This is a genomic window from Synechococcus sp. Lug-A, from assembly GCF_024345655.1.
Taxonomy (GTDB): Bacteria; Cyanobacteriota; Cyanobacteriia; order PCC-6307; family Cyanobiaceae; genus MW101C3.
In genome coordinates this window covers 1-85,439 of record NZ_JAGQBN010000015.1, presented here as the reverse complement: position 1 = coordinate 85,439, position 85,439 = coordinate 1, and the positions used below count along the sequence as shown (strand labels likewise).

Here is an 85,439-nt window from a genome sequence, read left to right as displayed (position 1 = left end):
CTGGGGGCGGCGGCTCCAGGCCAGCAGCCAGGGGCCGGCAAAGCGGGCCACCAGCAGCACACCACCACCGATCAACAGCAGGGTGACCGGGCCCACCAGCCAGGCCGGCAGCAGGTAGCTGAGTTGCCAGAGCAGATTGTTGACGGCCTGGATCAGCACGGAGGCCGCCACGACGGCGGCCAGCGCCACCGCCAGCCAGATCCAGAGGCGGAAGCGGGGCATCAGCGCCGGGCGACGGCGGCTGGGGTGCCGCTGGGCGCCGCCCGCATGATGTCGCCCCAGAGGGCAGCGGCCTGGGCGCTGGAGCCACCGGTGGGGCGGTTGTCGTCGTTGCCGAGCCAGATGCCCATCACCATGTGCCGGCGCGGTTCGAAGCCCACGAACACCAGGTCACGCGCCTCGTTGGTGGTGCCGGTCTTGCCACCCTCGTTGCCACCCAGGTAGGCGGCAGTGCCGGTGCCGGAACGCACCACCGCGCGCATCATCCCTTGCATGGCCTTGGCCGTCTGGGGTTTGACCACTTGCCGGCCCGGGCTCACGCTTCTGGCAGTACGGGCCCGCTGCTCGCGACAGCGGGCGCTGTCGAGGCCGGCACAGGTTTCGGCATCGGTGAGGCGGCGGATGGTGCTGGGCGCATGCCACACCCCGTCGTTGACCAAAGCCGCGTAAGCGGCGGTGAGCTCGGTCAGCACCACCTCACTCTGGCCAAGGGCCAGCCCGGGAACGGCATGCAGTGGCGAGGTGATACCGAGGTCTCGGGCCGTCTGCTCGACCGCCTCCAGCCCGACGCGGCGGGCCAGCCGCAGCGCGGCGGTGTTGCTGCTCATCGCGAAGGCCTGCCGCTGGCTGATCGCGCCGCGGCAGGTGCTGGCGAAGGATTGCCCCGCCCAGGTGAGCGGGCCGCAGTCGATGCCATCGCCGGGCTTGGCACCACGCTCCAGCGCCGCCACGTAGGTGAACAGCTTGAAGGTGCTGCCGGGCTGCCTGAGGGCCATGCTGGCCCGGTTGAACTGGCTGCGTCGGTAATCGCGGCCGCCGGCGATCGCCAGCATCCCGCCGCTGCGGCTGTCGAGCACCACCACCGCCCCTTCCGAGGCGCCGCCGCGGGCCAGGGCCCGCCGCAGCTGGCGCTCCACCACCTGCTGCAACGCCGGATCAAAGTGGGTCTCCACCAGGAAGTTGCCCTCCACGGCCACCTCCGCACCCACCAGGGTTTCCAGATCAGCGCGCACCTGATCGGTGTAGAAGGGCGCCGGGCGTCCCTGGCCACTGCGGCAGGCCTTGGGGCCGAGCTGAATCGGCCGGCGGCGGGCCTGGCGGGCCTGATCGGCGCTGATCTTTCCCGTGTCGGCCATCTTGGCGAGCACGGCATTGCGCGCGTCCAGCGCCGCCTGGGGATTGGAGCAGGGATCGTGGCCGTTCGGCGAAGGGAGCAGACCCACCAGCAGGGCCGCTTCATCCAGATCGAGCCTGGCGGTGGGTTTGCCGAAGTAGCTGCGGGCGGCATCCTCGAAGCCCCAGCCCACGCCCAGATACACCCGGTTGAGGTAGCTGAGCAGCAGCTCGCTCTTGCTGAATCGGGCTTCCAGCTGCAGCGCCACCAGCAGCTCGCGCCACTTGCGGGCCAGGGTCTCGCCCTGCCCCACCTGGTCGGGGTAGAGGCTGCGGGCCAGCTGCTGGGTGAGTGTGCTGCCCCCCTCCAGCACGCGCCCGCCCAGCAGGTTGGTGACCAGGGCGCGACCGGTGCCGATCGGATCCACCCCCGGATGCCACCAGAAGCGGCTGTCCTCACTGGCCAGCAGCGCATCCCGCAGCACCGGCGGGAAATCGGAGAGGTTCTTGTTCTCGCGGTGTTCGCGCGAATCGGCTGATTGCAGGGGCCGGTTGGCGCGGTCGTAGAGGGCCAGCGGGCCCCGCACCGGCGCCAGGCTGCCGCGCAGCGGCAACTGCAGCGCTGACAGACCCAGCAGCAGCAGGCCGGCCCCGGCAGCGCCAGCCAATGCCAAGGTGCCGGCCCGGGCCAGGCGCAGCAGCCGGGGCATGGGTCGCCGCTGGAACACCAGTTCTGGCAACCCCGGCTCCGAGGGCGGGCCGAGCCGCACCACGTCGCCGTCCCGCAGGAGCAGTGCAGTCACCCGGCTGCCGCGCCAATAGAGGCCGTTGGTGGAGTTGTCATCGCGGATCAGCCAGTCACCGCCCACCTGCTCCAGCAACGCGTGCTGCTTGCTCACCGCCGGATGGTCGATGCCGACCTCCAGGCGGTTATCGCGGCCGATGCGATAGAGGCCGCCGTAGAGGGCCAACCGGCGTGAGGGCTGACCGGGGAGGAACACCTCCAGCACAGCGCCTCCCGCTTCGGGCGGCTGCGCCAGGCGCTGCTTGAGGCGCTCAAGTCCCGCGACCACGGCTCTCCTCCAGCAGGTCGAGCGCCAGGCAGATCACGGCCACGTTGATCGCCACATCCGCCAGGTTGAACACCGGAAAGCGCACCGGCACCAGTTCGAGAAAATCCACCACCCAGCCGAGCCGCCAGCGGTCGAGGCCATTACCGAGCGCACCACCCAACAGCGCCCCCACCCCCAGCCACTGCCAGCGGCGCAGGCTGCTCTGGCGCTGGATCCACACCCCCAGGCCGATCGCTACCACCAGGCTCACCAGCGCCAGCGCCTTGGTGGAGCCGGTGAACAGGCTGAAGGCGGCGCCGGTGTTGAAGACGAGGCGCAGGCGCAGCAGACCGGGCAGCAACGGGCTGCTGGAGGTGCCGGAGAGGGCCGACAGGGCCCAGGCCTTGCTGGCCTGATCGAGCACCAGCACCACCAGGGCGGTGATCCAGGCGGCGCGGCGGCGATGGCCGGCGAGGCTCATGACGGCCCCCCGTTCACGAGCTGACCAGCAGCAGCCGGCGCAGCGGCACGGCCAGCACTGCCACGGCGCAGCAGAGCATCAGCTGGGGCAGCAGCGGACCGAGGCTGTAGGCGAGCAGCAGATCGCCCAGGCCCCCTCCCCAGCGGCCCACCAGTCCACCGAGCAGCAGGTAGGCGAGGCCGCATAGCTGGATCACCCCCAGGCCGAACAGCGCCGCCCCCATCAGGCGCAGCAGTTCGCCCATGCCGGGCTGGCTGGCCAGGCGGCCGCTCAGCCAGGCGGCCGGGATGAAACCGGCCAGAAAGCCGAAGCCCGGATCGAGCAGGTAGGCCATGCCGCCACCGGTGTGGAACACCGGCAGCACCAGCAGGCCAAGGCTCAGGTAGGCCACCGCCGCCAGCAGGGCCGGCCGTGGGCCGCACACCAGGGCAGTGAGCAACAGGGCCGGCACCTGTGCGGTGACCGGCAGTTCGCGCAGGGCGTAACCCCCATCCACGAAGGGCATGGCAACGGCGACACGGATCAGGCCGCCGCTGATGATCAGCAGAAGTCCGACGATGGCGCCGCTGCAGTTGGCTAAGGCCCGCAAGCAAGGGAGATCTGGTTGGCTCCATCCTGCTGTAGTGGGGGGCAGCTGCACAGCCTTGCCAATGGACGAACCGCCATCCCCTGCCTATGCCGTCGGTGCCCTGGTGCAGCTGGGCGAGCGGCCGGCCTATCTCAAGACCGCCGACCCGATGCCGATGCTGCGACCGCCCGATCTGGTGGACAGCGGAGAGGTGGGTCAGGTGGTGAGCCTCAGAGCACTGGGACAGCTGGCCGTGCGCTTTCGGCGTGGCACCTTTCTGCTGGAGCCCGATCAGCTCTGCGCCGCCGCTGACACGGACCCCCCTGCCGAACGCCCCAACGGGTGAGCGGCCCAGGCCCGTTCCGCCATGGCGAGGGCGCCAGCTGGACCGCACAGGCTGAGGCTGGGGGCTGCCAGCAAACTGCGCGCCACTTGCTGCAGGGCGTGGGGGGTGAGCGCTTCGGCGCGGACCACCGCCTCATCGGCGTAGGACCAGGGCAGGCCATGGCCGAGCACCAGCGCCTGGCGATCGGCCACCTGGCCACCCGTCTGGCGGCCAACCGCAGCGGAACCGCGGAACTTCGCGAGGGCGAGCTGCCACTCCGGGAGGGTGAGGGGTTGATCCAGCAGCCGCTGCCATTCGTTCAGCAGCTCGGTGGTGGCCAGCGCCGCCCGCTCGGCTGAACTGGAGAGGTGGCAGACGAACGGGGCGGCCCCGCGGCGAGCCGGCAGGTGCACACCCACGTCGTAGGCAAGGCCGTGCTCTTCGCGCAGGGCCACGAACAGCCGGCTGGACATGCCCACACCGAGATGGCACTGCAGCAGGCGCAGAGCCAGGGAGCGGGGATCGGCCAGGGGCACCGTGGCGGCTCCGAGCATCAGCACCAGCTGCTCGGTGTCCTGCTCCACCGTCACCAGCTCAGGGCCGCCGCAGCCTGCGGGGCCGGCGCCGGGCTGCGGCGCAAAGGTGGTCCAGGGAGAGGGTTCCTGACCCTCATCCGCCACCTCCAGCAGATCCCGCACCGCCTCGGGCGGTTGGCCCGCCATCACCAGCACCGCCCCCTGCGAGCCGAGCCCGGCGGCGGCCTGCGCCAACCGGGGCCGCTCCACGGCGGCGAGCTCATCGTCCACACCCAGGGGGTCATGGCCGTAGCCCCCCTGGCCGTAGAGCTGGCGGCGCAACAGATCGTGGGCCTGCTGGAACGGATCTTCCCGCTGGCGGGCGAGGGTCTGCAGGTTGAGCTGCCGCTCAAGGCTGAGCTGATCCGGCGCCAGCCACGGGCTGCGCACCATGGTGTGCAGCAGCGGCAGCACGGCAGAGGCATCGGCCGTGGCGCACTTGAGGCTGATCACCAGGGCGTCTTCGCTGGCTTCGCAGCGCAGTTCATCGCCGAGGCCCTCCACCAGATCGGCAATCGCCTCGCCACTGAGGTTTCCGCAGCCGCGGGTGAGCAGGCCGGCCAGCAGCTGGGCGCGACCCCGCTCACCGGGCGGGTCGGCAGCGCTGCCGCCCCTGATCCAAAGGCGCGCCGACAGGATCGCCGGGCCAGGGCGCCGGCTCACCCAGACCGGACAGCCGCTGCTCAGGGTGAAGGTGTCAGGCGCCGGCAGGGGGGGGATGGGAGGAATGCTCATGCGGGCAGGGCCAGCACACGGCAGGCGCGCTCAGGGGCGAACAGGGGCAGGATCTCAGCGTGCAGCCGTTGCGGCGTCCAGAGCCGCAGCCGTTCGAGCGGCTCCTGCAGGGGCTCCAGCCGCCCCCAGAGGCTCTGGTTGCCGATCAGCCCCGCCACCGGCGAAGCCGCCTCCAGACCAAAGCGATAGCCGTTCGCCACCAGCCGCTGGGCCCGCTCCCACTCGCTGGTGCTGGGGGGCGTGACGCTGAGCTCCTGCCAGACCTTGCCGATCTCCGCCTCCACAGCCTCCGCCTGATCGGGTTCGCAGACGGCTTCGAGCAGGGCCAGACTGCCGGCCTCGAGCACGTTGAGATCGAGGTCAACACTTTCCACCAGGCGCAGATCCTCCCGCAACCGCTGCACCAGACGGCTGCGGCGTCCCTCCGCCAGCAGGGTGGTGAGCAGGTCAGCGCCGGCCGTGGCCTCCAGATCGGCAGCGGCGGGCAGTTGCCACACCATCAGCAGGCGGGCCGCCTCCAGGCGAGGGAGCCGGAGGGTGTGGCGGCCGGGCTGCAGCGCGAGGACTGGGGCAGGAGCGGCCGAGGGCGCAGAAGCAGGGGCCGATGGGGTGGCTGGTGTGGCGGTAGCAGGGGGCTCGCCGGGTCCGGCACTGGCGGAGAGGCCTGCAGGATCAGCCAGGTCGGCCAGGGCGCTGCCCGCCACCATGGCCTCGAGATCCAGGCCATCGAGGGCACCGGCCACCGCCAGGCTGCAGGCGCTGGGCCGGTAGCCGCGCCGGTGGAAGGCAGCCATGCGCTCGGGGTTGTGGCGGGTGAGGGCCTCACGCTCACCGAGAATCGCCAGTCCGTAGGCATGACCTGGGCAGGCCAGCGCCAGCAGCCGCTGGAAGGCCACGTCCTCCGGCTGGTCTTCGCTCTGGGCGAGTTCTTCGAGCACCACCTGGCGCTCCATGTCGAAATCGGAGGCCTCCAGGCGCGGGTGCAGCACCAGATCCAGCAGCAGATCGAGGGCTTCCGCCGCCGCCGCCGGTGGAATCAGCACGTGGTAGTGGACGTCATCGAAGCCGGTGGCGGCATTGCTGCTGCCGCCGAGCGCCTCGATGCGCTGATCGAACGCTCCAGGGGCAAGGGTTTCGCTGCCCTTGAACACCATGTGCTCGAGGAAGTGGGCCAGGCCGGATTCGGCCGCCTGCTCGCTGGCGCTGCCGGCGCGGCACCAGAAATCCAGGCAGACCACCGGCGCCTGCTCCTGCCGCACACTCACCACCGGAACGCCGTTCTGGAGATGGAAGGCCTGGGGCGTCGGCAGGGCCTCATGCAGGGCAGGCAGGGAGCTCAACGGTTCAGATCCTGGCCGTGGGAAGATCAGCATTCTGCTGGCTGAGGCTGCATTGGCGAGCGCCACGATCCCAGCCACCGGCGGGGTGCACCCCTTGGTGGACACGCTGGCGGCAGCGATCCGCAGCAGCTGGCAGGCGCTGCCAGAGCTGGAGCCGCTGGCGATCGCCGACGACCTGGAGGCGATCAGCGGCAGCCTCGATGGCGAGCGGCTGTTCATCCACAACGAGCTGCGCCGCTGCCGCGGCCTGCGCAAGCTGCATCTGGAAACCGCCCGGCTGGGGGCCGGTCTGCAGATCCTTCACTGCGTCTACTTCCCTGATCCCCGCGCCGATCTGCCGGTGTTCGGCGCCGACATCGTGGCCGGGCCGGCGGGGGTGTCCGCCGCGATCGCCGATCTCTCCCCCACCCGCGGTGCGCTGCCGGAGGGCATCGCCGGGGCCCTGGCGGCCCTGCCGGTGCATCCCTTCAGCCAGCCACGGGAGCTGCCGCCCTGGGGCACGATCTTCTCGCCCTACGTGCGGTTCGTGCGCCCGGCAACCGCCCAGGAGGAGGGCTGGTTCATTGAAGAAGTGCAGGGCTTTCTGGCGGTGCTCTCGGCCGCAGCCCAGGCCGCCCACTTTCAATCGTGGGACGATCCAGCTACGGTTGCTCGGTATCACGGTCAGCTGTCGTATTGCCAGCAACAGAAACGAAACGACAAGACGCGGCGGGTGCTGGAGAAGGCCTTCAGCCCAGCGTGGGCCGACCGGTACATCGAGGAGCTTCTGTTCGACGATCCGCCGGAGCTTCCCTGACTCCCGGCCGTCCCCGCGCCCTGCGCATCGCGATCGCGGCGCTCGTGGTGGCGGGCGTGGCTGCGGTGGCCTGGCAGTTCCGCCCGAAGCCGGCCCCCACGCCGGCACCCGTCGCCAGCAGCCGGCCTGCCGTGGTGGATGCCATTTCGGCGCTGGGCCGGCTCGAACCGGCCGGTGACATCCGCAATCTGGCGGCACCGATGTCGGAGATGGGCGGCAGCCCCCGCATCTCCGAGCTGCTGGTGCAGGAGGGCGACAGCGTGGCGGCGGGGCAGTTGCTGGCGCGCTTCGACAATCGCCCTTCGCTGCTGGCCCGGCGCAGCCTGGAGCGCAGCCGCATCGCCAACTTGAACCGCAGGGTCGCTGTGCTGGAGCGTGAAGTGAACCGCTACCGCCAGCTCGCCCGCAATGGCGCCGTCGCCGCCTCCGAACTGGAAACGCGCGAACTCACGCTGCTGGAGCTGCAGGGCAACCTGCGTGAAGCCCTTGATCAGATCGCACGCACCGAAACCGATCTGGTGAACAGTGAGTTGCGTGCTCCGATCAGCGGCACCGTTCTGAACGTCGAAGCCCGGGCGGGCGAGCGGCCCGGCGACAAGGGCATCCTCCAGATCGGTGCCAGCGACCGCATGGAAGTGGTGGCCGAGGTGTACGAGAGCGACATCCGCCGGGTGAAGCTCGGCCAGACCGCCAGCATCAGCAGCGAGAACGGCGGCTTCGATGGCAGCCTGCGCGCCCGCGTGATCCGGATCAGTCCGCAGGTGCAGCAGCGGGAGGTGCTCGCCACCGATCCCACCGGCGATGCCGACGCGCGGGTGGTGGAGGTGCGGCTCGCGCTGGATCCGGCCGATACCGCGAAGGTGCGCAACCTCACCGGAACCAAGACGATCACCCGCTTCGACCCATGAGCCGGAGCCTGCCGTGATGCGCGTCCCCTTGCTCGGGGATCTCTGGGCCGCCCGGCGCATCCCCCTGGCCTGGCTGCTGCTCACCCGTCAGCCCATGCGGCTGCTGGTGGCGCTGGCGGGGATCAGCTTCGCGGGCATCCTGATGTTCATGCAGCTGGGCTTCCGCGACGGCCTGTTCGACGCCAGCATCACAATCCACCGGCTGTTCGACGCCGACCTGGTGCTGATGAGCCCGCGCACGATGAGCTCGATCAGCATGTCGAGCTTTCCGCGCCGCCGGCTCGTGCAGGCCCTCGGTGACCCTGCGGTGCAGGGGATCACCCCGGTGCACTGGAGCTTCCTGCTGTGGCGCAACCCTGAAACGCTCGCCACCCGTCAGATCCTGGCGCTTGGCTTCGAGCCGAACGATCCCCTGTTCACCGACCCGGGCCTGGCAGCCAAGGCGAAGCTGCTCACCCAGCGCGACCGGGTGCTGTTCGATGAGGCCTCAAGGCCGGAGTTCGGGCCGGTGGGTCCGTGGTTCCGCGAAGGGAAGACGGTGGAAACCGAGGTGGATGGCAAACGGGTGCGGGTGGCGGGCCTGGTGGCCCTGGGCCCCTCCTTCGGCGCCGACGGCAACCTGATCACCAGCACCGAAACCCTGCTGCGGCTCAAACCCAACACCCCGCCGGGGGCGATCGAGCTGGGCCTGATCCGCCTTCGGCCCGGCGCTTCCCCAGAGGTGGTGCAACAGCGGTTGCGGGAGCGACTTCCCGCCGACGTGACAGTGTTCACCAAGCAGGAGTTCGAGGAAGCCGAGAAGGACTACTGGCGCACCAGCACCGCGATCGGGTTCATCTTCACGCTCGGTGCCGCCATGGGCTTCGTGGTGGGCTGCGTGATCGTGTACCAGATCCTCTACAGCGACGTCAGCGACCACCTGCCCGAGTACGCCACCTTGATGGCGATGGGCTACCCACTTGTGACCCTGCTGGGGGTGGTGGCCCGGGAGGGCATCCTGCTGGCCGTGCTCGGCTATGTGCCGGCCTACGCCGCCGGCACTGGCCTCTACCACCTGGTGCGCTCCGCCACGCGCTTGCCGGTGGGGATGGAAGCCAACCGCTCCCTGTTGATCTTCGGCCTGATCCTGGTGATGTGCATGGGCTCCGCAGCCCTGGCCATGCGCAAGCTCGGCGATGCCGATCCTGCCGAAATCTTCTGAGCCCTGCGCCGATGTCCCCCGTCACCAGCACCGTCACGAGCCCAGCCGACTACGGCAGAGCCGATGCCGGCGCCAACGCCTCGGCCATGGTGGAGATCAGCGGCCTCTGCCATTCCTATGGCAAGGGAACGATGCGCCGGCAGGTGATCCAGAACGTGGATCTGCGCATCGACCCGGGCGAAGTGGTGCTGCTCACCGGCCCGTCGGGATGCGGGAAAACCACGCTGCTCACGCTGGTGGGGGCGCTGCGCCAGGTGCAGGAGGGCCACGTGCGTGTGCTGGGCCAGGCCTTGGAGAACAGTGGCCGCGGCGAGCGGCAGCGCTTGCGGCGCCGCATCGGCATGATTTTTCAGGGCCACAACCTGTTGCGTTGCCTGACGGCCGAGCAGAACGTGCAGATGGGGGCGGATCTGCTGCCGGGGCTTGGCTACCGCGCCCGCCGCGACCAGGCCCGCGAATGGCTGCGGGCCGTGGGGCTCGGCGATCACCTGGGCAAGTTGCCCCACGACCTCTCGGGCGGTCAGAAGCAGCGGGTGGCGATCGCCCGGGCCCTGGCCACCCATCCACGCCTGCTGCTGGCGGATGAACCCACCGCCGCCCTCGACAGCCAGAGCGGCCGCGAGGTGGTGGAACTGCTGAAGCGCCTGGCGCGCGAGCAACAGTGCGCCGTTTTGATGGTCACCCACGATCCGCGCATCCTTGATGTGGCCGACCGGCTCGTGAAAATGGAAGACGGTCGCCTGTCGTCCGCGCCACTGGCGATCGCTGCGACAGCGCACTGAGGGGGCCCGGAAGCTGCGCTCCAGCGGAGCAGCTGACTACAGCTGTGAGCTGCGGCGGTGATCTGCTGCCATGAGCTTCAGCTGAGCTGCCGCAGTGAAACTGGGCCGTCTGAAACGACGGCGATCCAGGGCCGTGCGAAAGGGCAGTGCTGGCTGGGCGAGCTGAAGCCGCTCGGAACCCATTGGCTAGAGTGAACGATCTCCCGTACCCAGGTCGTCCATGGCGAAACGCCGGAACCTCAAAAAGGAAAAGCAGGAACGTAACCGCTCCTACGCCCGCAAATTCAAGAAGCGCAAGCTCCGCAACGACGGTCGCGGTGAAGGTGCCGGCAACGGTGTCACCGGCACCGCCAACAACGGTGGCGCCGCCGACTGAGCCGTCGCGCCACGCCCCTTGATCAATGGAAAGGGATCCTGCGGGGTCCCTTTTTTTGCCTCTCGATTCGCCCTCCCCTCCGGCTTCCCCCGTCCTCCCTTCGTTTCAGGCGCATGTTTCTCAGCGTCGTCATTCCCACCTACAACCGCCGGCCCATCCTCGAGAAGGCACTCACCGCGCTGGAGCAGCAGCGGCTCGGAGCCCCGATCGAGGCCTACGAAGTGGTGGTGGTCGACGACGGCTCCACCGATGACACCCCCGCCTGGCTGCGCCAGGAGGCCGGCCGCTTCCCCCACGTGCGGCTGGTGGAACAGGACCATGGCGGTCCGGCGGAAGGGCGCAATCGGGGCGTCGCCCATGCCCGCGGCGATGTGATCGTGTTCATCGACAGCGACCTGGTGGTGAATGACGGCTTCCTGCTGGCCCATGCCGAGGCCCTGGTCGCCTACTGGGAGCGGCACGGCCACCGCCGTTGCTTCACCTACGGCGCGGTGATCAACACCTCCAACTTCGAGGACCCGCGCAGCGAACCCCACAAGCTCAGCGATCTCTCGTGGGCCTACTTCGCCACCGGCAATGTGGCGATCGACCGGGCACTGCTGGAGCAGGCCGGCCTGTTCGATACCGGCTTCCGGCTCTACGGCTGGGAAGACCTCGAACTGGGCGAACGGCTAAGGCAGCTCGGGGTGGAGCTGGTGCGCTGCCCTGCAGCGGCGGGGTATCACTGGCATCCGGCCCTGCGCCTGGAACAACTGCCCGATCTGGTGCGCATCGAGCAGGAACGGGCGCGCATGGGCCTGGTGTTCTACCGGAAGCACCCCACCCGCAGGGTGCGCTTCATCATCCAGTTCACCTGGTTGCACCGGCTGCTGTGGGAGGTGCTCACCCTCGGCGGGCTGGTCAACGAACGCACGCTGCGGCCCCTGCTGGCCTGGTTGATCCGCCGCGGCCAGCCGGGGCTGGCGATGGAGCTGCTGCGGCTGCCACTCAACCGGCTTGGCGTGCGGGCTCTTTACCGGGAAGCAAGGGCCGCAGGGCTGCGCTGAAGGCCCGTTTGGTAATTTGAGTGGTCCCCACAAACCGCACACCTGTCCGTTTCGGGTGTTCACACGATCAAGGGCGCCTCTTTCTCGAGTCGTTTCGTGCTGACCCCGGGCAGGGGGAGGCGAACCCGAACCCCTCCCCCCCCGTGGCTGTCGTACCCCTCCCCAAAAGGAGGGAGGCGGGTGCCCCCTTCGGCCACCAAACCCGCCGCTGGAATCCCAAGATGTCGCGCTACATCTATTGCGCGCGCAACGGGGTCCACATCATCGATCTCGTGCAGACCGCCGTCTGCATGAACAACGCCTACAAATGGACCCGCAGCGCCTCGCGCGCTGGCAAGCGGTTCCTGTTCGTGGGCACCAAGAAACAAGCCTCCGAAGTGATTGCTCAGGAGGCTGCCCGCTGCGGCGCCGCCTACGTGAACCAGCGCTGGCTGGGCGGCATGCTCACCAACTGGAGCACGATGCGCGCCCGCATCGATCGCCTCAAGGATCTGGAGCGGATGGAGTCTTCCGGCGCCATCGCCATGCGGCCGAAGAAGGAAGCGGCCGTGCTGCGGCGCGAGCTGGAGCGGCTGCAGAAGTATCTGGGTGGTCTGAAGAACATGCGCCGCCTGCCGGATGTGGTTGTGCTGGTGGACCAGCGCCGCGAAACCAACGCCGTTCTGGAGTGCCGCAAACTCGACATTCCCCTGGTGTCGATGCTTGACACCAACTGCGACCCCGACCTGGCCGACGTGCCGATCCCCTGCAACGACGACGCCGTGCGTTCCGTGCAGCTGGTGCTGGGCCGCCTGGCCGATGCGATCAACGAAGGTCGCCATGGGGCCCAGGAACCCCGCGACGACGACGAGGGCTGAAGCCCTCCTCCGCCTCCCTCAGCCTCTTCACTCCCTCTCCCTTCTCCCCCTCCGTTTCTGTCATGGCTGAGATTTCAGCAAAGCTCGTCAAGGAACTGCGCGAAAAAACCGGCGCAGGGATGATGAACTGCAAGAAGGCACTGGCCGAAAACGCCGGTGACATGACCAAGGCCGCCGAATGGCTGCGCCAGAAGGGCATTGCCACTGCGGAGAAGAAAGCCGGTCGTACAGCAGCGGAAGGGGCGATCGGCAGCTACATCCACACCGGCGCTCGCGTCGGTGTGCTGCTTGAACTCAACTGCGAAACCGACTTCGTCGCCCGCGGTGATGTGTTCCAGGAGCTGCTGCGCAACGTGGCGATGCAGATCGCCGCCTGCCCCAACGCCGAATACGTGAGCACCGAGGAGATCCCCCCGGAAATCGTCGAGCGCGAGAAAAGCATCGAAATGGGCCGCGATGATCTTGCCGGCAAGCCCGACAAGATGAAGGAGAAGATCGTCGAGGGACGCATCGGCAAGCGGCTCAAAGAGCTCGCGCTGCTGGAGCAACCCTTCATCAAGGACAGCGCGATCACTCTGGCCGAACTGGTGAAGCAGGTGGCCGGTCAGGTCGGTGAAAACATCCAGGTGCGGCGCTTCACCCGTTACACCCTGGGTGAGGGCATCCAAGTCGAAGCCAGCGATTTCGCCGCTGAAGTGGCGGCCATGAGCGGCCCGAGCGCTTGAGCGGCTCCGCCGGAGTCCTCCTCTCCGTGGAGTGTCAGCCTTGGAATCCAGCGCCACGGCACTGACGGAAGCCCAGGCCCACCTGCACCAGCTGCGCCAGCGCATGGAGCAGAGCAATCAGGCCCTGTATCGGGATCTGGCCCTCTACCTCCAGGTGCTGAGGGCCGGCTTGCCGCAGGCAGTCCTGCAGGCCACCTTTCACCTGGCCACCCAGGTGGTGCCGGCGCGCTACACGGCGCTCGACACCGCCGAGCGGCTTGGACTGCAGCAGCGCCTGCAGCAACTGGTGCAGCGCTGCAACGCTCTGCTCACGGTGGAGCAGCTGATCGTGCTGGCACGCCAGGTGCGCTCTGAACAGCAGCGCCTGCGGCGGCGGGAGCAGCGGCGTCTGCTGGCCGCCATGGCTGCTGCCGCTGGGGAAGCTACAGAGTCTTCCCATGGCGATGACACCCCTGGCCCATCCGGCGACGGCTCTGGCCAAGACTCCGGCCAGGCGATGGGCTTGCCCCGCGGTTCCGTGCAGCTGGGCATGGATCTGCCGCTCAGTGCCGATCTGTTCGCCGCCGGCCTGCCGGGCCTGAGCGGGCTGTCCGGCCTGGCCGCGCTCACCAGCGGCAGCGAGGAGGAAGGCGGCCGCGCCGCTGCGTACGGCGGCGGCGACACGGAGGACGAGGATGAGGACGACGCGCACAGCGGCCACCACGATCCAGACGGCGCCGATGCGGACGACGGGCGGAGCTACGACGCCCAGAGCTACGACGACGCAGACGAAGACGACACCGACGATGACGCTCTCATCGACGCCGACCCCGAAGATGACGACGCCGATCCAGACGGTGTAGGCCGAAACGACGACGTCCGAGACGATGGTGGCCGCAGCCACCGCCGGCACAGAAACCGCTCAGGCGGCAGCCAGGGAGATCGTGCCGCCACTCAGGCCGCCAGTGGTTTCGACGCCGGCGGCGAACCCGCCCATGTGTTCCAGGCGCTGTTCGCGATGGCCAGCGAGGCGATGGGGCGCCTGCCTGCTCCGGCCAGGGACACCGACAACGACGGCGATCAGGATCTCGATGACGACAGCGAGGGGAGCGCCGTATCAGCGTCCGCCTCGCCTACCGGCCCAGACGACAGCAGCGAGGCGCCCTATCTGTTGCCGCGCCAGCCGCTGGAGCTGCTGCACTGGTGGGGCGCCTTCGACCTCGCCCTGCAGCGGCGTCTGCGCAATCTCTCGCACGCGATCAACCTCGAATTGCTGCGCCTGGGCCTCACGCGCAGCCTGCTGCCGGCGAGCCTGCTGGATGCGGTGCTGCGCGGGCAGATCGAAGCACTGCCGGCTCCCGCCAACCTGCTGCGCCTGTCTCTGCCCTTCAGCACCGATGGCATGGCCGCGCCGATGGAAGCGTTCGGTCTGCTGCTGCGCGGCCCTGATCTCGAGGCTGAGCAGCCGCGGCTGCGCACCAGCCGGCGCCGGCTGGAAGAGCGGCGCAGCGAACTGCGCACGGTCGCCCGGAACTACCGACACTGGCAGCGGCGCACCCTCGCCCTGGAGGCGGAGCAGCAGTGGTTGCAGGACAGTCGGATGGCAGGTCCGGTTCAGCCCTGACCCCGGGCTCGCCAGCGGGCGATTGGCTGGCCACCCTGCAACAGGCCCTGAGGGTGGAGGCGGAACGCGGTTTCGGCGACCTGCAGGGCCGCCACGAGTGCTTCAGCGCCTTCCTGGCCCGCAGCTGCCGCCAACCACCGGACGGCCTGACCCAGCGACCGGAGGATCAACGCGCCCTGGCCGAGCTGGCTGCCGGCTTTGAGGGCTACAGCGGCCTCAGCCCCGCCCGCCGGCAGACCCTGGTGCGCCAGTGCCGCGAGCGGCTGCATGCCCTGCGCCGCTCCTTCGACCCACCGGCCACCGTGGCGCCGCCGCGGCTGCCGCGGCGCGAGGCGCCCGCGCCTGCGGCAGGCAGCAGAGGTGCAACCAGCGGCGATGCACGCACCAGCGGCGTAAGCAAGGGGCAGGCGGCCATCGAACCCGACACGCCGCTGGGGGCGATCCGTGGCATCGGCGCCAGGACCGCCACCCAGCTCGCCGCCATGGGGTTGCTGCTGGCCCGTGATCTGGTGCGCCACTACCCCCGCGACTACGTCGATTACGCGAACCTGGCGCGGATCGGTGCCCTGCGCGCCGGCGAGACGGCCACCGTGGTCGCCACGGTGAAGCGCTGCCATGCCTTTGCCAGCCCGCGCAATCCCAACCTCTCGATCCTGGAGCTGCAGCTGCAGGACATCACGGGCCGGCTGCGGGTGAGCCGGTTTCTGATCGGCAAGCGCTTCAGCACGCCGGGTTGGCTGAAAGCCCAGCAACGCCAGTTCCCGCCCGGCTGCACGGTGGTGGCCAGCGGCCTGGTCAAGGACTCGCCCTACGGCCCCTGCTTCCAGGATCCGCTGATGGAGGTGCTGGAGCGCCCGGATGCGCCGCTGCGCTCCGATCGCATCGGCCGGCTGCTGCCGGTCTACGCGCTCACCGAAGGCCTGAACGCCGAACGCTTGCGGCAGGCCTTGCGGGTCGTGCTGGAGGCGGCGGTGCGTTGGCCCGATCCCCTGCCGGCCAGTCTGCGCCAGCGGGAAGCTTTGATGGGCCGTGGGGAGGCGCTGCAGGGGTTGCACGATCCCCGCGACCGGGATCATCTGCAGGCCAGCCGTCACCGGCTGGTGTTCGATGAGTTTCTGCTGCTGCAGTTGCGGCTGCTGCAGCGACGCCTGCAGCAGAGCCGCCGGCCCTCCACGCCGCTCTCGGTGAACACGGGCGCCGGCAGCCTGGTGGGCGGCTTCCTGGCGCTGCTGCCCTTCCCCCTCACCGCCGCCCAGCAGCGGGTGCTGGCGGAGATCCGCGCCGACATGGCCCGGGGCCAGCCGATGGCACGCCTGGTGCAGGGGGATGTGGGCAGCGGTAAGACCGTGGTGGCCATTGCCGCCCTGCTCACGGCGATCGAAGCCGGTTGCCAGGGGGCCTTGATGGCTCCCACCGAAGTGCTGGCCGAGCAGCATGCCCGCAAACTCGGCGACTGGCTGCCCCAGCTGCATGTGCGCGCGGCGCTGCTGACCGGCTCCACTCCGCAGCGGCGGCGCCGTGAGCTGCTGCAGGACCTGGCGAACGGCCAGCTGCAGCTGCTGGTGGGCACCCACGCCCTGCTGGAGGATCCGGTGCAGTTCGCCCGGCTCGGTCTGGTGGTGGTCGATGAGCAGCACCGCTTCGGGGTGCGGCAGCGCGACAGGCTGTTGGGGAAGGATGTCCAGCCCCACCTGCTCACCATGACCGCCACCCCGATCCCCCGCACCCTGGCGCTTTCGGTGCACGGAGATCTCGAGGTGAGCCAGATCGATGCGTTGCCCCCCGGCCGCACCCCCATCCGCACGCGGCTGCTGCGCAGCGGGGAGCGCCAGGAGGCCTACAGGCTGATCGCCGAGCAGGTGGCACTGGGGCAGCGGGCCTATGTGGTGCTGCCGCTGGTGGAGGAATCCGAGAAGCTCGACCTGCGCTCGGCGGTGGAGGTGCACCGCCAGCTGAGCGAGGAGGTGTTCCCGCAGCTGCGGGTGGGGCTGCTGCACGGCCGCATGGCCAGCAGTGAGAAGCAGGAGGCGATCACTGCCTTCGCCAGCGGCGCCTGCGATGTGCTGGTGGCCACCACGGTGGTGGAGGTGGGTGTCGACGTGCCGGACGCGAGCGTGATGGTGATCGAGCACGCCGAGCGCTTCGGCCTGGCCCAGCTGCATCAGCTGCGGGGGCGGGTGGGCCGCGGTGCCGCCGCCTCCCACTGCCTGCTGATCAATGACAGCCGCAACGCCGAAGCCCGTCAGCGGCTGGAGGTGCTGGTGCGCAGCAGCGACGGCTTCGAGATCGCCGAAATGGACCTGCAACTGCGGGGCCCCGGGCAGGTGCTCGGCACGCGCCAATCGGGGCTGCCCGATCTGGCCCTGGCCAGCCTCACGGAGGATGGCGCCGTGCTGGAACAGGCACGGGCCGTGGCGCAGGGGCTGCTGGCGGCGGATCCGGAGCTGCAGCGGCACCCGGGCCTGGCCCTGGCCCTGGCCGAACAGCGCCAGCGGCAGGCGGAAGCGGCTCGCTTGAATTGAGCCTGTCCCCTGGTCTGCCGCCGTGCCGCGTCCCTGGAGCTCGGTCCCGATCGAAGACAACGGCGAACCGCTGATCCCACTCCCCCCCGAGCTGCTCCGGCTCGAGCCTCACCCTTATGCGGCTCTCGGGGCCCCCTATGGCCAGGCCGGCTGCCCCTTCCGCCTGCGCCAGGGGGTGGTGGAGCGTCTGCTGCAGGCTCAGGACGCCCTGCAGCAGCAGCAGAATGGCTGGCGGCTGGCCGTGTTTGATGCCTGGCGGCCGCTGGCGGTGCAGGCGTTCATGGTAGAGCACGCACTGCGGGAGGAATGCCGAGCCCGTGGGGTGGATCCCGAGCGGCCGGGGCCGGAGCGCGAGGCCGTGGCCGCAGAGGTGGGCCGCTTCTGGGCCCCGCCCAGTGCCGATCCAGCCACACCGCCGCCGCACAGCACAGGGGCAGCCGTGGATCTCACCCTGGCCGGGCCGGCAGGCGCGCTGCTGGGAATGGGCGGGGACATCGATGCGATCGGCGCGGTCTCAGAGCCTGGGCACTACGCCGACGCTGCCGCAGAGGATCCAACCGGCCCAGCGGCGAGCTGGCACCAGCGACGGCTGCTGCTGCAGGCGGTGATGGCGGCAGCTGGGTTCAGTCAGCACCCCAACGAGTGGTGGCACTTCAGCCATGGTGATCAGCTGTGGGCCTGGCGCAGCGGCGCTGCGCAGGCCTGCTACGGGCGCTGGACAGGCGCTGGGTCTGGAGAGGGCACGGTGGCGGTGGGCAGCGGCATCAGCTGAAACTCGCGCCAGATCTGTTCCGCCTCCGGCCGGCTGAGATGGCCGAGAGCGGCGCAGCGTTTCAAGGTGGCCTCGCCCATCTCCAGTTGCACCTCCCGCAGGCGGGCCAGCACCTTCGGTGGTTGGCTGGCGAACTGGTTGAGCTGGCGCCGGTAGGCGGCCAGCAGGTTGTCGCGCTTGCAGGTGAGGGGATCCGGCTCGAACGTCTGCACCGGGACGGCAGGTGTGCGTCGGTCCTGGCTGAGGGCTGCGGGCCCGGCCATGGACAGGGCGGCGAGCACAAGAGCGAGCCGCAGCGGCCGGATCAACATCCGACCAGGGCCTCACGCACGGCCACATCACCCAGCTGGGCCACGTGCTCACCGAAGCTGCGCCGCCCACCGGCCGCCTTCCAGCCCCGCAGCAGGGGTTCAAGGGTGCTCTCCAGTTCCGCCAGGGGCATCCGCTCCAGGAAGGGACTGGCCAGACGGGTGAGGTTGGGGGTGCCCCCCAGCCAGAGCTGGTACTGCTCCACGCCGCTGCCCACCAGACCGATCTCCGCCATGTACGGGCGGGCGCAACCATTGGGACAGCCGGTCATGCGCACGAGCACGGGTTTCTCGATCTCCAGGCGCCGCAGCAGGGCATCGAGGCGATCGAGCACCTCAGGAAGGATGCGTTCCGATTCGGTGATGGCCAGACCACAGGTGGGCAGGGCCGGGCAGGCGATCGCATGGCGGGCCAGCAGATCGGGAGCTTCGGGGGCCTGGAAGCCGAGCTCCGCCAGGGCGGAGCGCACCGAACTGCGCTGGGGGGTGCCGATGTTGCAGAGCAGCAGGTCCTGGTTGGGAGTGAGCCGCACCTCCAGCTGGTAGGTCTCCACCAGCTTTCGCAGCCCCTGCTTGCGCTCGCCTTCGAGGCGGCCACAGAGCAGGGGCAGGCCCACGAACCAGAGATTGGCGCTCTGGCGATGCCAGCCCAGGTAGTCGGCGAGGCGGGGGGTGGGCTCGTTCTGCAGGCCGCGGATCGGATGGGGGAAATAGCGCTTGAGCTCCTGCTTGAACCAGGCGATGCCCCGGTCGTGGATCAGGTACTTCATGCGGGCGTGGCGCCGCACCTGGCGGTCGCCGTGGTCGCGCTGCAGGGCAGCGATCGCCTGGACGAGATCGAGCACATGCTCGGCAGCCACGTAGCCGAGCGGATCGGCAGTGCGCGCAAAGGTTTCGTCCTTGTTATGGGTGCGGCCCATGCCCCCACCCACGTAGGCGTTGCAGCCCCTGAGGCGCCCACTCGGATCGGTGAACACCACCAGGCCGATGTCCTGGGTGAGCAAATCCACGGAGTTGTCGCCCGGCACCGTGACGGCCACCTTGAACTTGCGCGGCAGGTAGGTGCCGCCGTAAAGGGGCTCGGAGGCATCACCGCTGAACAGGGCTCCTTCGCGCTGGCGCTCGCGTGCCTCACGCACCGGCTTGTCGGGCTTGAAGCGGTAGCTGTGATCCCCTTCCACCCAGAGGTCGAGATAGGAGCCCTCGGCGGCCTCCGGCGACAGTAGATCGGCGATCTGATCCGCCAACCGACGCGCGGCGGGGTAGCCCCCCTTCTCGAAGGGGGCAGCGGGGGCCATCACGTTGCGGTTGATGTCACCGCAGGCCGCCAGCGTGGAACCCAGCGCGCGCACAATCGTGCCGATCACCTCGCGCAGATCGGCCTTGGCGATGCCGTGCATCTGGAAGGCCTGGCGGGTGGTCACCCGCAGCGTGCCGTTGCCGAGGTTGTTGGACAGGTCGTCCATGGCCAGATAGAGCGGCACCGGGATGCGCCCGGCGGGGCTGCGTAGCCGCAGCATCATTTGCCAGTCCTTTTCACGGCCCTTCTGGCGGTTGTCGCGGTTGTCCTGCTGATAACTGCCGTGAAACTTGAGGATCTGGACGGCGCCGTCCGTGAAGAACGGCTTGTCGTTCTCCAGTTCGGTGGCCAGCGGCTCCTTGAGATGGCCGCTGGCCGCCTTGAGCAGCTCGAACTTGGTGGGTGGCAGGTCGTTGGCAGTCGCTGGTTGCCCAGCCGTTGATTGCCCAGTGGCAGCCAACGGTTGCCCTGCTGCAGGCTTGGTGGATCCACCCTCTGAAGGGCCGCCCTCAGCCTCCCGTTCCCCCACGGACTTGCGAACACGGTTGGGGGTCACGGTCACGTTGGTGCTACCAGGTTGTTTGAAGGTAGCGAAGCAGCCGCGTCGTCACTGGCGTTCAATACAGTCGGTGGCTGTTGAGACACTTGCGTGGCCACGTTCCTGCTGGAGATCGGCACCGAGGAACTGCCGGCGGATTTCGCCCGGATGGCCCTCCCTCAATTGGAGCAGCAGGTGCGCCAGGCACTGAGCGCGCACAAGCTGCCGCTGGAGTCGCTGTGGTGCAGCAGCACGCCCCGCCGCCTCGCCGTGTGCGTGAGTGGCCTGCCGGAGCGCCAGGCCGATCAGGAAGAGGAGCGCAAGGGCCCACCGGCGGAGCAGGCCTTCGTGAACGGGGAGCCGGCTCCCGCCGCCATCGGCTTCGCCCGGCGCTGCGGCGTGGCCGCCAGCGAACTTGAAGTCCGCCAGACCCCGAAAGGGCCGTTCGTCTTCGCCCGCCTGCGGCAGCAGGGGCAGCCCACCTTCGAGCTGCTGAGCGGCCTGATTCCCGGCTGGATCGATGCCCTGCAGGGAAGGCGCTTCATGCGCTGGGGCCAGGGAGACAGTCGCTTCAGCCGGCCGGTGCGCTGGCTGGTGGCCCTGCTTGATGAGCGGGTGATTCCCGTGCAGTTGCCGGCTACCGATCCCTGCATCCAGAGCGGCCGCCTTAGCCGCGGCCACCGACTCGTGCAGTCGGAGGTGTCGATCACGGCGGCGTGCACCTACAGGCAGGAGCTGGCCGCCGCCGGGGTACAGGTCGACCGCCAGCTGCGCGCCCAGTGGATCCGTCAGCAGCTGGAGGCGGCAGCCACCGCCGCCGGCGCCCGGCCCGATCTGCCGGAGGCGCTCTTCGAGGAGCTGGTCGATCTGGTGGAGAGCCCCTCGCTGATTGAAGGCAGCATCGATGCGCACTTCCTTGCCCTGCCCCCCGAGGTGCTGAGCACGGTGATGCGTTCCCACCAGCGCTATGTGCCACTGGAGCCTGTGGGCGCCCAGGCGGATGTTCTGGCGCTCTCGGCCCGGTCCTTACTGCTGCCCAGGTTTCTCTGCATCGGCAACGGCCTGGAGGCGGCGGCCTCAACAGTGCGCCGGGGGAACGAGCGGGTGCTGCGGGCGCGGCTGGCCGATGCCGCCTTCTTCCTGGACGCAGACCGCCGGGTGAGCAGTCACAGCCGCCTCAGTCAGTTGGAGCGGGTCACGTTTGCTGAAGGCCTGGGCAGCCTGAAACAGCGCGCCGAACGAATCTGCTGGCTCACCAACACCCTGTTGGAGGCACTGGCGTTAGCGGACGACGACGCCGAAACCGCCCGCTGCGCCGCCGAACTCTGCAAGCACGATCTGGTCAGCCAGATGGTGGGCGAATTCCCGGAACTGCAGGGGGTGATCGGGGCGAAGTACGTGCTGGAGGAAGGCAAATCGCGCGGCGTGGCCCTGGCTGTGCTGGAGCACTACCTGCCGCGTGGTGCCGGCGATCGCCTGCCCAGCTCCGCTGCCGGAGCGGTGGTGGCGATGGCGGAGCGCCTGGAGCTGCTGCTCAGCATCTACGCCAAAGGGGAGCGGCCGAGCGGGTCTTCCGATCCCTACGGGCTGCGGCGGGCCGCCAACGGGCTGCTGCAGGTGCTCCACGCCCAGGGTTGGCGCCTTGATCTGAACGCGCTGCTGCAGGGCGCCACGGCGCACTGGCAGGCGCTGCTGCCAGGCCTTGGGGTGGATTCCGTCGCCCTGTCACTGGAGCTGCAGGAGTTTCTGCGCCAGCGGCTGGTGGCCCAGCTGGAGGAGGAAGGCTTCGATGCTGACCTGGTAAGGGCGGTGGCGGGTGCCACGGTCCAAGGGGAACGCCTGCTGCGCCAACCCATCGACGCCTGGGAGCGGACCCAGGTGTTGGCGGACCTTCGGGCGAGCGGCGCCCTCAAGGAGGTTCAGGCCGTGGTGCAGCGTGCGGCGCGGCTGGCGCAGCACAGCGAGCTCAGCGGCCAGGTGCTACGCGCAGATGGCGTGGTGGAGCCAGCCTGCTTCACTGCCAGCAGCGAAGCGCAACTGCTGGCAGTGGTGCAGGACATTGAGCCGCTGGCCTGCGGAGAGGCCGGCAGCATCGACTACAGCGGTCTCGCCGCAGCCCTCGGCCAGGGTGCGGGAGCGCTGGCGGCCTTCTTCGATGGCGAAACGAGCGTGATGGTGATGTGCGACGACATCGCCGTGCGCACCAACCGGCTGAATCTGCTGGCGGTCCTCACCAATCAGTCAGAGGTGCTCGCCGATTTCAGTGCCCTTGATGGGTGATCGGCGCTGCCTTTCAAGGACAAAGGACCACCAAGACTCCCCCTGGATTTGGGCAGAGCCCCAGTGAGGCACTGAAGTGAGGCGCTGAGTAGCCAGTTCAGTGACCCATCAGGGCAGGTTCCCGTTCCTCGGCTTCGGTCACGACGGACCCTGCCGCTGACGGGGTGGGGGCGATGTCGGCGGCCAGCCCCTCAGCCTGACGGGGCTGCAGGGAACCGGTGGCGGCGAAGAGCTCCATCTCTGCCTGGGTGCGGACAGCGCTCTTCACCGGCTGGTAGCCGGCGGGGGCCAGCGCCTGGCCGCGAAGCACGGAGCCGAGGGTGAGCAGGGTGAGCTTGATCTGCTGCCACGGGTTCATCATCACCACCCGCTTGTAGAGGTAGCTGTCGAAGGTGAGACGCTGCACATCTTTGTCATCGCACATTTCAACGAAGGCCTCGCGGGCAGCGTCGTTGCGATAGAAGATGTTTTGCAGAAGCTCAAGAACTTTGTAGGTGGCACCGTATTTGCGGTCCCACTTCTTGATGTAGACCTTGAGATCTTTTTCGGTGGGAATCGTTGCTCCAGAGCTGCTGGCTGCCACGATCTGTTCGGCGCACATGCGGCCACTCTTGGCAGCGAAATAGATTCCTTCACCGGAACTCTTGGTCACGTAGCCGGCGGCATCGCCCACCAAGGCCATGCGACCCACCACCCGACGCGGGCGGGGATGCTCAGGGATCGGGTGAGCTTCCACCTTGATCACCTCACCATTGAGCAGGCGGGCGGAGGCCCGTTCCCGAATGCCCTTCTGGAGCCCCTTGATCAAGGCCTGGTTGACCTGCATGGTGCCGGTTCCAACGGCCACGTGGTCGAACTTGGGGAAGACCCAGGCGTAGAAGTCCGGGGACACATCGGTGCCCACATACATTTCTGCGAGGTCTTCGTAGTAGGACATCTCCTCCTTGGGAAGACGGATGCGCTCCTGAAAGGCAATGGCGACGTTGTAGTCGCCGGCATCCATCGCCTTGGCAACGCGGCTGTTGGCCCCATCGGCGCCGACGATCAGATCCACTTCGAGAGTCTTGATCTCACCGGTAGGGCCACCGGAGGAATAATCGGCATACTTGAGGGTATAAGGGCCCTGGCGGTTCTTGCCGGTGTCGATGCTCTGAACCAGCCCGTTGACGAGGTGGGTGCCAAGCTCGGCGGCCCGGTTGCGCAGGAAGCCATCAAGCACTTCGCGGCGGCACATGCCGATGTATTCATCGGCGTTGTCCAGATGGATATCCACCTCACGATTGGAGGGCGAGATCATCTTCATGTTGCGCACCTTGCGGTCGATGATCGACTCCGGCAGGTCGAATTCATCAACCATGCAGAGTGGAATCGCACCACCGCAGGGCTTGGCATTATCAAGCTTTCGCTCAAACAACCAGGTTTCGATGCCCGCCTTGGCGAGGACCTCCGCAGCACAGGAACCGCTTGGGCCGCCACCCACCACTGCGACTCGCAACATCTTGAAACCTGCTCCGCTGGAACGATCCTGGGCTGGAAGCTAACACTCCTGTTCCGGCTTTTGAGGCGCCGAAGGGCCTGGCCCCTACGATTGTTTCAAGCTTGTAGCCCCGTCCTTTGCCCCCGCGAATGTCCGCGCGTCATCAGGGCGACGACATCCCGGTGGCTCAGCGCTCTCTGCGCCCCGGACCACCCCGGGGACGATCGCTGCGCGCGGTGCTCGGCACCGTGATGGTGCTGGTGGTGGGCGGTGGCGCGCTGGGTTTTCGCTTCCGCGAGCCGCTGGTCCAGTTGCTCACCCCTCCCCCCGTCCCCGGGATCGATGCACGGCTGGGCAGCGATGGGCGGCTGCTGGGCCACTTCCCCTATGCGGAAGCGCCGACGGACCAGCTCACCAACGTGGCGCCGGGCCTGATGCTGCATACAGAGGCTGCCGTCGAGCTGCTCGCCATGCAGCGGGAAGCGGCCGCCGATGGGGTGGATCTGCGCTTGCTGAGCGGTTTCCGCTCAGTGGATCTGCAGCAGCAGATTTTCTTTGGTGTCAAATCGGAGCGCAACCAGAGCGCCGAGGAGCGCGCCCAGGTGAGCGCCCCACCGGGTTTTTCCGAGCACAGCACCGGCTACGCCGTCGATCTCGGCGATGGCGGCCGGCCCGCCGCCAACCTGAGTGTCGACTTCGAGCGCACTCCCGCCTTCCGCTGGCTGCAGGAGAATGCCAACCGCTACCACTTCAAACTCTCGTTTCCGCGCGGCAATGCCCAGGGCGTGACCTACGAGCCATGGCACTGGCGCTTCGAGGGATCAGCGGAGGCGCTGCGGATGTTCGAACCGGCCCGACAGCTGCAGGGATCTGAGCGGAGCGGGCTGGGATAGGGTGAAGGTTCATTGCAACCGGTAGTGGTTGCGTCAGAAAGGATTGAAGGAGAGATCACGCATGAGCGCCGCTTCCCAGAGCGCACCGATTCGCAATATCGCGATCATCGCCCACGTTGACCACGGCAAGACCACGCTCGTGGATGCCCTGCTTCAGCAGTCGGGGATCTTCCGGGACGGCGAGGCTGTGCCCACCTGCGTGATGGACTCGAACGACCTGGAGCGCGAGCGCGGCATCACGATCCTCTCCAAGAACACCGCGGTTGATTACGCCGGCGTACGCATCAACATCGTCGATACCCCCGGACACGCCGATTTCGGCGGCGAGGTGGAGCGGGTGCTCGGCATGGTGGATGGTGCCCTGCTGATCGTGGACGCCAACGAGGGGCCCATGCCCCAGACCCGCTTCGTGCTCAAGAAGGCGCTCGAGCAGGGCCTGCGGCCGATCGTGTTCGTCAACAAGATTGACCGCGCCCGCGTCGACCCGGAACAGGCGGTCGACAAGGTGCTGGATCTGTTCCTGGAGCTCGGCGCCGACGACGACCAGTGCGACTTCACCTACTTGTTCGGCAGCGGCATGGGGGGCTACGCCAAGCCCGACATGGCCACCGAGAGCGAAACGATGAAGCCGCTCTTCGACGCCATCCTGCGCCATGTGCCGCCGCCGGTCGGAGACCCTGAAAAGCCCCTGCAGATGCAGGTCACCACGCTCGACTACTCCGACTTCCTGGGTCGGATCATGATCGGCCGCATCCACAACGGCACCATCAAGGCCGGCCAGAGCGCCGCACTGATCCGCGACGACGGCAGCATCAAGCGCGGCCGGATCAGCAAGCTGCTCGGCTTCCAGGGCCTGCAGCGGGTGGAGATTGAGCAGGCCAGCGCCGGCGATCTGGTGGCCGTGGCGGGCTTCGATGAGGTGAACATCGGCGAAACGATCGCCTGCCCCGATCACCCCGAAGCGCTGCCCTTGATCCGGGTGGATGAACCCACCCTCCAGATGACCTTCGTGGTCAACGATTCCCCCTTTGCCGGCAAGGAAGGCAAGTTCGTCACCAGCCGCCAGCTGCGTGACCGCCTTCAGAAGGAGCTGCTCACCAACGTGGCGCTGCGGGTGGAGGACACCGACTCCCCTGATCGCTTCTCCGTGAGCGGCCGTGGTGAGCTGCACCTGGGCATCCTGATCGAAACCATGCGCCGCGAAGGCTATGAGTTCCAGGTGTCCCAGCCGCAGGTGATTTTCCGCACGATCGACGGCACACCATGCGAGCCGGTGGAAACCCTGGTGATGGACGTTCCCGAAGATGCGGTGGGCTCCTGCATCGAGAAGCTCGGCACCCGCAAGGGCGAGATGCAGAACATGGAAACCGGCAACGACGGCCGCACCCAGCTGGAATTCGTGGTGCCGGCCCGCGGCCTGATCGGTTTCCGTGGTGAGTTCGTGCGCGCCACCCGCGGCGAAGGAATCATGAGCCACTCCTTCTTCGAATACCGCCCCATGCAGGGGGATTTCGATGCCCGCCGGAACGGCGTACTGGTGGCTTTCGAAGAAGGCACCGCCACCTTCTACGCGCTCAAGGGCGCGGAGGATCGGGGCCAGTTCTTCATCACGCCTGGCACCAAGGTCTACAAGGGCATGATCGTGGGCGAACACAACCGGCCGCCCGATCTTGAGCTGAACGTCTGCAAGGCCAAGCAGGTCACCAACATCCGCTCGGCTGGCGCTGAAGTGCTCGACACGCTTCAATCCCCGATCCAGATGACGCTTGAGCGCGCGCTTGAGTACATCGGGCCGGACGAAATGCTGGAAGTGACCCCGGAATCGATCCGGCTGCGCAAGCTGCCGGTGAAGAAGGCCGCCAAGCGATGAGCCAGGGGATGGCGTCCCGCCACCCCGGCCCAGTGCCCCCCGCCGACGACCTGACCGCAGACCCCCGTTTGCAGATGGCCGCAGGGCTGTTCAACGCGGGTGAGTGGTACGCCTGCCACGACGTGTTCGAGGAGATCTGGCACGAAACCCAGGGGCCCGACCGAGCCGCGCTTCAGGGATTTCTGCAGATCGCCGTGGCCCACCTGCATCTACAGCGCGGCAACCAGCGTGGAGCCACGCTGCTGCTGGGTGAAGGGCTGGGCCGGCTGGCACCGTTTCCGGCCGACGCCCTCGGCTTCAACCTCACCCTGCTGCGCGCCCGGGTGGCTGACCGGCTGCACTGTCTGCAACAGGGGAATGACCCAGGGGCCCTCCCCCTGCCAGTGTTGACGCCAGCTGCCTGACCCGCAGACCCCCTGCCGCGAAGCTCGCTCCCTGAGACGGATGCGGGACTCCCATGCCCGCCCCCTTCCTGCCCCTGCCGGAACCATGCCTGAGATGCACCGACGCCGTCGCCCCCCCCTCGCTACCGCAGGGGCGGCACTAATGCTCGCGCTCTGGAGCCTCCATTCCCCCCTGGCGCGGGCGCTGCCGCTGGGGTCGCAGGTGCCCGAAGCGCCCCAGTTGCCGCGGCCGGCGGGCGCCGCACCGGGGGCCCCGATGCCCACCTCGACGTCAGCCCCTGAAGGAACGGTGCTCACGCCGCAGGCACCGATCACGCCCACCGGCCTGGTGACGATCGAATCGGACACGCAGCGCGCTGACAACAGCACCGGCATCGTGACCGCCACCGGCAACGTGAGGATCCTTTACCCCGATCGGCGCCTGGCCGCCACCGCCCGCCAGGCCCAGTACTTCACCCGGGAGGGGCGCATCGTGCTCACCGGCGATGTGGACGTGGTGCAGGAAGGCGGCAACCTGCTGCGCGCCGAACGGGTGGTCTACCTGGTGGACACCGAACGGGTACTGGCCCAACCCACCGATGGCAAGCAGGTGTTCAGTCAGCTAAGGATCCAGCAGAACGCTCAGCCTGCTGGGCCAGCAGTGCCATGAGCCTTGTGTTGGAAGGGGTGGCCCTGAGCATCGGAGGCCGCCCTCTGGTCAAGGGGGTGACCCTCGCCCTGGAGCCCGGCGAAGTGGTCGGCCTACTGGGCCCCAACGGCGCCGGCAAGACCACCACCTTCAACCTCGTCACCGGCTTGCTCAAACCGGATCGGGGCCGGGTCGTGCTCGATGGGAAGCGGGTGGAGCGGCTGGCCATGCCGGAGCGTGCCCGTCTGGGGATCGGCTACCTGCCCCAGGAGCCGAGCGTTTTCCGGCAGCTGAGCGTGCGCCAGAACCTGCAGCTCGCCCTGCAACAGAGCGGCGCTCCGGTGGCGGGGCGGCGGGAGCGCGTCGAGCAGTTGGTAGAGGAGTTCCACCTGACCAACTTTCAGCACCGCCGTGGCTTCCAGCTGTCTGGAGGAGAGCGGCGCCGCTGCGAAGTGGCGCGCGCCCTGGCGGTGGGCGAAGCGGGCCCGCGCTACCTGCTGCTGGATGAACCCTTCGCCGGCGTCGATCCGCTCGCCGTTGCCGACCTCCAGACCCTGATCGGCACTCTGCGGGATCGCAACATGGGTCTGCTGATCACCGATCACAACGTCCGGGAGACCCTCTCCATCACCGACCGCGCCTACATCCTCACGGAAGGCAGCCTGCTGGCCTCCGGGCCTTCGGCTGAGGTGGCCAGCAACCCGCTTGTGCGCCAGCACTACCTGGGGGAGGGCTTCCAGCTGTGACACTTGCTCATGAACCCGTGATGGCGCCCAAGCGGCTGCTGCGCCCCGTACTGCTGCTCTGGGAGCGCCTGCCGCTGATGGACCGTTGGCTGAGCGGTGAACTGCTCGGCCCGCTGCTGTTCGGCGTGGCGGCCTTCACCACGGTGTCCCTGTCGGTGGGGGTGGTGTTCGAGCTGGTGCGCCGGGTGGCGGAATCAGGCTTGCCGGTGACGGCGGCGATGCAGGTGCTGGGCCTGCGCCTGCCGGGATTCCTGGTGCTGTCGTTTCCGATGGCCACCTTGATGGCCACACTGCTGGCCTACAGCAGGCTGTCGGGCAACAGTGAGCTCACGGCTCTGCGCAGCATCGGCGTGAGCACCAGCCGCATGGTGATGCCGGCCCTGGGCGTGGCGCTGCTGATGAGCCTGCTCACCTTCACGTTCAACGACCTGATCGTGCCCGCCGCCAACCTCCAGGCGGCCGACACACTCAACGAGGCCCTGGGCAGGTCGGTGGCCACGGAGAAGGGCAGCAACATCATTTACTCACGCTTCAGCCTGCGGCCCGCCAAGGATGATTCCGGCGCCGACCGCTACCTCTCTCAGCTCTTCTATGCGCGCAGGTTCGAGAAAGGGGAGATGCAGGATGTGACGGTGCTCGATTTCACCCGCGAGAACGGCACCCAGATCCTGCAGGCCAAGCAGGGAATCTGGAACGCGGAGCAGGGCATGTGGGAATTCAGGGACGGCCAGGTGGTGCTGGTGGGTGGGGCTGAGGGCTCCACCACATCCGCCAGGTTCGACCGCTATCTCTATCCGCTCGATCAGGGGCCGCTGAAACTGGCTGCCCTGCCCAAGGACGCCGCCAGCATGTCCGTGGCCGAAGCCCTGCGCGCCGAGCAGTTGCTCAGAGAGGCCGGCGACCAGAAGGAGGCCCGCCGGATGCGGGTGCGCATTCAGGAGAAATTCGCCTTCCCCACCATCTGCCTGGTGTTCGGGCTGATCGGCAGCAGCCTGGGCGTGCGCCCGGATGCCCGCACCAGCCGCAGCCAGGGGTTCGGCATCAGCGTCCTGCTGATTTTCTCCTACTACCTGATGTCCTTCATCTTCAGTTCGCTGGGGGTGAAGGGCACCCTGGCCCCCTTCCTGGCAGCCTGGATGCCGGTGTTCATCGGTCTGGCGGGTGGCCTTGTGCTGCTCCGACAGGCCAGCCGCTGATCTCCCTGCCCGCCAGGCAGACTGACCCAACCGCTTCTGGGAATCGTGCTTTCTGTGACCGATCCGGTTCTGACCCTCGCCCTGATCGCCTTCGGCCTGCTGCTGGTCGCTCTGCCGCTGGCCTTCTGGAGTTTGAGCGGCGGCCGTTCGAGCACGGTGGTGCGCCTGCTGGTGGCCGGCGCCAACGTGAGCCTCACCGCCCAACTCACACTGCGCTGGTGGGAATCGGGACACTTCCCGATCAGCAATCTCTACGAATCGCTCTGCTTCCTGGCCTGGGCCTGCACGCTCACCCAGCTGCTGGTGGAGCGCTCCTGGGCTTCCCCGCTGGTGGGGGCGGCAGCGACACCAATGGGTCTTGGCTGTGTGGCCTTTGCCAGCTTCGCCCTGCCCGACCGCCTGCAGGCGGCCTCCCCACTGGTGCCGGCCCTCCGCTCCAGCTGGTTGGTGATGCATGTGAGCGTGATCATGGTGAGCTACGCCGCCTTGCTGGTGGGTTCACTCCTATCGGTGGCCGTGCTGTTCACCGAGCGGGGCCGCCAGCTGGAGCTGCGCAGCAGTTCGATCGGCAGCGGCGGCTTCCGCCGCGCCCAGCTGGCCGCGGTGCCGGGGGGCGGCGAGGCCAGCAGCGGCCAGGGCCTGGAGCTGAGCAGCGTGGCCATCGGCGTGAGCGAACAGCTCGACAGCCTCAGCTACCGCACGATCACGGTGGGCTTCCTGCTGCTCTCGGTCGGTCTGGTGAGCGGCGCCGTGTGGGCCAATGAGGCCTGGGGCAGCTGGTGGAGCTGGGACCCGAAGGAAACCTGGGCCCTGATCTGCTGGCTCGTCTATGCCGCCTATCTGCACACCCGGCTGAGCCGCGGCTGGCAGGGCAGGCGACCGGCCCTGGTGGCCTCTGCCGGGCTGGTGGTGATCGTCGTCTGCTACATCGGCGTGAATCTGCTGGGCATCGGTCTGCACAGCTACGGCTGGTTCCTGGGCGCCTGAGCCCCACCTCCCTGACCCCGAAGGCCCCGCCACGAAAACGCCGGCTGTGGTGTTCGGGTTCATGGCTCTGATGATTGCTCCGTTCAGTGAGCAATCAGCACGCATTGAGTGCGCAGCCCGACATGGTGTGGTTTCTCGCCAGGTTGTGCATTCCTCAAGCTCACTGGGCCGCTGTTGGGTGGGGTGAGGCTCAGCCATGAAAAAAGGCGCCGGATTCGCTTCCGGCGCCCTCGAAATCAACCGGCTGGGGAATCAGCCGCCCTAGGGGTCAAGCGCGACTGGCCCAGTCATCGAGGCTTAGGACAGACCAGCCTCGGACCGGGCGCTACGACCGGTCGGTCGCTCACTCAAGACCAGGCACTCCGACCTCGCACTTCAAACGAGGATCGCTTCGGGGCGACGGCTGTGGCGAATACCGTCGATCGCTTCGCGGTAATCAGGCGCGTTGAACACGGCCGAACCGGCCACGATCGCGTTGGCACCGGCTTCCACCACCTGCCAGGTGTTGTTGGCCTTGAGACCGCCATCCACTTCGATCCAGGGATCGAGGCCCCGCTCGTCGCACATACGTCGCAGGCGGCGTACCTTTTCCACGGCTGAGGGGATGAAGCTCTGGCCGCCGAAGCCGGGGTTCACGCTCATGATCAGCACCAGGTCACAGAGCTCGAGGCAGTACTCGAGGGTTTCCAGCGGTGTGCCGGGGTTGAGCACCGCACCGGCCTTCTTGCCCAGATCCTTGATCTGGCCGAGGTTGCGGTGGAGGTGAGGGCAGGCTTCCACCTGTACATAGATGTGATCGGCGCCCGCCTTGGCGAAATCGCCCACATAACGCTCGGGCTCCACGATCATCAGGTGCACATCGAGCGGTTTCTGCGTGACGGGGCGCAGGGCTTCGACGATCAGTGGGCCGATGGTGATGTTGGGGACGAAGCGTCCGTCCATCACATCCACATGGATCCAATCGGCCCCCGCCTCGTCAACGGCCCGCACTTCGTCGCCGAGACGGGCAAAATCTGCAGACAGGATCGACGGGGCGATCACCAGAGGCTTGGTGCTCATGGCTGGGGCCACCGGGGCAAGAGATCCACGCCATTGTAGGAAGAGGCCGGTACCGGCCCTCCAGCCGCTGGCCGCCCCATGGGGCGCTGATACAGTCGCCACGGCCAGAGACCGAAACAAACCTGCTGCAGCTGGTCTGCCGGTTCTTGCTTCGGCACCGCCGCTCCCTCCCCCTGCCGGACTTTTGTGGATCGCACCCTCATTCAGGAACTGCTTGAAGTCGTCGAGCAGGCCGCCATCGCCTCTGCGCACCTGACCGGCCTCGGCAAGAAAGATGAAGCCGACGCTGCTGCCGTGGAGGCCATGCGCCTGCGGATGGGCAGCATTGCCATGCAGGGCCGGATCGTGATCGGCGAAGGGGAGCGCGACGAAGCCCCGATGCTCTACATCGGTGAGGAAGTGGGCAGCGGCACCGGTCCCGGCGTGGATTTCGCCGTCGACCCCTGCGAAGGCACCAACCTCTGCGCCAACGCCCAAGACGGCTCGATGGCCGTGCTGGCCGCTTCCGACCGCGGTGGCCTTTTCAATGCGCCCGACTTCTACATGAAGAAGCTGGCGGCACCGCCGGCCGCCAAAGGCAAGGTGGACATCCGCAAGAGCGCCACGGAAAACATCGCCATCCTCAGCGAGTGCCTCGGCCTGCCCGCTAACGAGCTGGTGATCGTGGTGATGGACCGCGCCCGCCACAAGGACCTGATTGCCGAGATCCGCGCCACCGGCGCCCGGGTGAAGCCCATCAGCGACGGTGACGTGCAGGCGGCCATCGCCTGTGGCTTCTCCGGCACCGGCACCCATTGCCTGATGGGCATCGGCGCTGCTCCGGAAGGGGTGATCTCCGCTGCAGCCCTGCGCTGCCTGGGTGGCCACTTCCAGGGTCAGCTCGTGTATGACCCCGCGGTCGCCCAGACCTCCGAGTGGGCCGATTACACCAAGGAAGGCAACATCGCTCGCCTCAATGAAATGGGCATCACCGACATCGACAAGGTGTACGAGGCCGAGGAGCTGGCCTCCGGCGAGAACGTGGTCTTCGCAGGCAGCGGCATCACCGATGGCCTGCTGTTCAAGGGCGTCAAGTTCGAGCGCGACTGCACCCGCACCAGCAGCCTGATCATTTCCTCGCTCGATTCCAGCGCCCGCTTCACGGACACCATCCACATCAAGCCCGGCGCTCAAAGCGTCGCGCTGCGCTGAGTCCCACCCCATGCACATCGCCGTCGTCGGGCTCAGCCATCGCACGGCTCCAGTCGAAATCCGGGAGCGCCTCAGCATCCCGGAGCAGACGATGGAGGAATCCCTCCAGATCCTGCGCGGCGATGCCCAGGTGCTCGAGGCCTCCATCCTCAGCACCTGCAACCGGCTTGAGATCTACACGCTGCTGCGCCATCCGGAGCAGGGCATCACGGCCGTGGGCTCCTTCCTGAGCCAGCACTCGGGCCTTGATTTCGGCGAACTCACCCCCCACCTCTTCACGTATCACCATGAAGAGGCGGTGGGTCATCTGCTGCGGGTGGCGGCAGGGCTCGACAGCCTGGTGCTTGGGGAAGGGCAGATCCTCTCCCAGGTGAAGAAGATGGTGCGGCTGGGCCAGGAGCATGGCTCCATCGGCCCGATCCTCAACCGGCTGCTCACCCAGGCGGTGAGCACCGGCAAGCGGGTACGTACCGAAACCAATCTCGGCACTGGCGCCGTGTCGATCAGCTCGGCGGCGGTGGAGCTGGCCCAGCTCAAGGTGGGCCAGAGCCGCGGCGTCGACGACCTCGTGTCGCTCGAGGGCGAGCAGGTGGCGGTGGTGGGAGCGGGGCGCATGTCCCGGTTGCTGCTGCAGCACCTGCAGGCCAAGGGCTGCCGCGCTCTTGTGCTGCTCAATCGCACCGTGTCACGGGCGGAGGCCCTGGCGGCTGATTTTCCCGAGCTGCCGGTGCAATGCCGGCCGCTCGAAGACCTGGACCATTGCCTCAGCACCTGCTCGCTGGTGTTCACCAGCACGGCAGCCGATGAGCCGATCATCGACGCCGCCCGGCTGCAGGGTCTCAACCGCCGCTCCTCGCTGAAGCTGATCGACATCGGCGTGCCCCGGAACATCAGCTCCGACGTCGCTGCCCTGGGTGGGGTGGAGGCCTTCGATGTGGACGATCTGCAGGAGGTGGTGGCTCGCAATCAGGAGGCCCGCCGTGAGATCGCCGCCGAAGCCGAAGGGCTGCTGCAGGAGGAAGCTCGCCAGTTCCTCGACTGGTGGGACGGCCTGGAAGCCGTGCCCACCCTCAACCGGCTCCGCCAGCAGCTGGAGCTGATCCGCGAACAGGAGCTGCAGAAAGCGCTCAGCCGCATGGGCCCCGACCTTTCAGCGCGGGAGCGCAAGGTGGTGGAAGCCCTCACCAAAGGCATCGTCAACAAGATCCTGCACAGCCCGGTCACCCACCTGCGGGCGCCCCAGCCACGCCAGCAACGCCATCAATCCATGAAAGTGCTCCATGAACTTTTCGCGCTCGATGAGTCCAGCGGTGAGGGCTGAATTCCAGACCACCGACCGGGGGTCACGTGCTCCGGTACGGTGCTCAAATGCTGACAACAGCAGTCCTTGGGGGCAGTGATGAAGCGGGTTCTGGCGATCATCCTCGGCGGCGGAGCGGGCACCCGGCTCTACCCGCTCACAAAGATGCGGGCCAAGCCGGCGGTGCCGCTGGCCGGTAAATACCGGCTCATCGACATCCCGGTGAGCAACTGCATCAACTCCGGGGTCAACAAGATCTACGTGCTGACGCAGTTCAACAGCGCGTCGCTCAACCGCCACCTCACCCAGACCTACAACCTCTCCGCCGGCTTCGGGCAGGGGTTCGTGGAGGTGCTCGCGGCTCAGCAGACCCCTGACAGCCCCAGCTGGTTTGAAGGCACTGCGGACGCCGTGCGCAAGTACCAGTGGCTGTTCCACGAATGGGACGTGGACCACTACCTGATTCTCTCCGGCGACCAGCTCTACCGGATGGATTACAGCAGCTTCGTGCGCCACCACATCGACACCGGCTCCGACCTGAGCGTGGCGGCGCTGCCGGTGGATGCAGCCCAGGCCGAGGGCTTCGGCCTGATGCGTACCGATCCCCAGGGGTGGATCCGCGAGTTCAGCGAGAAGCCGAAGGGCGCCGCCCTGGAAGCGATGGCGGTCGACACCTCCCGCCACGGCCTCTCGTCCGACGAGGCCCTCAAGCGCCCCTACCTGGCGTCGATGGGCATCTATGTGTTCAGCCGCGACACCCTGTTCGACCTGCTGGTGAGCAATCCCGAAGCCACCGACTTCGGCAAGGAGATCATCCCCACCTCCCTGGCGCGGGGCGACAAGCTCAGCAGCTTCGTCTTCAACGACTACTGGGAGGACATCGGCACGATCGGGGCGTTCTACGAGGCCAACCTGGCGCTCACCGACCAACCCAGCCCGGCCTTCTCCTTCTACGACGAGAAATTCCCCATCTACACACGGCCCCGTTACCTGCCCCCAAGCAAGTTGCTGGACACCCAGGTCACGCAGTCGATCATCGGTGAAGGCTCCCTGCTGCAGGCCTGCAGCATCCACCACTGCGTGCTCGGCGTGCGCTCGCGCATCGAGGCCGAAGTGGTGCTTCAGGACACCCTGGTGATGGGCGCCGACTACTTCGAATCGGCGGAAGAGCGGGCCGTGCTGCGCGAGCGGGGCGGCATCCCACTGGGCGTGGGCAATGGCACCACCGTGCGGCGCTCGATCCTCGACAAGAACGTGCGCATCGGCCGCAACGTCACGATCGTGAACAAGGACCACATCGAGGAAGCCGACCGGCCGGAGCTGGGCTTTTACATCCGCAACGGCATCGTGGTGGTGGAGAAGAACGCCACCATCGCTGACGGCACCGTGATCTGAGCGGTTGCTGACACAGCCGCGCAGGCGGCGGCGTCGGGCGGGCCGCAGGGGCACACTGGCTCAGAAAGGTTTGCAGCCCAACCCACATGAGCAAAGCGCACTTCGGCCTGATCGGCCTGGGCGTGATGGGCGAAAACCTGGTCCTCAACGCTGAGCGCAACGGCTTCTCCAGCGTCGTCTACAACCGCACCTGGGCCAAGACGGAAGAGTTCCTCAACGGCCGCGGCGCCGGCCTTCAGATCATCGGCGCCCACTCCCTTGAGGAGTTCGTGGCCAGCCTGGAGCGCCCCCGCCGCATCCTGATGATGATCAAGGCGGGCCAGCCGATCGACGACACCATCGCCGCCATCTCCCCGTACCTGGAGGATGGCGATCTGCTGATCGACGGCGGCAACTCTCTCTACACCGACACCGAGCGGCGGGTGAAGGAGCTGGAGAGCAAGAGCTTCGGCTACATCGGCATGGGGGTGTCCGGTGGCGCCAAGGGCGCCCTGGAGGGGCCGAGCATGATGCCCGGCGGCACCAAGGCGGCCTACGACGCCATTGAGAGCCTGGTGACCAAGATGGCCGCCCAGGTGGAGGACGGCCCCTGCGTCACCTACATCGGCCCCGGTGGCGCCGGCCATTTCGTCAAGACGGTGCACAACGGCATCGAGTACGGGATCGAGCAGATCCTGGTGGAGGCCTACGACCTGATGAAGCGCGGCGCCGGCCTCGATGGCATCGCCATGGCCGATGTGTTCGACGGCTGGAACCAGCTGGAGGAGCTCTCCTCCTATCTGGTGGAGATCACCGAGGTGTGCCTGCGCACCCGCGATCCCGAGGATGGCGGCGACCTGGTCGAAAAGATCCTCGACGTGGCCGGTCAGAAAGGCACCGGCCTCTGGACCGTGATCAGCGCGCTGGAAATGGGAGTGCCCGTGCCCACCATCTACGCCTCCCTGAACGGGCGGGTGATGAGCTCGATGAAATCCGAGCGGGTGGCCGCTGAGTCGGTGCTGCCGGGTCCGGCGCCCCACCCCGTGCAGCTCGGCGAGCCCACCGAAGGCCTGCCGCCGCTGCGCGATGCGGTGATCCTTGCCTGCATCGCCAGCTACGCCCAAGGCATGGCCCTGCTGGTGGAAGCCTCCAAGCTGCACGACTACAACCTCCACCTGTCCGCGATCGCCCAGATCTGGAAGGGGGGCTGCATCATCCGCGCCCGCCTGCTGCAGCGCATCCAGGACGCCTACGACGTCAATCCGGGTCTGGCGAACCTGATGGTGGACCCCTGGTTCGCCGAACAGATCAACCGCCGGCTGCCCGGCCTGCGCCAGGTGGTGGCAGATGCCGCCCAGGCCGGCATTCCCGTGCCCTGCCTGAGCAGCACGCTCGATTACATCGACAGCTACCGCACCGCCCGCCTGCCCCAGAACCTGCTGCAGGCCATGCGCGATTGCTTCGGCGCCCACACCTATCAACGGGTGGACCGCGACGGTGCCTTCCACACCGAGTGGCTCTGATGGAGCACACCCCATCGCCCACCTATCAGTTGAAGGTGGTAGCCGGGGGGCAGGAGCAGCTGGCCGAGTGCGCCGCCACCACGATCGCCTCTGCCATCGACCTGGCGCTGGCGGAGCGGGAGCGGGCCCAGATCGCCCTCGCCGGTGGCACCACCCCGGAGGCCGCCTATCGCCATCTCGGCGCGGCCCATCTGCCCTGGAACCGGGTGGACGTGCTGCTCGGGGATGAGCGCTGGGTACCGGCCGACGACCCCTCCAGCAATGCGCTGCTGCTGAGCCGCTCCCTGCTGGCCGCCGGCCCGGGCCGGGAGGCCTGCTTTCATCCCGTCCCCACCGATCAGGACACGCCGGAAGCCAGCGCCGCCGCCTTCGCGGCCGTGCTGGCTCGCCTCTGCGCCGGCGATCCGCCGGTGCTGGATGTGGTGCTGCTGGGTCTGGGGGAAGACGGCCACACCGCCTCGCTGTTTCCAGGCACGGCGGCCACCACGGTGGTGGATCGCCCGGTGACGATCAGCGAGGGCAAGGGCCTGCCCCGCGTGACCCTCACCGCACCGGTGCTGAGTGCCGCGCGCCAGGTGGTGTTTCTGGTGAGCGGGGCAGGCAAGCGCCAGGCCCTGCAACGCCTGCTTGATCCGAACGAGCCGGCCGTGCGCACCCCGGCCCGGCTGGTGAAGCCCCTCACTCCGGTGCTGATCCTCGCCGATCCCGCCGCTGCGGCAGGCTTGGAGCCTTGATGGAGCCGGCTGGCATGGTGGCACCGCTGGTGGTGGTGAGCGGCGACGGGTTCAGCGGCTGGCTGGCCCTGAACGACACGATCATGGGAGGACGCAGCAGCGGCGTCTGCCGCATCGGCCCGGAGGGGCTGGTGCTGGAGGCCGATGTGGTGGAGCAGGGCGGTGGCTTCGTGAGTTGCCGCTCGCCGCTGTTCTCCCCGCCGCTGAACCTGGGCGACTACCGCGCCCTGCAGCTTGAGTTGCGTGGCGACGGCCGCCGCTACAAGCTGGCCGTGGCCTGCGCCGATGGCGTCGCCGGGCTCACCGAGCTGATCCCCGGCGGGCTGCGCTGGGTGGCGGAGTTCGACACCAGCGTCAGCGCGCCTGACCAGCCGCCCCAACGGGTGGAGATTCCCTTCGCTCAGCTGCGGGCCTCAGTGCGGGCCCGCCCGCTGAACCTGCCGCTGCGCTTCGATCCCGGCCGGGTCACGCGGCTGCAGGTGCTGCATTCCAAGTTCGGCGACGACGGCCAGCTGAACGCAGGCTTCCGGGCCGGCCCGCTGCAGTTGTCTCTGGTGGCGGTGCGAGCGGTGCCGTGAGCGCCGCCGATGAGCTCAGCCGGCGGATCGCCGCCGCGGCCGATCTCTGCCTCAAACCGCACCGCCATGCGGTGGTGGGAGCCATGGCCAGCGGGGCCTCCGGCTGTGAAGGCTCCGCCAGCGAAAGCTCGGGCGGGCCTGGCGACTGCTGCCTGCGCCTGCAGCCGCGGGGGATCGACGGGGAGCGGCTGCCGCAGCAGGACATCGAGCTGGAGCTCTACCGCAGCGGCAACGACCTCCACATGATGCTCAGCTGGCCGGAGCAACCGGAGCAGCCGATGCTCTGGCACGGCCAGCACCCCGTCTGGATGGATGGGGAGACGGGGCTGCGCACCGAGCGGCCGCCGGCCGGCGCCCCGCTGGAAGCCCTGGCCCGGCGTCTGCGCGCCTTGCTCAGCCTCCCCTCCGATGCACACGGAGAGGACCCTGCAGAGGCTGCAGGCCCTGCGGGCGAGCCCCCCTGGCAGGCCTAGACCGGATCGGTGACGGCGCCCAGACTGCTGCTGCTCACCAGGCGGGCGTACTTGCCCAGCACGCCGGTGCGGTAGCGGGGGGCGGGGGCCACCCAGGCAGCGCGCCGGCGCTCCAGCTCGGCCGCGTCAACATTCAGCTGAATCAGCAGCTGGTGGGCGTCCACGGTGATGCTGTCGCCTTCTTCCACCAGCGCGATGGTGCCGCCCACGGCCGCCTCCGGTGCCACGTGTCCCACGACCATGCCGTAGGAGCCACCACTGAAGCGGCCATCGGTGATCAACGCCACCGATTCGCCCAGCCCCTGGCCCACGATCGCGGCGGTGGGGGAGAGCATCTCGCGCATGCCGGGGCCACCCACGGGACCCTCGTAACGCACCACCACCACATCGCCGGCCCCCACAGCTCCGGCCAGGATCGCCTCCAGGGCACTTTCCTCGCTCTCGAACACGCGGGCCGGGCCGGTGATCACGGGGGTCTTGACGCCGCTGATCTTGGCCACCGCCCCCTCTTCCGCCAGGTTGCCCTTGAGGATGGCCAGGTGCCCCTTGGCATAGAGCGGATTGGAGAGGGGCCGGATCACGTCCTGACCGGCCGGGGGCTCGCTGGGCACATCGGCAAGCACCTCACGCAGGGTGCGACCCTCGATCGTGCCGCAGTCGCCGTGCAGCAGGCCCGCATCGAGCAGCAGCTTCATCACCTGCGGGATGCCGCCGGCCCGGTGCAGATCCACCGTCACGTAGCGGCCGCTGGGCTTGAGGTCACAGATCACCGGCACCCGCTGGCGGATGGTTTCGAAATCGTCGATGGTGAGCGGCACCTCGGCGGTGCGGGCGATCGCCAGCAGGTGCAGCACCGAGTTGGTGGAGCCGCCGACGGCCATGATCACGCTGATCGCGTTTTCGATCGCCTCGCGGGTGATCAGGTCGCGGGGGCGGATGTTCACCTCGATGGCACGCACCAGCACCTCCGCCGAACGGGCGGCGCTCTCCGCCTTCTCCGGATCTTCCGCCGCCATGGTGGAACTGCCCGGCAGGCTGAGCCCCATCGCTTCGAAGGCCGAGCTCATCGTGTTGGCGGTGAACATGCCGCCGCAGCTGCCGGCACCGGGGCACGCGTTCTTCTCGATCGCCAGCAGCTCCGCTTCATCGATGCGACCCCCCGAAAACTGACCCACCGCCTCGAAGGCGCTCACCACGGTGAGATCACAGGGACCAAGCCGGCCGGGCTTGATCGTGCCGCCATAGACGAAGATCGCCGGGATGTTCATGCGGGCCATGGCGAGCATGGCGCCGGGCATGTTCTTGTCGCAGCCGCCGATCGCCAGCAGGCCGTCCATGCTCTGGGCGTTGCAGGCGGTTTCGATCGAATCGGCGATCACCTCCCGCGACACGAGCGAATACTTCATTCCCTCGGTGCCCATCGAGATGCCGTCGCTGACGGTGATGGTGCCGAACATCTGGGGCATGGCACCGGCGCTGTGGGCGGACTGCTCAGCGCGCCGGGCCAGGTCGTTCAGGCCGATGTTGCAGGGCGTGATCGTGCTGTAGCCGTTGGCGATGCCGATGATCGGCTTGTCGAAGTCGCCGTCGCCGAAGCCCACCGCCCGCAACATGGCGCGGTTGGGGGAACGCTGGACACCTGCGGTGATGGCGGCGGAGCGGAGCATGGAAGGCAGGGGAACACCGGAGATCAACCTACCGATCCGCAGGAAAAGCCTCCGCGTCAGGAGAGTCCGCAGAACACAGCGTGCGGCGGGAAGGGTTCCAAGCCGGAGGAGCCGTGAGGCAGGCCTTTGGCTTGCGCCTGGGCTGAAAGCTGTTGGGCCAGCGGGCGGATCAGTTGTCCGGGGTTAGGCACTCCAGCTGGCGGCGCACATCCTCGATGGCCTGGTTGAGCTCCTGAACCTTGTGCTGCAGCTCCTTTTCGAGCAGCGGGCGACGGATGTAGCCCTCTCCCTCGCTGGGGCCATCCTGAAAGCGCGACAGGGTGAGGCGACGGCGCTGGCGCTCGGCCAGCCGGCGGCGCTCAGCGGCGTCGAGCAGCCACCAGGCCAGCCCGGCCGCTCCCACCACGGCCCCGGCGATAGCGCTGGCCAGGATGGTGCTGCCGCCGCGCGTTGACCCGTTGTGTCCTGCCATCAGGTGGCTCCGATCCAAAAGCCCAGTGACACAGCCTAGAAGGCGTGCATCAAGGCATCCGCCACGCGCAGGGCATTGGCGATCACCGTGAGGCCGGGCGACACCGATGGACAGCTGGGGAAGACGCTGGCATCGGCGATCCAGAGGTTGGCCACTTCATGGCTACGCCCCGCCAGATCCACCACGGAGCTGGCCGGATCACTGCCCATGCGGCAGGTGCCGCAGGCGTAGCCCATCACCGCCAGCGGTGCTTCGCCGCGGGGATGCACCGGCGAGGGACGCACCACCTGGGTGAGGGGGTCCTTTTCGGTGCGCCGCAGGGTGTCGATCCAGCGGTAGACGAGCCGGTCGTGGGCTTCGAGATTGTTGGGCAGGTAGTGGATGCGGATGCGGTCACGCCGCAGGGTGATCGCATTGTCCGGATCGGGCAGCACCGCACTCATCGCCCACCAGCACACCGAGCGGGCCGCCAGCTGCCGCAACGCCGCGTTGGGGAGCAGCCGGGTCACCAGCGAAAGCACCGGCGGGGATTCGGCGAACAGGGCGTCCTGCAGCACGCCGCCGCCGCTCTCGATGTGGCCGAGCGGGAAGCTCACGTTCTTGTCACCCCAGTAGTAGTCGTTGACGCCGAGGCTGCGGGGGTAAGCGCCGGAGTTGGCCCGGGCCGCCAGCTGCAGGATCGCCGTGAGCTGGGGCCGCATCAGGTTGCGGCCCACCTGGCCGGAGCCGTTGGCCAGGCCGGCGGGATGGGGATCTGAGACAGAGCGCAGCAGAATCACCGCCGTGTTCACGGCTCCAGCGGCCAGCACCACCTGATCACCACGAAAGAGCCAGTTCTGGCCGTCGATCTCCGCCTCCACTCCGCGCACCTCCGTGCCGCCGGGATTCACATGCAGGCGGTTGACCCTGGCGTTGGTGCGCAGGCAGGTGCCGGCGCCCGCAAGCGCCGGGGTGACACCGAACAGCTCCGCATCGCCGCTGGGGTCTGCCGGATCCTCCGACCAGCTGAGCGGCAGGTCGTAGGGATGGCACGACTGGCGACGGAGGCCTTCACGCAGCTCCTCCAGCAAGGGATCAAGCGGCCGCGGCGACCGGGCGTAGGCGGCGAAACGGCTGGGCTCGGTGGGATCCACCCCCTGGCGGCCATGCACGCGGTAGAGGGCTTCAGCCCGGTCGTACCAGGGGGCGAAGTGGTTGTAGGGGAGACCCCAGGAGGGTGCGGTGGCTTCCTGATAGCGCAACGGGCCGAACTCCTGCTCCCGCATCCGCTCCAGCACCGCCCCCCAGATCTTGGTGTTGCCGCCGAGGGCATACACCGCCTGGGGGGAGAAGGGATCGCCATCAGTGCCGAACCACTGCTCGCCAGGGTGGTAGCGGTCTTTGCGGAACAGGTCCACATCCGCGACGTTCTGGTCTTCTCGGGGCAAGGCGGCGCCCCGCTCCAGCAGCAGCACCGAGCGGCCCTTCGCCGCCAGATCGCTGGCCAGGGTGGCGCCTCCGGCGCCGCTGCCGACGACGATCACGTCGTAGTGGGTGTCATCGATGATCATGCTTGCCAGGCGTAGAGAAGCAGAAAGAGCAGCACCCAGATCACATCCACGAAATGCCAGAACAGGGAAACAGCGATGACACCCTGTTCACCGTTGTCGTAGTTGCCTGGATAGAACGAGCGCCCCAGCATCAGGCCCATCAGCAGGATGCCGGTGGCCACATGCAGGCCGTGAAAGCCGGTGAGCAGATAGAAAAGACCGCCGAAGGTGCCGCTGGTGAAGCCGAACGAAAGGCCGCTCCATTCACTCGCCTGGCCATAAAGAAAGACGGAGCCCATCGCCATCGTGAGCAGCAGGAAGGCGCGGAAGGCCCACAGGCGTTTCTGGCCGAGGAAGTGCTCCGCCACGGCGATCGTGCCGCTGCTCGACACAAGCACCACTGTGAACTGCAGCGGGGTGCGCCACTCCAGCCCCTCCACCCCCGGCGGCAACCAGCTGGTGGCGGTGGATTTCAGCAGCGCATAGGCGGCGAAGAACGCCAGAAATATGACGCTCTCGGAGCAGAGAAAAATGATGAAGCCGGTGAGTGTGTAGCTGGGATGGCTGGCGTGGCCTTCGCCATGGGCCGGGCCGGGGCCGGTGGGCGCCGCCGTGGGGAGGGTGGTCATGGTTCAGGCCTCCTGCAGGGCGCGTTCATAGGCCTCCTGGTGCTCCACCAGGGGTTTGCCCGTGCCGTAGCCGTAGGGGCCACTGATCACGGTGGGAACGTTGTCTTCAAAGTTCTCGGCCGGAGGAGGGGAGGGGAGCAGCCACTCCAGGCCGATGGCTTTCCAGGGATTGGCCGGCGCCTTGGGCCCCCACACCCAGGAGCTCACCAGGTTGAGCAGGAAGGGAATGATCGACACCCCCAGCAGAAAGCCGCCGAGGCTGGCGATCACGTTCCAGAAGGCGAATTCCGGGTCGTACGACGACACGCGCCGGGGCATGCCCATCAACCCGAGCGGATGCATCGGGAAGAAGTTGAGATTGGTGCCTACAAAGGTGAGCAAAAAATGGAGCTTGCCAAGTCCTTCGAAATACATATGGCCAGTGAATTTAGGGAACCAGTGATAGATCGCCGCATACACCCCCATGGTGGCAGCGCCGTAGATCACGTAGTGAAAATGGCCCACCACGAAGTAGGTGTTGTTGACGTGGATGTCAACCGGCACCGTGGCCAGCATGATGCCGGTCACACCGGCGAACACGAAGTTGAACAGGCCACCGAGGGAAAACAGCATCGGTGTGTTCAGCTGGATCTTCCCCCCCCACAGGGTGCCCAGCCAGGCGAACACCTTGATGCCGGTGGGTACCGCGATCAGCATCGTGGACACCATGAACAGATCCCGCATCCACTGGGGCACCCCGCTGGGGAACATGTGGTGCACCCACACCACCAGGCTGAGGCCCACGATCACCAGCGAAGCCATCGCCACGAACACGTACCCGAACAGGGGCTTGCGGGCGTGCACGGGAAACAGTTCGGAGAAGATGCCGAACACCGGCAGGATGATCACATACACCGCCGGGTGGGAATAGAACCAGAAGAAGTGCTGATAGAGCACAGGGTCGCCGCCCCCTTCCGGGCGATAGAAGGACGTGCCCACCACCAGATCGAACAGCAGCATCACAGCGCCGCCGGTGAGAGCGGGCAGGCCGATCAGCTGAATCGTCTGGGCGGAGAGGGCGGTCCAGCAGAAGATCGGCATCCGGAAGAACGTCATGCCGGGAGCGCGCATGCGCAGGATCGTGGTCACGAAGTTCACCGCTCCCATGATCGACGACACGCCGGAAAGGGCCACCGCCGTGATCCACAGCGCTTCGCCATTGATCAGATGGCCCAGGGGGTTCTGCAGGCTCACCGGTGGATACGACCACCAGCCGGAGGCCGCCGGACCGCCGGGCACCAGGAAGCTGGCCATCAGGATCACGCCGAACACAGGCACAAGCCAGAAGGCAGCGGCATTGAGGCGCGGAAAGGCCATGTCAGGGGCGCCGATCATGCAGGGGATCAACAGGTTGTTGAGGCCGTTGAGAACCGGAAACATGAACAGAAACAGCATGATCGTGCCGTGCATCGTGTAGAGCGCGTTGTACACGGTGCGATCCACCAGATCCGCCTCAGGCGTGATCAGCTCGCCACGCATGATCATCGCCAGCAGCCCTCCCACCAACAGGAAGAACAGCGAGGTCACGATGTATTGGATGCCGATCACCTTGGCATCGGTGTTGAAGCTGAAAAAGCGCTTCCAGTTGTTCGGTGCCCCCGGCACCGGGTGGGCGGCCTTGAGGATGCCGGGATCAAGAGAGGTGAGGGTCATGGGGGTCAACCTGCGTGGGGAAGGGTGTTCGAGCCGGGCACGTTGACCATTGGGGGGGGAGCCGGGGGCACGGTGGGATAGCCGGAGGCGCGCAGCCGGGATTGCTGCTGGGCGTATTCCCGGGAGGCATCGCTGATGCCGGGCCGCAGGGGCTGGGCCGCCGCCCGGGTGAGCCAGTCCTGGTAGGCCTCCTCGCTCTGCACCACCACATCCACCTGGTTGGCGGCGAACCAGGTGCCGCTGTATTCGGAATCGCGCAGGCGGTAGCGACCCTCGCGGGTGGGGGTGATGAAGAAGGCGATCGAGCGGCCGGGGATCACCTGCTGCTTGAGGCGGAAGGCGGGCACGTAGAAGCCGTGGATCACATCTGCGCTCTCCAGCTGCAGGCTCACGCGACGACCCACCGGCAGGTGCAGCTCGGTGCTCGACGCAGCCGCATCCGGGTAGCGGAACTCCCACGACCACTGACGGGCGATCACCTGGATCTCGGCGGTGGGGGCGCCGGCCATCGCCTCGGCGGTGTCGCCGTGGCTGTGGTCCATGGGGCCGATGGCGCCGATCTCACGGTTGACGCCGATGGTCGTCCAGGCGATCGCCATCACCAGCACCAGGGGAATCGCCGTCCAGATGATCTCCAGCACGGTGTTGCCCTCCACCGGAGCGGCATCGTCCATGTCGTATTTCTCGGCCCGGTTGAACAGCAGCACGTACGCCATCACCGACACCACACCGGCGAACACGAAGCAGGCGATCGCGGTTTCGAGGCTGAAGAGGTCGTCGACCAGTGGGGCGGCGCTGGAGGCCTGCACTGGCAGCCAGCGGTAGGCCTGCTGCCCCAGCCAGTGCGACAGCAGCACCAGCAGCCCCACCCAGACGCTGACGGCGGCCACCGCGGCCCGATTGACAGAGGCGGGCGGTGAGCTGGTCATGGCAGAGCCTCACGGAGATCGGCGCCGGCGGCCAGCAACTGGTTGGCGGTGACGTGCACGCCGAATTCGACAGCCAGCTGGGCGCCGATGGTGCCGTGCACCCCCAGCAGGGCGAACATCACGATGCCGAGGGCCAGGTAGCTCCACTGCACCTGCCGCCCCATCTCGCGGCGCCAGGCATAGCGCTGAAAGCCCCGCCACACGGTCATCAGCACGATCACCAGCAGCAGCAGCAGACCACCGGCGCCGTGCCAGAGCATGCTGCCGGTGCTGCTGAGGCCGAAGCTGCTGGTGATGCCGGGCAGAGGCACGGCCAGCTGCATCTCGAAAAAGCCGGCGGTGACGGTGAAGAAGCTCACCACGCTGCAGGCCAGCAGGTTGTACCAGCCCACATCGTGCAGGGCGGAGCGGGTCACCGGCAGCGCCAGAAAGCGGAACACACGCCGCTCCAGCGGGAACAGGGCCCCGGCGATATCAAAGGCGATGGCGATGATGAACAGGCCGATGGTGAGATGCACCAGGTTCGGGTGAATCGGCAGGCTGTAGGGGAGGCCATTCGGACCGAGGGCCATCACACCAATCCCTCGCGCATCGCTTCCACCACCTTGACGGTGTGAAGGCCGTAGATCCAGACCAGCTCGCTACCCAGCAGCACCTGCACCACCACCAGCACGCTCAGCACCGAGCCGGCGCCGAGGAAGGCCAGCGGCAGGCGGCGTGGATCCTTGCTGCGGATCACGTAACGCCAGGCCGTGAGCACCGAGAGGATGCCGGCCAGCGCCCAGCCGATCGTGCTGTGCAGGTTGAGGATCTCGCGCGATTCGCCATAGGGGTTGGCCAGGCCCGCTTCCACCTGGCCGAAGATGATCGCCACGAAGATCGCCGCGGTGGCGAACAGCAGGTTCCAGAAGCTCACCTCATAGAGCTCAGGCTTGCCGGCCAGGCGGCCGATCACGTCGAACAGGAACGCGATCAGGGCCATGGCGATCACGAAGTGGACGACGATCGGATGGATCGTGTCCATCCAGGGAAGGTTGCGATCGTTGAGCTGGGGCAACAGCTCGAGCATGGCCGCAGAGGGGAATGGCTGGCCCCACCTTGAAGCTTGGCTTCGGGCGGGTGCGTCATTATCAAGAAATAAAGCTAGTGCGTTTGTGCAACCCGACACATCGGAGCGTGCGGGTCATCCAGGGGGAGAAGGCCAGTCCCGGTTCTGCCTTTAGCGTTGGCTTTCGCGAGACCTTGCCCGATGTCGATTCCTGCGTCCAAGCCGTTGCGCTGGCTGGCTGCCGCCCTGGTCTTCGCTGCTGCCGGCCTGTCGATCGCCCTGCCATTCTTGTCAGCCACGCTGCTGACGATCGTGCTGGGCGGGGTGGCGGTGGCAGGCGGGATCTCCCAGCTGCTGCGTCTCACCGGCGGCGGCGACCTCAGCACCAAGCTGTTTCGCGGCCTCAGCGGGCTGCTGTATGTGGGCGGTGGCCTCTGGATTCTGGTGTTTCCGGTGAGCAGTGAGGTGAGCCTCACCCTGTTCGTCGGCCTGCTCATGGCCTTCGAAGGGGTGATGGAACTGGCCGCCGGCGCCGCTGCCGATGGCCAGGCCCGGGGCCTGGTGATCGCCGACGGTCTGGTGACCGCGATCCTGGGCGGTCTGCTGATCGCGGAATGGCCCAGCGACAGTCTCTGGGTGATCGGCACCCTGTTCGGCGTGGCGCTGGCCTTCTCCGGCGTCAACCTGCTCACCGCGCCTGATCCCGGCGCCGTCAGCGGGAACGTTTGACGAACCAGGCAGCCACCAGAAACGCCGCCATCACCAGGGACAGCTCGATCAGCCCGCCACTCCAGAGCCAGTCGCGGAAGGTGAACACTGCGGGAGCAATCGGAACCGGAAGCAACGGAGCCATGGGGGTTCACCGGCTTCAGCCGGTCAGTGGCGGTCGGGCCTGATTGTGAGGCTTCGGCGCCCGTTCTGCCGTGGCGCAGGGCGCGGGCTCACTCCCCGGCGGCGAGGGCGTCGGGGCGGCGCGGATCGGCGACCCCCAGGCTGCCTCCGCCCGGCAGAGCCTCCACCGACTGGGCCGAGCCCATCGCCCGGGCTGGCCGGAGCCGGTGGCCCATCGCCTCCAGCAGGGCGAGCGTGTCGGAGCTGAAGCCCTGCTCGATCGCCACTTCATCCGGCCAGAGCTGGCTGTGAAAGCGCGGTGCACTCACGGCCGTGGCCAGGTTGAGGCCGTGTTCCAGCCGGTTGAGCAGCACCTGCAGCACGGTGGTGATGATGCGGCTCCCGCCCGGGCTGCCGGTGGCCAGCAGTGGGCCGCCGCTGCGATCAAGCACCAGTGTGGGGCTCATCGAACTGAGCGGCTGCTTGCCCGGAGCGATGGCGTTGGCTTCCCCCTGCACCAACCCGTAGGCATTCGGCACACCCGGCTTGGCGGTGAAATCGTCCATCTCGTTGTTGAGCAGGAAGCCGGCAGCCGGCACGCTCACACCGTTGCCGTAGGCGAAGTTGAGCGTGGTGGTGGTGGCCACCATCAGGCCGTCGCGGTCGATCATTGAGAGGTGGGTGGTGTTGGGGCCCTCCGGCCGGCCCGGCGGTGGCGGCGCCAGTTCGGCGGCGGGCGTGTGGCGGTCGGTGCGGAGGCGGCGGCGCTGGGCGGCCGCATAGGCCGGGCTGAGCAGACGCTGCAGCGGCATCGTCACGAAGCGAGGGTCGCCCAGATAGGTGTTCCGATCCCGGTAGGCCAGGTTCATGGCCTCGGTCATCACGTGGATCGTGGCGGCGCTGTTCAGCCCCATGGCCGCCAGCGGGAACCCCTCCAGCATCCCGAGCAGCTGAATCAGCGTGACCCCGCCGGAGCTGGGCGGCGGCATGGTGATCACCGGTTGCCCCCGCCAGCTGCCGATCAATGGCGGCAGCGCCTGGGCGCGGTAGGCGGCCAGGTCTGCAAGGGTGATCAGCCCGCCCTGGCGGCCCATCAGCGCGGCCAGGCTCTCGGCCACCGGCCCCTGGTAGAAGCCCGCCTCGCCGCGCCGGGAGATGCCGGTGAGCGTGGCGGCCAGCTGGGGCTGACGCCAGAGCTCGCCGGGGCGATAGGGATTCCCGTCCGGGCGGAAGAACAGCGCCGCGGAGGTGGGATCGGCGCGCAGCAGGGGGGCGGCGCTCTCCAGGGAGCGGGACAGATCCCGACTCACCGGGAACCCCTCTGCCGCCAGGCGGATCGCCGGCGCCATCACCCGCGCCAGCGGCCAGCGGCCGTAGCGGCGCTGGGCCAGCAGCAGGCCCGCCACCGTGCCGGGCACGCCCGTGCTCTGCAGGCTGCGGGTGGCCCGTTGGCGATCCACCTGGCCGCTGGCATCGAGGAAGAGGTCGGCCCGGGCGGCGGCGGGTGCGGTTTCGCGGAAGTTGATCGTGACCGCCCGGCCTCGGCCCACCCGCCGCTCTCCCTCCAGCAGCGGCGTGCCCGCCCTTGCCGGTTCCGGGCGCCAGAGCACGAGGAAGCCACCACCGCCGAGGTTGCCGGCCTGGGGCAGGGTCACCGCCAGGGCGAAGGAGGCCGCCACCGCCGCATCCACCGCGTTGCCGCCGTCCCGCAACACGTCACGGCCTACCCGGCTGGCGTGCGCCTCCTGGGTGGCCACCATGCCCCCTGCCGACACGACGGGGTGAAAGCGCTGGCCGGCCTCCTGCAACACATTGGCGGGCACCGCCGATGGCGCCGCACCAACCGGCAACCCCTGGGCCCGCCCCGACAACTGCAACGGAAAGGGCAGTGCTAACGACAGCGTCAGCGGCCAGAACGGCACCAGCAACGGCGCGCCGGCCGCCAGCCCCACCAGCAGCCGCAACAGCCGCTGCTCAGCTCTCGCCATAGCCGCCGCCCCCCGGGGTGCAGATCTCCAGCAGGTCACCCTCCTGCACCTGCAACTGCGCGGCCCCCTCCAGCAGCAAGGCAGGCTGGCCCGCCCGCTCCAGGCTGTTGCGACCGAGCGCGCCCGGTCCGCCGCCGGCCAGGCCAAAGGGGGGCACCCGTCGCGATCCCGTCAGCAGCGACACCGTCATCGGTTGCAGAAAGCGAAGGCGCCGCTCCACCCCCTCCCCGCCGCGCCAGCGGCCCGTCCCGCCGCTGCCCTGCCGCACGCGAAAGCTCTCCAGCTGCACCGGAAAGCGCTGCTCCAGCACTTCTGGATCGGTGAGGCGGGAGTTGGTCATGTGGCTCTGCACCGCATCGGCACCCGCGAATCCCAGGCCGGCGCCGCTGCCACCGCAGATCGTTTCGTAGTACTGGCAAGCGGCATCGCCGAAGGTGAGATTGTTCATCGTGCCCTGCGCCGCCGCCATCACCCCGAGGGCCCCGAACAGGGCATTGGCCACCGCCTGGGACGTTTCCACGTTGCCCGCCACCACCGCCGCCGGCGGCCTTGGCCGCAGCAGGCAGCCCTCGGGGACCACCAGCTGCAGCGGCCGGAAACAGCCGGCATTGAGGGGGATCGGCTCCGCCACCAGGCAGCGAAACACATAGAGCACCACGGCCTTGGTGATGGCCAGGGGGGCGTTGAGGTTGCCGGGTTGCTGGGGGGAGGTGCCGCTGAAGTCGATGCAGGCCGTGCGGGCGCGGCGATCGATCGTCACCGCCACGGCGATGCGGGCGCCGCCGTCGAGCTCCACACTCCATTGGCCACCCTTCAGCGTGCCGATCACGCGCCGCACGGCCGCCGCGGCGTTGTCCTGAACATGGGCCATGTAGGCCGTGACCTGCGCCACCCCCTCGCGGCGGCAGAGGCGCTCCAACTCCGCAGCCCCGAGCTGGTTGGCCGCGATCTGCGCCTGCAGGTCGGCGAGAAACTGGTCGGGATTGCGCACCGGCCACGGACCGGCCTGCAGGCGCTGCTGCCAGGCCGTCGCATCGAACACCCCCTCACGCAGCAACGGCACGTTGGTGAGCAGCAGGCCTTCCTCGTCGATCAAGCGGCTGTGGGGCGGCATGGAGCCGGGGGTGAGGCCGCCAACATCGGCGTGGTGGCCGCGGCAGGCCACGAAGAAGCAGGGCCGATCAGCACCGGCGAACACCGGGCTGATCACGGTGATGTCGGGCAGATGGGTGCCGCCGTTGTAAGGATCGTTGGTGGCGATCACATCGCCGGGGCGCAGCGGTGGCCGTTCCCCGCGCCCCACCATCTCCAGAAGGCTGGCAAGGCTTTCACCCATGGAGCCGAGGTGCACCGGGATGTGGGGCGCATTGGCCACCAGGGCGCCATCGGCATCGAAGAGCGCACAGGAAAAATCCAGCCGCTCGCGGATGTTCACGGAGCGGGCGCTTTGGCGCAGCCGTTCCCCCATCTGCTCGGCGATCGCGGCGAAGCGGTGATGGAACAGCTCCAGACGCACCGGGTCGACGGAGGCTGCAGCCGCGGAAGCGGCGCTACTCACAGGGGTGACAGCCACAGCAGCGCCTGAGGTGGCTGTTGTGATGGTGCAGGTGGTGGCAGCTGGGGCAACAGCCGCGAGCTCGCCAGAGGCGGGGCGCTTGAGCAGCAACTCGCCTTGCGGCAGCACCTCGGCCCGCCAACCCGCCGCCAGCACAAGGGTGCCGATCGACTCCAGCACCAGAGCCGGTCCCTGCAGCGTCTGGCCGACCGCCAGCCACTCCCGGCGCACCAGCGGCACGGTGTGCCAGCAGCCCCCTGCATACAACGACACCGTGGGGACAGTGGGGGGCGTGGCTCCATCCGTCAACAGCAATGGCACAGCACCGGCCGCTGCTGCCGGCCAGACCAGTTCCACCTCCAGCCGCTCCACCACGAGAGCTGGGGCGGCCCCGTGCCGTGCCTCCTGCGCGTGGCCGAAGTGGCGGCGATGGCTGGCGTCGAAGGCAGCCTCCATCCCCTCGATCTCTCCGAGAGGCACGATCAGGCTCACCTCGCTCGCGGGGTAACGCAAGGCCACCCGCACCTCCCGCCGCAGGGTTGAGGCCGGGCCAGCAGGTTCCCCTTCGCGAGCAGGTTCCCCTTCGACACCGGCACCGGCACCGGCAGTCCAGCGACCATCGGGCGCAGCGCCGAGGGCCAGCGCGCCGGCGGCGGTGAGCGCCTCAGCCCAGGCCATCAGGCGCGGCAGCAGCGACGCCGTGAGCGGCTCGCGCACCACCTGCTCGCGCAGCAGCCGTTGATCGGCCTGACCCAGGCCGTAGGCGGAGAGCACACCGGCCAGGGGGTGCAGAAGGATGGTGTCGATCTCCAGGGCTTCGGCGAGCGCGCAGGCGTGCTGGCCACCGGCCCCGCCGAAGCACACCAGCGTGGCGCCGCGGATGTCGTGGCCCTGCTGAATCGAGATGCGCCGGATCGCCGCGGCCATATGGTCGATGGCGATCGCCACGGCACCTTCCGCCAGGGCTTCCGGCTGTTGCGGCTGCCCCACGGCGGCGCCGATGCGGGCGGCCAGGGCCTCGAAGCCAGCGCGAACGGGCTCCAGATCGAGCGGCTGGTCGCCGGTGGCACCGAACAGGGCCGGGTAGCCATCGGGTTGCAGCCGGCCCAGCAGCAGGTTGGCATCGGTGATGGTGAGCGGGCCGCCGCGGCCGTAGCAGGCCGGACCCGGCTGGGCACCGGCGGACGCGGGGCCCACCTGCAGCCGCTCGCCGTCAAAATGGAGCACGGAACCACCACCGGCGGCCACGGTGTGGATCGGCAGCATCGCCGCCTCCAGTTGCAACCCGGCGATCACGGCCTGTTCGCTGCGTTCCCAGCGCTCGGCGACCGCGTCGTGCTCCGAGCCGGTGGGGGAAGGTTCGCTTGCCACCACATGGAAGACATCCGTGGAGGTGCCGCCCATGTCGAAGCCCACGATCGCCCTGGCATCGATGGGCCCGGCGCGAGCCGCTGCCGCCGCCTTCAGCGCGCCCACCATGCCACCCGCCGGCCCGGAGAGGATCGTGTCCTTGGCGCGGATCAGCTCGGGAGCCAGCAAGCCGCCGCTCGACTGCATCACCTGCAGCGGCGTGCCGGCACCGAGGGCACGCCGCAACCCCGCCAGATAGGCCTGCAGCGCCGGCCCCACATAGGCCTCCACCACAGCGGTCTGGCCGCGGCTGACCAGCCGCGGCCGCGGAGCCACCGCGTGGGACAGCGCCACCTGCTCGAACCCGAAGCGCTCCAGCCAGGCGCCCAGCTGCTGTTCATGGCGGGGATGGCGGGCGGCATGCAGTAGGGCCACGGCGCAACTGCGCAGGCCATCGGCGCGCGCCTGGGTCAGGGACCGGGCCAGGGCGTCATCCAGCACCAGCGGCTCAAGCTCGCGGCCATCGGCCGCCAGGCGGCCCGGCACCTCCAGCACCCGGGTGTGCAGCGGCTCAGGCCGACGGATCTCGAGCGCAAACAGATCCGGGCGATGCTGATCGCCGATGCGCAGCGCGTCGCCGAAACCGCGGCTGAGCAGCAGCAGGGTGGGAGCACCGCGCCGCTCCAGCAGGGCGTTGGTGGCCACCGTGGTGCCCACCCGCACGTCGGCAATCAGGCCGGCGGGGATCGGTCGATCCGGCGCCACCTCCAGCAGCGCGCGGATGGCGACCACGGCAGGATCTGGGCCGGCGCCGGCGGCGCTCTGCGCCGGGTGTGAGGGCAGCTTGCGCACGCTGCAGACGCCGCTGGGGCTGAGCGCCACCAGGTCGGTGAAGGTGCCGCCGCGGTCGATCCAGAAACGCCAACCGGAAGGGCCGCTGCGGGGGTTGCCGCTCACCGGCGGCCGCTCCTGTTGCACCGCCCGCTCAGCGGTAATTCTCGAACTGCAGCGGCAGCTCGAGATCTTCAGCGCGCAGCAGCTGGATCACCTGCTGCAGATCGTCCTTGTTCTTGCCCGTGACCCGCAGGCTCTCGCCCTGAATCGCCACGGTGACCTTCTTGACCTGATCGCGCACCGTTTTGCTGAGCCGCTTGGCCAGCTCCTGGCTGAGGCCTTTGCGCAGCTTCACCACCTGCTGCACGCGGTTGCCGCCCACCGGCTCCGCCGGCTGGAAATCGAAGATCTTGAGCGAGAGCTCACGCTTGACGGCCTTCTGGCGCAGCACATCGGCCACGGCTTCCAGGGTCATGTCGCTGGCGGTGGTGATCGTGAGGCTGTTCTCCTCCAGATCGATCTCGGTCTTGGAGTCCTTGAGGTCGTAGCGCTGACCCACCTCACGGCGCACCTGGTCCAGCGCATTCACCAGCTCCTGCCGATCGAAATCCGACACCACGTCGAAAGAAAAGGTGTCGGCCATGGGCAGGTGCTCGGAGCTGAAGACCTGACTTTAGGAAAGTGCTTCCGGGCGTCCCATGGCCAGGGTGAGGATGGACCGGGGAGGAGGGCTGCGCCCCTCCCCGAACCCCCTGAGCTGATGGTGATGTCTACGTCCCGGCGCCGCGTGCTGGATTCCATCGGGGGGGTGGCCCTGGGCTCCACCCTGTCGTTGTTCCTCCAGAGCGGACGCTCCAGGGCTGCAACGGCCCCTGCCCCACCGCGCAGCCTTGACGCTCTGAATCAGACCATTCGTTCCTCCTTCAGCGCCCTGAGAGGAGAGAAGGCGTTCCTGATGCGTTCGCCGGCATTCAGCGCCTCGGCATCGGGAGCCTCGGCATCGGGAGCCCAGACGACGGCTGCCTGGCAACAGGGGCTGAATCCAAGCCAGCCCCTGTTCTGCGGCAGCAGCTTCAAGGTGTACGTGCTGGCTGAATTCCTGCGGCAGCTGGAGAGCGGCAAGGTCAGCCTTCAGGAACAGTTACCGGTGAATGATTCGGTGCGGTTTCTCAGCAGCCTGGTGCTGGAGAACGTCAGCGGCACGATTCCGGCTTCGGTGGCCCTGGAAGCCATGATCATGCACAGCGACAACACCGCCACCGACATGGTGCTCAAGCGGATCGGCGCGGACAACGTGCGGGGCTTGATCGCCTCTCTCGGCCTGCCTGATACCCGGATCCCCACCAGCACGCGCCAGTTCTTCTCCTACCTGCTGGGAGCCCCCGCCGGCGTGGATCTGGGCTGGCAAGGGGTCAACAAAGCCCTGGAGGCCAGCGGAACGCAGACGCGGCCGATCATCAACGACCAGGAGACAATGGTGGGGTCTCCCGCGGATTTCGTCCGCTTCTATTCCAGGGCCTTGCAGGGAGAGCTGTTCCGCACCAGCAGTTCCCTGAAGGAGTTCAGGCGCATCCTGGGGTTGCCGCCAGCGATCACCGTGCTGGATCTGCCCCGCGCCCATCTGTTCCTCAAGGGCGGAAGCCTGGATTTCGCCCCCGACTATGTGATGTCGCTGGCCGGCGGCATGCGGCTGTGCAACGGCCGCTGGATCACGTTCTCCTTCCAGCAGAACTGGAAGGACACCGATCCTGCGGCCGCCAAGGCCACCATTCAAACCTTCATCGACACGATCGCGGGCATCTTTCGGGCTGCGGCAGGGTTCTTCGCAGGCTGAGCCGCCCGGTAGAACAGAACCTCCCCCATGCGCCCCTCCCATGGACCTGCCACTGCTGTTCATGGACCTGCCGTTGCTGCTGACGGGCGAACCGAAGGCCCCCCTGGCCTGGTCGCTGGTGCTGTCGGGGGCGGTGGTGATCCTCAGCCTGGTGCCACTGGGGGCCGGGCGGGCCAACGCGGATTTCACCCCCGCCGATCTGGCCGCCCCGCGGGCCATGTTCGAGCGGCTGCCGGCCTGGGGTCAAAGGGCCAGCTGGGCCCACCAGAACTGTTTCGAGGCCTTCACGCTGCATGCGCCCGCCTGCCTGCTCTGCCTGCTGGCGGCGCCGGCGATGCTGGCATCGTCGCCGCTGCTGGCCCTGGCGGCCCTGCTGCACCCGGCGCTGCGGCTGGCCTACATCGGCGCCTACCTGGCCAACCAGCCGCTGCTGCGCAGCCTGAGCTGGGTCGGTGCCCTGCTCTGCACCGCCCTGCTCTACACGGAAGGGCTCAAGGCACTGCTGCACGCCTGAAGTCCGGGATGCTCGCCTGAAGTACCGTCCGGGCTGGTCGCCTGAAGTGCGCGCTGCCAGCCCGGGCCAGCGCTCAGCTGCCGCCCTTCTCCTGCAGCCCCTTGAGCGCGGCCAGCAGGGAGGCGGGGCTCTGGGGATCCACCATCAGCACCGATCCCCCCTTGCTCGCTGCCATCGCCTGGCCCATCGCCATCCAGTCCTTGGCGAGCAGCAGCCTCAGGCTCTCGGCGGCAGCGGGATGGGAGTCGATCACGGCGGCCAGCTGGGCGGCAGATTCGGCCCTGGCCCTGGCCAGCAGCAACTGCTGCTTGGCCTGGGCATCGGCATCGAGCAGCACCGCCTCCTGCTTGGCCTTGGCATCAAGCACCAGTGCTTCGGCCCGCCCCTTGGCGGCATTCACCTGGGCCTCTCGCTCCCCCTCGGAACGAAGAACGGCCGCCCGCTTCTCTCGCTCCGCACTCATCTGCATCTCCATCGCCTGCTGCACCCCCTTGGAGGGCTGAATGTCACGCAGTTCCACGCGGGTCACCTTCACGCCCCAGGGATCGGTGGCCTGATCGAGCTCGCGCAGCAGCACCTCGTTCACCTCGGAGCGGGTGGAGAAGGTCTGGTCGAGGTCGAGCTTGCCCATCTCCGAGCGAATCTGGGTGAGCACCAGGTTCACCATCGCCGACTTGAGGTTGTCGAGGGCGTAGTAGGCCTTGGCATGCTCAAGCAGTTGCCAGTACACCACCGCATCCACCTCAATCGAGACGTTGTCGCGGGTGATGCACTGCTGCGGGGGAATGTCCAGCACCCGCTCCTTCAACGACTCGTTGCTGACGATGCGCTCCACCACCGGCAGCACCAGCGACATGCCGGGGGTGAGCTGGCGGTCGTACTTGCCGAGGCGCTCCACCAGCATCGAGCGGCCGCCATTGGTGATCTTGACGCTGCTCACTCCGAGCACCGCCAGCAGCGCCAGCGCGGGCAAGGAAAACAGGACCTCCATGAAGGCGGTAGAGAACGGGGTGCCATCACAGTACGCAGCCCGCCCGGGCCCAGCCAGCAGACTGGGGCCGATTCGAGACTCCCCGTCATGGCATCCCTGATCTGGCTGGCGGTGGCGGCGGTGCTGTTCCTGGTGGAGGTAAGCGTGCCGGGCTTCGGCGGCTTTCTGATCGCCGCCATGGCGGCGTTGGTGGTCTCCTCGCTCACGGCGCTGCTGGGGCTGGCCCTGCCGCTGCAGCTGGGGCTGTTCGCGCTGCTTACCGTGGCGGGGAGCGCGGCGATCTGGGCCTGGTCGAAGCGGCAACGGCCGGCCCGCGATCGGATCGAAACGAGCGACCGGGCCGTGGTGATCGATGGCTTCGATGCCCAGGGGCGCGGCCGCGTGCGCTGGCAGGGGCAGAGCTGGGCCGCGGAAAGTCTGGAAGGGGAACGGCTGCTGCCGGGCGCCGCGGTGGTGGTGATGCGCCGCGTGGGAACCAAGCTGGAAGTGCTGGCCGATGGGCGCTGAGAGGTGCTCCCCAGCGCTCAGTCGAAGAACAGCAGGGTGACCACCTTGCCCATGTCTTCGGCGGTGCGGCAGCTGGCCAGCAGGGTTTCGCTGTCGTGGAAGGCGAAGCAGATCAGCTGGTCGCAGCGGCCGATGATCTCCTGGTTGCAGAGGGTGCTGGCCATCGGCAGGGTCAGGTCGTCGTGGTCGGGCTTCTCCACCAGGTGGAGCACCTTCTCCAGCTGCTGGCGCGATTCCAGCGGCTGACGCTCGAGGCTCTGGGGCAGCAGCACGGTGAGGCGCGAGGGGTCGACGCCGAGCACGCCGCGGATCACGGCGGCGTTGACCCCCTGGGAGCCGGAGGTGACGAGGCTGTGGCCCTCCTGGGCCAGGGAGCGGGCCACCAGCTCCACCAGATGGATCGACACCACCGGCACGTGGCGGCTGCCGAGGATGGCGATGCGTCGCTTGCCCGTGTCCTGCAGCAGGGCCAGTTCCTGAGCCAGGGTGTCAATCCGGTCCAGAGGGGGCAGATCAAGGGACCGGGTCACCGAGCACGTGCAGCCGATGGCACGAAACTAGCAGCGCCCCTGCAGGAGCTTCAGGCGCTGATCGGCAGCCGCAGGCGATCGAACAGGCGGTCGAAGCGGCAGTGTTCCTCCACCAGGCGGATGGCGTAGGTGGCTTTGACGGATTCGTGCAAACGCACGTTGCCGAAGGCCCGCTCGATCACCTCCACGGTGGTGAGTGTGTCGTGCTCCACCTTGAGCAGGGGCACGTCGAGTTCTTCGGCGCGATTGATGAGCTGGGAGAGCGGATCGCCTGCGCCGGTGAGGATCAGGCACTGGGTGGAGGCCTCCAGGGCCGCCAGCTGGATGTCGGTGCGGTCGGCACCGGTGACCACGGCCATGTTGCGCCGGCGACGGAAGAATTCCATCGCGGAGTTGACGTTCATCGCCCCGATCGAGAGTGTTTCCACCAGCAGATCGAGCCGCTCGGGGCAACAGAGCACCTTCGCGCCCAGCCGCTCGGCCAGCTCTTCCACGGTGACGCTGCGCAGCAGTGGGCTGCGGGGCAGCACGCCGAAGACCTGCAGCCCCAGACGCTCCATGGCGGGCACTTCCTCCTGCAGGAGGGTCTCGACGGCATCGGGATCCACAGCGTTCAGCACCACGCCGGCCAGGCGCTCGCCGAGCAGGTCGCGGGCCTGCAGCAGGGGATCAATGCTGCAGCTGTCGAGCCAGTGGTGCACCAGGACCACCGGGGCTTCCAGCCCGTGCGCCAGCTGCACCAGGCTCAGCCCATAGAGCAGACCTTCGCTGAGGCTGCCTGAGGCCTCCAGCAGCGTGAGCCCATCATTGGGGGCACTGAGGTGGTCGCGCAGGGCCCCGAATCCATCACCGGCGCCCAGTTCGCCCTGCAGGAGTCGCTGCCGCGCCGTGGCCGGCTCCAGCAGCTGCAGAGAAGGCAGCAGGCAGTCTGGCGCCAGGCCGAGGATGCCGCCGACGAAACGCACGTCGTCATCGATCAGGGGGGCCGATGGACCATCGCCACCGGGTAAGGGCCTGCGATCCAGCCGCAGACTGGTGGCCAGGGGTTTGCCGAAACGCACCGGCACACCCATGCGGGCGGCCTGCCTTGCCAGGCCGAGCACCAGCGCCGATTTTCCGCTGAAGGGATGGCACGAACCGATCAGCAGAGTGCTGCTCATGGGGATGGGTTCGCCGGGGCCAGGGTCAGGCAGCAGCCTACGAGGAGACCGGTGGCGGGGCCTCGCCGAGGATCAGCCAGCGCCAGAACGATTCGGGAAGGTCGCCACCACCGCTCACGGCGCGGTCTTCCAGCAGATCCATCAACCAGCACACCAGGTGGTGGGTGGGCACCGTGAAGCTGTAGCGGATGTCCGGTTGGTCAGGGAAGGCGAGCTCACACTGGCTCGGCTGTTGCGGGGCTACACCGGAGGTCCAGCTGAGCTCGAAGCGATGGGCCCCGTTCGGATGCAGCGGGCGCAGCCCACTCACCCGCCGGAGGGCGAGCTGATCGAGACCGCGTTGCAACCAGCCTTCACGGCTCAGTCCACCGCAATAGGGGGCGAACAAGGCCACCTGTGCAGCTTCCTGGGACAGGGTGGATGATCCTTGTGCTGGGCCCTCACTAAACACGTTGGATGTTGCCTGTCCTTAGAACAAAAAGAATGTCCTCACCTGATCGTACCGGCTGTAACAGTGGTTCGCCCACCACCGCGCAGCGATGAATGCCATGAGGTCCGCCTTGCTGCCACTGCAGGGCCGGCATGTGGCGGTCACCGGCGCCGGTGGCGCTTTCGGCAGCGCCCTGCTCCGCCGCCTGCATGGCCAGGGGGCCAGGCTGCTGGCGCTCACCTCCCGGCCCACCGCCGTAGAACTCAGCGATGCCAGCGGGCAACCGATTCCGTTGTCCAGTCTCTGCTGGGGCTGCGGCGGAGAGGCGGCGCTGCGTGATCAGCTGCTGGATGTGGACATCCTGGTGATCAACCATGGCGTGAACGTGCATGGGGATCGCAGTCCCGCCGCCGTGGAGCGCAGCCTCGAGGTGAACGCGCTGAGCAGCTGGCGTCTGGTGGAGCTGTTTCTGTCTCTGCCCGAGCCTGCGGCTGATCGCCCCCGCCGCGAGCTGTGGGTGAACACGTCGGAAGCCGAACTGATGCCGGCGGTGAGCCCGCTCTATGAGATCAGCAAGCGCCTGCTGGGTCAGCTGCTCAGCCTGCGCAGCCTCGATCAGCAGGGGCCCCGGGCCTGCCGGATCCGGCGCCTGGTGCTCGGCCCCTTCCGCTCCGCCCTCAATCCGATCGGTGTGATGAGTGCCGACTTCGTGGCCGGTCAGGTGATCGCCCAGGTACGCAGAGGCATGGGGCTGGTGATCGTGACCCCCAACCCACTCACCTATCTGCTGTTCCCGCTGGCGGTGCTGATGCGACGGCTCTACTTCGGGCTCACAAGCCGCAGCATCTGAGTGGCCGGAGCGCATCGCGGCTGCGTGGCCTGGCGCACGGCGAGGCCGCTCAGAAGTCGCGGTCGGTGAGGATCTCGCAACCGTCGGAGGTGACGGCGATCGTGTGCTCCCACTGGGCCGAAAGGCTTCCGTCCACCGTCACGACCGTCCAGCGGTCGCGTAGGGTGCGGCAGTGCTTGCTGCCGCCGTTGAGGATCGGCTCCACGGCGAGGGTCATGCCGGGGCGGAGCTTCACGTTGGGCAGATCCTTGGTGCGGAAGTTGAACACCGAGGGCTCTTCGTGCAGGTTGCGGCCCACGCCGTGGCCCGTGTAGTCCTCCACCACGCTGTAGCCATGGGCTTCGACGTGGTCCTGGACGGCGCCGGCGATGTCGAGCAGGGTGTTGCCGGCCTTCACCTTGGCCAGGCCCTGCATCAGCGACTCCTGGGCCACGCGGCTGAGTCGGCAGGCGTCGTCGCTGCTGGCACCCACGCAAAGGGACACGCAGCTGTCGCCGTGGTAGCCCTCGAAGTAGGCGCCGGTGTCGATCTTGAGCAAATCGCCCTCGCGGATTCCCCGCTTGCTGCTGGGGATGCCGTGCACCACTTCGTTGTTGATGCTCGCGCAGATGCTGGCGGGGAAGCCGTGGTAGCCCTTGAAGCTGGGGGTGGCGCCCAGTTCACGGATGCGCCGTTCGGCGTGGCGATCGAGGTCGGCGGTGGTCATGCCGGGGGCGGCCAGTTCGAGCAGTTCGCGCAGCACGGTGGCCACGATCCGGCTGGAGCGCCGCATGATGCCGATCTCGCGCGCCGACTTGATCTCCACGCCGCGACGGCTTTTCTGAATGCGGGGACCGGCCTGGGTGACCACAGAAGAGGGCGACGCCGCCGCCATTCCCACGGCCGCCCCTCCGCCGCCCTGTGCGCTCGATCCTTGGGTGGCGGCCAGCAGATCGGCGAACAGATTCATCGACGGATCCTTGACATCTCAGACTCCAAGCTACCAATTTCAACCCGGCACCTATGCAGACCCTGGCGGCGTTGCGGCGCTGGCATGCGCAGGCAGCCCCGTTCGTGCTCGCCCCCATGCTTCTCACAGCGACCACCGGCATGGGGTACCGGCTGCTGCGTGACTGGGGCGGCCTGAGCCGCGATCAGGCCCACCTCTTGATGGTGCTGCATGAAGGCGAATGGTTGGGCAGCACCGGCAAGACCTTTTATGTGGCCCTCAACGGCCTGGGATTGCTGTGGATGCTGGTCAGCGGAGGCGCCATGGTGGCCGGCAAATGGCAGCGCGCCACTGCCGCCCGGCGCCCCGCCGGGCACGCTGCCACCAACCGCACCGGCGGCGACGCTTCCGAGGGGGGCGGATGACCCGGTAAAGTCGCTGTTTGCTCAGGCGTGAAGGAAGCCGGGATGGCAGCGGAACTCATCGAAGACAGCACCAGCGAGACGAGCACTCCCGAAGCGGGCACCGCTGCGGCAGCGCCTGCGGTCCGCACCGGCAAGCTCAGCGCCTACGAGCTGATGCGCACATTCGAGGCGGAGCAGCTCAAGAGCGACCTTCCCGAGATCTACGTGGGCGACACTGTCCGTGTGGGCGTGCGCATCAGCGAGGGCAACAAGGAGCGCATCCAGCCCTACGAGGGTGTGGTGATCGCCAAGCGCCACGGCGGCCTCAACGAAACCATCACCGTGCGCCGGATCTTCCAGGGCATCGGCGTGGAGCGTGTGTTCATGCTGCACAGCCCTCAGGTAGCCACGATCAAGGTGGAACGCCGGGGTAAGGTGCGTCGTGCCAAGCTCTTCTACCTGCGCGATCGGGTGGGCAAGGCCACCAGGGTCAAGCAACGCTTCGACCGCTGATCCCGCGATTCCCATCGTCTATCCAGGTGTCGCCCTGCGGCACCTTCTGAGGGTCATCGCCTTGCGCCGTTAGTTCAGTTGGTAGAACGCAGGTCTCCAAAACCTGATGTCGGGGGTTCAAGTCCTCCACGGCGCGCTCGATGACCCTTCCTGCACTTTTCTGGTTCCGGACATGGAGTTGGATCTACAACCCGGTGATGTGGTCAAGGTTCTTGAGTCGGCCGCACTGGGCTGGGTACGAGCTCGGGTGATCCGGGTCAAATCCGGAGGCCGTGTGGTGGTTCAGAGCGACCAAGGTCGGGAATTCACCGCCCGTGGCAACCAGGTCCGTCTCATTGAACCTGCTGGCTTTCGCCCCTGAGCGCGCGGATCTTTATCGTGCGCCGCTGATTGCTTCAAGCCGCCGGCCATGCTGATTCTTGCGGCCAGCAATGGCCACAATCTCACTCTCGCTACACGTGTGGCCCAGGAAGCAGAGCTTCAGGGCCACGCTTTTCATGTGATGGATCTGGTCGATCTCGGCCTGCCGCTCTACAGCCCAGCGGCCGAGGTGGCCGGCGGCGGCACCCACCCTGGGGTAGATGCGCTGGCCCACCAGCTGCGCTCCCTGGGGCGGCTGTGGGTGTGCGCGCCCGAATACAACGGCTCCCTGCCGCCCACGCTCAACAACGCCCTCGCCTGGCTGTCACGTAGCAGCGATGATTTTCGCGAGCTGTTCAACGGCCTTCCTGTGGCTCTGGCCACCCACAGCGGCGGTGGCGGTCAGAAGGTGCTGAGCGCCATGCGCCTGCAGTTCGCCCATCTCGGCTGCTCAGTGCTGGGGCGGGAGCTGCTGAGCACCGGCCAGAAGCCCGCCAACCCTGCCTCCATCAGCGCGATGGTTGCAGAGTTGCACCGTCTGGCGCCTGCCATCGCATCGGCTGGTTGACGACGGGACCGGCGGCAACTGATACTGCCGAGGTCGCCGACGCGACAGCGCACCCCGCACGGGAGCCCGGCCCAGCCGAGCCACCAGTACGGATGAACTGGGACTGTAGTTCAATCGGTTAGAGCACCGCCCTGTCACGGCGGAAGTTGCGGGTTCGAGCCCCGTCAGTCCCGTTTTCAATTCATCCCATCCACCAGGAGTGAACGCATTGACGGTGAGGGTTCGTCTCGCTCCCAGCCCTACCGGCACGCTTCACATCGGCACAGCCCGCACGGCGGTGTTCAACTGGCTCTTCGCGCGCCACCTCGGCGGTGCCTTCCTGCTCCGCATCGAGGACACCGATCGCGAGCGCTCCAGGCCCGAATACACCGCCAACATCCTCGACGGCCTGCGCTGGCTGGGCCTGGACTGGGACGAGGAGCCGGTGATCCAGAGCGAGCGCATCGAGGCGCATCGCGCCGCGATCCAGCAGCTACTCACCAGTGGGCACGCGTACCGCTGCTACGCCAGCGAGGCAGAGCTGGCGGAGATGCGGGAGGCTCAGGCCGCCGCCAAGGAGGCCCCCCGCTACGACAACCGCCACCGCAACCTCAGCCCGGAGCAGGAGCAGGCCTTCATCGCCGAAGGGCGTGAAGCGGTGGTCCGTTTCCGCATCGATGACGGCGCCACGATCGTCTGGAACGATCTGGTGCGCGGCGAGATGCGCTGGAGCGGCAGCGACCTGGGCGGCGACATGGTGATCGCCCGGCGCGCCCCGGCTGATGCCATCGGCGACCCCCTCTACAACCTGGTGGTGGTCGTCGACGACGCCGCCATGGCGATCAGCCACGTGATCCGCGGCGAAGACCACATCGCCAACACCGCCAAGCAGTTGCTGCTCTACGACGCGCTGGGCCTGGCCGCACCGGAGTTTGCCCACACGCCTCTGATCCTCAACGGCGAAGGCCGCAAGCTCTCGAAGCGCGATGGGGTCACGTCGCTGAGCGAGTTCCGAGAGCTGGGCTACACCGCCGATGCGCTGGCCAACTACATGACCCTGCTCGGCTGGTCGCCGCCGGAGGGCATGGGGGAGCGCTTCAGCCTGGCCGAGGCGGCACCGGTCTTCGGCTTCGAGCGGGTCAATCGCGCCGGCGCCCGCTTCGACTGGGACAAGCTCAACTGGCTGAACGCCCAGGTGCTGCATGGCTTGCCGGCCGAGCAGCTGCTGGCTCTGCTGGCGCCGCGCTGGCGGGCCCAGGGGTGGAGCGCCCCCTCAGGGGAGGCCGGCTGGGAGCTGGAGCTAGCCGCCTTGCTGGGCCCCTCCCTGGTCACGCTGCAGGACGGCGTCGAGCAGGCCCGGCCCTTCTTCGAGCGTCCCAGCCTCAACGACGAAGCCCGCCAGCAGATCGAGAGCGAAGGGGCCAGGGCGGCCCTGGCGGCAGTGCTGCAGGCACTGGAGCCTGCGGATCCAGCCCAGCTGCCCCACCAAGCACTTGATGCCGATCAGGCCAAGACCCTGCTGGGGGAGGCCGCCAAGACAGCCAGCGTGAAGAAGGGCGTGGTGATGAAGAGCCTGCGGGCAGCCCTGCTCGGCAGCCTTCAGGGCCCCGATCTCGTGGCCACCCTGCTGCTGCTCCAGCCCGGCGGCGAGGCCGTCGCTCGACTGCAGCGCAGCCTCTGAAATTGGCCAGCAGCGGCGCTCACGACCAGGCCCGCTCAGACCGAGGGGCCAGCCAGCGCCCTCAGCCTCCGGCTCCACCCGGCTCAGCTGCTACTCAGCCAACGCTTCATCAGAATCAGCCACCAGATCACCTGCCGGCTCCACCAGGCCCAGCCGCCGGGCCAGGGCTGCGGCGGTGAACCCCTGAATCCCCACCGTGAGGAGGATCGTGAGGAACACGAGGCCCTTGAGAGCGCCGCCGCCCGGAACTCCGGCTTCGTCGAGCCGGAGGGCGAACAGGCTGGCCACGGCGGCGGTGACGATCCCGCGCGGGGCGATCCAGCTGAGCATGAGCTTTTCGCGCCAGCCGAGCCCGGGCAACCCCAGGCCCGCCACCTGGATCACCGGCCAGCGGCAGAGCATCAGCACCAGCACGCAGGCCACGCCACCCAGCCCCAGCGGGCTCAACTCCGACCAGGACAGATCGGCGGCCAGCAGCGGGAACAGCACGGTGATGGCCAGCAAGGCGAGTTGCCGGATCAGCTCATCGAGCTGACTGGCCCCACCCTCGAGCCTCAGCCCCACCACCACCCCGGCACTCACGGCAGCCGGTAATCCGGATTCGGGCAACAGGGTTTCGCAGCCTCCCACCAGCAGGAACAGCACGCCGAGGCTGAGCTGCAGCGCCAGGGCATCGAGCACCTCGGAGCCTTGCAGCAGACGGCGCAGCAGCTCAGAGAGCAGCCACCCCGCCAGGCTGCCGATCAGCACACCGCCACCCAGCCGCAGCACCAGCCGACTGGCCACCTCCTGCCAGCTGCCGAGATCACCGATGGCGAGCTGCAGCAGCAGCAGCGCCAGCACGGCGCCCAGCGGTTCGAGCGCGAGCCCTTCGGCTTCGAGCACATTGGCGAGCGAGGGCAACAGGCGCATCTGCTGCACCATCGGTGTGACCACGGTGGGGCCGGTGGCGAGCGCGATCGCCCCGAACACCAGAGCCAGCGGCCAGGACAGACCGGCCAGCAGGTGGGCCAGCAGCACCGCCGCCAGGAAGCCCAGCACGGCCCGCACCAGCACCACCTGCACAACGGTGCGCTGCAGGTCGCGGCCCGCCAGCCTCAGATTGAGGCCGCCATCGAACAGGATCAGGCCCACCAACAGGCTGACCAGTGGCTCCAGCACCGGCCCCAGCGCCTCGGTGTCCACCAGGTCGAAGCCGGCCCTGCCGATCACCAGGCCCACCGCCAGCAGCAGCACCACCGCCGGCAAACGGCTGAGCTGGGCCAGCAACTGGGCCATCGCCCCGGCGAAGAAGGCCTCACCCCAGATCAGCTCCAGCCTGCTCAAGCGGCCCCGGACAGAAGGAGAGCGATGGCCTTGGGCGGCGTGATCACAGTGGCTCTGCGCGGCGTGAGCACGGTGGCGACTGCAGACCTCCGGTGCGGGAGGCCCCGGGCCTGTTCAGGCGGGCTGGGACGCGCTGCAACCATGGGGATCATCGGGAAGCGAATTCCGGCACGATGCGGATCCCCACCACAGAGCTGGGACGCAGCACCAGGTATTCCCCTTCAAGGTCGTTGATCGGCACATTCACGAAGGCATCGCCGTTGCTGCCGTTGAGCACGCCGCCGTACCACTGCTGGAACGCGTCGAGCGTGGCGAAATGGATGATCTGCTGGTGACCGCCGAGCAGCAGCAGATGAATGGTGTAGCGGCGGGGTTGGCGTTGGGATTGGGAGTCCATGGCGTGCGCGTGCGGGAAGCGACCGGTGGCTCCGCAGGAGACGGCCGTGGGCCACAGCCCCGGGGGCTGGCGGAAATCTAAAGCGCCCGACGAAGCATCACTCCTGGATGCATCGCACGTGCAGACGACGGGTCACCGCAAGCGGTGGGCGATTGGGAGGATCGGGTCCGGCAGGCCGCCCTGTGGTGGTTCCAGATGGCAGGCTGAGGCGCAGCTGAGGGTGGGGCAGGACGTGGCCAAGGCAACGAAGAATTCGGCTGAGAGTGGTCCGGCTGAAGCAGGTTTGCCTGGGAGTGGTTCACCAGAGAATGGTTTGCCTGGGGCCGGCCCAGCCCCCAACGCTCCGGCCGATCACCGGTCGGTGGGGGAGCAGCGGCCCCTGCTGCTGCTCGTGGACGGCCACTCGCTGGCCTTCCGCAGCTTCTATGCCTTCGCCAAAGGCGGTGAAGGGGGCCTGGCCACCCGCGATGGTGTGCCCACCAGCGTCACCTATGGCTTTCTCAAGGCTCTGCTCGACAACGTGAAGGGCCTCACCCCCCAGGGCGTTGTGATCGCCTTCGACACCGCTGAGCCCACCTTCCGCCACAACGCAGACGCCGCCTACAAGGCACACCGCGACGAAGCGCCCGAGCACTTCTTCACCGACCTGGCCAACCTGCAGGAGATCCTTGCCGGCGCCATGGATCTGCCGCTGTGTATGGCGCCCGGCTACGAAGCCGATGATGTCCTCGGCACCCTCGCCAACCGGGCCGCAAACGACGGCTGGCGGGTGAGGATCCTGAGTGGCGATCGCGATCTGTTTCAGCTGGTGGATGACGAGCGGGACATCGCCATCCTTTACATGGGGGGAGGACCGTACGCCCGCAACGCCGGCCCGCAGGTGATCCGCCGGGAGGGGGTGATCAGCAAGCTCGGGGTGACGCCGGAGGAGGTGGTGGATCTCAAAGCGCTCACCGGCGACGCCAGCGACAACATCCCCGGCGTCAAGGGTGTGGGCCCCAAGACAGCCATCGTGTTGCTGCAGGCCCATAACACCCTCGATGGCATCTATGCCGCCCTCGACCAGCAGAAGGGAGCGCTCAGAGCCAAGCTGGAGGCCGACCGGGACAACGCTTTCCGCTCGCGCATGCTGGCCGAGATCCTCGTGGACATCCCGCTGCCGAGCGAACCACGCCTGGCCCTCGGGTCCCTCGACCGGGACGCCCTGGCCCAGCGGCTCGAAGAGCTGGAGCTGCACAGCCTGGCCCGCCAGCTGGAGGCCTTCGAACGGGTGTTCTCCGGAGCTGCAGCCAGCGGCCGCGCGAAGGCTCAGACCACAACACCCAGCAGCAAAGCCAGCGGAACGGCCAGCGCAGAACCCGCCGCGGCCACCCCCTCAGCATTCGCCGGTGAACCAGCGGAAAGAGGCGGCCACGGCCAGGAGCCACGGAGCAGCAGCTCGGCTTCAGGCGACCACCCGCCTGCCGGCGCCGGGGGGCCTGAATCTCTCGCTGGCTCCCTCCTGCCGGTGCTGGAGCCCCAGCTGATCGCCACCACCAGCGCGCTGGCGGCCCTGGTGGAGCGGCTTCTGGCAGCCACAGATCCAACGGCACCGATCGCGCTCGACACCGAAACCACCGCACTCAACCCCTTTCAGGCGGAGCTCGTTGGGGTGGGGCTGTGCTGGGGAGACGGGCCTGCCGATCTGGCCTACATCCCGATCGGACACCAGCCCGCAGTGGCCGAACCCGCCGCCGATCTGCTCACGGCAGCGGAACCAGCGACCGACGCCCCTTCCCAGCTGCCGCTGGCGGCGGTGCTCACCGCGCTGGCTCCCTGGCTGGCCAGCACGGCCCATCCCAAGGCCCTGCAGAACGCCAAGTACGACCGGCTGGTGCTGATGCGCCACGGGCTGGAGCTGGGCGGCGTGGTGATGGACACCCTGCTGGCCGATTACCTGCGCGACGCCAACGCCAAACATGGCCTGGAGGCGATGGCCCTGCGCGAGTTCGGCTTCAGCCCCACCGGCTACACCGACCTGGTGGCGAAGGGGCAGACCTTCGCTTCGGTGCCGATCGCCGCAGCCGCGCTCTATTGCGGCATGGACGTGCACCTCACCTGGCGCCTGGGCCGGCTGCTGCACGAGCGGCTGCAGGCCATGGGGCCCCGGCTGCTGCCGCTGCTCGCCCAGGTGGAGCTGCCGCTGGAACCTGTGCTGGCCCAGATGGAAGCCACCGGCATCCGCATCGACACCGCCTACCTGGCCGAACTCAGTGCGGAGCTGGGGGAGCAGTTGCACCGCCTCGATGGTGAGGCCAAGGCAGCGGCCGGCGTTGATTTCAACCTGGCCTCCCCCAAGCAGCTGGGGGAACTGCTGTTCGACACGCTCGGGCTCGATCGGAAGAAATCCCGAAAAACCAAGACCGGCTGGAGCACCGACGCCGCCGTGCTCGAGAAGCTCGAAGACGACCATGCGGTGGTGCCGCTGGTGCTGGAGCACCGCACGCTCAGCAAGCTCAAGAGCACCTATGTGGATGCCCTGCCGCTGCTGGTGGAGGCGGAAACGGGCCGTGTGCACACCGATTTCAACCAGGCTGTAACCGCCACCGGCCGCCTGTCGAGCAGCAACCCCAACCTGCAGAACATCCCGATCCGCACCGAATACAGCCGACGGATCCGCAAGGCCTTCCTGCCCCAGGAGGGCTGGCACTTGATCAGCGCCGATTACTCCCAGATCGAGCTGCGCATCCTCACCCACCTCTCCGGTGAGGAGGTGCTGGTGGAGGCCTTCCGCAACGGCGATGACGTGCATGCCCTCACCGCCCGCCTGTTGCTGGACACCACCGAGGTGAGTGCCGCAGAGCGGCGACTGGGCAAGACGATCAACTTCGGCGTGATCTACGGCATGGGTTCCCAGCGGCTGGCCCGGGAGACCGAACTCAGCCCCAGCCAGGCCAAGGAGTTTCTCAGCAAGTACAAGCAGCGCTATCCGAAGGTGTTCGCTTTCCTGGAGCTGCAGGAGCGGCTCGCCCTCACCCAGGGATACGTGGAAACGATCCTGGGACGGCGGCGGCCCTTCCCGTTCGATCGCAATGGGCTGGGCCGCTTGCTGGGCAAGGATCCCTTCGAGATCGATCTAGAGGTGGCGCGGCGGGGCGGCATGGAGGCCCAGCAGTTGCGAGCCGCAGCCAATGCGCCGATCCAGGGCTCCAGCGCCGACATCATCAAGCTGGCGATGGTGACGCTGCAGCGCACCTTGGAGCAGCAGGCACTGCCGGCCCGGCTGCTGTTGCAGGTGCACGACGAACTGGTGCTTGAGGCAGCCCCTGAGGCCCGTGAGCAGGTGATCGCCACCGTGAAGGCCACGATGGAGCAGGCGATTCAACTGAGCGTGCCTCTGGTGGTGGACACCGGCTGGGGTCCGAACTGGATGGAAGCGAAGTAGGCAAGGCCGGGGCGAACAGCTCCACACAGTCGGCGGCCTAGGTTCGCGCACACGGCCCCTGGCCACCCTCTGCCTTTCTCCTCCGGCCCCGGGCCGGCATGCCCCTTGACCCTGCGGCTCACCAACACCCTCACCCGCCGCCTTGAGGCCTTCGAGCCCCTGGTGCCGGGCCAGGTGTCGATCTACTGCTGCGGAGTCACGGTCTACGACCTCTGCCACCTGGGGCACGCCCGCAGCTACATCGCCTGGGATGTGCTGCGCCGTTATCTGCAATGGCGGGGTTATGCGGTCACCTTCGTGCAGAACGTGACCGACATCGACGACAAAATCCTGGCCCGCGCCGCCGCCGAAGGCAGCTCGATGGAGGCGGTGAGCGAGCGCAACATCCGCGAGTTTCAGGCGGACATGGACGCCCTGGGGATCCTGCCGCCCGACCGTCTGCCCCGGGCCACCCGCTGCCTCGACAGCATCCGCCGGATGATCGCGGAGCTGGAGGCCAGCGGCGCGGCCTATTCCGCCGATGGCGACGTGTATTTCTCGGTGCTGAAGAAGGCCGACTACGGCAAGCTCAGCGGCCGCAGCCTCGACGAGCAGCAGGAGGGGGCCAGCGGCCGCATGGGCGAAGCGGAAGAGGCCCGCAAGCAGCACCCCTTTGACTTCGCCCTCTGGAAAGGAGCCAAGCCGGAGGAGCCCAGCTTCCCTTCCCCCTGGGGGCCGGGGCGGCCCGGCTGGCACATCGAATGCTCCGCGATGGTGCGCCAGGAGCTAGGCGACACGATCGACATCCATCTGGGCGGAGCCGATCTGATCTTTCCCCACCACGAAAACGAAATTGCCCAGTCGGAAGTGGCCACCGGCCAGGCGCTGGCGCGCTTCTGGCTGCACAACGGCATGGTGAACGTGGGCGGCGAGAAGATGAGCAAGTCGCTCGGCAACTTCACCACGATCCGGGCCCTGCTGGACGGCGGCACCACACCGATGACCCTGCGCCTGTTCGTGCTGCAGGCCCACTACCGCAAGCCGCTCGACTTCACCGCCGCCGCGCTGGAAGCGGCGGCCACCGGCTGGAAGGGGCTCAATGCGGCCCTGCTGGTGGGGGATCAGCACGCCGCCTCGCTCGGCTGGGCTGCCGCTGCCACCGGGATGCCCCCCCCAGCCGACGCTGACCCTGCAGCTCCGCTGGGCGAGGCCCGCCAGCGCTTCATCGACGCGATGGACGACGACCTCAACACGTCCGCCGCCCTGGCGGTGCTGTTCGAGCTGGCGCGGCCCCTGCGCTCGCTCGCCAATCGGCTGGAGCGGGGGGATGCCGCCGCCGCCGACTCAGACGAGCTGCGAGAACGCTGGCTGCTGCTGCAGGAGCTCAGCACCGTGCTGGGTCTGGTGGCGGAGCGGCCCGCCGCAGGAGCGGCAGCGCCCGGCGCGGACGGACCCAGCGAAACCGAAATCCAGGCGGTGATCGAGGCCCGCCGGCTGGCCAAGGCCAGCAAGGATTACGCCACCGCCGACGGCCTGCGCGACCAGTTGCGCCGTGCCGGCATCGAGCTGATCGACCGCCCCACCGGCCTCACCGAGTGGATCCGGAAGTAAGCGGCCCCGAACGCCTACGGCATCGGAATCGGCAGGCTTGAAATGGGCCCGCTTGGGATCGGCTGGCCCGGCTCCATGGTCAGCTGGAGCGGCTCAGGAATCAGCTGGCGGTGTGGGCCCTTTGCCCACCATCAGCTTCTCGATCTTGCGGATCCGCCCCAGGGTGGTCTGCCACACCTCCTGACGGAAGGGGTCGTCGGCCGGGCAGGCGGCCACCAGCGCCTCGATGTCCTCCTGGCGCTCGAAGGCGTCCCAGAGCTCCCGCTCCAGGCGGGCCCGCTCGATGAAGTTCCAGCGCTTGAGCCAGAGCACGGAACACCGCGGCAAGTGCGTTCAGTGTGACGCGCTGCAGACCCAGGCCGTCTGCCCTGCAGCTGGCAATGGGAGACTGGCGCCCTGCAGCGTCGGGCCGTTCTGATGAAAGCGATCAGCGTGCTGGGCTCCACCGGCTCGATCGGCACCCAGACCCTGGAGCTGGCCGAGGAATTCCCCGATCGCTTCAAGGTGGTGGGGCTCACCGCCGGCCGCAACCTGCCCTTGCTGGTGGAGCAGATCGTGCGCCACAGCCCCGAAGTGGTGGCGTTGGCCGAGGGGGAGCTGCTGGCTGAGCTGAGCGCACGGCTCGATGCCCTGCCGAAGGAGAGGCAACCGCTGCGGCGCCCTGAGCTGCTGGGCGGCAACGAAGGGCTCTGCGCCGTTGCCGCCTGGGCCAGCGCCGATCTGGTGGTGACCGGCATCGTGGGCTGCGCCGGGCTGCTGCCGACCCTGGCGGCGGTGGAGGCAGGCAAGGATCTGGCTCTGGCCAACAAGGAAACCCTGATCGCCGCAGGGCCGGTCGTGCTGCCGGCGCTGAAGCGCAGCGGCAGTCGCCTGCTGCCGGCCGATTCGGAGCATTCCGCCATCTTCCAGTGCCTGCAGGGCACCCCCTGGGCCGACACTGCCCGCCTCTCCACCGGCGTTCCCACCCCGGGGCTGCGCCGCCTCCAGCTCACCGCCTCGGGCGGTGCCTTCCGCGACTGGCCGGCCGCCGATCTGGCCAAGGCCACCGTGGCCGATGCCACCAGCCACCCCAACTGGAGCATGGGGCGGAAGATCACGGTGGATTCCGCCACCTTGATGAACAAGGGGCTGGAGGTGATCGAAGCCCACTACCTCTTCGGCCTCGATTTCGACCACATCGAGATCGTGATCCATCCCCAGAGCATCATCCACTCGATGGTGGAGCTGGTGGATTCGTCGGTGCTGGCGCAGCTGGGCTGGCCCGACATGAAGCTGCCGATTCTCTACTGCCTCAGCTGGCCGGAGCGGCTGGAAACCCCCTGGCGCCGCCTCGATCTCACCGAGGTGGGCACGCTCAGCTTCCGCGCCCCCGACGGCGCCAAGTATCCGTGCATGGCCCTGGCCTACGCGGCCGGCCGCGCCGGCGGCACGATGCCGGCGGTGATGAATGCCGCCAACGAGCAGGCGGTGGCCCTGTTCCTGGAGGAACGGGTGCACTTCCTCGACATTCCGAAACTGATCGAACAGGTCTGCGACCGCCACCGGGCCGACCTCAGCGCCGCCCCCTCGCTCGCTGACGTGCTGGCCGTTGATGCCTGGGCGCGCCAGGCCGTGCGGGAGGCCGCCGCGGCCACCGGCCGCACTCTGCTGACCGCATGAGCAGCGGCATCCTGCCGGCGTCAGCCGGCGTCGAGCGCCACCTGCTGCTCTGCGCCACCCCCACCAAGGCCCTGTGCGGTGATCCGGCGGTGGGAGCCGCCAGTTGGGCCCTGCTCAAGCGCCTGCTGCGCGAGCGCGGCCTGGAGGACCCGGGGCGCCCCCAGGGGGTGGTGCTGCGCTCCAAGGCCGACTGCCTGCGCGTGTGCGAAGGCGGGCCGATCCTGCTGATCTGGCCGGAAGGCCTCTGGTACGGCGGTGTGACGCCGGAGCGGATCGAGCGGATCGTGGACGACCACCTGATCGCCGGCCGTCCCATCGACGACTGGGTGATTCGCCGCACGCCGTTCGCCCCCACCGCCACCGGCGTTCAGGGGCTCCCCTGCACCTGATCCAGCAGCCAGCGCGTCACCAGCAGATCCGACCAGCTGCCCCCCGGGCCGTGGAAGCCGTTGTGGCCGCCCGCCTGACTGAGCACGATCTGCAGCGGTGAGGCCGGCGTGAGCCGCTCCTGCAACGCCACCGCGGGGGCAGCGGGCACCCATGGATCGTCGAGGGCATGCACCAGCAGCAGAGGGGGCAAAGGCCGCGCTGGAGGTTCTCCCGCCAGGCAGCCCTGCAGCAGCCAGAGCGGACTGGCGCCCGCGTAGTAGGCCTCCACCGACTCGAATCCCCAGCGCGGCGCGGTGATCAGGGCGTCGAAGGCGCGGATCGACTCCACCGCCTGCAGCTGGCTGCGCTGCCCGTCCTGCAGGCCACCGGGATCGGCCAGGGTCTGCTGGCGCAGGCGCTGCAGCAGCCAGCGCTCGTACAGGCGGTTGCGGGGCCGACCGATGGCGGCCGAACTGCTGGCCAGATCGATCGGGGAACTCACGACCACCAGGCCGTCCAGCAATCCCGGGGCGGAGGCGTCGAGCAGGCCATTGAGCAGCACGGTGCCGCCGAGCGACAGCCCCACCCCCAGCAGAGGGCGGCCGGCGGCGAGGCTGCGGGCCTGCCGCAGCGCCGGGATCAGATCGCGGTTGCAGCGGGCGGCGTAGGTACCCCGCGCCAGGCTCCGGCCCGCTCCCGCGCCGCGCAGGTTCAGCCGCAGCACGGCAAACCCCGCCTGCCGCAGGACATGCGCCAGCCGCAGCAGGCCGATGCTGCGGCTGGAGCCGCCCAGCCCATGCAGCAGCAGCACGAGGGCGTGGGGGCTGGCGGCGGAACCGTCGGGGCCAGCAGCGGGGGCATCAAGGCAGCCGAGCAGGGCTTCGCCTCCGGGCAGCGCCAGCGGCACCGCCTGGGCCGACTCCGCCGGTAAGCGCTCTGGACGCAGCGTGTCGCGCAGGGTCTGGAGATCGGCGCCCCACCAGGGCGCCCGGGGCTGGAAGGGCGGCACGCCCAGGTGATCCAGCAAAGCCGCAGCAGTCAACGTCAACGGGGCGATCAGGCGCGCGCGGGGCTGGCGCCGGCCGCCCCCTCCAGCCACTGGGCCAGGGAGCTGGGCGGCAGGTCCTGGCTGCTGGTGATTTCGATGAGACGACCGATGGAGGCGGGCGCTTCGACGGCATCGAGGCAGACGCGCGCCACCAGGCGGCGGGGAATGCTGTTGCTCTCCTGCTGATCCGGACCGCTGAAACGCAGCCCTTCGCTCTCGAGACCCTCCTCGCTTTCGCGCAGCCCACCGGGGCGGATCACGGTCCAATCCAGGCCGCTGCTCTCCAGCCAGCGCTCGCCGACGCGCTTCCAGATCAGGATCAGGCCGAACAGGTTGAGCGGGTGAAACAGCCGGCCGCTGCAGAGCGAGCTCACCAGCACCACGCGCTTGACCCCGGCGGCGCGGCAGGCGGCGATCTGGCTGCGGATCGCCAGCGCATCCACCTGCAGGGGACCGGTCAGGTCGATCGACGGGCGCGCGCCGGTGGCGATCACCAGCGCCTCCACACCGGCGAGCGCCTGCTGCAGGGCGCTCTGGTCGGACAGTTCCAGCCGGATCAGCTCCGCCCCTTCCAGTCCTTCAGGGACGCTCGAGCCCGGCCGCAGGATCGCCCGCACCGAACAACCACGGCGGCGCGCTTCCTGTACAACACGCCAGCCGGTCTTGCCGGAGGCACCAGTGACGGCCAGCAGTGCCGGAGTGGAGGGGAAGGGCATCAGAACAACGGCAGCAATTCCTGTTCCAGGCAGCGGGCCTGCACCACCGAGCCGAGATGGCGCAGCAGACGGACCCGCAGGATCACGGGGTCGATGTCGCACTCCTGCTGGAAACAACCCTCAAGGTGCTCACGGAGGAGGGGTTCCGGCAGACCGGACTCGGGGAACTCTCTCATCGGTGCCTCAACGGCGCGGAGAACAGCGGGGGCTGCAGGTCCTGGGGGGATGGCCTGAACGTAGGGGCGGAAGCGGGAAAAACCCTGGGAACAAACCCCCATTCTTTCCGCTCAGGCAGCCACAGCGAGGGGCGGCACAATGGCGCCACCGCAGGGAACCGTGGCCGCACCCTCCTTCGATCTTGGCAGGCGTGCCCCAGGCACCGCCACAGCCGCATCCGGAGCGGCGTCAGGAGCAGCGTCGGAAGCGGCGTCCGGCCCGGCCACCGGCGGCGGGCTCAGGCCGCGCCAGTGGCAACGCCAGCTGATCGACTTGATGCGGCGGCGGCTGGTGCTCGCCGGGCCGCAGGGCGAAGACGTGCTGGTGCATGCCGGGCCCGGAGCCGGCAAGACCCTGGGGGCGCTGCTGGGGTTCCAGCGCCTGCTGGCGGAAGGGCGGCTGAGCCATTTCCTGGTGTTCTGCCATCGCCAGTCGATCGCCAGCCAATGGCGCTCCTCCGCCGCACGCCTGGGCCTGGAGCTGGGGGAGCTCGATCTCGAAGCGAGCGCTGCAGGCGAAGGCAGTGGCAGTAGCGGCTGGAGTGGGATGGTCCCCGGCCAGGGGCTGCTGATCAGCTACCAGAGCGCGGCCCGGCACCGGCTGCAATTGGAGCGCGAGCTGGCGGGCCTTCAGGCCGGCAAGGTGCTGGCGATCGCCGATGAGGTGCACCACCTCGGCCTCGATCCCGACGATCCGGAAGCCACCGCCTGGAGCCATGCCTTCGGCCGCCTCAGCCGGAACTGCGTGATGCGCCTGGGGCTGAGCGGCACTCCGTTCCGCGCCGACAACCTCGGTTTCAGCGCCTCCCGCCGCATCGCCCGGCGGCAGGAGGGCGTGATCGTCGAGGAGATCGCCCCCGACCTGAGCGTGGAACCGCGCCAGTTGATTGATCAGGGGGACGTGCGGCCGCTGGAGTTCCGCTTCCAGGACGGTTGGGTCGACCACGGCCAGGCCAGCGCCGATGGGGCGCTGGCGGCAATTGAACTGGAGCGTTCGCCCCTTTCCGCCGAGCACCGGGAGAGCTGGCGCGCCCGCAACCTGCGTCGGGCGATCCGCCTGGGGGATCCCAGCAGCATTGCCCTGCGGGTGCTGCTTCAGGCGAGGCGCAAGCTCGAAACACTTCGCAACACCGACCATCCCGAGGCCGGCGGCCTGGTGATCGCCCGCGACATCGCCCATGCCCGCGGCCTCTCCGGACTGCTGGAGGAACAGGGCGACCAGGTGCTGCTGGTGCATTCGCAGGATCCGGAGGCGGCCCAGCGGCTGGCGGACTTTCGCGCCGGTGGCGCCGACTGGCTGGTGAGCATCGACATGTGCGCCGAAGGTTTCGATGCCCCCCGCGTGCGGGTGGTGGCCTACCTGACCACCGTGGTCACCCGCAGCCGTTTCGTGCAGGCGATTACGCGGGCCGTCCGCGTCGATGGCCAGCGGGCGGAACAGGAAACGATCCCAAGGCACCCCTCCTATGTGTATGCGCCCGCCGACCCTTTGCTGGTCAGCTATGCGCGCACCTGGTCGGTGGCAGAGCCCTATCTGATCCAGCCGAAGCCCATGCCGGAGGAGCCCGGGGCCGCGGCGGGTGGACGCGCGCCTGGGTTGCCGCTGGAGGCCCTGCGCGATGAAGCCGGCGAGGTGATCCGGCTGCGCGGGCCCCAGCTGCCCGGCTTCCTCCACACCCGTCAGCGCGCCTGAAGCGGTGGGCACGCAGGTTGGCGTGTCAGCGCAGGGGTTTCAGCGGCGGCGCGGGCCGCCCGGACGGTTGCCACCCGGGCGCGGGCCCGTGGCACCGGCGTTGCGTTCCCGGTAGGTGATGCGGCCACGGGTGAGGTCATAAGGGCTGATCTCGACCAGCACCTTGTCACCGGCCAGCAGCTTGATGCGGAACTTGGTGAGCTTGCCTGCAGCACGGCACAGGCACTGGTGGCCAGCGGGCTGATCGAGGGTCACCAGGTAGAAACCATTGCCCTGTTCCTTCTCGATCACGCCCGAGGTTTCGATCATGCGGAGCGGGTGCTCAATCTGTAGGAGAAGGCACAGCTTAAATTGGCGCCTCTCCCCCCCCTCCAGGCCGGCCCCTCTCCACACCGGTAAGCAGCGCAACTCCTGAACCACAAGCTGAGCATCACGCCTGAGCCAGCAGAGTGCCCGCCCTGCGCCAGCTGAGCAGTGCCCCCGAGCAAGCCACACCGGCAACAGGCCCTACCCCCAGCAGCATCAGACCCAAACCTCAGTGGCACGCAGGCCGAAACCCCGCCGACCCTGCCACCACAACGCTGTCGCCCCCCAACCCCTAGGGTCTGCGATCGCTCCGGGGCCAAGCCTTGATCGTTCCTTCCCTGTCCCTCGATCTGGGCTTGCTGCTGATTTCCATCGGCGCAGTGAACCTTTGGCGCGCACGCCGCAGCGCCAGCTGAGTGGCGCTGAGCCTGCCTGCGCAATCCAGCTTGCTGCCTGGATCTGCCTCAGGCCAATGGCTGGGCTGGTTCCGCATCGGAAGGCTGGCTGAACGGGGTGGAGCCACATGGGACTGGGCTCCTCTGGGTGGATCACAGCCGCCGGGGCCCGGTCAGTGTTTGGCTCGCGGGCCCGATCTGATTGAGTTCCGAAACCAGAAATGAACTCCGGCAGGTTGCGCCAGATGGGGGCCAGTGCCATGGCTTGCCTGGCGGCATCAGCCAGCTGGTTCAAGCCAGCTCAGGAGCCTGTGAGGCACTGCCTACCGGCTTTGAGCTTCCGTCTGCCGCCCGCAAGCCTTGGAGCTGAGGACTGGAAGCTGTCTCCATCAAGCTGTCGCCTTCCTGCAGTGGCCATCAAGCAGTTGTCATCAAGCAGAGGGCTCCAAACTGTCCCCTACCAGCTTTGATCTGCAAGCCATGGCCTTCCTGCGGAGGTCCATGGCAATGGACTCCATGCTGTGGCCGTTCTGCTGTGGCCGATCTGCTGTGGCCTTCGTGCGGTGGGCTCCATGCTGGTGCCTGAGGCCAGAGGGCGACACACACCATTCCACCCCAACCACCGCCACCAACAGCTAACGAGCAACGACCGTGCCCACCCTGCTGTTCCACAAGCCCTACGGCGTTCTCAGCCAGTTCACGGCAGAACCGGGCAGCCCATGGGTGCACCTGGCAGAGTTCATCCCGGTGCGGGAGGTCTACGCCGCCGGACGGCTGGATGCCGACAGTGAGGGACTGCTGCTGCTCACGAGCGTGGGCCGCCTGCAGCAACGGCTCACCGATCCCCGCTGGGGACACTGGCGCCGCTACTGGGTACAGGTGGAAGGGGAGCCCACCCCGGCCGGGCTGGCCGCCCTGCAAGCGGGGGTGACCATCCAGGGCCAGCGCACCCTGCCCGCCCGGGCCCGGCTGCTGGCGGATCCCGGCCTGCCGCCACGGGATCCACCGATCCGTGAGCGGCGCGCCATTCCCACCAGCTGGCTGGAACTGGAGCTGCGCGAGGGGCGCAATCGGCAGGTGCGCCGCATGACCGCGGCAGTGGGATGGCCCACCCTGCGGCTGATCCGCACCGCCATCGACCTGATGGACGGTCAGCCGCCGCTGGATCTGATCGACCTGCCGGCCGGCCAGTGGCGCCCGGTGAGCCAGGCAGAGGAGGAACGCCTGCAGCGGCTGCTCCTGCTTGCTTCCGCCAAGAGCGACGGTCACGTCCGAGGGCGAGGCGGACGGGCCGGTGGCGGGAAATCCGGGCGCAACGGCGGTGGCGGATAGGGAGGCTTGGCATCCATGCCGCTCAGCCAATCACCTGTTGCAGCTCCCGCACCGTTTGCAGTTGGCCGTAGTAGTAGTTCGCTCTGGAGCGCCGATCGGGATCCTCCAGCGCGTCGAGGGCATCAAATCCCAGGCTCTGCCACAGCTCATGGCCGCAGGCACGGTTCAACTCCTGCACCGATTCCTGCTCCAGGTTGGCGAGACGCCGCTGCAGGTTCTTGATCTGAGCAATCGACATGGGGCGAACAGGGCCGGGGGGTGAAAGAGGCAGGAAGCGGGGGAGAGACCCAGCAGGGGGGCCGGAGAGGCGCGGCAGGAACTGAGAAGTGACGAGGGAGAGGCTGGGGAGGAGGAGCCCAGTGGACAGGGAGCAGCCTTGCAGCGGATGGGCAGCAGGGAAGCGACTGGGGGAAAAGAAGCAGGAAGTGAAAGGGGGCGAACTGGAGCCGGCGTCAGCGGACCAGCCCCCTCAGCCAATGTCCGCCCCATCAGCCACTGCGCCGCCTCACTCCACCACTGGCCCACTCACACAACCACTGGGCCGCCTGATTCAGCCACTGGACTTCCTGCTTCAACCACTGGGGCTCCTCCAACCCTTCAAACGGCCTCCCCCATTCTCCTGCCATAGTACAGATGAACTTACCCCAGCTGTATCACCCAGCCAGGCTTCCGGGTCCGCGATGTGGCCAAAGCCTGGGAACAATTCCAACCGCAGCCATGGACGGCCATGGCCAGACAGGACAGACAGAAAGACGCGGCCAGACAGTCAGGTGCGGCCAAGCGCCTGAAGCTCAGAAGGGAAGCTTCTTCTTGGCGCTCTTGTCGAGATCGGCCTCCATCTCGCGCAGACGCCGCAGGATCGTGTCGTAATACTCCTTGAGGTAGTCCTCCAGGCGGGTGGTAGCGGCCGGGTCCAGCCCGAAGGCGGCATAGCTCTCCTCCATCGGTGCCTCCAGGCTCTGACCACCCCCTGTCACGTCGGCGAAAGCCAGCCGTTCAGCCACCTGCACCCCGGGCTCGAAGAACGACGCCAGACCCTGCATCAGACGGATCAGGAAGGGCCGCACACGGAACACGCGAGCCGATCGCCCGCTGTAGCGCTCGCACAGCTGGGTGACTTCCCCGGTGTTCCAGGCCTTCGGCCCCACCACAGGAAAGGACTGACGGATCGTTTCGTCATGGCTCAGGGCCGCCACCGAAAACCGGGCTACGTCCTGGGTGTTCATGTAGGCGATCGGCGTGGGCGTTCCGCTCACCCACACCGTCTGGCTTTCGAGCACCGGGATGGCGAACTGACCGATCACCCCCTGCATGAAGGCCACGCAGCGCAGGATCGTGTAATCCAGTTGGGAGGCCGCCAACAACTGCTCGGTGCAGTACTTGATATCCATCAGCGGCACGTTGCGGTGCTGCGCCGCCTCCAGCAGCGACACGAACACGAAGCGCTTCACGTTGGCCGCTTCGCAGGCCCGCACCAGATTGAGCTTTCCCTGCCAGTCGATCGTGTAGATGCCGGCACTGTCGGTGGGGCGGGCGGTGGCCGCATCGATCACCGCTTCCTGGCCCTCAAGGGCGTAGGCGAGGCTGTCGGGTTCCAGCAGGTCACCACGGGTGAGCTCGCAGCCCCATTCCTGCAGGAACGAGGCCTTGCGAGGGGAGCGCACCATGCAACGCACCTGATGCCCCTGCTCCAGCGCGTGCCGGGCGATCTGGCGGCCGAGAGTTCCTGTGGCGCCGACGACCAGAACCTGCATGAACCACCGGTGGATAGGGCGCTGAGCCTAAAGCTGAGGCAGGGGGCGACGCGCCGCAGGCGGCTCAGTCTTTCTGCAGCTTGAGCAGCAGGGCACCGCCGGCCAGACCCACCGGGATGAGCACCCAGAAGATCGCCGCGATGCCGAAGATTTCAGAGGCCATGGCCCATTGGGAAAACGGCTACCTATTTAGCGCCCCGGCCCGTTCGAGCACCAGTGGCCAGGGGGCATCGGTGCGGAACTGGCCGGGCATCACCCCACTGACGCAGGCCTCCCATCCCTGGTTGTGCAGGTCTGCGAGCAGTGCCTGCAACCGCGGCGGACCGCCCCCCAGGCGCCGGCCCAGCTCGGCCAGGGGCCAGCAGCGCGCGGGCAGGCCCGCGTCGGCGGCGAGGCTGCCCAACAGGCGGGCGGCGGCACGGCAGAGCGAAGCATCCTCCGCCGCAGTGGCAGCACGGATCGCCGTGAGCGTGGCGGAATCCTGCAGCGGACCGATCCAGAGCGGGCCACTCACCGCCAGCGCGGCCGCAGGCTCGCAGCACACCTGCCACTGGCGCAGGCGCAGCAGGCTCTGCACCTGCTGCTCACCGCAGCGGTGGCAGTGCGCCAGCAGGCCGAGCTGCCGTTCCTCGCCCGCCAAGGGCCGGCGCAGGATCCGCACCGCCGTGCGGAACGTGCGGCCCTCACTGAAGCTGAACACCGGCTGCAGGCCCCGCCCCATGGCCCAGGCCGTGCGGGCGACCACGCCCAGCTGCAGGCGCAGCGCCAGCTCCCAGCTGGCCGGGTGGGCCCGCGCTGCCGCCCCCAGGGTGCGCACGGCGGCAGAGCGGTCGTGGCCGGTGGGGGAGCGGCCATCGGTGCTGGCCACGTAAAGCACACCGCCGAAGGCCACCGCCTCCAGCGCCAGCGGCAACAGGGGTGTGGGACAGCCGAAGGCGTCGAGATCGACGAGCTCGAAGCGCTCCTGCCGCTGCAGGCAACCCGCCAGCAGCTGCTGGGCGGTGAGGGCGGAGCAGCGCAACTCCACCCCCACGCGATCCGCCAGGGGGGCAAGGTTGGCGTGCAGCAGCGGCTGACGGTCCGGGTCAGCGTCGTTGGCCCACACCAGCTGAGCCGGGCTCTCCTGGCCGTACCGCAACGCCCGGATGCCGCAGCCGGTCATGAGGTCGAGCACCCGCAGGGGGCCCGCCAGGCTGAGCTGGCGCGCCAGCAGCACCCCCAGATCACGGGAGGGCCGGGATTCCGGCCGGAAGAACCCCTGACCCGTGCACAGCGCTGCTGAAGCTTCGCAATAGTGAGAGGTGTCTTGCGTGAACCCGCTCCGTTGGTGACATCCCTGGGCCAGCCTGTCGCAACGGCCGGACCCGACTGGGGCCGCGCGGCGGTGTGGCGATGGCGCGGGCTCGACTGCCACTGGCGCGTGCTGGGCGATCCGGACGGGCCACCACTGCTGCTGCTGCATGGCTTCGCCGCGGGCAGCGGCCACTGGCGGGCCACCGCCGGCCCACTGGCGGCCACCGGCTGGTGCGTCTATGGCCTCGATCTGATCGGCTTCGGCGCCTCGGCCCAGCCGGCGATGCGCCTCGACAACCGGCTCTGGGCCCGTCAGGCCCAGGGCTTTCTTGAACAGGTGGTGCAACAGCCGGCCGTGCTGATCGGGCACTCGCTGGGTGGGCTGGTGGCACTCAGCTGCGGCGTGTTTTTTCCCGCCTGGGTGCGGGGGGTGGTGGCTGCACCGCTGCCGGATCCCACCCTGCTGATGCCCGTGCCGCCGCGGCGGGCGCCATGGCAGCGCTGGCTGCAGCGCCGGGCGGTGGTGTGGCTCTGCCGGCTGCTGCCTCTGGAGTTGATCGTGCCCCTGATCGCCCGCACGCCGCTGCTGGATCTGGGCATCCAGTCGGCCTACAACTCGCCGGTGATCGGCGACAGCGCCCTGCACCAGCTCATCGCCCGTCCGGCACGTCGCCCCACCGCCGCCTGGGCCCTACGCGGCATGAGCATCGGTATGGCGCTGCGCCCCCGTGGAGCCACCGCAGCGGTGCTGCTACAGCGCCTGCGCCGGCCGCTGCTGGTGCTGTGGGGGGAAGCCGATCGGTTGGTGCCGATCGAGGTGGCCGCCGAGATGCGGAAGCTCCGGCCCGACCTCGAACTGCACAAGCTGGAGGGGGTGGGCCATTGCCCACACGACGAAGATCCCGCCACGGTCGATCGCCTGCTGCAGGCCTGGCTGCGCCGTCTGCCACCCCGGCCCGAGGATCCCCGCTGAGCGCCCGGCCCTGAGGGCCGTGAGGCCAGCGCGTAATTTGGGAAGCTGATCGCCTGCTGTGCCCGCCGGGAATGAAGCACACCCTCTCGGTGCTGGTGGAGGACCAATCCGGTGCCCTCAGCCGGATTTCTGGATTGTTCGCCCGCCGCGGCTTCAACATCGAGAGCCTGGCGGTGGGCCCGGCCGAGCAGCGGGGCGTATCGCGCCTCACCATGGTGGTGGAGGGCGACGATCGCACGCTCGAGCAGATGACCAAGCACCTCAACAAGCTGGTCAACGTGCTCAACGTGATCGACCTCTCCACGATTCCTGCTGTGGAGCGCGAACTGATGCTGCTGAAGGTGGCGGCGCCGGCCGAGAGCCGAGCCGCCATCCTGGATCTGGTGCAGGTGTTCCGCGCCAACGTGGTGGACGTGGCCGACAACGCCCTGATTCTTGAGGTGGTGGGCGACCCGGGCAAGCTGGTGGCTCTCGAGCAGATCCTCGAGAGCTACGGAATCCTCGAAATCGTGCGCACCGGGAAAGTGGCCCTGGAGCGGGCCTCCGGTGTGAACACCGCCTACCTCAAGACCACCGCCTCAGAGAAACGGGTGCCGGCCTGAGGCGCCTCAGGGCTGACCCTTCACCAGGGTGCCGCCCTCGATCACGCTGGCCTTCACCAGCTTGTCTCCCTGCTGGATGCGGTCCACCACGTCCATGCCCTTCACCACGCGGCCGAACACGGCGTAGCGGCCGTCGAGCTCGGGAAGCGGCCGCAGAGCCACGTAGAACTGCGCACTGGCGGAGTTGGGGTCCTCGGAGCGGGCCATGGCGATGGCACCGCGCTCGTGCACGAGCCGCAGCTGCGCTGCATCCGCCGGATCGGTGAGCTGCTCGCCGTAGCGAGGCGTGGCCTTGCCCTTCATGCCGAGTTCCAGCGGAATGAAGCGGGGCTGACCGGTGCTGGGGTCCACGAAGCTGCCGGTGCCGAACAGCTCGGGACTCACGCCGGGGGTGGCGCTCTGGGGGTCACCGCCCTGCACCACGAACGGTGTGGGCTGGTTCACCACCCGGTGAAAGACAGTGTTGTTGTAGGTACCGCGGCGCACCAGGTCGACGAAATTGCCGGCGGTGAGCGGGGCATCGGCGCCATTGAGCTCCACGACCACATCGCCGCGGCTGGTCTGGAGCGACACCACGGCCTTGCCGCTCAGGCAGGGGCTGGCGGCAGAGGCACAACCGAGAGCGGCCTGGCTCTGATCGCTGCCGCAAGCGCTGAGGCCGAAGGGTGTGAACAGCAGCAGGCTCACCAGAAGGGTGCGGGTGAGCGAGAACGCCATCGTGTTCATACGCCCTCCAGAGGCACCTTCAGGAAGCGGGCGAGTTCCGCGCCGCTCTGCTCCAGCTCGGCCAGAGGCAGCGGTTCGCCCACCCGGGTGAGGGGCAGGTCGCGGCGCCCCTGCACACGCAGGGCAAGACGACGGCGCGGGTTAAGGCCGTCGCGCACGTCCACCTTGACGGCCTGAATCTCGCGCAGGGGCAGCTCGAAGCTGATCAGGCTGCGGAAGCCGCGGCGGCTGATCGTGGCCGTGCCGCTGCTGCGATCAAAGCGGTTGGCACCGGCGCCCACGTCGATGCTGATCACGCTCCAGAGATAGAGGGCGAGCAACAGGGCTGCCACGCCATAGGCCCCCATCACCAAGCCCTGTGGAACCCAGGCAAGGCTGGCGGGGTGCCCGATCGGCAACAGATCGATCCCCAGCCGGCTCGAGAGGCTGGTGAGCAGGAAGCCAGCGCCTCCAGCACTCACGGCCGAGGCCACCAGCAGGTTGGAGAGGCGCCGGGATCCCTGCACCGACTGCTCAAGCACATCGGCGGGATCGCTGGCGCGGGGAGCTGGACTGGCGGCCGGGTCGGGGCGCGGCGGAGTGCCGGCGGAGGAAGAAGCCGGGGGCATGGGAGCGGGGGTGGTGGCGGAAGACTTGCCATCCTCGCCTCCGTGCCGCGAGGCTGTGGAAAAGCGAAGACGGGACCAGCGAAAAGGTTGCTGGGTTCGGCACCATGCCGCCGCCGCTGGGCAATCAGAAGAATTGCTTAAGAACGCTGGCTGCGGCAAGGGTGTCAGCCCATTTCGGGCTTCCTCGCAGCGGTGGGTTTCGTTGTTACGATCCTGCGGTATCCCTCAGCTTGGCGGGATTTCCGCACTTTTTCTTCCCATGACGATTGCTGTAGGGCGCGCGCCTTCGGCTCGGGGATGGTTCGACGTCCTCGATGACTGGCTCAAGCGCGACCGCTTCGTGTTTGTCGGCTGGTCCGGTCTGCTGCTGTTCCCCACGGCCTAT

Annotated in this window: 84 protein-coding genes, 2 tRNA genes and 2 pseudogenes; 48 read left to right on the top strand and 40 right to left on the bottom strand. The window is 68.3% G+C overall.

Features of this window, described 5'->3' with window-relative positions; all coding sequences use genetic code 11:
- The 4 genes and pseudogenes from KBY86_RS11990 to KBY86_RS11975 form a co-directional block, all read right to left on the bottom strand.
- Window positions 1-222 (bottom strand): annotated as a pseudogene (locus tag KBY86_RS11990) (GTP-binding protein); the annotation flags it as partial.
- The gene (locus KBY86_RS11985; RefSeq protein WP_399221486.1) at window positions 222-2,405 is read right to left on the bottom strand and encodes a transglycosylase domain-containing protein; all 2,184 of its coding nucleotides are present in this window, start codon (window positions 2,403-2,405) and stop codon (window positions 222-224) included. The gene KBY86_RS11985 and the pseudogene KBY86_RS11990, both read right to left, overlap by 1 nt.
- The gene (lspA, locus tag KBY86_RS11980; RefSeq protein WP_255101267.1) at window positions 2,389-2,865 is read right to left on the bottom strand and encodes a signal peptidase II; all 477 of its coding nucleotides are present in this window, start codon (window positions 2,863-2,865) and stop codon (window positions 2,389-2,391) included. Before lspA ends, KBY86_RS11985 begins: the two co-directional genes overlap by 17 nt.
- Before the next feature lie 13 nt (window positions 2,866-2,878).
- Window positions 2,879-3,454: a biotin transporter BioY gene (locus tag KBY86_RS11975; protein ID WP_094513125.1), complete on the bottom strand. Its 576-nt coding sequence runs from the start codon at window positions 3,452-3,454 to the stop codon at window positions 2,879-2,881.
- A 61-nt stretch (window positions 3,455-3,515) separates the two neighbouring features.
- Here KBY86_RS11975 and KBY86_RS11970 point away from each other — a divergent pair, with 61 nt between their 5' ends.
- The gene (locus tag KBY86_RS11970) at window positions 3,516-3,779 is read left to right on the top strand and encodes an NAD(P)H dehydrogenase assembly family protein (RefSeq protein WP_255141200.1); all 264 of its coding nucleotides are present in this window, start codon (window positions 3,516-3,518) and stop codon (window positions 3,777-3,779) included.
- Here the strand turns inward: KBY86_RS11970 and KBY86_RS11965 are convergent.
- Together KBY86_RS11965 and KBY86_RS11960 are read right to left on the bottom strand one after the other, a co-directional pair.
- The gene (locus KBY86_RS11965) at window positions 3,725-5,068 is read right to left on the bottom strand and encodes a pitrilysin family protein (RefSeq protein ID WP_255141199.1); all 1,344 of its coding nucleotides are present in this window, start codon (window positions 5,066-5,068) and stop codon (window positions 3,725-3,727) included. The two genes, KBY86_RS11970 and KBY86_RS11965, sit on opposite strands and share 55 nt — an antisense overlap.
- Window positions 5,065-6,408: a pitrilysin family protein gene (locus tag KBY86_RS11960; protein ID WP_255141198.1), complete on the bottom strand. Its 1,344-nt coding sequence runs from the start codon at window positions 6,406-6,408 to the stop codon at window positions 5,065-5,067. Before KBY86_RS11960 ends, KBY86_RS11965 begins: the two co-directional genes overlap by 4 nt.
- A 52-nt stretch (window positions 6,409-6,460) precedes the next feature.
- On the opposite strand from KBY86_RS11960, the gene KBY86_RS11955 reads away from it, so the two are divergent.
- From KBY86_RS11955 to KBY86_RS11905, 11 genes are all read left to right on the top strand, one after another.
- Window positions 6,461-7,204, top strand: a complete 744-nt coding sequence (locus tag KBY86_RS11955) for a phycocyanobilin:ferredoxin oxidoreductase (RefSeq protein WP_255141197.1) — start codon at window positions 6,461-6,463, stop codon at window positions 7,202-7,204.
- Window positions 7,147-8,112 carry an HlyD family efflux transporter periplasmic adaptor subunit gene (locus KBY86_RS11950; RefSeq protein WP_255141196.1) on the top strand — a complete coding sequence of 322 codons (966 nt, stop codon included), beginning with the start codon at window positions 7,147-7,149 and terminating at the stop codon, window positions 8,110-8,112. Before KBY86_RS11955 ends, KBY86_RS11950 begins: the two co-directional genes overlap by 58 nt.
- Before the next feature lie 16 nt (window positions 8,113-8,128).
- On the top strand, window positions 8,129-9,313 hold the full coding sequence (devC, locus tag KBY86_RS11945; RefSeq protein ID WP_255141195.1) for an ABC transporter permease DevC: 1,185 nt from the start codon (window positions 8,129-8,131) through the stop codon (window positions 9,311-9,313).
- A gap of 86 nt (window positions 9,314-9,399) precedes the next feature.
- Window positions 9,400-10,095 (top strand): DevA family ABC transporter ATP-binding protein, encoded by a 696-nt coding sequence (locus KBY86_RS11940; RefSeq protein ID WP_094513461.1) that lies wholly within the window; start codon window positions 9,400-9,402, stop codon window positions 10,093-10,095.
- A gap of 220 nt (window positions 10,096-10,315) precedes the next feature.
- The gene (locus KBY86_RS11935) at window positions 10,316-10,471 is read left to right on the top strand and encodes a hypothetical protein (RefSeq protein ID WP_011129965.1); all 156 of its coding nucleotides are present in this window, start codon (window positions 10,316-10,318) and stop codon (window positions 10,469-10,471) included.
- Between the two features lie 113 nt (window positions 10,472-10,584).
- Window positions 10,585-11,517 carry a glycosyltransferase family 2 protein gene (locus tag KBY86_RS11930; protein WP_255141194.1) on the top strand — a complete coding sequence of 311 codons (933 nt, stop codon included), beginning with the start codon at window positions 10,585-10,587 and terminating at the stop codon, window positions 11,515-11,517.
- Between the two features lie 143 nt (window positions 11,518-11,660).
- The gene (gene rpsB, locus KBY86_RS11925; RefSeq protein ID WP_255141193.1) at window positions 11,661-12,374 is read left to right on the top strand and encodes a 30S ribosomal protein S2; all 714 of its coding nucleotides are present in this window, start codon (window positions 11,661-11,663) and stop codon (window positions 12,372-12,374) included.
- A 62-nt stretch (window positions 12,375-12,436) separates the two neighbouring features.
- Complete coding sequence (gene tsf / locus KBY86_RS11920) at window positions 12,437-13,099, top strand: translation elongation factor Ts (RefSeq protein ID WP_094513118.1); 663 nt, start codon at window positions 12,437-12,439, stop codon at window positions 13,097-13,099.
- 40 nt (window positions 13,100-13,139) lie between these two features.
- On the top strand, window positions 13,140-14,702 hold the full coding sequence (locus KBY86_RS11915) for a hypothetical protein (RefSeq protein ID WP_255141192.1): 1,563 nt from the start codon (window positions 13,140-13,142) through the stop codon (window positions 14,700-14,702).
- A complete protein-coding gene (recG, locus tag KBY86_RS11910) occupies window positions 14,699-17,224 on the top strand; it encodes an ATP-dependent DNA helicase RecG (protein ID WP_399221491.1) in 2,526 nt (841 codons plus the stop codon). The genes KBY86_RS11915 and recG overlap by 4 nt, the downstream gene beginning before the upstream one ends.
- Window positions 17,225-17,246: 22 nt before the next feature.
- Window positions 17,247-17,996, top strand: coding sequence for a M15 family metallopeptidase (locus KBY86_RS11905; RefSeq protein WP_255101275.1), 750 nt, complete (start codon window positions 17,247-17,249; stop codon window positions 17,994-17,996).
- Here the strand turns inward: KBY86_RS11905 and KBY86_RS11900 are convergent.
- Together KBY86_RS11900 and KBY86_RS11895 are read right to left on the bottom strand one after the other, a co-directional pair.
- On the bottom strand, window positions 17,930-18,307 hold the full coding sequence (locus tag KBY86_RS11900) for a hypothetical protein (protein WP_094513115.1): 378 nt from the start codon (window positions 18,305-18,307) through the stop codon (window positions 17,930-17,932). The two genes, KBY86_RS11905 and KBY86_RS11900, sit on opposite strands and share 67 nt — an antisense overlap.
- Window positions 18,301-20,064 (bottom strand): NADPH-dependent assimilatory sulfite reductase hemoprotein subunit, encoded by a 1,764-nt coding sequence (locus KBY86_RS11895; protein ID WP_094513114.1) that lies wholly within the window; start codon window positions 20,062-20,064, stop codon window positions 18,301-18,303. The genes KBY86_RS11900 and KBY86_RS11895 overlap by 7 nt, the downstream gene beginning before the upstream one ends.
- A 189-nt stretch (window positions 20,065-20,253) precedes the next feature.
- On the opposite strand from KBY86_RS11895, the gene glyS reads away from it, so the two are divergent.
- Window positions 20,254-22,422, top strand: coding sequence for a glycine--tRNA ligase subunit beta (gene glyS, locus KBY86_RS11890; RefSeq protein WP_255141191.1), 2,169 nt, complete (start codon window positions 20,254-20,256; stop codon window positions 22,420-22,422).
- 97 nt (window positions 22,423-22,519) lie between these two features.
- Here glyS and chlP read toward each other — a convergent pair whose 3' ends face one another.
- Window positions 22,520-23,920, bottom strand: a complete 1,401-nt coding sequence (chlP, locus tag KBY86_RS11885) for a geranylgeranyl reductase (protein ID WP_255101279.1) — start codon at window positions 23,918-23,920, stop codon at window positions 22,520-22,522.
- 128 nt (window positions 23,921-24,048) lie between these two features.
- Between chlP and KBY86_RS11880 the strand changes: the two genes are divergently transcribed.
- The 7 genes from KBY86_RS11880 to ccsB all read left to right on the top strand — a co-directional run bounded on the left by KBY86_RS11880 (window position 24,049) and on the right by ccsB (window position 30,623).
- Window positions 24,049-24,792: a D-alanyl-D-alanine carboxypeptidase family protein gene (locus KBY86_RS11880; RefSeq protein WP_255101280.1), complete on the top strand. Its 744-nt coding sequence runs from the start codon at window positions 24,049-24,051 to the stop codon at window positions 24,790-24,792.
- 61 nt (window positions 24,793-24,853) lie between these two features.
- Entirely contained in the window at window positions 24,854-26,662 is a 1,809-nt protein-coding gene (gene typA, locus KBY86_RS11875) for a translational GTPase TypA (protein ID WP_094513110.1), read from the top strand.
- A gap of 8 nt (window positions 26,663-26,670) precedes the next feature.
- Complete coding sequence (locus KBY86_RS11870; protein WP_094513451.1) at window positions 26,671-27,066, top strand: DUF309 domain-containing protein; 396 nt, start codon at window positions 26,671-26,673, stop codon at window positions 27,064-27,066.
- Window positions 27,067-27,151: 85 nt separating this feature from the next.
- On the top strand, window positions 27,152-27,715 hold the full coding sequence (locus KBY86_RS11865) for an LptA/OstA family protein (RefSeq protein ID WP_255101282.1): 564 nt from the start codon (window positions 27,152-27,154) through the stop codon (window positions 27,713-27,715).
- On the top strand, window positions 27,712-28,440 hold the full coding sequence (lptB, locus tag KBY86_RS11860; protein WP_094513108.1) for an LPS export ABC transporter ATP-binding protein: 729 nt from the start codon (window positions 27,712-27,714) through the stop codon (window positions 28,438-28,440). The genes KBY86_RS11865 and lptB overlap by 4 nt, the downstream gene beginning before the upstream one ends.
- Window positions 28,441-28,460: 20 nt before the next feature.
- Complete coding sequence (locus KBY86_RS11855; RefSeq protein ID WP_094513107.1) at window positions 28,461-29,636, top strand: LptF/LptG family permease; 1,176 nt, start codon at window positions 28,461-28,463, stop codon at window positions 29,634-29,636.
- A 54-nt stretch (window positions 29,637-29,690) separates the two neighbouring features.
- Entirely contained in the window at window positions 29,691-30,623 is a 933-nt protein-coding gene (ccsB, locus tag KBY86_RS11850; protein WP_255141190.1) for a c-type cytochrome biogenesis protein CcsB, read from the top strand.
- A gap of 375 nt (window positions 30,624-30,998) precedes the next feature.
- On the opposite strand, the gene rpe is transcribed toward ccsB, so the two are convergent.
- On the bottom strand, window positions 30,999-31,682 hold the full coding sequence (gene rpe / locus KBY86_RS11845) for a ribulose-phosphate 3-epimerase (protein ID WP_255141189.1): 684 nt from the start codon (window positions 31,680-31,682) through the stop codon (window positions 30,999-31,001).
- Window positions 31,683-31,868: 186 nt separating this feature from the next.
- Here rpe and glpX point away from each other — a divergent pair, with 186 nt between their 5' ends.
- From glpX to KBY86_RS11810, 7 genes are all read left to right on the top strand, one after another.
- The gene (glpX, locus tag KBY86_RS11840; RefSeq protein WP_094513103.1) at window positions 31,869-32,873 is read left to right on the top strand and encodes a class II fructose-bisphosphatase; all 1,005 of its coding nucleotides are present in this window, start codon (window positions 31,869-31,871) and stop codon (window positions 32,871-32,873) included.
- Between the two features lie 10 nt (window positions 32,874-32,883).
- Window positions 32,884-34,194 (top strand): glutamyl-tRNA reductase, encoded by a 1,311-nt coding sequence (locus tag KBY86_RS11835; protein WP_094513102.1) that lies wholly within the window; start codon window positions 32,884-32,886, stop codon window positions 34,192-34,194.
- 78 nt (window positions 34,195-34,272) lie between these two features.
- Complete coding sequence (locus KBY86_RS11830) at window positions 34,273-35,568, top strand: glucose-1-phosphate adenylyltransferase (RefSeq protein ID WP_255141188.1); 1,296 nt, start codon at window positions 34,273-34,275, stop codon at window positions 35,566-35,568.
- An 86-nt stretch (window positions 35,569-35,654) separates the two neighbouring features.
- Window positions 35,655-37,070, top strand: coding sequence for an NADP-dependent phosphogluconate dehydrogenase (gene gndA / locus KBY86_RS11825; protein ID WP_094513100.1), 1,416 nt, complete (start codon window positions 35,655-35,657; stop codon window positions 37,068-37,070).
- A complete protein-coding gene (gene pgl, locus KBY86_RS11820; RefSeq protein ID WP_255141187.1) occupies window positions 37,070-37,804 on the top strand; it encodes a 6-phosphogluconolactonase in 735 nt (244 codons plus the stop codon). Before gndA ends, pgl begins: the two co-directional genes overlap by 1 nt.
- The gene (locus KBY86_RS11815) at window positions 37,804-38,382 is read left to right on the top strand and encodes a CIA30 family protein (protein WP_255141204.1); all 579 of its coding nucleotides are present in this window, start codon (window positions 37,804-37,806) and stop codon (window positions 38,380-38,382) included. Before pgl ends, KBY86_RS11815 begins: the two co-directional genes overlap by 1 nt.
- Window positions 38,379-38,855, top strand: coding sequence for a hypothetical protein (locus tag KBY86_RS11810; protein WP_094513097.1), 477 nt, complete (start codon window positions 38,379-38,381; stop codon window positions 38,853-38,855). The genes KBY86_RS11815 and KBY86_RS11810 overlap by 4 nt, the downstream gene beginning before the upstream one ends.
- Here the strand turns inward: KBY86_RS11810 and ilvD are convergent.
- From ilvD to KBY86_RS11770, 8 genes are all read right to left on the bottom strand, one after another.
- A complete protein-coding gene (gene ilvD, locus KBY86_RS11805; RefSeq protein WP_255141186.1) occupies window positions 38,852-40,522 on the bottom strand; it encodes a dihydroxy-acid dehydratase in 1,671 nt (556 codons plus the stop codon). The two genes, KBY86_RS11810 and ilvD, sit on opposite strands and share 4 nt — an antisense overlap.
- Before the next feature lie 169 nt (window positions 40,523-40,691).
- Window positions 40,692-40,994, bottom strand: coding sequence for a hypothetical protein (locus KBY86_RS11800; RefSeq protein WP_094513448.1), 303 nt, complete (start codon window positions 40,992-40,994; stop codon window positions 40,692-40,694).
- Window positions 40,995-41,029: 35 nt separating this feature from the next.
- Window positions 41,030-42,544, bottom strand: a complete 1,515-nt coding sequence (locus KBY86_RS11795) for a GMC oxidoreductase (RefSeq protein ID WP_255101289.1) — start codon at window positions 42,542-42,544, stop codon at window positions 41,030-41,032.
- Window positions 42,541-43,152 (bottom strand): heme-copper oxidase subunit III, encoded by a 612-nt coding sequence (locus tag KBY86_RS11790; RefSeq protein ID WP_255141185.1) that lies wholly within the window; start codon window positions 43,150-43,152, stop codon window positions 42,541-42,543. Before KBY86_RS11790 ends, KBY86_RS11795 begins: the two co-directional genes overlap by 4 nt.
- A gap of 3 nt (window positions 43,153-43,155) precedes the next feature.
- Window positions 43,156-44,844 carry a cbb3-type cytochrome c oxidase subunit I gene (locus KBY86_RS11785; RefSeq protein WP_094513093.1) on the bottom strand — a complete coding sequence of 563 codons (1,689 nt, stop codon included), beginning with the start codon at window positions 44,842-44,844 and terminating at the stop codon, window positions 43,156-43,158.
- A gap of 5 nt (window positions 44,845-44,849) precedes the next feature.
- Window positions 44,850-45,773: a cytochrome c oxidase subunit II gene (locus KBY86_RS11780; RefSeq protein WP_255101292.1), complete on the bottom strand. Its 924-nt coding sequence runs from the start codon at window positions 45,771-45,773 to the stop codon at window positions 44,850-44,852.
- Window positions 45,770-46,345, bottom strand: a complete 576-nt coding sequence (locus KBY86_RS11775) for a DUF2231 domain-containing protein (protein ID WP_094513091.1) — start codon at window positions 46,343-46,345, stop codon at window positions 45,770-45,772. The genes KBY86_RS11780 and KBY86_RS11775 overlap by 4 nt, the downstream gene beginning before the upstream one ends.
- Entirely contained in the window at window positions 46,345-46,842 is a 498-nt protein-coding gene (locus tag KBY86_RS11770; protein ID WP_094513090.1) for a DUF2231 domain-containing protein, read from the bottom strand. Before KBY86_RS11770 ends, KBY86_RS11775 begins: the two co-directional genes overlap by 1 nt.
- A 180-nt stretch (window positions 46,843-47,022) precedes the next feature.
- Here KBY86_RS11770 and KBY86_RS11765 point away from each other — a divergent pair, with 180 nt between their 5' ends.
- Window positions 47,023-47,550, top strand: a complete 528-nt coding sequence (locus KBY86_RS11765; protein ID WP_255141184.1) for an HdeD family acid-resistance protein — start codon at window positions 47,023-47,025, stop codon at window positions 47,548-47,550.
- Here KBY86_RS11765 and KBY86_RS11760 read toward each other — a convergent pair.
- From KBY86_RS11760 to KBY86_RS11745, 4 genes are all read right to left on the bottom strand, one after another.
- Window positions 47,534-47,674, bottom strand: coding sequence for a hypothetical protein (locus KBY86_RS11760; protein WP_255141183.1), 141 nt, complete (start codon window positions 47,672-47,674; stop codon window positions 47,534-47,536). The two genes, KBY86_RS11765 and KBY86_RS11760, sit on opposite strands and share 17 nt — an antisense overlap.
- Before the next feature lie 88 nt (window positions 47,675-47,762).
- On the bottom strand, window positions 47,763-49,640 hold the full coding sequence (gene ggt, locus KBY86_RS11755; protein WP_255141182.1) for a gamma-glutamyltransferase: 1,878 nt from the start codon (window positions 49,638-49,640) through the stop codon (window positions 47,763-47,765).
- Complete coding sequence (locus KBY86_RS11750) at window positions 49,627-53,502, bottom strand: hydantoinase B/oxoprolinase family protein (RefSeq protein WP_255141181.1); 3,876 nt, start codon at window positions 53,500-53,502, stop codon at window positions 49,627-49,629. The genes ggt and KBY86_RS11750 overlap by 14 nt, the downstream gene beginning before the upstream one ends.
- Before the next feature lie 28 nt (window positions 53,503-53,530).
- Window positions 53,531-54,022 carry a YajQ family cyclic di-GMP-binding protein gene (locus KBY86_RS11745; RefSeq protein ID WP_094513087.1) on the bottom strand — a complete coding sequence of 164 codons (492 nt, stop codon included), beginning with the start codon at window positions 54,020-54,022 and terminating at the stop codon, window positions 53,531-53,533.
- Between the two features lie 123 nt (window positions 54,023-54,145).
- Between KBY86_RS11745 and KBY86_RS11740 the strand changes: the two genes are divergently transcribed.
- Window positions 54,146-55,213, top strand: a complete 1,068-nt coding sequence (locus KBY86_RS11740) for a serine hydrolase (protein WP_255141180.1) — start codon at window positions 54,146-54,148, stop codon at window positions 55,211-55,213.
- A 40-nt stretch (window positions 55,214-55,253) separates the two neighbouring features.
- The gene (locus KBY86_RS11735) at window positions 55,254-55,727 is read left to right on the top strand and encodes an MAPEG family protein (RefSeq protein WP_399221475.1); all 474 of its coding nucleotides are present in this window, start codon (window positions 55,254-55,256) and stop codon (window positions 55,725-55,727) included.
- A 73-nt stretch (window positions 55,728-55,800) separates the two neighbouring features.
- Here KBY86_RS11735 and KBY86_RS11730 read toward each other — a convergent pair whose 3' ends face one another.
- Window positions 55,801-56,718, bottom strand: a complete 918-nt coding sequence (locus tag KBY86_RS11730) for an SPFH domain-containing protein (protein ID WP_094513085.1) — start codon at window positions 56,716-56,718, stop codon at window positions 55,801-55,803.
- Window positions 56,719-56,805: 87 nt separating this feature from the next.
- Between KBY86_RS11730 and KBY86_RS11725 the strand changes: the two genes are divergently transcribed.
- A complete protein-coding gene (locus KBY86_RS11725) occupies window positions 56,806-57,225 on the top strand; it encodes an NfeD family protein (RefSeq protein ID WP_094513084.1) in 420 nt (139 codons plus the stop codon).
- 17 nt (window positions 57,226-57,242) lie between these two features.
- Here the strand turns inward: KBY86_RS11725 and KBY86_RS11720 are convergent, their stop codons facing one another.
- From KBY86_RS11720 to ebsA, 3 genes are read right to left on the bottom strand one after another with little or no spacing between them, the layout of a single operon-like run.
- On the bottom strand, window positions 57,243-57,755 hold the full coding sequence (locus KBY86_RS11720; RefSeq protein WP_094513083.1) for a DNA recombination-mediator protein A: 513 nt from the start codon (window positions 57,753-57,755) through the stop codon (window positions 57,243-57,245).
- 50 nt (window positions 57,756-57,805) lie between these two features.
- A complete protein-coding gene (locus KBY86_RS11715) occupies window positions 57,806-58,915 on the bottom strand; it encodes a phosphotransacetylase family protein (RefSeq protein ID WP_094513082.1) in 1,110 nt (369 codons plus the stop codon).
- Window positions 58,916-58,952: 37 nt separating this feature from the next.
- Window positions 58,953-59,309, bottom strand: a complete 357-nt coding sequence (ebsA, locus tag KBY86_RS11710) for a type IV pilus biogenesis protein EbsA (RefSeq protein WP_255101299.1) — start codon at window positions 59,307-59,309, stop codon at window positions 58,953-58,955.
- Between the two features lie 154 nt (window positions 59,310-59,463).
- On the opposite strand from ebsA, the gene KBY86_RS11705 reads away from it, so the two are divergent.
- Window positions 59,464-60,195, top strand: coding sequence for an NAD-dependent epimerase/dehydratase family protein (locus KBY86_RS11705; protein WP_255141179.1), 732 nt, complete (start codon window positions 59,464-59,466; stop codon window positions 60,193-60,195).
- A gap of 49 nt (window positions 60,196-60,244) precedes the next feature.
- Here KBY86_RS11705 and map read toward each other — a convergent pair whose 3' ends face one another.
- A complete protein-coding gene (gene map, locus KBY86_RS11700; protein ID WP_255141178.1) occupies window positions 60,245-61,144 on the bottom strand; it encodes a type I methionyl aminopeptidase in 900 nt (299 codons plus the stop codon).
- Between the two features lie 116 nt (window positions 61,145-61,260).
- On the opposite strand from map, the gene KBY86_RS11695 reads away from it, so the two are divergent.
- From KBY86_RS11695 to gltX, 7 genes are all read left to right on the top strand, one after another.
- Complete coding sequence (locus KBY86_RS11695) at window positions 61,261-61,548, top strand: peptidase (protein ID WP_399221472.1); 288 nt, start codon at window positions 61,261-61,263, stop codon at window positions 61,546-61,548.
- Between the two features lie 42 nt (window positions 61,549-61,590).
- Window positions 61,591-62,040, top strand: a complete 450-nt coding sequence (gene rplS / locus KBY86_RS11690) for a 50S ribosomal protein L19 (RefSeq protein WP_094513430.1) — start codon at window positions 61,591-61,593, stop codon at window positions 62,038-62,040.
- A gap of 63 nt (window positions 62,041-62,103) precedes the next feature.
- Window positions 62,104-62,176 (top strand) — tRNA-Trp (locus KBY86_RS11685).
- A 36-nt stretch (window positions 62,177-62,212) separates the two neighbouring features.
- On the top strand, window positions 62,213-62,401 hold the full coding sequence (locus KBY86_RS11680) for a hyperconserved protein Hcp (protein WP_006043540.1): 189 nt from the start codon (window positions 62,213-62,215) through the stop codon (window positions 62,399-62,401).
- 48 nt (window positions 62,402-62,449) lie between these two features.
- The gene (locus tag KBY86_RS11675; RefSeq protein ID WP_255141176.1) at window positions 62,450-62,968 is read left to right on the top strand and encodes an NADPH-dependent FMN reductase; all 519 of its coding nucleotides are present in this window, start codon (window positions 62,450-62,452) and stop codon (window positions 62,966-62,968) included.
- Window positions 62,969-63,067: 99 nt separating this feature from the next.
- Window positions 63,068-63,141, top strand: a tRNA-Asp gene (locus KBY86_RS11670).
- 41 nt (window positions 63,142-63,182) lie between these two features.
- Window positions 63,183-64,628 (top strand): glutamate--tRNA ligase, encoded by a 1,446-nt coding sequence (gene gltX, locus KBY86_RS11665; protein WP_255141175.1) that lies wholly within the window; start codon window positions 63,183-63,185, stop codon window positions 64,626-64,628.
- A 90-nt stretch (window positions 64,629-64,718) separates the two neighbouring features.
- On the opposite strand, the gene KBY86_RS11660 is transcribed toward gltX, so the two are convergent.
- Window positions 64,719-65,906, bottom strand: a complete 1,188-nt coding sequence (locus KBY86_RS11660) for a cation:proton antiporter (protein ID WP_399221489.1) — start codon at window positions 65,904-65,906, stop codon at window positions 64,719-64,721.
- A gap of 196 nt (window positions 65,907-66,102) precedes the next feature.
- Window positions 66,103-66,351, bottom strand: coding sequence for a hypothetical protein (locus KBY86_RS11655; protein WP_094513077.1), 249 nt, complete (start codon window positions 66,349-66,351; stop codon window positions 66,103-66,105).
- Between the two features lie 313 nt (window positions 66,352-66,664).
- Between KBY86_RS11655 and polA the strand changes: the two genes are divergently transcribed.
- Window positions 66,665-69,775, top strand: coding sequence for a DNA polymerase I (gene polA / locus KBY86_RS11650; RefSeq protein WP_261347575.1), 3,111 nt, complete (start codon window positions 66,665-66,667; stop codon window positions 69,773-69,775).
- Window positions 69,776-69,880: 105 nt separating this feature from the next.
- Window positions 69,881-71,365 carry a cysteine--tRNA ligase gene (cysS, locus tag KBY86_RS11645; protein ID WP_255141173.1) on the top strand — a complete coding sequence of 495 codons (1,485 nt, stop codon included), beginning with the start codon at window positions 69,881-69,883 and terminating at the stop codon, window positions 71,363-71,365.
- A gap of 93 nt (window positions 71,366-71,458) precedes the next feature.
- On the opposite strand, the gene KBY86_RS11640 is transcribed toward cysS, so the two are convergent.
- Window positions 71,459-71,677 carry a hypothetical protein gene (locus KBY86_RS11640; RefSeq protein WP_094513074.1) on the bottom strand — a complete coding sequence of 73 codons (219 nt, stop codon included), beginning with the start codon at window positions 71,675-71,677 and terminating at the stop codon, window positions 71,459-71,461.
- 105 nt (window positions 71,678-71,782) lie between these two features.
- Between KBY86_RS11640 and KBY86_RS11635 the strand changes: the two genes are divergently transcribed.
- Window positions 71,783-73,024 (top strand): 1-deoxy-D-xylulose-5-phosphate reductoisomerase, encoded by a 1,242-nt coding sequence (locus KBY86_RS11635; protein ID WP_255141172.1) that lies wholly within the window; start codon window positions 71,783-71,785, stop codon window positions 73,022-73,024.
- Window positions 73,021-73,413 carry a ferredoxin gene (locus tag KBY86_RS11630; protein WP_094513072.1) on the top strand — a complete coding sequence of 131 codons (393 nt, stop codon included), beginning with the start codon at window positions 73,021-73,023 and terminating at the stop codon, window positions 73,411-73,413. Before KBY86_RS11635 ends, KBY86_RS11630 begins: the two co-directional genes overlap by 4 nt.
- Here KBY86_RS11630 and KBY86_RS11625 read toward each other — a convergent pair.
- Genes KBY86_RS11625 through KBY86_RS11615 form a run of 3 tightly spaced genes read right to left on the bottom strand, consistent with a single transcriptional unit; the run spans window position 73,392 to window position 75,333 of the window.
- The gene (locus tag KBY86_RS11625; RefSeq protein WP_255141201.1) at window positions 73,392-74,435 is read right to left on the bottom strand and encodes an alpha/beta fold hydrolase; all 1,044 of its coding nucleotides are present in this window, start codon (window positions 74,433-74,435) and stop codon (window positions 73,392-73,394) included. The two genes, KBY86_RS11630 and KBY86_RS11625, sit on opposite strands and share 22 nt — an antisense overlap.
- Before the next feature lie 14 nt (window positions 74,436-74,449).
- A complete protein-coding gene (locus tag KBY86_RS11620) occupies window positions 74,450-75,157 on the bottom strand; it encodes an SDR family oxidoreductase (protein ID WP_255141171.1) in 708 nt (235 codons plus the stop codon).
- Complete coding sequence (locus KBY86_RS11615) at window positions 75,157-75,333, bottom strand: hypothetical protein (RefSeq protein WP_198948295.1); 177 nt, start codon at window positions 75,331-75,333, stop codon at window positions 75,157-75,159. The genes KBY86_RS11620 and KBY86_RS11615 overlap by 1 nt, the downstream gene beginning before the upstream one ends.
- 160 nt (window positions 75,334-75,493) lie before the next feature.
- On the opposite strand from KBY86_RS11615, the gene KBY86_RS11610 reads away from it, so the two are divergent.
- The gene (locus tag KBY86_RS11610; RefSeq protein ID WP_255141170.1) at window positions 75,494-77,065 is read left to right on the top strand and encodes a DEAD/DEAH box helicase family protein; all 1,572 of its coding nucleotides are present in this window, start codon (window positions 75,494-75,496) and stop codon (window positions 77,063-77,065) included.
- A 39-nt stretch (window positions 77,066-77,104) separates the two neighbouring features.
- On the opposite strand, the gene infA is transcribed toward KBY86_RS11610, so the two are convergent.
- Window positions 77,105-77,374, bottom strand: a complete 270-nt coding sequence (gene infA, locus KBY86_RS11605) for a translation initiation factor IF-1 (protein ID WP_094513069.1) — start codon at window positions 77,372-77,374, stop codon at window positions 77,105-77,107.
- A gap of 1,043 nt (window positions 77,375-78,417) precedes the next feature.
- On the opposite strand from infA, the gene KBY86_RS11600 reads away from it, so the two are divergent.
- Entirely contained in the window at window positions 78,418-79,098 is a 681-nt protein-coding gene (locus tag KBY86_RS11600; RefSeq protein WP_255141169.1) for a pseudouridine synthase, read from the top strand.
- Window positions 79,099-79,120: 22 nt separating this feature from the next.
- Here the strand turns inward: KBY86_RS11600 and KBY86_RS11595 are convergent, their stop codons facing one another.
- The 4 genes from KBY86_RS11595 to KBY86_RS11580 all read right to left on the bottom strand — a co-directional run bounded on the left by KBY86_RS11595 (window position 79,121) and on the right by KBY86_RS11580 (window position 82,068).
- A complete protein-coding gene (locus KBY86_RS11595; protein WP_094513068.1) occupies window positions 79,121-79,336 on the bottom strand; it encodes a hypothetical protein in 216 nt (71 codons plus the stop codon).
- A gap of 553 nt (window positions 79,337-79,889) precedes the next feature.
- Window positions 79,890-80,852: an NAD(P)H-binding protein gene (locus KBY86_RS11590; RefSeq protein WP_094513067.1), complete on the bottom strand. Its 963-nt coding sequence runs from the start codon at window positions 80,850-80,852 to the stop codon at window positions 79,890-79,892.
- 64 nt (window positions 80,853-80,916) lie between these two features.
- Window positions 80,917-81,015 (bottom strand): cytochrome b6-f complex subunit PetM, encoded by a 99-nt coding sequence (gene petM / locus KBY86_RS11585; protein ID WP_094513066.1) that lies wholly within the window; start codon window positions 81,013-81,015, stop codon window positions 80,917-80,919.
- Between the two features lie 18 nt (window positions 81,016-81,033).
- The gene (locus KBY86_RS11580) at window positions 81,034-82,068 is read right to left on the bottom strand and encodes a N2,N2-dimethylguanosine tRNA methyltransferase (RefSeq protein WP_399221467.1); all 1,035 of its coding nucleotides are present in this window, start codon (window positions 82,066-82,068) and stop codon (window positions 81,034-81,036) included.
- Between the two features lie 111 nt (window positions 82,069-82,179).
- Between KBY86_RS11580 and KBY86_RS11575 the strand changes: the two genes are divergently transcribed.
- The gene (locus tag KBY86_RS11575) at window positions 82,180-83,118 is read left to right on the top strand and encodes an alpha/beta fold hydrolase (protein WP_315855862.1); all 939 of its coding nucleotides are present in this window, start codon (window positions 82,180-82,182) and stop codon (window positions 83,116-83,118) included.
- A 71-nt stretch (window positions 83,119-83,189) separates the two neighbouring features.
- Complete coding sequence (gene ilvN / locus KBY86_RS11570; protein WP_094513065.1) at window positions 83,190-83,720, top strand: acetolactate synthase small subunit; 531 nt, start codon at window positions 83,190-83,192, stop codon at window positions 83,718-83,720.
- Window positions 83,721-83,726: 6 nt separating this feature from the next.
- Here ilvN and KBY86_RS11565 read toward each other — a convergent pair whose 3' ends face one another.
- Complete coding sequence (locus KBY86_RS11565; protein WP_094513408.1) at window positions 83,727-84,437, bottom strand: peptidylprolyl isomerase; 711 nt, start codon at window positions 84,435-84,437, stop codon at window positions 83,727-83,729.
- A gap of 5 nt (window positions 84,438-84,442) precedes the next feature.
- A complete protein-coding gene (locus KBY86_RS11560) occupies window positions 84,443-85,054 on the bottom strand; it encodes a photosystem I assembly protein Ycf4 (protein WP_255101309.1) in 612 nt (203 codons plus the stop codon).
- 259 nt (window positions 85,055-85,313) lie between these two features.
- Here KBY86_RS11560 and KBY86_RS11555 point away from each other — a divergent pair.
- Window positions 85,314-85,439 (top strand): annotated as a pseudogene (locus KBY86_RS11555) (photosystem II D2 protein (photosystem q(a) protein)); the annotation flags it as partial.

Excerpts from the sequence above, each read along its gene's own strand:
- lspA (WP_255101267.1), bottom strand. The coding sequence starts at position 2,865 with ATGAGCCTCGCCGGCCATCGCCGCCGCGCCGCCTGGATCACCGCCCTG.
- KBY86_RS11970 (WP_255141200.1), top strand. The coding sequence starts at position 3,516 with ATGGACGAACCGCCATCCCCTGCCTATGCCGTCGGTGCCCTGGTGCAG.
- KBY86_RS11965 (WP_255141199.1), bottom strand. The coding sequence starts at position 5,068 with ATGAGCATTCCTCCCATCCCCCCCCTGCCGGCGCCTGACACCTTCACC.
- devC (WP_255141195.1), top strand. The coding sequence starts at position 8,129 with ATGCGCGTCCCCTTGCTCGGGGATCTCTGGGCCGCCCGGCGCATCCCC.
- KBY86_RS11940 (WP_094513461.1), top strand. The coding sequence starts at position 9,400 with ATGGTGGAGATCAGCGGCCTCTGCCATTCCTATGGCAAGGGAACGATG.
- KBY86_RS11935 (WP_011129965.1), top strand. The coding sequence starts at position 10,316 with ATGGCGAAACGCCGGAACCTCAAAAAGGAAAAGCAGGAACGTAACCGC.
- KBY86_RS11930 (WP_255141194.1), top strand. The coding sequence starts at position 10,585 with ATGTTTCTCAGCGTCGTCATTCCCACCTACAACCGCCGGCCCATCCTC.
- tsf (WP_094513118.1), top strand. The coding sequence starts at position 12,437 with ATGGCTGAGATTTCAGCAAAGCTCGTCAAGGAACTGCGCGAAAAAACC.
- KBY86_RS11900 (WP_094513115.1), bottom strand. The coding sequence starts at position 18,307 with ATGTTGATCCGGCCGCTGCGGCTCGCTCTTGTGCTCGCCGCCCTGTCC.
- chlP (WP_255101279.1), bottom strand. The coding sequence starts at position 23,920 with ATGTTGCGAGTCGCAGTGGTGGGTGGCGGCCCAAGCGGTTCCTGTGCT.
- KBY86_RS11880 (WP_255101280.1), top strand. The coding sequence starts at position 24,049 with ATGTCCGCGCGTCATCAGGGCGACGACATCCCGGTGGCTCAGCGCTCT.
- typA (WP_094513110.1), top strand. The coding sequence starts at position 24,854 with ATGAGCGCCGCTTCCCAGAGCGCACCGATTCGCAATATCGCGATCATC.
- KBY86_RS11870 (WP_094513451.1), top strand. The coding sequence starts at position 26,671 with ATGGCGTCCCGCCACCCCGGCCCAGTGCCCCCCGCCGACGACCTGACC.
- KBY86_RS11865 (WP_255101282.1), top strand. The coding sequence starts at position 27,152 with ATGCCTGAGATGCACCGACGCCGTCGCCCCCCCCTCGCTACCGCAGGG.
- lptB (WP_094513108.1), top strand. The coding sequence starts at position 27,712 with ATGAGCCTTGTGTTGGAAGGGGTGGCCCTGAGCATCGGAGGCCGCCCT.
- KBY86_RS11855 (WP_094513107.1), top strand. The coding sequence starts at position 28,461 with ATGGCGCCCAAGCGGCTGCTGCGCCCCGTACTGCTGCTCTGGGAGCGC.
- rpe (WP_255141189.1), bottom strand. The coding sequence starts at position 31,682 with ATGAGCACCAAGCCTCTGGTGATCGCCCCGTCGATCCTGTCTGCAGAT.
- KBY86_RS11835 (WP_094513102.1), top strand. The coding sequence starts at position 32,884 with ATGCACATCGCCGTCGTCGGGCTCAGCCATCGCACGGCTCCAGTCGAA.
- KBY86_RS11830 (WP_255141188.1), top strand. The coding sequence starts at position 34,273 with ATGAAGCGGGTTCTGGCGATCATCCTCGGCGGCGGAGCGGGCACCCGG.
- gndA (WP_094513100.1), top strand. The coding sequence starts at position 35,655 with ATGAGCAAAGCGCACTTCGGCCTGATCGGCCTGGGCGTGATGGGCGAA.
- pgl (WP_255141187.1), top strand. The coding sequence starts at position 37,070 with ATGGAGCACACCCCATCGCCCACCTATCAGTTGAAGGTGGTAGCCGGG.
- KBY86_RS11815 (WP_255141204.1), top strand. The coding sequence starts at position 37,804 with ATGGAGCCGGCTGGCATGGTGGCACCGCTGGTGGTGGTGAGCGGCGAC.
- ilvD (WP_255141186.1), bottom strand. The coding sequence starts at position 40,522 with ATGCTCCGCTCCGCCGCCATCACCGCAGGTGTCCAGCGTTCCCCCAAC.
- KBY86_RS11800 (WP_094513448.1), bottom strand. The coding sequence starts at position 40,994 with ATGGCAGGACACAACGGGTCAACGCGCGGCGGCAGCACCATCCTGGCC.
- KBY86_RS11795 (WP_255101289.1), bottom strand. The coding sequence starts at position 42,544 with ATGATCATCGATGACACCCACTACGACGTGATCGTCGTCGGCAGCGGC.
- KBY86_RS11790 (WP_255141185.1), bottom strand. The coding sequence starts at position 43,152 with ATGACCACCCTCCCCACGGCGGCGCCCACCGGCCCCGGCCCGGCCCAT.
- KBY86_RS11785 (WP_094513093.1), bottom strand. The coding sequence starts at position 44,844 with ATGACCCTCACCTCTCTTGATCCCGGCATCCTCAAGGCCGCCCACCCG.
- KBY86_RS11780 (WP_255101292.1), bottom strand. The coding sequence starts at position 45,773 with ATGACCAGCTCACCGCCCGCCTCTGTCAATCGGGCCGCGGTGGCCGCC.
- KBY86_RS11775 (WP_094513091.1), bottom strand. The coding sequence starts at position 46,345 with ATGGCCCTCGGTCCGAATGGCCTCCCCTACAGCCTGCCGATTCACCCG.
- KBY86_RS11770 (WP_094513090.1), bottom strand. The coding sequence starts at position 46,842 with ATGCTCGAGCTGTTGCCCCAGCTCAACGATCGCAACCTTCCCTGGATG.
- KBY86_RS11765 (WP_255141184.1), top strand. The coding sequence starts at position 47,023 with ATGTCGATTCCTGCGTCCAAGCCGTTGCGCTGGCTGGCTGCCGCCCTG.
- KBY86_RS11760 (WP_255141183.1), bottom strand. The coding sequence starts at position 47,674 with ATGGCTCCGTTGCTTCCGGTTCCGATTGCTCCCGCAGTGTTCACCTTC.
- ggt (WP_255141182.1), bottom strand. The coding sequence starts at position 49,640 with ATGGCGAGAGCTGAGCAGCGGCTGTTGCGGCTGCTGGTGGGGCTGGCG.
- KBY86_RS11745 (WP_094513087.1), bottom strand. The coding sequence starts at position 54,022 with ATGGCCGACACCTTTTCTTTCGACGTGGTGTCGGATTTCGATCGGCAG.
- KBY86_RS11740 (WP_255141180.1), top strand. The coding sequence starts at position 54,146 with ATGTCTACGTCCCGGCGCCGCGTGCTGGATTCCATCGGGGGGGTGGCC.
- KBY86_RS11735 (WP_399221475.1), top strand. The coding sequence starts at position 55,254 with ATGGACCTGCCACTGCTGTTCATGGACCTGCCGTTGCTGCTGACGGGC.
- KBY86_RS11730 (WP_094513085.1), bottom strand. The coding sequence starts at position 56,718 with ATGGAGGTCCTGTTTTCCTTGCCCGCGCTGGCGCTGCTGGCGGTGCTC.
- KBY86_RS11725 (WP_094513084.1), top strand. The coding sequence starts at position 56,806 with ATGGCATCCCTGATCTGGCTGGCGGTGGCGGCGGTGCTGTTCCTGGTG.
- KBY86_RS11715 (WP_094513082.1), bottom strand. The coding sequence starts at position 58,915 with ATGAGCAGCACTCTGCTGATCGGTTCGTGCCATCCCTTCAGCGGAAAA.
- KBY86_RS11705 (WP_255141179.1), top strand. The coding sequence starts at position 59,464 with ATGAGGTCCGCCTTGCTGCCACTGCAGGGCCGGCATGTGGCGGTCACC.
- map (WP_255141178.1), bottom strand. The coding sequence starts at position 61,144 with ATGAATCTGTTCGCCGATCTGCTGGCCGCCACCCAAGGATCGAGCGCA.
- KBY86_RS11695 (WP_399221472.1), top strand. The coding sequence starts at position 61,261 with ATGCTTCTCACAGCGACCACCGGCATGGGGTACCGGCTGCTGCGTGAC.
- rplS (WP_094513430.1), top strand. The coding sequence starts at position 61,591 with ATGGCAGCGGAACTCATCGAAGACAGCACCAGCGAGACGAGCACTCCC.
- KBY86_RS11680 (WP_006043540.1), top strand. The coding sequence starts at position 62,213 with ATGGAGTTGGATCTACAACCCGGTGATGTGGTCAAGGTTCTTGAGTCG.
- KBY86_RS11675 (WP_255141176.1), top strand. The coding sequence starts at position 62,450 with ATGCTGATTCTTGCGGCCAGCAATGGCCACAATCTCACTCTCGCTACA.
- KBY86_RS11660 (WP_399221489.1), bottom strand. The coding sequence starts at position 65,906 with ATGGCCCAGTTGCTGGCCCAGCTCAGCCGTTTGCCGGCGGTGGTGCTG.
- KBY86_RS11655 (WP_094513077.1), bottom strand. The coding sequence starts at position 66,351 with ATGGACTCCCAATCCCAACGCCAACCCCGCCGCTACACCATTCATCTG.
- KBY86_RS11635 (WP_255141172.1), top strand. The coding sequence starts at position 71,783 with ATGAAAGCGATCAGCGTGCTGGGCTCCACCGGCTCGATCGGCACCCAG.
- KBY86_RS11630 (WP_094513072.1), top strand. The coding sequence starts at position 73,021 with ATGAGCAGCGGCATCCTGCCGGCGTCAGCCGGCGTCGAGCGCCACCTG.
- KBY86_RS11620 (WP_255141171.1), bottom strand. The coding sequence starts at position 75,157 with ATGCCCTTCCCCTCCACTCCGGCACTGCTGGCCGTCACTGGTGCCTCC.
- KBY86_RS11615 (WP_198948295.1), bottom strand. The coding sequence starts at position 75,333 with ATGAGAGAGTTCCCCGAGTCCGGTCTGCCGGAACCCCTCCTCCGTGAG.
- infA (WP_094513069.1), bottom strand. The coding sequence starts at position 77,374 with ATGATCGAAACCTCGGGCGTGATCGAGAAGGAACAGGGCAATGGTTTC.
- KBY86_RS11595 (WP_094513068.1), bottom strand. The coding sequence starts at position 79,336 with ATGTCGATTGCTCAGATCAAGAACCTGCAGCGGCGTCTCGCCAACCTG.
- KBY86_RS11590 (WP_094513067.1), bottom strand. The coding sequence starts at position 80,852 with ATGCAGGTTCTGGTCGTCGGCGCCACAGGAACTCTCGGCCGCCAGATC.
- petM (WP_094513066.1), bottom strand. The coding sequence starts at position 81,015 with ATGGCCTCTGAAATCTTCGGCATCGCGGCGATCTTCTGGGTGCTCATC.
- ilvN (WP_094513065.1), top strand. The coding sequence starts at position 83,190 with ATGAAGCACACCCTCTCGGTGCTGGTGGAGGACCAATCCGGTGCCCTC.
- KBY86_RS11565 (WP_094513408.1), bottom strand. The coding sequence starts at position 84,437 with ATGGCGTTCTCGCTCACCCGCACCCTTCTGGTGAGCCTGCTGCTGTTC.
- KBY86_RS11560 (WP_255101309.1), bottom strand. The coding sequence starts at position 85,054 with ATGCCCCCGGCTTCTTCCTCCGCCGGCACTCCGCCGCGCCCCGACCCG.